Source organism: Bradyrhizobium sp. CCBAU 45384 (genome assembly GCF_028128665.1).
Classification (GTDB): Bacteria; Pseudomonadota; Alphaproteobacteria; order Rhizobiales; family Xanthobacteraceae; genus Bradyrhizobium; species Bradyrhizobium manausense.
This window is the reverse complement of the sequence record NZ_LBIZ01000118.1, coordinates 114924-227310: the sequence shown is the minus strand read 5'-3', so window position 1 is coordinate 227310 and position 112387 is coordinate 114924. Positions and strand designations below refer to the sequence as shown.

The following is a 112387-nucleotide window of genomic DNA, read 5'->3' as shown; positions in this document are numbered from 1 at the left end:
TCCCGCAAACGGGAGAGGGAGCGCAGCGGCATTCGATGCGGCGGCGCGGCTCATGTCACCAATCCTACTGCGGATGGATCATGGTGGGATCGTCGAGATCGATCTCGCTGTCGGCGTCGGCAGCGCCCGTGTTGGTGTCGACGGTGGCGTAGACCGACATGCCGGCGCGCAGCAGGTTCTGCTTGGCGACCGACTTCGGCACGCGGATGCGGACCGGGACGCGCTGCACGATCTTGGTGAAGTTGCCGGTGGCGTTGTCGGGCGGCAGCAGCGTGAACACCGAGCCGGCGCCCGCCGCAATGCTGTCGACGACGCCGGAGAACTTGCGCATGCCGTAGGCGTCGACCTTGATCGTCACCGGCTGGCCGGGACGAATCCGCTTGAGCTGCGTCTCCTTGAAATTGGCGTCGATATAGACCTCGTCGAGCGGCACGACATTGCCGAGACGCTGGCCGACGGCAACGAAATCGCCGGCGTTGACGAGCCGGTTGGAGAAGATGCCGTCGACCGGTGCGCGCACCGCCGCAAAGCCGAGATCGCGCTCGGCCTTGGCGAGCGTGGTCTTGAGCTCGGCGAGCTGGGCCTGGGCCTCGGCCTGCTGGGCCTTGGCGACATCGACATTGCTCACCGCAACATCGTAGGCGGCCTGCGCGGCCTTGACTGCCGCCGCGCCCTGGTCGCGGCCGGCTTCCGAACTCTCGAAGGTTGCGCGCGAGGCAAAGCCCTTGCTGCTCAGTGCCTGCTGGCGCTCATAATCGAGATCGGCGCGCTTGAGCCCGGCCTCCGCCGAGACGAGCTGCGCCTTGGCCTGCGCGACCTGGCTGTCGAGCGCCGCGACCTGGCGGCCGATGCGGTCGATGGTCGCCTGCTGGGTCGCGATCTTCGTCGCGGCGGCGTCGACAGCGATCTTGTAGTCGCCGTCGTCGATACGCATGATGATCTCGCCGGCATGCACCGGCGTGTTGTCTCTGGCCAGGATCGAGGAGATATGGCCGGCCACGCGCGCGCCCAGCATTGTATTATTGGCACGGACATAGGCGTCGTCGGTCGAGACATAGAAGCGGCCGACCAGCGTGTAGTAGCCGGCATAGCCGGCGGCTGCGAGCGCCAGCACCAGGCCGACGCCCATCATGACGAATTTGCGCTTGCCGGGCTTCGGCGCGGCGGGGGCGGTCGGAGCCGGCTGATTGGTCACAGGCTTCTCCGGCGCCTCACTGGTGCGGCGCTTGCTTTCTTCGACCACATGAGACCGCAACTGCTCGGCGAGGGCTGCGGACGTCCCGGTCGCAGCTTCGCCGTTCGCCGTCGTCGTCTCCACCGCTTCCTGGCGAAGGACGCGCGCAGCCTGATCTCTCGATGTGGCCATAAAGGCCTCCCCAATAAGAACGCGATCGGGGGCAGCCGTCGCACGGCCGCAATCCCGCTCACCCATCCCAAATACCATTGACCGAACCGTTCGGTCAATATACTAAATATTCCTGGCGGGACCCTACTGGCCCGAATCCTTTATTTGGGTTCAATCACCCCAAGACCGCGCCAAGACCGCGCCAAAACCTTTGGAGACCCTGAACCAATGGTTGCTGCAAACCGCGAACATCTGCACGTCCTCCCGGACGAGGACAGCTCCAAGCGCCGCCAGATCCTGGCCGGCGCCCGCAAGGTGTTCATGGATCTGGGTTTTGACGGCGCCAGCATGGGCGAGATCGCGCGCGCGGCCGGCGTCTCCAAGGGGACGCTCTACGTCTACTTCGCCGACAAGAGCGCGCTGTTCGAAGCCATCCTCGAGGAGGAAGCGCTGTTTCACGGCCAGGTCGTGTTCAATTTCGACCCTGCGCGCGATGCCGAGACCACGCTGAAGGATTTCGGCCAGGCCTATCTGCATCTGCTCTGCCGACCCGGCGGCGGATCGGCGATTCGCACCGTGATGGCGATTGCCGAGCGCATGCCCGACGTCGGTCGCCGCTATTATCTGCGCGTGCTGGACAAGACCATCAACCGGCTGTCCGAATATCTGAAGGCCCATGTCGCCTCCGGCGATCTCGCCATCGACGATTGCGACCTTGCGGCCTCGCAGTTCATGGAACTCAGCAAGGCCTCACTCTTCCTGCCGCTCATCTTCCAGGCCGCGCCGCCGCCGTCGGAGGAACGCATGACGGAGGTGATCGACAGCGCGACGCGGATGTTCCTGGCCGCGTACAAGGCGAAGTGAGCGGAAGCCGGCGACGCGTTGCGCCTGCGGTTCGTGCCGCTTTATATTGCGCACCATGTCCCGTGACCTTCGCCCGCCGGTCGATATCCTCCATTATGAGATCGTCCAGGAACAAGCCTCGGCGCTTGGACGGATGGGCCGCACACTCGAGCAGGCGCTGGCGCGCCTGCGCGAATTCGACGCCGCCCATGAAACCTCGGAGTCGTCCTCGGAGACGCCAGCCGCGATGCAGCCTGCCAGGCGCAAGCTGGTGATGGAGGCCGGTCAGGCGCTCTGGATGTTTGTGGTCCAGCGCGAGGCCACGGGCCTGCGCGACAGCCGCCATATCATGCGGACCTACGACGTCCCGGCCGAGGTGCAGCGCTGCATGGGGCTGGCCCCGCCAACGAACGCCGCAAAACTCAAATCATGATCACCCCTGGTCGCCATCGCGCGCTGGTGCAGGACGTCTGGAGCGAGCCAGCTGTCCGAACCGCGATTGCCGACATCGTTGCCGATGCCATCGCAGATTTCGATCCTGACGCGTTTTGGCCCGGTCATCCCGGCGACGATGGGGTGGGAGACGGCAACCCCAGCTTGTACTTCGGGGCGGCGGGCGTGATCTGGGCGCTCGACTATTTGCATCGGGTCGGCGTCAGCCCCGTCGCAACGGACTTTCGAGCAGTCCTGCCGAAACTCCTCGAACGGACCACCGCCAGATTCGAGAGCAATTCGCCGGCCGGCTATGCCAAACATGGCTCGCTGCTGTTTGGCGACATGGGTGCCGCACTTCTCGCCATGCGACTTGCTCCGACGCCGGCTTTGGCCGATCTCGTCCACGCGCGGGCCGAAGCGAATAGCGGACTTCCGATCCGTGAACTGATGTGGGGCATGCCCGGGTCCATGCTAGCTGCGGTTCACATGGCCGAGATGACAGGCGAGCCGCGATGGCGCGCCCTGTTCGAGGTGCAGGCAGCCCGGCTGCTGGATGATCTGGAGGACACGCCGCAAGGCCCGCTCTGGACCCAGGATCTTTACGGCGCCAAGGACCGCTGGCTTGGGCCTGTCCATGGCTTCGCCGGCAACATCATCCCCTTGTTGCGTGGATGGGAGTTGTTGACGCCGGCACAGCAGGCGAAGGTGGCCGAGGTCGTGCCGAAAACCTTGGCCGCGAATGCGTGGTCGTCCGAGCTTGGAACCACTTGGGGCGCGCGAAGCAAGCGCGAGACGCCGCCGACCTTGTGTCAGCACTGCCACGGCGCCCCCGGCATGGTGACGACATTTGCCGACGCGCCGTTCGCGCCGCCTGACTTTGACGAGCTCCTGCTCGATGCCGGTCGGTACACCTGGACGGCCGGACCGCTGACCAAGGGTTCGAACCTGTGCCACGGCACCGGCGGTAACGGCTACGCATTCCTCAAGCTCTCTCGCCGCACAAACGATCCGGTCTGGCTCGACCGGGCGCGCCAATTCGCGATGACCGCCATCGTTCAGTATCGCGGCTCCAAGACGGCCGTCGGCCGCGGCCGCTATTCGCTTTGGACCGGCGACGTCGGCCTCGCGATCTACCTCTGGGACTGCATCACCGGCGAGCCGCGCTTCCCGACGATCGACGTGTTCTGATACGAATGACGGTTAATCGTCCGAGAACTCGTCTTCCTCGTTGATCTTCTCGTGCCTGCCGCTCTTGCGCCCGCCAAGCGAGCCGGTCACGTAGGGATCGCGACTGCTCGCATAAGGATTGTGCTTGCCCGCTCGCGCGGCGACCTCTTCGCCGGAGACTGCGGCCGGCTGGCAGATCAGGCGACGGCTGGCGCGGCGCATCAGATCGACGTGGATGTGATCGTAATGATAGACGTTGGAGCCCGGTGCCAGCACCGTCGTGAAATGTGCGCACGCGCCCGACTGGACGTCGCGCAGGAACCCCTGCTCTTCCGGCATGCCGTGCCAGCCGTCCTTCACGGTGATGCGGCGGCCGTCGGCGAGCGTGAAGGCGGCGATATCGAGCGCGTTGCCGAAGGCGTGCTCGGAGATGTGGGCGTGCGGGTTGCCGTTCATGCCGCGGCAGGAATAGGCGGAGATCTGCTTGATCTCGACCACGCGGGCGCCGAACCAGCGCATCGCCGACGGCTGCACGCTGTCGGCAAACCAGCGGTCGAGCTCCGATACGATCGGACAGGCGAGCGTCGCCGTCGGCTTCACCGCGACGGGACCGACGGCAGTGACGGGATCGCCCTGCGCAGGGCCAAGACGCGGCAAAGGCTGTTGCGCCGGCGCCTGTGAATACGGCGCTGGAGCGGGCTGCCGCGCCGGATAGCTCGGCGCATTCATGTAGCGAGCGGCACCCGCGGCGTCGGTTCCCTCGGGCGGCAGGTCGATCTCGTCTTCCTGCGGTGCGACCCCGGGCGCGCTAAGCGACACCGGGCCAGAAGACGCGCCATAGCCGGCGGGCTGGCGCACCGCGCTTTCGGGATAGTTCGAGCGCTGCGGATAGCCGGAGGCTGGATAATTCTGTTGCGGCGGGCTCACCGGCCAACGCGGCTGATTGCCGATATTGCCGGGCGGCCGCAGTTCCTCGTCGGCGAAACCATAGCTGCCGGTGGGTTCACCGATGGCGGCGACCTTCAGCGGGAACTCGGCGCCGCACATGCCGGGGCCGGAGATCGGATCGATCCGGACGATGTCCGCGCTCTCTTTCACGGCGCCCGACTTCAGGCACGCCGCTTCGGCCTCGGCTCGCCACGGTTCGCGCTCGGCCTGGAAAAAGCCGCGTCCGCAACCCGCGAGCGAAACGAGGACGATGGAGCCGACGAGATACAAACGAACTCCGCGCGTCATGCGCGGCAGGTTCGGTGAATTTACTTAAAGACTCTTCAACGTGTCGATTTCAGCCTTCCTTAACCATGCCGGCCCCGCACGGCAGGCGCAGCCGGCAGCGAGGCGACGTTGGCTGGCCCCGGCAGCCGTTGTGAGGTCCGTCACAGAAGGCCGCAGCTGTCAGGCCTAGGGTCGAACCACATCGGGCCCAAAGGCGACTTCAATCCATCTCGGGACCCACACCATTTTCGGAGGTTGTCATGAACAAGCTCACCATCGCCGCCGCGGCGCTCTTCCTCGCCTCGACCGCCGTCGCGCATGCCGGCAGTTCGATCTCGTTCCAGATCGAAGGCCAGAACATCCGCATCGAGACGCCGCGCAATTGCGCCTCGCTCGATTGCGTCACCATCGTGGCGCCCGGCCTGTCGAACAAGCCGATCAGGCTCAACAACATCAACCTCAACGGCCTTGGCTCCTCCAAGGACGATGGCGACAGCACACCGCCCGCGACGACGGCGCAGCCCGCGCCGGCTCCGGTGCAGCAGCAGCCCGTGGCGCCAGCGCCGGTGCAGGCGACCGCGCCCGCTGCCGCGCCCGCCGCCGCTGCCCCGGCCGTTGCCGCCGCACCATCCGTCGACACGACCACGCAGCCTGCACCCGTTGCAGCTCCCGCGCCGGTCGCTGCGCCTGCGCCGGTTGCTGCTGCGCCCGCTTACACAGCACCGCCGGCGCCGGCTCCTGTTACGCCGGTGCAGGCCGCGAACACGCCGATCGGCGTGTGGGCGACCGAAGAGAACAAGGGCAATGTTCGCGTCGAACAGTGCGGCCCCAATCTCTGCGGCTATGCCGAGAAGACCAATGAGCGCATCCTGATCAACATGAAGTCCGACGGCGCCAAGTGGAGCGGCCGCATCCACGATCCCGACTCCGGCCGCAACTACGACTCGACGATCGCCATGAAGGGCCCGAACGCGCTGCGCGTGCAGGGCTGCGCTTTCGGCGGAATGTTCTGCGGCGGCCAGACCTGGAAGCGGGTGAGCTGACACCGAAGGTGTCATCCCTATTGCGCAATTGCGCAATGGGGGCGATGCAAAGCATCGAACCCGGGATCTCGTGCGGCAACCTCGCACCAAAACTTCGAGATTCCCCGATGCGCAATTGCGCATCTGAGGTTCGCGACTTCGTCGCGCCCCGGAATGACGAGCAAGAAGGCGGCGCCACGTCCCTGTTTCAGGGACGTGGCATTTGAACATTCGCCCGTTCCATGCAACAGATGTTCATCCGCCATTCAGCAATCTCCGGCTGATATCGGCCGATCTCGCCTCGCGTTCTCACCGGGACCTCATTCGTGGCTTTGATGGTGGCTTGGCGCCGCGTCATGTTTGCTTTGTCGCTGCTGGCGCTGCCATTGGCCGGCGCGGACAATGCGCGCGCCTCCGACACAATCGAGCTTGCGCAGGCCCAGCCACAAGCGCAGCCGACGCCCGCGCCCTCCCCCGCGCCATCAGCCTCGCCGGCGCCATCAGCGGACGCGCAACCGGCCGCTGTCGAGCCGATCGGCAACGTCGCCACCGTGACGGGAATTGCGACCGTGATCCGCGACAAGAACTCCTATCCGCTCAAGGTGCGCGACGACATCTATCTCAACGATGTCGTGCAGACGTCCTCGAACTCCTCGCTCGGCATCACCTTCAACGACGCCACCACGTTCAATCTCTCCGCCAGCGCCAAGATCACCATCGACAACTACGTCTATGAGGACGGCGGCAAGCAGAACTCGGCGATCTTCGACATCGGCAAGGGCACGGTCGCCTTCGTCGCGGCCGCCGTGGCAAAGACCGGCGACATGAAGATCGCAACGCCGACTGCAACGCTCGGCATCCGCGGCACCACCGGCGTCGTCGACGTGCCCGCGAACGCGGCGGCGAACAGCGCCAACAACGTCAACATCAAGCTCTATCCCGACGCCGATGGCGGCGTCGGCCATATCGACGTCCACGATCGTGCCAGCGGCACGCGGCTCGGCGCGCTGACGCAAGCCTCGAGCGGCTTTGCGATCCGGCCCGGTGCGGCCGGTCCCGGCGGCATGCGCTTCGCCGCAGTCCCGATCACGATTCCGGCCCAGCAGGTAGCGCGCGACCGCGGCATCGTCAGCCAGGTCCACGCAGCGCAAACCACGGGACGCCAGATCGTCACCGAGCAGCGCGATTTCCGCCGCGCCAACCCGACTGCGGTGAGCCGCATTCCGCGGCCGGCGCAGGTGCCGCAGCAACAGCAATTGCGTCCGAACCCGACGCCGACCCCGCAGCAGCCGAACGGCCAGCCCGGCCAGAACAACCGTCCGGGTCAGCAGCCGCAGCCGGGAGCACCGAACCGTCAGGGCACGCAGCAACCGCAGCGCCAAGGACAAGGTGGAGCGACGCAGCCGGGTACGCCGCGCGCGGGCCAGGGTCAGCAGCAACCGGGCCAGCAGGGCACGGGTCAGCCAGCCGGCCAGCCGCGCGCGGGACAAGGCGCGCAACCCGGGACCGCGACGCCGGCGCAGCCACAGCGCGGCGGACAACGTCCGCAGCGGCCGGGAGCGGTCACGCCCGCGCAGCCGAACGGCACCACACCGCAGGCGCCGCCGCACACCGGATTGCAGCCCGGTCAGCCCGGAGCACCACCGACCGTGCAGCCGCAACAAGGCGCCGCGCCACGCCAGCCCGGCTTCCAGCAGCGCCTGCCCGGCGCACAACGCCCCGCCGCGCCGCGCAAGCCGGCGCTGGCTCCGCCGCCGAAGGAAAAGAAGAAACGGTGATTGAGCTCAGCTCTTCGTCGCGCGCGAAGCTCTCGTAGGCAAAGCGAAGCGTGCCCACCCATCTTTCGCGACGGAGAGAGGTGGTGGGCACGGCGCAAGTGCGCCTTTGCCCACCCTACGATTCCGGACTCGCGGAGAGAGCTAGCTCACGCCTCGCCGCGCAGCCAGGCGCGCACCTTTTGCAACAGGCCGTACCGCAGCGCGTCGGCGGATGCAGCCTCGCCCGGTGTCAGCGTCTGCAACGTTGCGTCGGTCTCGTCGGCGGCCAGCGTCGGTACGGGCGCGGGTGACGGTGCAAGGCCGGCCGCGGCGATCGCGATCGGCCCGACCTGGGTGAGAAAGGCGCGCTCATATTCGCGTGAGAGGCGCGCGAGCGCGTCGTCCAGCGGCAACCAATCGACCGCCTTGATGTCGTTCATCAACTTCCGGACCTGGCCGCCCTCGGCCTCCATCCGCCAGAAATGCACCGCTTTCGAGCGCCCTCCCGACTGGTACACGAGCGTGCCCAGGAATTCGTGCATGACGACGTCGTGGCCGGTCTCCTCCATCACCTCGCGGTGCGCGGCCTGCTTCGGCGTTTCGCCGTCGTCGAGCTTGCCCTTGGGCAAGACCCATTCATTGCGCTTGCGTTGACGCACGATCGCGATCAGCGGCGCGTCGCCACGCCGCAACACAATACCACCCGCCGCCATCACCGGCGCCCGCGCCATCACCAATCCCGTTGGATCGTCTATTCGTCCCCCTGGACGATATAGACGCAGGACGCGGCGGAATGAAGACTAGTTCCGCCGCAGCAGCGCTTGACCTGCACGAATGCGCGTGCCCTCCGCAACTCCGTCGCAGAACGAAAAATCGCCCGGCGCGAGGATGATGATGGTCGAGCCGTGCTCGAACCAGCCAAGCTCCTCGCCCTTGGTGACGTTGACGTCGCAAGGAAAATTGACCGGTCCCCTGGTCTGCGCGTTCAGCACCATGTCGAGAAAGTGCAAGCGGATGCTGGCGACCAGGATCGCCGCCACCGGCACCAGCGTCACGGGCTCGCCGGTCGACAAATGCGTGCGGATCACCGCGCGCTCGTTCTTGCAGAACAGCCGCTCGACCCGCTTCAAGGCGATCGGGTTGACGTTCCAGACGTCACCATGGATCAGCGTGACGCGCTCGACATGCGCGTCATAGGGCGCATGAAAGCGGTGATACATGCTCGAGGTCAGCCGCAGCGTGACGAAGCTGCCGTTGCGGTGCTGCTCGACCATTGCGGGATCGCCGAGCAGGTCGAGCAGCGAATAGGGCGCGCCCTTGACCTGGAACAGTTCGGTATCGGCGATCTTGCCGTGGGCGCCCACGATGCCGTCGGAGGGGCTGGCCACGACCGAGGGATCCGGATCGAACGGACGCAGGCCCGGCTTCAGCTCGCGCGTAAAGCAGTCGTGCAGGCTGGTGAAATGGGTCTTGCGCGCTTCCGACAGATCGAGATCAGAGAACAGCTTCCACAGCGCGATGGAAAAATCCCGCACCAGCGGATTCCTGATCTTGGAGAACCAGCCCATGAAGCGGGTCAAGCCTGCGCGGGGGATGCGGTTGGTCAGCAGGAAGTTGAGGTCTTCCTGCTGGGTGAAAGAGGCGATGAGGGCTTTGACTGTCATGAATCTGTCAGCTCACAGTATTAGCGCTTGTTGTCATGGAAACGACACTCCCGATTCTCTCGATGTCCGTGGCCGCCGCAGCGTCTGCTGCCGCCGTCCTCCCGAAGATCAAAGCGCGGGTCGAGTTGTCCCGCGCCAAGCACCGCTCGCTCGCCGGACACTCCAAGATGTCGCGTCGGGTGGCCAAGCTGCTGCCGTTCTACGAGTTCGAGGGTGACAAATATTTCGGCTGCGACGGCGCGCCCGCCAATGTGGTGATGCAACGCAAGGACGCCTTCTTCCGTCTGGCGCGCATCTACGCCGATCGCTACCCCAGGGGTCGCGCCATGACGAAGGCGGCGGCCGAGACGATCTCCGACCTCGACTTCACCGAAAGCTACCGCGTGCCCTTCCAGTTCTCGCGCCTCGTCCGCGAGCACCTGGGCACCTCGGCGTTCATGGAGTCCTCGAGCGGCGTCACCGTCACCGATGTCGACGGTAACACCTTCTACGACCTCACCGGGTCCTACGGAGTCAACATCTTCGGCAATGACTTCTACAAGGAGTGCATCGAAGGTTCCGAGAAGCGCGCGCATGCGCTCGGTCCGGTGCTCGGTCCCTACCACCCCGTCATCCTCGACAACGTGCAGCGGCTCTGCCAGATCTCGGGCCTCGACGAGGTCTCGTTCCACATGTCCGGCACCGAAGCGGTGATGCAGGCGGTGCGCCTTGCGCGCTACCACACCAAGCGCACGCATCTGGTTCGTTTCGCCGGCGCCTATCACGGCTGGTGGGGCGACGTGCAGCCCGGCGTCGGCAATCCGCTTCCCACGCACGAAACCTACACCCTCGCCGACATGTCGGAGAAGACCCTGCACGTGCTGAGGACGCGCAAGGACATTGCCTGCGTGCTGGTCAATCCGCTGCAGGGCCTGCATCCGAACAGCAACGCGCCCGGCGATTCCTCGCTGGTCGATTCCTCGCGCGGCGGCAATTTCGACCGCGCGGCCTACACCGAATGGCTGAAGAAGCTGCGCGAGGTCTGCGACCAGCGCGGCATCGTGCTGATCTTCGACGAGGTCTTTGTCGGCTTCCGGCTCGCCGCCGGCGGCGCCCAGGAATATTTCGGCATCAAGGCCGACATGGTGACCTACGGCAAGAGCCTCGCCGGCGGCCTGCCGGTCGGCGTGGTCTGCGGCAAGAAGGACCTGATGCGCCGCTTCCGCGACGATCGTCCCGCCGACATCTGCTTCGCCCGCGGCACCTTCAACTCGCATCCCTACGTCATGACGGCGATGGACGAGTTCCTGAGCCGGCTCGCCAGCCCGAATTTTCGCGCGGTCTATGACGGGCTGGAGGAGACCTGGAACGGGCGCGTGAACAAGCTCAACCAGATGATGCAGGATGCCGACCTGCCGGTGCGCTTCGCCAACTTCTCCTCGATCTGGACAGTGAAATACACCACGCCGTCCCGCTACAATTGGATGCTGCAATATTACCTGCGCGCCGAAGGCCTGGCGTTGAGCTGGGTCGGCACCGGCCGTCTGATCTTCAGCCTCAACTACACCGACGCCGACTTCACTGAAGTCGCCGATCGCTTCGTCCGCGCCGCCGAGAAGATGAAGGCGGACGGCTTCTGGTGGCACGACGGCGCACTCACCAACAAGACCATCAAGCGGCAGATCTTGAAAGAGATGCTGGCCAAGCGTCTTGGGCGCTGAGGTCGGATTATCCATCCTCGTCATGGCCGGGCACAGCCGTCCGAAGGACGGCGTCGCTTCCGCTCGCCTATGCCCGGCCATCCACGTGTTTCCGCGCAACGGCTCCAAGACGTGGATGCCCGGGACAAGCCCGGGCATGACGTAACCATAGACATTCGTGTTCTGGGCGACGGCTGTATCAGGCGTGCTGCTCTTCGAGCACGGGCTCGTCGATGAAGCCCAGCGTGTGCTCGGGGTTGAGGTGCAGGCCGGGATCCATCAGCTCGCCGCGCATCAGGGCGAGCGGAGCTCTGCGATACAGCATCAGGTCATGGAACGGATCGGTCAGGATCTTGGTCATCCAGACGAGGCCAGTCTCGACATCGCGGATGAAGAACAGATGCACGGTGCGGAACAGAAGACCGCCGCCGCCGACTGCCAGCCAGATCTTGGCGACCTGGCGGACGAAGTCGCTCGCATTCGCCCACGGCGTGAACAGGCCGAACAGCGTGGGATCGACGACCAGCACCAACGGCGATGCCGCCCAGATCGCCATCAGCACCACCTTGCGCTGAAGGTTGTAGCCGACCTTGATCTCCTCCTTGTACTCGTGCGTCGCCTGGTTGATGTGGTCGTAGGTGTGCGGCTCGAAGAAGAAGTGGCCGGCCTGGCGCGAGGTCATCGAGACCAGCCAGCCGACCAGCGCCGAGATCATGGGATCGACGAACAGCCAGACGTAGGCAAAGAGGAAGCTCAGCGCGCTGACGAAGTGCAGGCTCTGATTGATGCGGCTGTGGTGATAGTAGCGATGGTCGTCCCAGCGCTGGATCCGCAGCTGCTCGAGATAGTTCTTGATCATGCTCTTCCCCAAAATGCTTTCGGGTTCAGGATTTACAGAGATTCGATGTACGGCGTGTGACATCATCGTTTTGTCATATGACGACGTGCAGCGACGCGATGACGCAAAGAACGCGCGAGCGGTGCTGCCTTGCTCAAGCTGCCTTGGCGATGTCGACCTTGCGGAAGCGCACCAACGAGAAATGGCCGAGCGGCGCAATCAGGCGGCGCTCGGCGAGCTCCATGCCCTTGGCGCCGGCAAGCCATTTGGCGTAGCGCGACCAGGCGAACTCGGCGGTGCGGAAGCCGAGCGGACGCACCACCGGCTGCAGCTTCTGCTCGATGAAACGGCGCATGCCGGTGTCGGCGCTGACACGGGTCAGGATGATCAGCTCGCCGCCCGGACGCAGCACGCGGGCGAATTCGTCGAGCGCCGTCTCCGGATTCGGCACCGCGGTGACGACATATTGCGCCATCACGACGTCGAAGGAATTGTCGGGGAATTCGAGCTTCTCGGCGTCCATCACCGCGAGGCCCTCGACGTTCTTGAGATTGCCTTCGCGAACGCGGCGGCGGGCCTTGTCGAGCATCGCGTCCGAAATGTCGGTGCCGAAGATGCGCAGATGCGGGGCATAGAGCGGCAGCGAGATGCCGGTGCCGACGCCGACCTCGAGCACGCGGCCGCCGATCTTGTTGGTGGCTGCGATCGCGGCCTGGCGGCCCTTGGCGAACACGCCGCCGAACACGAGATCGTAGACGGGCGCCCAGCGGTCATAGGCCTGCTCGACCGAGCCACGGGTGAGGTCGAGCTGCTGGGTGCCGTCAAGGTTCATGATCTTAGCCATCGATGAGGTTCTCGCTTTGGGTCAAAATATGGATCACCCGCGCACCGGCCGCTGCGCCATGCGAGGTGAAGCGCGCAAGGCGCGGCTGGGCTGAAGTGAGGTGAGATTGCCGACGAACTGGCGCGCGCTGTTTTCCCAGGAGCGCTCCAGCGCGAAGTCGCGGCAGGTCTCGCGCGACATGGTGAGCGCGCGCAGGCAGGCGGCGCGCAGGTCATGGTCGATCGCGCCGATCGGATGATCGGAGATGACGTCCTTCGGTCCCGTCACGGGGAATGCCGCAACCGGCGTGCCGCAGGCGAGCGCCTCGAGCTGCACCACGCCGAACGTATCGGTGAGGCTCGGGAACACGAACACGTCAGCGGCGGCGAGATGCGCGGTGAGATCGGCGCCCTTCTTCTCGCCGAGGAAGACCACATCAGGATATTTCTTCTCCAGCGCGGCCTTCTGCGGTCCGTCGCCGACGACCACCTTGGTGCCGGGCAGATCGAGCGAGAGGAAGGCTTCGAGATTCTTTTCGACCGCGACGCGCCCCATGGTCATGAAGATCGGGCGCGGCAGATCGAGCTCGGCCGGGGAATCAGGATGAAACAGCTCGGTGTCGACGCCGCGCCCCCAGTAGCCGAGGCGCTTGAAGCCGCGCGCCGAAAGCTCCTGCCGCAGCGACGGCGTCGCCACCATGGTCATTGCGGCGGCATCGTGGAAGTGGCGCAACACGGCGTAACCGACGGCATCGGGGATGCCGGTTCGCACCGAGACATATTCCGGAAAGCGCGTGGTGTAGGACGTCGTGAAAGCGAGGCGGTTGCGGCGGCAATAGGCCCGTGCGGCCCAGCCGATCGGGCCTTCGGTGGCGATGTGCAGCGCTTCAGGGGCGGCCTTCTCGATCCGGCGCGCGATCTCTTTCCCGCTCGGCAACGCAATGCGGATGCCCGGATAGGTCGGCAGCGGCCAGGACCTGAAGCCGTCAGGCGTCAGGAAGTCGATCTCGACATCGAGCGCCTTGGCGGCGGCAGCCAGCGAGGTCAATGTCCGGACCACACCGTTGACCTGCGGATGCCAGGCGTCGGTCGCGATTAATACCCGCATGGGGAAATCCCGAGAGTTTGATGATTCTCAGGCATCGACCATCAACCACGGATATTTCAGGCGTGTGACGTCACAGAAATGTCGGCCCAGTGTTTCGTTCGTTAACGAACCTTCGCGGCCACGAAACTGTCATGAAACAATCCTTGCCGCGATGAAACCGTTTTCGATTTTCCGCGCAAACGTCCCGAAACTTGTTTCCGTTAGGAACTTAAGCAACGGAGCACCGCAACGGTGCCGGGGTGACCAAGAAACACCACGCAAACAGGGGCGACCAATGTTCAATCTGGACACGTTCAGGACGTATTCGCGCGCCGTTGCCGTCAGTGCAGTGGCCGTTGCTGCAATCGCATGTGCCGGCCCGGCAAAAGCCGCGCCCGTGCAGCTCTTCCCGTTCTTCCAGCCGCTGCCGGTGATGACTGCGCCACAGCCGCTTCAGCCTTATCAGCCTTATTCTGCGCCGACCTACCAGGCCGCGCCATCAGAGAACCAGGATGCCGTCGAGACGCCGGCCCGCTTCCGCCGCCAGACCGTTTCATATGCGACGCGCGAAGCGCCAGGCACCATCATCATCGATACGCCCAACACCTATCTCTATTATGTGCTCGGTAACGGCCAGGCGATCCGCTACGGCATTGGCGTCGGCCGTGACGGCTTCACCTGGTCCGGCACGCAGTCGGTGACCAAGAAGGCGGAGTGGCCGGACTGGACCCCGCCGCCGGAAATGATCCAGCGCCAGCCTTATCTGCCGCGCCACATGGCCGGCGGCCCCGGCAACCCGTTAGGTGCCCGCGCCATGTATCTCGGCGGCACCGTCTACCGCATCCATGGCACCAACGCTCCCGACACGATCGGCAAGCACGTTTCCTCCGGCTGCATCCGCCTGACCAATGACGACGTCTCCGACCTCTACGCCCGCGTCAACGTCGGCACCAAGGTGATCGTGCTGCCGATGACCGAGCGGCGCGCGGAGCTGAGGTAACGCGAGGTCCTGGAAGAAAATAGAATGCAAGCGGCCCCGGCAAGACCGGGGCCGTTTTCGTTTGAGGCCACATGGTTCGTCGTGGGATATCATGACTCGCATGATCAGGCTGCTCACACCCGCTGATGCCGCTCTCTACCGTGCGATCAGGCTGGAAGCGCTGGAGGCGCATCCCGAGGCTTTCTCCAGCACCTTCGCGCGCGAGCAGGAAAAGCCGCTCGCCTGGTTCGAGGAACGTCTCACCAGTTCGGACGTGTTCGGCGCCTTCATCGACGGCGAGATCGTCGGCATAGCCGGCTTCCACCGGCAGGATGGTCCCCAGACCATGCACAAGGCCGATCTCTGGGGCATGTATGTGCGACACCAGGCGGGAAGAGCCGGCGTAGGCCGGTGTCTCGTCGATACGGTGATTGCCCATGCCGCCAAGCACGTTGAAAAGCTCCAGCTGACCGTTGCGAGCCAGAACGAACCGGCGTTACGCCTCTACAAGGCCGCCGGCTTCGTCGAATACGGCCGCGAGGTGAAGGCGTTGAAGCAGAACGGCCGATATTTCGATGAAGTCCTGATGGAATTATTCGTCGACGGAAGCGGCAAATAACAAAGACGGCCCAGGAGAGACCAGGGCCGTCTTCGATCCGCACCGATGATCTCTTATGCCAGCCGCCCCGAGAGCAACCGCAGCCACGCCGCCGAATGGAACGCGCTCATCAAGAGATACATCGGCGCCATCCCGCCCAGCGACAGCCCGTGCCCGGCGGAGCAGAGCATGTCCGCCGGGCCGCCACTGAAGGCGGCCGTCAGCACCGCCATGGCCGCGAAGGTCGGCGTGGCCGCAAGGCCCAGCCACCGAGCAAGATGGGATGGGGCAAGCTGGGATGCGGCCTCGCTGCCGTCACGCCTGGCGCTGCCGGGATGGACGTCGCTCATTGGGCACCCGGTGTGCGGAGCGCGATCTCGCCGGCGTCGGAGACCTCGACCCATTTCTTGTCGGGCTCCGCACCCGCCTCGTAGCTGTCGTGCCAGTTCCACCATTTGTAGGTCGGCGTCTGCGGATAGCCCGGAGGCGAATCCTCCCATACCTCCTGGCGGCCGAGCGGGGTGATGTCGAGATAGTTCCAGGTGCCGCCCATCTGCTCGTCGCCGCGACTCTTGATCAGATAGGTACGGAAGATTCGCTTCCCGTCGCGGTAGAACACGTTGGTGCCGTGCCACTCGCCGACGCCGAAATCGGCATCGAAACTGTCGGTGATGGTGACCCACGGAATGTTCCAGCCCATCCGCGCCTTCAGCCGCGCGATATCCGCCTGCGGAGCCCGCGAGGCGAACACCAGCGTGGTGTCGCGGGCGTTCAGGTGCGAGACATGGGCGACCTGGTCGGCCACCATGGAGCAGCCGCGGCAGGCATGGTCGGGCCAGCCGAACACATCAGGCTCGAAGAACGCCCGGTAGAGGATCAGCTGCTTCCGGCCCTGGAACAGATCGAGCAGACTGGCCTTGCCCGATGGCGTCTCGAATGCGTAGGTTTTGGTCACTTCCATCCACGGCATGCGCCGGCGTTCGGCGGCGAGTGCGTCGCGGGCGCGGGTATGTGCCTTCTCCTTCACCAGCAGCACCTGACGGGCTGCTTCCCACTCCTCCGGCGAGACCACTGGCGGTGTTAGCATGGCGGGCTGTCCGTTGGTCGCTGCTTTGTTGGCTGATGTCATCATGGCTCTCCAAATCTCTCGCTCGCCGCACATCGTCGGCCGTGCGGGAGTTGTCGCACCGCAAGTGCGCACGGTGGGAGTAACAAGTGTGGCGGGATTTTCATGGAGTCGCTGATCACGGCCGCCGCACGTGCGCTGGAGGCCGGCGATCCGCTCGGCGCGCTGAACCGCGTCGCATTGCGCAACGATGCGCCCTCGCTGGCGCTGCGCGGCATCGCGATGGCTCAGCTCGGCGATCTCGCCAAAGCCAAGGCGCTGCTGCGCAGCGCCGCCCGCGCCTTCGGGCCGCGAGAGGCGGTCGCGCGGGCCAGATGCGTGGTGGCGGAGGCCGAGATCGCGCTGGTCTCGCGCGACCTGAACTGGCCGGCGAAGGCGCTCACAGCGGCGCGGGCGACGCTGGCAAGCCACGGCGATCTCGCCAATGCTGCCCATGCCGGCCATATCGAGGCGCGCCGCCTGCTCCTGCTCGGGAGGATCGATGAGGCGGAGCGGACGCTGGCCGAGATCCGCGCCTGCCCGCTGCCGCCTGCGTCCCAGGTCGTGCGCGAGCTCGTGGTCGCCGGCATCGCCATCAGGCGGCTCAAATCGAACGAGGCGCGCGCGGCGCTTGACCTCGCGGCCCGCGCTGCGCGACGGGCCAACATCCCGGCGCTGGTGGCCGAGGTCGACGGCGCAAGCCTCATTCTGAAGACGCCGGCCGCGCGCCTGATCGCACGCGGCAGCGAGCACCCGCTGCTGCTCGGCGAGGTCGAGCGCCTGGCGACCTCGACCGCGCTCGTCGTCGACACCTTTCATCATGTCGTGCGCAGGCAGGGCATTGCCGTGCCGCTCGGAACGCGGCCCGTGCTGTTCGCGCTCGCCCGTCTGCTGGCGCAGGCATGGCCCGAAGATGTCTCGCGCGAGGCGCTGATCTCGGGCGCGTTCCAGGCGAGGCACGCCGACGAGTCGCACCGCGCGCGCTTGCGCGTCGAGATCGGACGGCTCCGCACCCAGCTCAAGCCGCTGGCCGAGATCAGCGCCACAAAACAGGGCTTCGAGCTGGCGCCGCGAAAGACCCGCGACGTCATCGTGCTGGCGCGCCCGGTCGAGGAGAAGCACGCCGCCGTCCTTGCCATTCTTGCCGATGGCGAGCCATGGTCGAGCTCGGCGCTCGCGCTCGCGCTTCGTATGAGCGCACGCACCGTGCAGCGGGCGCTCGAGGAGCTGGCGCGATCGAACAAGGTGCAGTCGTTCGGCCATGGCAGGGCACGGCGCTGGATGACCCCGCCGGTCCCGGGTTTCCCGACAGGCTTGTTACTCCCCTCGCCGCTCTTGAAAGCGTAGAATTCATTGATCGCCGCACAGGGACCACACCATGAAACGATCAGCCGCCGAGATCATCCGCGAGTACGGGCCTTTTTCGAACGTCAAGTCCGTGCACGGCGTCACCTATGACGGCAGCCAGGTCTGGTTCGCGTCCGGCGACAAGGTGAACGCCCTCGATCCCGCGAGCGGCGAGATCTCGCGCTCGATCGACGTCGCCGCACATGCGGGCACGGCGTTCGATGGCCGTCACCTGTTCCAGATCGCGGAGGATCGCATCCAGAAGATCGACGCGGCGAGCGGCGCGATCGTCAGCACGATTCCCGCACCGGGCGGTGGCGGCGATTCCGGGCTGGCCTGGGCTGAAGGCTCGCTCTGGGTCGGGCAATATCGCGAGCGCAAGATCCATCAGGTCGATCCTGAAACGGGAAAGATCCTCCGCACCATCGAGAGCAAGCGCTTCGTCACCGGCGTGACCTGGGTCGACGGCGAGCTCTGGCATGGCACCTGGGAAGGCGATGACAGCGACCTCAGGCGGATCGATCCTGATACGGGCAAGGTGCTCGAGCAGCTCGATATGCCCGAAGGGACGATGGTCTCGGGGCTGGAATCCGACGGCGGCGACCAGCTGTTCTGCGGCGGCGGCGACAGCGGCAAGGTGAGAGCGGTCCGCCGCCCCCGGCGCAGCTAACTCGCGATAGCCGGGTCCCGTGATCACGGTGTAAAGATATGGCACCGCCCTTCGGGAGAAACCAATGACCGCGCTGGCCACGCTGCTCGACGGCGGCAAATATTACGAAGCCCCGCGCTGGCATGATGGCCGCCTCTGGTTCGTCGACTGCCTGGCGCGGACGCTGCTGAGCATCGACACCGCAGGCCAATGCAGAACGCACGCAACGTTCGAGGACGACATGCCGTGCGGCACCGGCTTCCTGCCCGATGGCAGGCTGATCGTCCTGACCATGTTTCGCAAGCGCCTGTTCGTCTTCGCCGACGAGAAGCTGTCGCTTTATGCTGATCTGTCGCGCGTCGCGACCGGTGTCATCGACGACATGATCGTCGATGGGCTCGGGCGCGCCTATGTCGGTGATCTCGGCTTCAACTTCCCGCCTCCGCCGGATCGCGGCGCCGACGGGCGCATCATCCAGGTCGCACCGGACGGCGCGACGCGCGTCGTCGCTGAGGGACTGCGCTTTCCCAATGGCATCGCGATCTCGCCCGACCATCGCCGGCTCGTCGTCGCGGAGATGGATGGCGAATGCGTCGCCGATTACGAGATGGCGCCCGATGGCAGCCTCACCTTCCGCCGCAGGCTGCCCTGCGGCAAGGAGCCGGACGGCATCTGCCTCGACCAAGACGGCGCGGTCTGGGTTGCCGCCTATTCCGAGGATGCCTTCATCCGGATCGACGCCGGCGGGCAGGAACTGCGGCGCATCACTGTCCCCGGCCGCCGCGCCATTGCTTGCGCGCTCGGAGGCCCCGACCGGCGAACCTTGTTCTGCATCAGCGCCGCGACCTCGCATGAGGACCTGCGGCGCGGCAAGTCCTCCGCGCGGATCGACGCCGTCACGGTGGATGCGCCTGGCGCGGGCTACCCCTGAGACACAGCCGGCGCTTCCGTTAACCCCTTTTGCCGCAATTCCACCCCACCGGTGCGCTCTAGCGCCCTCCTCGCCCGCCCTGTAAAATCCCCGTTGGGCGGCCTGGGGGATCGATGCGTCTGACGTTGAATTTGAAGACCGTGCTGATCGCTGTTGCGGTGCTGGCGGCGTCGTTTTTCATCAGCCTGAAGGCGATGGACTGGCTTTCGCCGCGCGCGGTCAATTCGGCGCCGCCGATCGCACAATTGCCGCCGCTGCCGCCGGCCGCGAAGAGCTCGATCGTGGTGGCACCCGTCGCGATCGCGCTGTCGGCGATCCGCGACCAGGCCGAGAAGGCCTCGCCGCGCAATTTCGCCGGCAAGGCCGAGAACCCGATCTCGCAGATCCTGGAGAACGCCGATATCGGCTGGAGCGCCGCCCGCGGGCCAATGTCGGCGACCGGCGACAAGGATGTGCTGACGCTGTCGACACCGATCACCGGCAAGCTGAACGTAACAGGGTCGCTGTCGGCAAAGGCCACCGGCGCGCTCGGCGATGCCCTGGGCAGCGTGCTCGGCGGCGACGCGGCGAAACGGATCGGCGCCGTCAACATCAAGAATTTGAATGCCAGCGCCGAGATCAGGGGCAGCGTGGTCGTCACCTCGCGCCCCAAGCTCGCGGCCGCCTGGCACCTCGAGCCGAATTTGGGCGCGCAGGTCAATCTCGGCGACACCAACGTCAACGTCGCCGGCGCCAAGGTCAACGTGCCGGCGCAGGTCAAGCCGCTGATCGACAAGACCGTCGGCGAGCAGCTCAACGTCGTCGCCGAGCGCATCCGCAACGATCCTGCCCTGCGCGACAATGCCAGGGTGCAATGGGCCAAGGCCTGCCGCTCGATCCCGCTGCAGGGCACCGGCTCCTCGGCGGCACTGCCGCCGCTCTGGCTCGAGATGAAGCCGACCCGCGCCATTGCGGCGCAGCCGCGCGTCGACGCGCAGGCCGTGACCCTGCTGCTCGGCCTCGAGGCCGAGACGCGCGTGACCTCGGCGCAGACCAAGCCGGACTGCCCCTTCCCCGACAAGATCTCGATCGTGCCGCCGACCGGCACCGGCGTGAACATCGGCGTTCCCATCGACGTGCCCTTCACCGAGATCAACAAGCTGATCGCGGCGCAAATGGTCGGCCACACCTATCCCGAGGACGGCTCCGGTCCGGTCGACGTCACGGTGAAGAGCGTCAACGTGATCCCCTCAGGCGATCGCCTGCTGATCTCGCTGTTGGTGCGCGCCAAGGAGAAGAAGAGCTGGCTCGGCCTGGGTGCCGAGGCCACCGTGCACATCTGGGGCCGGCCGATGCTCGACCAGGCGCAGCAGACGCTGCGGCTTGCCGACATCCAGCTCGCGGTGGAATCCGAGGCGGCCTTCGGCCTGCTCGGCGCCGCGGCCCGCGCGGTGGTGCCGCAGATGCAGCAGGCGCTGGTGCAGAAAGCGACGCTCGACCTGAAGCCGATCGCCGCCAATGCGCGCGAGAAGATCGCAGCCGCCATCGCCGACTACCAGAAGAGCGAGGACGGCCTCAGGATCGACGCCAAAATCGACAGCCTCACGCTGACCGACATCGCCTTCGATTCCAGGACGCTGCGCGTGGTCGCGGAAGCCGGCGGGACGCTGAACGTCTATGTGACGAAGCTGTCAGGAATGTAGCGTGCCCCCGCTCACCGTCAGGGCTATCGCATTTGACTTGTTGCGCGGCCTGCGCGCCCCCCTGCACAAGCTCGCGCAGGGCCGTCACCGATTTGGGACGGCACGCTCAAGCAGGGCTTGATACGCGCGAGTTGTCATTGCGCGGGCACTAGGATCGTCCAACAGCCGGAAACTCTGGTTGAAACCGAACATGAAACCTCGGAACTCGAACGCGAATTGATGCACCATAGGATCTTGGGCTTTGCGTCGCGAGGCTGCAGCGAATTCACGGGCCAGGGTTTTATTCCAAACTCTCTGCTGCTTCTTCAAATAAGCCCTCACTGGACCTGGACAATCGTCAAACTCAATCTGCGCTTGCACGATGCCACACCCTCCGTCGCCGTCCGAGATCCATGCCAGCCAGTTGTCAAATATGCTGTCCAAACGTGGAACACCTGCTGGTAGCCGCCTGGCGGGGTGCCATACATGGTGAGTGAACCGCCGTGCGAGCTCCTCGATAACTGCGAGTTGCAGCGTCTCCTTTGCACCAAAGTGCTTGAAAACAGCGCTTTTCGATAGCTCAAGGGCCGCTGCAATGTCCGCCAAACTGACGACGGCATAGCCGCGCCGCGTTCCCTGCGAAAGCGCCTCGCCAACTATCCGATCGCGCGTTTGAACAGCTTTGGATGTCATCATCGTACTGGAGCTTTCACTGTCGGCATGAATCGGGAGTCAATCGTGCCAGATAACTCTACAACACGTGTTGCCAGGCCTAAGCGAACAAATGCAAAGGGCGCCCCGAAAATCACGACAAGGCCCACGCAGGTGTAACGCAAGTATTGCAGCGCATAGCCGGCAACGCTGTCCACTTAAGCAACAGTCGCACAAACCCGCCCAAGACCGGAAAGTACGCCCAGCGCAATTGCAATGGTCAAAACAAAACGAACGAGCTTTGATGCCCATGTTCCGCTTTGCGGATCGAAGCTCACAAGCCGTAGTTCGAGATGCCGACCAATCAGCACGCCCGTTGCAGCGCCCACATAACCAAGAAGCAATCGCGGCTGGAGATCGATTTGCCAGCGAACAATGGCGAACGCCAACACGACAAGTGGCCCCGCCGCAATAGCCGTCGCTGTCCGCCACTTGATCGAGATGACCCTCCACAATTCGGCAATGTTATTCTCCTGAGAAATTGCAATCAGGCCGCAGAGGATTCCGAGACTCCAGCCGATCAAAATATCTTCAATATAATGAACGCCAAGGTAGGGCCGGGCCATTCCGATACCCAGTATTGAGACTATCGCCGTCGCTCTGACCCATCCAACTCGAACGACCGCATAAAGGTACGTATAGAACGCGGCAGCTGTCATCGCATTTCCGGAGGGAGTTGAGAACTCTGCTGCGAGCGCATGGACCTGCTCAGGCGATACAGCCCAACGCCAAAGATGCGTTCCCTCGAGGATAAACGGCCTGGGATTTGCGATCACCAGCTTCAGGGCGTGATTCAGGCACATCGTCAACGACGCGATCAACGTCAAACGGACACCGAGAGTCTTGTCGTAAGCAACATAAATGAAGGTGCTCACGACGATATACCCTTCCACATCTCCCAGCCGAGCGACGACCGCCAGCAGAGAGGTCAACCATGACATGCGGTGGTCAGCCAGCCAGATCATGGCCGCCAGATCGAAATGAAGGTTCATGGACAACTCGCTTACAAATTCAACGTTTCAATGTGCATTGAAGAGCCGGGTGCACCGGGGTCGGTGCAAGCAGGCTTCTCTTGACAAAAGTGCACGATCGTGCACTTTTATAGAATATCAAGGCGGCTAGGTAAAGTGTCCGCTCGAGAGCTACAATTGCTCTGTAACAAATGACCAGGAATGATCATGGCGCGAGGGTTTTTATCGTTGGGCGCGACGGTGTTTTTGACGCTCGGCGTCTACCATTTATTTTTGATCCTACGGGATCAGTGGATTCCTCGCGCTTTAGTTCCGGTTGATAATGGCGTGCGTATTGCGATGGAAGGAGCTCGACTACGGCTTAGTCGAGATGTTTCGTCTGGGATGCGTGGGTCGGATTCAACATCAGTCATAGCGTCAGCTTGATGCTTTTCGGGGGCGCATTTCTAGCTATCGCCTGGAAATGCTTTCCAGGCTTCGCTTTGTCGCCATCGCTTCATTTTACCGCAATTGCGGTGGCAGGCCTTTATGTCGGACTATCGCTTCGATATTGGTTTTGGGGACCGGCAGTTGGCACAGGGTTCGGATTGGCTTGTTTCGTAGCTGCAGCAATTTGCTTTCATTTGACCTCGACCGCGACGTAACCCGCTTGAACGATCCCATGGAGTGCGCGCGCTTGCTAACCGCCCCCGTGCCGGGCGGGACGCTGAACGTCTCGCTGACGAAGCTGCCGTAGCGCGCCTTCTCGGCGGGTCCGCGCGCGTCCCGACGGCCGTCATCGGCCATGACGCAAGGCGGAGCCCTCCCCCCGAACTTCGCGGATTGCGAATGCAGATGTCAGCGCCGAACTGATCAGGAACGTGCGTGGTGCACCGACACATGCTTGAGATCTTGCCTGCTTTGCTCTTCCTTTCGCAGGCCGTCCTCGAGCCATAAACGAAACCCCTCTATAAGAGGGGCATGAGAGCGCTCCGGCCTAATGTGAAGATAATATCCATTGAGCTTAACGTTGGTGCCTAGAAGCTCGACGAGGTTTCCGCCATCGATCTCTCGAGCAACGGTAAGGCGGGAAGCCAAGACGATGCCTTGGCCCGCCAAGGCGGCGTCTATTGCCATGTTGGCGTCCCAGAGCAGGGGCCCTTTCAGTGCGGTTCTTAGCTTGTAGCCGGCGCCTTTGAACCAATTCGTCCACTGTTGGCGGCTCTCCTCGTGGATCAACGGGAGTCTCGAGAGCTCTGCCAAGTTCTCCGGCTGCCCGTTTTTCTCGATCCAGACCTTGCTCGCAACCGGGAACGCTCTCGGACTGATCAGCCACGTTGCGCCCGCGGGCAGGTCGGCTTTTGAACCGAAACCGATCATCACGTCTGCTTCCGACTTCGAGAAGTCCGGCAACCGATCGATCGCCCTGAGGACAATATCTGCACCAGCCAGCGTTCGTTCGATCTCAGACAAGCGTGGAGCGAGCCAGCGCGTTGCAAGGCCCGGCATTGCCCAGATGCGCAACATGCCCCTGCGCGTGCGGGGGCGCAACTCGACCGCCGCAGCGGCGATGATTTGAAATGCCTCGGATACGGCTCGGTAAAAAATCGCGCCTTCCTGTGTCAGCAGGGTACCCCGTGGCCCGGTATCGAGCAGCTTCCGACCAGACCAAACCTCTAGGTTTCGAACGTGACGACTGATGACGGTGTGGCTTACGCCAATATCGTCGGCAGCCTTCCGCATGCTTCCGGCTCTCGCCGCCGCCTCGAATGCCCGGACCATGATCAGTGGTGGCATTCTGGGCGATTCGAGGGGGACATCCTCTGCACCGTTGGCTTTCGGCATAGGCCTCGTAAGTGACTTCATCGTCTCGCCCTTGCTCTTCAGTGGAAACTGTAATGCACCACCGCCTCCGGAATCAATGGTGGTGCGTCTCGTGAACCACTGCGTCGCAATCAAAACGATACCGGCCATGCCGTGAAGGAAGGTAGCCTTTTCCGAATTCAGGAGGAAAGTAGCTCGTGTCCGATAACGCTCTGCTCCAGTCCCGTCGTGCCGCTGCAATTCCACGTGGGCTCGCTTCCGCGTTTCCCGTTTTTGCCACTCGCGCGGACAATTCCCAGCTATGGGACGCGGACGGCAATCGCTTTATCGATTTCGCCGGCGGCATAGCGGTCCTGAACACCGGGCACAGACATCCCGCGGTTCTGAAGGCGGTTCAGGCTCAATTGGCCGCCTACACTCATACCGCGTTCCAGGTCATCCCTTACGAGCCCTATGTGGCCCTGTGCGAACGACTCAGTAAACTTGCGCCCTTCAAGGGCGATGCCAAGAGCATCTTGTTCTCGACCGGCGCGGAGGCGGTCGAGAACGCCGTGAAGATCGCGCGCGCCCACACGCGCCGCACGGACGTGATCGCGTTTTCCGGCGGTTTTCATGGCCGTACTCTCATGACGAGTGCGCTGACGGGAAAGATTGCGCCCTACAAGAAAAAGTTCGGTCCGATGCCGGCCGGAGTCTGGCACGTCCCCTTCCCGGTGCCGCAGTATGGAACGTCGGTCGCCGACACTTTGAACGCGATCGACCATCTGTTTCGTGCGGACGTCGAACCGGCGAACGTTGCGGCGGTCATCATCGAGCCGGTTCAGGGCGAGGGTGGGTTTCACCCGGCTCCGGCCGAACTGCTTGCCGCGTTACGACGCATCTGCGACGCCGAAGGTATCGTCCTGATCGCCGATGAGGTGCAGACCGGATTCGGGCGCACCGGAAAGATGTTTGGCATCGAGCATTCCGGCATCGAACCCGATCTCGTCACGATTGCGAAATCCCTCGCCGGCGGATTTCCGCTTTCCGGCGTCATCGGGAGGTCGGCCATCATGGAGGCTCCAGAGCCCGGTGGTCTGGGCGGCACGTATGCCGGTAACCCGATAGCGTGCGCAGCAGCGCTTGCGGTTCTCGATGTCATTGTCGAGGAAAAACTGCTCGACCGAGCCAACAGGCTTGGCGCGCTGGTGCGGGACGAGCTTCAGCACATCGCGCGGCGCAACGATACGATTCCAATTGGGTTCGTTCGCGGCCCAGGAGCGATGGTCGCATTCGATGTATTGAAGTCGGGCGGGGCCGCGGAGCCCGATCCCGACGGGACAAAACGGGTGATTCAGGAGGCCTTGAAGCAGGGGCTGATTCTCCTGGCCTGTGGCGCACATGCCAATACCATCCGATTGCTGATGCCACTCACGATATCGGACACCCTCCTGATCGAGGGGCTTGCCAAGCTTCAAAACGCCCTCGCCAACGCGCGCTGAGTACAAGCCCATGCTGAAATCGATGCCGCTTGTCGAACGGCTTGCCGACCGTTCGCTTCTGAGGTTGCAGGCTTACATCAACGGTCAATTTGTCGGTGTCGCAAACACCACCGTCAAGAATCCTGCGAATGGACAAGTGATTGCAGCTGTGTCCGGTGTCGGCGCTCAGGAAACGACGAATGCAGTCGAGGCTGCTGCCGCTGCCTTTGGGCCCTGGGCGGCACGAACCTGCAAGGAGCGGAGCGCAATCCTTCGCCGCTGGTTCGATCTCGTAGTTGCCGCGCGCGAGGATCTCGCGATCATTCTCACCAGTGAGCAGGGGAAGCCACTCGCCGAGGCACGAGGAGAGATCGACTACGCGGCGGCCTACATCGAATTCTACGCAGAAGAAGCAAAGCGGGTTGCTGGGGAGCTCCTTTCCTCGCATCGTGCAGACGCGCGCATTTTAGTGCAGCGGCGTCCGATTGGAGTCGTGGCGGCCATCACGCCCTGGAATTTTCCAGCTGCCATGATCACTCGCAAGATCGCTCCGGCGCTCGCGGCTGGCTGTACCGCCGTGGTGAAGCCCGCGCCGGAAACGCCGCTCACGGCGCTCGCTCTCGCCGAGCTCGCCCATCGCGCCGGGTTTCCTGCCGGAACGCTGAATGTGATCACCGGAGATGCCAAGGAGATCGGCTCGGTTCTTACGACGCATCCGGCGGTGCGCCTCGTGGGTTTTACGGGCTCCACGGCTGTTGGGAAGGTGTTGATGGCTCAGGCGGCGGCGACCGTCAAAAGAGTTGCTCTTGAACTCGGTGGTAATGCGCCGTTCATTGTTTTCGACGACGCCGATCTTGATGGTGCCGTCGAAGGTACACTCGTTTCAAAATACAGAAACATGGGACAAACATGCGTCTGCACCAACCGGATCTACGTTCAGGATGGTGTTCACGACGCTTACGTGAAGAAACTGGCTGCCAAGGTCGCCACGCTGCGCGTGGGCGATGGACTCGATGACAATGTCGAGCAGGGGCCTCTCATCAACGAACGGGCATTGGCCAAGGTCGAGGCGCATCTTGACGATGCCGTGTCCAAGGGCGCCTCAATCGTCATTGGCGGTCAGCGCCACCCCCTTGGTGGCACTTTTTTTGAGCCGACCGTACTTCAAGGCGCGACCGACGAGATGCTTCTGAGCCAGGAAGAAACGTTCGGTCCGATTGCCCCCATCTTTCGCTTCAGGAGCGAGGACGAGGTCGTCGCGGCGGCAAACAGCACGACATCGGGGCTCGCCGCCTACCTCTACTCCCGCGACGTCAGCCGCATCTTTCGCGTCCTCGAGAGACTCGACTTCGGAATCGTCGGGATCAACACGGGCCTGATTTCAACCGAGCTCGCTCCCTTCGGCGGAGTGAAAGAGAGCGGCAACTCCCGCGAAGGATCGCACCATGGGATTCTCGAATTTACTGAACTGAAATACGCATGTCTTGCAGTTCGGGCTTGAAATCCGAGGCGGGCGATGGCTACGTTGCTCTTGGTCGAGGCGTTTGGCTCGTGCAATTCATGCCACATCCACCATCGCGTGACCATGAACGGAAACAAGGCAGTGGCATTCCCGGCCAGTCCAGGCTCCTTTGCCTCAGACAGAATTGGACGACGCTCCCGTCTCGACAACCCTATCCGGAGACATTGATAGTCATGACGAGCGGCCACGACTTTTCGATAACCAAGGCCGACACGCGCGCACCTTCCGGAAGTTCTGATCGATGATGGCGACCGCTCAGGATATGCCGGCAGCACGAGAGGACGCCATTCAAGGCAGCATGGCCATGCCCGCGCCCATCCTGGTGCGCTTTTCCGGCATTCAGAAGACCTATGATGGCGAGCACCTCGTGGTGAAGCACCTCGATCTCGACATCAAAAAGGGCGAGTTCATCACGCTGCTCGGCCCCTCGGGCTCGGGCAAGACCACCACGCTGATGATGCTGGCCGGCTTCGAGGTGCCGACCCAGGGCGAGATCTACCTCGCCGACCGCCCGATCAAGAACATGCCGCCGCACAAGCGCGACATCGGCATGGTGTTCCAGAACTATGCGCTGTTTCCGCACCTGACGATCGAGGAGAACGTCGCCTTCCCGCTCTCCGTGCGCAAGACGAGCAAGGCGGAAACGCAGGAGCGCGTCAAGGCGGCGCTGCGCATGATCAAGATGGAAACGCTGGCGCAGCGGCGGCCCGGGCAGCTTTCCGGCGGCCAGCAGCAGCGCGTGGCGCTGGCGCGCGCGCTGGTGTTCAACCCGCAGCTGGTGCTGATGGACGAGCCGCTCGGCGCGCTCGACAAGCGCCTGCGCGAGCAGATGCAGCTGGAGATCAAGCAGCTGCACGAGACCATGGGCATCACCGTCGTCTACGTCACCCACGACCAGAGCGAAGCGCTCACCATGTCGGACCGCATCGCCGTGTTCAACGACGGCATCGTGCAGCAGATCGACAGGCCCGATGCGCTGTACGAGCGTCCGGTGAACAGCTTCGTCGCCAATTTCGTCGGCGAGAACAACGTGCTGTCAGGCACGGTCGAGACAACAGACAAGGATTATTGCCGCGTCTTGCTGGCCGCCGGCGGCACCGTCATGGCCCGTGCGGTCAACGTCTCGGGCGCGGGAGCTGCGACCTCGCTGTCGGTGCGGCCGGAGCGGGTCGCGATTGTCCCCGACGGCGCCTCCAGCGACGGTGCGAACCGGCTGCCGGCCAAGGTGCAGAACACCATCTATCTCGGCGACCATGCGCTGGCCGTGCTCGATGTCGCCGGGAATACAGAGTTCATGGTCAAGCTGCAGCCAGGCGCGCATGACCGGCTGAGATCAGGTGAAAGCGTCTTCATCAGCTTCCGCCCCGAGGACTGCCTCGCGCTCGACCCCGTTTGATTGACCGATCAACCTCAACGCAACTCACCAGAAGAAGGACAACGACCATGCTGAAGCGCAAGACCAGCAAGATGACTGGCAAGATTGCTCTGGGTTTCGTCGCGGCGTTCACCGCCAGCGCGGCGCTGGCGACGGTTGCGCAGGCGCGTGACCTCACCGTCGTGTCGTGGGGCGGCGCCTATCAGGACGCGCAGAAGAAGGTCTATTTCGAGCCGTTCAAGAAGGCGTCAGGCATTGCCATGAACGACGAATCCTGGGACGGCGGCGTCGGCGTGTTGCGCGCCAAGGTGCAGGGTGGCGCCGCCACCTGGGACGTCGTGCAGGTCGAGAGCGACGAGCTCGCGGTCGGCTGCGAGGAAGGCCTCTACGAGAAGCTGGATTATTCCAAGATCGGCGGCGAGGCCGCCTATATCCAGCCGTCGGTCAATCCCTGCGGCGTCGGCGCCATCCTCTATGATTTCGTGCTCGGCTACGACAAGGACAAGCTGAAGGAAGCGCCCAATGGCTGGGCCGACTTCTTCGACACCAAGAAGATCCCCGGCAAGCGCGCCTTGCGCCAGGGCCCGAAGACCACACTCGAGATCGCCCTCATGGCCGACGGCGTCCCGCCGAAGGACGTCTACAAGGTGCTGGCGACCGACGAAGGCGTCGATCGCGCGTTCAAGAAGCTCGACACCATCAAGGGCGACCTCGTCTGGTGGAAGGCCGGCGCCCAGCCGCCGCAATTGCTCGCCTCCGGCGAGGTGGCCATGACCTCGGTCTACAACGGCCGGATCGACACTGCGAACAAGAACGAGAAGAAGAACTTTGGCATGGTGTGGGACGGCGCGCTGTTCACGCTCGACAGCTGGGTCATCCTGAAGGGCAGCCCGAACAAGGACGCGGCCTACAAATTCCTGGACTTCGTCGGCAAGGCGGAAAACCAGTCCAAGCTGTCGCAGAACATTGCCTACGGCACCTCGAACAAGGATGCCGCCGCCCTGATCCCGCCGGCCGTCCTGAAGGATCTGCCGACGGCGCCTGACAACATCAAGAACGCGGTCGAGATCAACGTCGCCTTCTGGCTCGAAAACATCGACAAGCTGACCGAGCGCTTCAACAAATGGGCCGCGAAATAGCGCGCGATCGAACCGGCGTGCGGCGCGGGCGGAGGGGCGAGACCCTTTCGCCGGCGCACCGCCCCTTGCCTGAAATGATCAACCCATGACAGCAGCCTCCCTCACCGGCGCCGATGTGAAGACCAACGTGTCGCTCAAGCGCCGCCTGAAGCGGGCGGAGCGCGCGCGCCAGATCAAGGCGCTGGCGCTGGTTCTACCGCTGCTGCTGTTTCTGCTGTTCACCTTCGCCGGGCCCATCGCCGGCATGCTGTGGCACGCGGTCGATGACCACGAGGTGCGCCAGGTTCTACCGCAGACGGTCGCGGCTCTCGCCAGTTGGGACGGCAAGGATGTGCCGGACGAAAAGGCCTATGCCGCCCTGGCAAGCGACATCGAGGCGGCGCGCACCGCCGGCACCATCGCCATCGCCGCCAAGCGGCTCAACTACGCCCAAAACGGTTTTCGCACGATCCTCACCAGCACCGCACGCAATCTGAAAGCGATGCCGGAGCCGGGCACGGCCAAGGAGACGCTGGGCAAGATCAACCCGGCCTGGCGCGACCGCGCCACCTGGACGACGATCAGGGGCGCCAGTGGTCCGGTCACCAGCTTCTACCTGCTGGGCGCGCTCGACCTTGTCAGGAACGCGGACGGCGCGATCGTCGCGGCTCCGCCGGATCAGGCCATCTACCGCGATGTCTTCGGCCGCACTTTCCTGATCAGCCTCGGTGTCACGGTGCTCTGCCTGGTCCTCGGCTTCCCGGTCGCCTATTTGCTGGCGACGCTGCCGCCGGGCCGGTCGAACCTGTTGATGATCTTCGTGCTGCTGCCGTTCTGGACCTCGCTTCTGGTTCGAACCTGCGCCTGGATCGTGCTGTTGCAAAGCAAGGGCGTCGTCAATGACAGCCTGCACTGGCTCGGCATCATCGACGAGCCGCTGCGCCTGATCTACAACCGCTTCGGCGTCTGCGTGGCCATGACCCACGTGCTGCTGCCGTTCATGATCCTGCCGCTGTACAGCAGCATGAAGGCGATCTCGCCGGCCTATATGCGTGCCGCCGCCTCGCTTGGTGCATCGCCCATCACCGCTTTCCTGCGGATCTATATGCCGCAAACCCTGCCCGGCATCGGCGCGGGCAGCCTGCTCGTCTTCATCCTGGCGCTCGGCTATTACATCACGCCGGCCCTCGTCGGCGGCGCCGCCGACCAGATGATCAGCTACTTCATCGCGCTCTACACCACCGAAACAGCTAATTGGGGCCTGGCTTCGGCGCTGGGCGCGGTGCTGCTGCTCGCGACCGTCCTGCTCGCGCTCGTCTATGGCAAGCTGGTGCAGGGCCAGCAGGTGACGGGAGGGATGAAGAATTGAGCGACGCTTCCTCCTTGCGCACACCCAGCCAGCGCATCGCCTGGACCGCAACCATCGTCATCTCGACGCTGGTCTTCATCTTCCTGATCGCGCCGATCCTGGCGATCATGCCGCTGTCCTTCAGCTCGGGTTCGTATCTCACTTATCCGCTGCCGGGTCTCTCCTTGCGTTGGTACGACGACTTCATCAGCTCACCGCGCTGGATGAACTCGCTGAAGAACAGCATGATCATCGGCGTGGCCTCGACGCTGTTGTCGATGGTTCTCGGCACGCTGGCAGCCCTTGGGCTGGCGCAGTGGAAGAGCCGGTTCAAGCCGCTGGTGCTGGCCTTCGTGCTGTCGCCGGTGGTCGTGCCCGGCGTCATCACCGCGGTCGGTCTCTATTTCTTCTTCGCGCCGATTGGCCTCACCGGCAGCTATCTCGGCCTGATCCTGGCTCACACCGCGCTGGCAACGCCGTTCGTGGTGATCACGGTCGGCGCGACGCTGCAAAGCTTCGACACCAACCTCGCCCGCGCCGCCGCCTCGCTCGGCGCCTCGCCGCTTCTGGCGTTCCGCCGGGTGATCCTGCCGCTGATCCTGCCGGGACTCGCATCGGGTGCACTGTTCGCCTTCGCGACCAGCTTTGACGAGGTGGTGATCGTGCTGTTCATGGCAGGGCCCGAGCAGCGCACTTTGCCGCGCGAAATGTTCAGCGGCATCCGCGAGAACATCAGCCCGACCATCACGGCAGCCGCGGTGATCCTGACGACGGTCTCGGTGATCCTGCTCGCGACGCTGGAGGGCCTGCGCCGGCGTAACGAGCGGCTCAAGGGCGGCGGCTGAGCCGCGGGGATCTTCTTCTTTCTCCCCTTGTGGGAGAAGGTGGCGTAGGCGACCTTCGGTCGCCGTTCCAAAGAGGATGCCGAAGCGAAGCTTCGAACGGCGCCGGATGAGGGGTATCTGTCCGCGCATTCAATTGAGAGTTGGACTCGCGGAGAGAACCCCTCACCCGTCTCGCCGCTATCGCGGCGAGCCACCCTCTCCCCAAGGGGAGAGGGTTAGGAACACCGCCCGCCCCTTCCGATTTTGCATTCTGCTATGGCGCGGAGCGCTTAGCTGCGATCGCCGATAGCCGCTAGAACAGTCCCCGCAACAACGCCCCAACGACAATACACAGGGAGAAACGATATGCATAAACTCATCGCCGCGGTCGCGGCCGGCCTCGCCGTCGCCGCCACACCGGGCGCGGCACAGGCGCAGATTTCCGACAACGTCGTCAAGCTCGGCGTGCTCACGGACATGTCGAGCCTCTACGCCGACGCGACCGGCAAGGGCTCGCTCGCCGCGGTCGAGATGGCCGTAGCCGACTACGGCGGCAAGGTCGCGGGCGTGCCGATCCAGGTCGTGTCCGCCGACCACCAGAACAAGCCCGACGTCGGCGTCAACATCGCCCGCAACTGGTACGACAACGAGAAGGTGGACGCCGTGATGGACGTGCCGACCTCCTCGGTCGCGCTGCCGATCTCGGCGCTGACGCGCGAGAAGAACAAGATCAACATCAATTCCGGCGGCGGCTCGTCCGACATCACCGGCACCGCCTGCTCGCCCAACACGGTGCACTGGACCTACGACACCTACGCGCTGTCGAATGTCGCCGGCAAGGCGATGGTGAAGCGCGGCGAGGACACCTGGTTCTTCGTCACCGCCGACTATGCCTTCGGCATGGCGCTCCAGCGTGACGCCGCGAATGTGGTCAAGGAGAGCGGCGGCAAGGTGCTCGGCGAAGTCCGCCATCCGCTCAACTCGTCGGACTTCTCGTCCTTCCTGCTCCAGGCCCAGGCCTCGAAGGCCAAGGTGGTCGCGCTGGCGAATGCCGGCGGCGACACCACCAATGCGCTGAAACAGGCCTCGGAGTTCGGCTTGACCCAAGGCGGCCAGAAGATGATCGCGCTGCTGCAGGAAATCACCGACACGCATTCACTCGGCATCAAGGCAACGCAAGGCCTGATCGTCACGGACGCGTTCTACTGGGACATGAACGACGAGACGCGAGCCTTCTCCAAGCGCTTCAACGAGAAGGTCGGGCACATGCCGACTATGATCCAGGCCGGCCTCTATTCCGCGACCATGCATTATCTGAAGGCGATCGAAGCCATCAAGAGCGACGAAGCGCCGAAGGTGATGGAGCAGATGCGCAAGACGCCGATCAACGACTTCTTCGCCAAGAATGGCAAGATCCGCATCGACGGCCGCATGGTCCACGACATGTATCTGTTCGAGGTGAAGAAGCCCGAGGAATCCAAAGGCGAGTGGGATCTCTACAAGCTGATCGCCACCGTGCCCGGCGACGAAGCCTTCCGTCCGCTCGACAAGGGCGGCTGCCCGCTGGTGAAGGGGAATTGAGGATCTTCTTCCCGTGAAAAAGACACGACAGCGCGCCCGGTGAAAGCCGGGCGCGCTGCGTTCAGGCGTTTAGAAGCCATTACTCCGAGTACTTGAACTCGGGCATGTTCTTCAGCTCGTCCTTGGTCGCATTGAACACGGCGTGGTCAGGATACCACTTCGAGCTCGACGACGCCGTCGTGGTGGTGGTCGCAGCAGGCCTGTCGGTGCCGGTCGCAGCACCCGTCGTCGTGGTCGCAGCGGGCTTGGCGCCCGGGTTCGTCCCGGCGCCGGTGTAGGCCACGGCCTCATTGACGAACTTCAACTTCTCATACGGCACGGCAACGAGATGCTCGCCCATGCCGAGGAAGCCGCCGACGCCAATCACAGCGATTTTCACGGCGCCGCTCTTGTCCATCAGCAGATCGTTGATCGAGCCGATGTTCTCGTTCGCCTCGTTATAAACCTTCACGCCTGCCATCTTCGAGGCGCGCCATTCGCCCGACGCGCTCGTGGTTGTCGTCGTCGCGGTCGAAGCGGTGGGCGATTTGTCGGCGGTGGTGGCGGCCGGGTTCTGCGCAAACGCAACGGTCGCAAGCAAGGCAGTGCCGGCCAGGCCGGCAGCGATCGATTTCATCAACATGGTTTGTCCTCTCCTTCAGCAGAAAACTCGTGCGGGGAAAACAGCGACGGTCACCAGCAGTTCCCAAGGTGCGGCAATTTCGTCGCGCCTTTGTGGCACTGCGGCGCGAGGAAAAGTTCCTGGAACGCGCGAGGCGCACAGTTCCTCGCCGACAATCATGCGCCCTGGGATGAAGCATGCTGGCGGCGCCGGCGTTGCGGGGCGTTGCCGACATGCGCTCGGAAATATACTGAAACAATAATCTTCGCCTTTTGGCCCGAATCTTGGACAAACAAGGCCCATGGCCATTCCTTCTCCCAACATCCTGGTCGTCGAGGACGATCGCGAAACCCGGACCTTGATTGCGAAATATCTGCGCAACAACGCCTGCAACGTCACCGCCGTGAGCGACGGCCGCGAGATGTCGCGAGCCATGGCCGACCACCGCGTTGATCTCATCATCCTCGACGTCATGCTGCCCGGCGAAGACGGCCTCAGCCTGTGCCGCAAGGTGCGCTCCGAGGCGCAGACGCCGATCATCATGCTGACCGCGCGCGGCGAGGACGTCGATCGCATCGTCGGCCTCGAAATGGGCGCGGACGATTATCTGCCGAAGCCGTTCAACCCGCGCGAGCTGCTCGCGCGGATCAATGCGGTGCTGCGGCGTCAGGCTTCCGCACAGGCCGCGAGCTCGATCGAGGGCGCCCCGACACTCGCCTTCGAAGGCTGGCGCATCGATTTGCGGCTGCGCGAGCTGCGCAATCCGGAAGGCGCCCGCGTCGCGGTGACCAGCGCCGAGTTCGACCTGCTCAGGACGTTCTGCGAGCGTCCCGGTCGCGTGCTGTCCCGCGACAGCCTGCTCGACCTGACGCAGGGCCGCAACACCGGCTCGTTCGAGCGCTCCATCGACGTGCTGGTCAGCCGCATCCGCCGCAAGATCGAGCCCAATCCGGCCGATCCCACCATCATCAAGACGGTGCGTTCCGGAGGCTACCTGTTTACGCCTCGAACGGAAGTGTGTGCCACGCCGGCGAGCTACTGACGGGCTCTGCGACGATGAAGCCGTTCGGGTTCTTTCACCTCAAGGGCATCGGCGGACAGATCGCCGCGCTGGTGCTGGCTTCGACCGTCGCGCTGCACCTCGTCGTCACCACCGCGTTCCTGCTCAGCCGCCCCGACCGCCCGGACACGTCGCCTGATGGCGCGCATCAGCTGACCGATGCGGCGCTGCTGCTCGGCTCGGCGAGGCCCGACGACCGGCCGCGCCTCGTCGCAGATCTCGCGCGCGCCTTCCCGAAGCTCAACCTCGAAACATTGGCGCCCGGCGCAGCGGCGATGGTCGACGACAGCGAAGCCCAGCACCTGCGTGGCATCCGCCGTCATCTCGGCCGCGGCTACAAGGTGGTGCAGCTCGCGCCGGAGGGCGATGCCCGTCGCGTCGGCGTGGAATTGCCCGACGGCACCGTGATTGCAGGCCATGTCGAAAGCGGCCCGCGTCCGTGGTTCTGGGGCGCACCGTGGCTCATCACGCTGATGACCGCCTTCATCTGCATCACCGTGCTCGGCCTGTGGGCCGCACGCGCGCTGGCGGCGCCGCTGTCGTCCTTTGCCAAGGCGGCCGAGAATTTCAGCCTGGACGGGACCGCCGATCCGCTGCCCGAGCGCGGTCCGGAGGAGATCCGCTCCGTGGCCCGCGCGCTCAACCGCATGCATGAGCGCATTGCGCGCCTGATGTCGGATCGCACCAGGATGCTGGCGGCAATCAGCCACGATCTGCGCACTCCGATCACGCGGCTGCGCCTGCGCGCCGAGTTCATCGCGGACGAAGGCAACCGCAAGCGCATGCTTGTTGACCTCGACCAGATGCGCTCGATGCTGGAGAGCGTGCTGTCGCTGCTGCGCAACGACCGCAAGATCGAGGCGGTGACGCTGGTCGATATCGCCTCTACGCTGCAGCTCATCGCCGACCAGTTCGGCGACACGGGCCATGTCGTGCATTACGAAGGCCCGCCATCCGCGACCGCCGCAGCGCGGCCCGACGATCTGCATCGCGGCGTCACCAACCTGGTCGAGAACGCGGTGCGCTTCGGCGCCGAGGTCACGATCCGCCTCGATGTATCCAGCACAAAACTCGTCATCGATGTCGAGGATGACGGCCCCGGCATTTCGGACGCGCGCAAGCAGGAGATGCTGGAGCCGTTCGTGCGCGGCGACGATGCGCGCACCATGGACGATGCGACCGGCTTCGGCCTTGGCCTGTCGATCGCGCGCGCAATCGCGCTCGCCCATGGCGGCGAGCTGTCGCTGCACGACCGCCAGCCGCACGGGCTGATCGTCCGAATGCAATTGCCGATATGGCAGCAGCCGCGGCTGGCCGCCTAAGGCCTTCGCCTCAGGCCGCGAGCGGGACGGTCACGGGCTCATCGAAGATCGCGATCGCCTCGAAGTGATAGCCACAAGCCTGGCATTTCCAGAGATAGGAAATGCGTCCCTCGCCCGGCTCGATCCAGTCCGGGAACGGGATCGGTGTCCCGCATTGTGCACACGGATTATGCGTGGGGATGTCGCCGATGTCTGCTGGGGTCACGGACGTCCTCCCGAATGCTGGTGGTGCGGTTTTTGGGCGGATGCACCAATGGACAGACCTGCTGTCGCGTAAGGCACTCCGCCGGCTCCGAACCTAACCCATGTTTGAGTCGTAAAAACGACGGCTCGGCGAAAATCGCCGGTGGCGGCGTTTCGCCACATCATCGCCGTGTTCGGCAGGCCTAACGCGCACGGTCCAGGTCAGTTCTGCCGGGGAACATTTCAATGAAAATTTTGCGCATCGCCGTTCTCGCGGCAGTCGGGCTGATATTGCCGCAGGCCGCAATCGCAGGCCAGGCCGACTATGCAGAGATGGTTGCGATGCATGCGCGCGCCAACGGCGTGCCGGAGGCGCTGGTGCATCGCGTCATCATGCGCGAGAGCCGCTATCAGCCGGGCCTGGTCGGCCATGGCGGCACCATCGGGCTGATGCAGATCAAGCTCGCGACCGCCCGCGGCCTCGGCTACACCGGCGATGCGAGCGGCCTGCGCGACCCCAACACCAATCTCACCTATGCCGTCAAATATCTCGCCGGTGCCTATCACGCCGCCAATGGCGATCACGACCGGGCCGTGCGTTATTTCGCGGGCGGCTATTACTATGCTGCAAAGCGGCAGCGCCAGGAGATGGTGCGAGAGGCAAGCTTCGAGCCTCAGCTGGAGCCGAACGGCAATCCTCAGCCGATGTTCGGCCCCGCGCCGCATCGCAAGCTGGCCCAGCAGGTCCGCAACGCGCGGGCGCAGGTTCCACACGATTGATCGTCATTCCGGGATGGTGCGAAGCACCAGACCCGGAATCTCGAGATTCCGGGTTCGATGCTTCGCATCGCCCCGGAATGACGGGGCTGCAACATGCGTTGACCACCCTGTCCTACTGGCCTACATTAGAGCCGTTCCGAGGGGTGCTCCGAGGAGGAGCTGAGATACCGCTAAATGGGCAAGCCTGCACTTCGGCAAGCACGCCCAGGACCGCGGTGACCCTTTGAACCTGATCCGGGTCATGCCGGCGAAGGGACAGGGATGTTGCAGACGACCAAGCGACCGGATTCCCCGGTATCCATCATCGGCGCAGGCATAGCCGGAGCCTGGCAGGCGCTGCTGTTCGCGCAAGCCGGCCACGCCGTGACCCTGCACGAGCGCGGTGACGCTGACATGACCGATGCCACCAGCCATTGGGCCGGCGGCATGCTTGCGCCCTATTGCGAGGCGGAGGTCGCCGAGCCCATCATCAGCCGCCTGGGGCTTCGCTCGCTCGATATCTGGCGCCGCGAGCTGCCCGACACCCCCTTCAACGGCTCGCTGGTCGTCGCCCATCCGCGCGAGCGCAACGATTTCGAGCGCTTTGCCCGGATGACCGAGGGCCATCGCCGGCTCGATGCCGGGGGCCTTGCCGAACTCGAACCGTCGCTGGAAGGCCGTTTTCGCGAGGCGCTGTTCTTCCCGACCGAGGGCCATGTCGAGCCACGCCGCGTGCTGCCGAAGCTGCACGAGCGCATCGTCGCCGCCGGCGGCACCATCAAGTTCGGCAGCGACGTCACGGCCGCCGAGCTCGCAAACCTTGATCCCAAAAGCCTCGTGATCGACTGCCGCGGCCTTGCCGCGCGCGAGGAGCAGCCTGGCTTGCGCGGCGTCAAGGGCGAGATGATCCTGATCGAGACCCGCGAGGTGCAGCTGTCGCGCCCCGTGCGGCTGATCCATCCGCGCTGGCCGCTCTACGTCATCCCGCGCGAGGCCAATCTGTTCATGCTGGGCGCGACCTCGATCGAGGCCGAAGACACCGGCGTCAGCGTCCGCTCGGCGCTGGAGCTCTTGGGCGCCGCCTATGCCGTACATCCGGCGTTCGGCGAGGCCCGCATCGTCGAATTCGGCTCCGGCCTTCGCCCCGCCTTTCCCGACAATTTACCGCGCATCGGCGTGCACGGCGGCACGATCAGCGTCAACGGGCTCTACCGCCACGGCTTCCTGATCGCCCCCGCCCTCGCCGAGCTGACGCTGGCTTTCGTCGAGCGCGGCCAGATCGACAATGAGGTGATGCAATGCGCGTGATCGTCCAATGCTTGTAATCGTCAATGGCGAGCAGCGCGAGATCAATTCAGCCAGCGTCGATGCGCTGCTGTCCGAGCTCGACTACGAGGGCACCCATTTCGCCATCGCGCTGAACTACGACGTGGTGCCGAAGAGCCGCTGGGCCGAGACGAGCTTGAAGCCCGGCGACGAGATCGAGATCATCACGCCGCGGCAGGGAGGGTGAGGGAATGAATGCCTCCACGAACTCAGCCGTCATCCCCGCGCGAGCGCATAGCGCTCGTCGCTGGAGGTGCGAGCCGTCTTCGGCTCGCCTCGAAGGATGGCCGCAAGCGGCGCTGTCATCCTTCGAGGCGCGCAAGTGCGCGCACCTCAGGATGACGGTCTGTGCAAGTTGCCTGCAAGGAAATTAGAGCCATGGTGACCTTCTACGGCAAGACCTTCGCCTCCCGCCTCCTCATCGGCAGCGCGCTCTATCCCTCGCCTTCCATCATGCAGGACGCCATCCGCGCCTCCGGCTCCAACATCGTCACGGTGTCGCTGCGCCGCGAATCCGCGGGCGGCAAGACCGGGGACGCGTTCTGGAAGCTGATCCGCGAGCTCGACGTCGCGGTGCTGCCGAACACCGCCGGCTGCCGCACCGTGCGCGAGGCCGTGACCACCGCAAAGCTCGCCCGCGAGTTGTTCGGCACCTCCTGGATCAAGCTGGAGGTCATCGCCGACAACGACACGCTGCAGCCCGACGTCGTCGGCCTCGTCGAGGCCGCCACCATCCTGATCAAGGACGGCTTTGAGGTGTTCCCCTATTGCACCGAGGATCTCTCGGTCGCCAATCGCCTGGTCGAAGCGGGGTGCAAGGTGGTGATGCCGTGGGCCGCGCCGATCGGCAGCGCCAAGGGCATCATCAACCGCGACGCGCTCAAGCTGCTGCGCGAGCGGCTGCCCGACATCACGCTGGTGGTCGACGCCGGCATCGGCGCGCCGAGCCATGCGGCCGAAGCGCTCGAGCTCGGCTATGACGCCGTGCTGCTCAACACCGCGATCGCCAAGGCCGCCGATCCCGTCGCGATGGCGGGCGCCTTCCGCCTCGGCGTCGAGGCCGGCCGCACCGCTTATGAGGCCGGGCTGATGAACGCCCGCGACTTCGCCTCTCCTTCCACCCCTGTCGTTGGGACCCCGTTCTGGCATGCCGTATCCTGATCGCGACGCGTATCCTGATCGCTTTTATCCTGTGGTCGACAGCCTGGCGTGGGTCGAACGCCTGACCAGGCTCGGCGTCGGCACCATTCAGCTGCGCGCGAAAAATCTCGACGACGCGCAGGCCTTGCAGATCGTCACCGACGCGCTCGCGATCACGAAAGGCACGCAAGCCAAGCTGGTCGTGAACGACTATTGGCGCGCGGCGATCGTCGCCGGCGCCAAATATCTGCATCTCGGCCAGGAGGATCTGGCGGAGGCCGACCTCAAGGCGATCCGCGAAGCGGGCCTTCTCCTCGGCATCTCCACCCATGACGACGATGAGCTCGCGACCGCGCTCGAGGCCAAGCCCGACTACGTCGCGCTCGGCCCGATCTTCTTCACCACGCTCAAATCGATGCGCTTCGAACCTCAGGGCATTCCCAAGATCACGGAGTGGAAGCAGCGTATCGGCACCATCCCGCTGGTCGCGATCGGCGGCATCAAGTTCGAGCACGCCGCGGAGATCTTTGCGGCGGGTGCGGATTCCATTGCCGTCGTCAGCGACGTCACCCAGAACGCCGACCCGGACGCGCGCGTGCGTCAATGGCTGGGCCAGAAGGAGGCGGCATGATGCATATCCTGCTCTCACCCCACACAACACTGTCATCGCCCGTCTTGACCGCCGCGGCTTCACGGCTCCAGCCGCACCGCCTCGGAATACTGGATCCCCGCCTTCGCGGGGATGACGGAGAGCCTTCCACCCGGCGTCATTCCGGGGCACGCGAAGCGTGAACCCGGAATCTCGCTCAACAACCTCGAGGTTCCGGATCGGACCGCTATGCGGTCCGTCCGGAACGACGCCCATTAACCGGAGAACCCCATGAACATTCGCTCCAACCCCGAAAAAACCGTCCCCGCCGTCACCACCGGCCCGCTGCCCTCCTCGCGAAAGATCTTCGCCTCGCCAGACGCCGCGCCCGATCTGCGCGTGCCCTTGCGCGAGATCATCCTGTCCGAAGGCGCCGGCGAGCCGAACCTGCCGGTGTACGACACCTCGGGCCCCTACACCGACCCGTCCGTGACCATCGACGTCAACGCCGGCCTTCCCCGCAACCGCAAGCAGTGGGTGCTGGAGCGCGGCGGCGTCGAGGAATATGAGGGCCGGCAGATCAAGCCCGAGGACAATGGCAGCGTCTCCACCGACAAGGCCGCGCGCGCCTTCTCGGCCTATCACAAGCCCTTGCGCGGCCTCGACGGCCACAAGATCACCCAGCTCGAATTCGCCCGCGCCGGCATCATCACCAAGGAGATGATCTACGTCGCCGCGCGCGAAAATCTCGGGCGCAAGCAGCAGCTCGAGCGCGCCGAAGCCGCCCTTGCCGACGGCGAAAGCTTTGGCGCTTCGGTCCCAGCCTTCATCACCCCGGAGTTCGTGCGCAGCGAAATCGCGCGCGGCCGCGCCATCATTCCCTCCAACATCAACCACAGTGAGCTCGAGCCGATGATCATCGGCCGCAACTTCCTCACCAAGATCAACGCCAATATCGGCAACTCGGCGGTGACCTCGTCGGTCGAGGAGGAGGTCGAGAAGATGGTGTGGGCGATCCGCTGGGGCGCCGACACCGTGATGGACCTCTCCACGGGGCGCAACATCCACACCACGCGCGAGTGGATCCTGCGCAACGCCCCGGTGCCGATCGGCACCGTTCCCATTTATCAGGCGCTGGAGAAGTGCAACGGCGATCCGGTGAAGCTGACCTGGGAGCTCTACAAGGACACGCTGATCGAGCAGTGCGAGCAGGGCGTCGACTATTTCACCATCCACGCCGGCGTGCGCCTTCAATACATCCACCTCACCGCGAACCGCGTCACCGGCATTGTCAGCCGCGGCGGCTCGATCATGGCGAAGTGGTGCCTGGCGCATCACAAGGAAAGCTTCCTCTACACCCATTTCGACGAGATCTGCGATCTCATGCGCAAATATGACGTCTCGTTCTCGCTCGGCGACGGCCTGCGCCCGGGCTCGATCGCGGACGCCAACGACCGCGCGCAATTCGCCGAGCTCGAAACGCTCGGCGAGCTGACCAAGATCGCGTGGGACAAGGGCTGCCAGGTCATGATCGAAGGCCCCGGCCATGTGCCGATGCACAAGATCAAGATCAACATGGACAAGCAGCTCAAGGAGTGCGGCGAGGCGCCGTTCTACACGCTTGGGCCGCTGACCACCGACATCGCGCCGGGCTATGACCACATCACGTCAGGGATTGGCGCCGCCATGATCGGCTGGTTCGGCTGCGCCATGCTCTGCTACGTCACGCCGAAGGAGCATCTCGGCCTGCCGGATCGTAACGACGTCAAGACCGGCGTCATCACCTACAAGATCGCAGCCCACGCCGCCGACCTCGCCAAGGGCCACCCCGCCGCGCAACTGCGCGACGACGCCCTCTCCCGCGCGCGGTTCGAATTCCGCTGGACCGACCAGTTCAACCTCGGCCTCGATCCGGACACGGCAAAGAGCTTCCACGACGAGACCCTGCCGAAGGAAGCCCACAAGGTCGCCCATTTCTGCTCGATGTGCGGCCCAAAATTCTGCTCGATGAAGATCACGCAGGACGTGCGGGACTATGCGGCGACGCTGAACGATCCGAACAGCGTGGGCATGTCGATGCAGGGCACCGCCGAAGACGGCATGGCCAGGATGAGCGCGAAGTTCAAGGAGATGGGGAGCAGCGTTTATCTGGATGCGGAGAAGGTGAAGGAGAGTAATCGGGTGTTGTGAGGGCCTCTCCGCTCCATCAAGCAGCATTCAGCTCGTAGGGTGGGTTAGCTTTGGTGTTTCAGGAGGTTGTCCATCTGGTCTGAACCGAGGAAGCTGAGGTTGCGAAGCTTCAACGTTCCAAGGAAAGACCAGATGAACGTCCACAAGAATGCGCCTTTGACGCCTAAAGGTCGAGAGGCGATGGTGCGAAGCGTGGTCGAGAGCGGGCTGAGCCAAGCCGCCGCGGCCGATCAGTTCAACACGACGCCGAAGACCGTTGCCAAATGGGTCAAGCGGTTCCGCGCAGAAGGTGTCGAGGGGTTGCGTGATCGCTCCTCAAGGCCCCTTTCATCGCCAAGCCAAACCCCGCCAGCCACGCGCGCCGCCGTCGAGGTGTTGCGCCGGCAGCGCCACACCGGCAAGCAGATCGCAGCCGAGGTCGGGGTGTCACGGGCAACTGTCAGCCGCGGCCTGCGGCGCGCAGGATCGGATGATCCGTAGCCCGGATGGAGCGAAGCGCAATCCGGGACCACCTTATCAGCGATCCAGCTCCCGCATTGCGCTTCGCTTCATGCGGGCTACGTCGCGACGGACAATTGACTTGATTGAAGCCCACCGCCTCCCCGACCAGCTCCGCGAAAACCTCCGCCTCGTCTTCGTCGGCACCGCCGCCTCGACGCGCTCGTCCGAGCTTGGGCATTACTACGCCCATCCCGGCAACCGGTTCTGGCGCGCGATCCATGAGGCCGGGATCACGCCACGGCGGTATCAGCCGGGCGAGTTCGCATCGCTGATCGAGCTCGGGATCGGCTTCACCGATCTCTCCAAGTCGGGCGCGGGGATGGATCACCAGATCGCGGCGGAGACGATCGATGTGCCGGGCTTCAGGGCGAAGATGGAAAAGTATCGGCCGCGGACGATTGCGTTCACGAGCAAGAAGGCGGCGAGCCTGTTTTACGGCAGGTCGTCAGCTGCGATTGCGCTGGGGCGGCAGGTGCGCGATGCGGACCTGCCGGAGATATTTGTGCTGCCGTCGCCGTCGGGCGCTGCCTCGGGGCATTGGACGATCGAGCCGTGGCGGGCACTGGCGGTGTGGATTGCGGCAGAGGGGGATGAACGATAGCGCTCCAAACTCAGCGGTCGTCCCGGCGAAGGCCGGGACCCATAACCACAGGCAGGAGTTTGGCGAAGACTCGTCGGTCGGTACGTCTACCGGCCGCACCCGTTAGATCACGCGGTATGGGTCCCGGCCTTCGCCGGGACGACACCGTTTGTTTGGTTACGCCGAACAACTCATCTCGCAGCTTCGTAGGGTGGGTTAGCTGTGCGGCTGCGCGAAGCGCGGGCCGCGCGGCGTAACCCACCGCTTCGGCCGCCGCGGAAGCGCAAGCGGTGGGTTACGCCTTGCGCAGTTCCGTGTTGATGGACCACGCTTGTGAGCGGCTAACCCACCCTACGCACTGCGTGGGTGGATGAACGATAGCACTCCACACACAGCGGTCGTCCCGGCGAAGGCCGGGACCCATAACCACAGGCAGGAGTTTGGCGAAGACTCGTCGTTCGGTACGCTTACCGGCCTCACCCGTTAGATCACGCGGTATGGGTCCCGGCCTTCGCCGGGACGACACCGTTTGTTTGGCTACGCCGAACAACTCATCTCGCTGCTTCGTAGGGTGGGTTAGCTGCGCGAAGCGCGGCCGCGCGGCGTAACCCACCGCTTCGGTCGCCGCGGAAGCGCAAGCGGTGGGTTACGCCTTGCGCAGTTCCGTGTTGATGGACCACGCTTGCGAGCGGCTAACCCACCCTACGCACCGCCACCGCCGCCCAACGCCGCCACTTCCCGCGCGAGATTGGCGCGGGCTTGCCGGTCATACGCCGCGGCGAAATCCGGATCGGGAAAGATCACCTCGCGGGCCGCGAAGCGGCGCAGCACCCGGGCGCGGCCGATGCGATAATCGTGCTCGCTGACATGGCCGAACTCGCGGCGGATCGCGGCGGCATACGCGTCGTAGCGCGCGGGATCAGCGCCGAGAATGCTGAGGTCGATCGAAATCAGGATCGCCCCCAAGCGATCGCCGGCATCCACATCGTGTGTCTTCGTCAGGCGGATCAGGCGGCCGACCACCTGACGAAGCTCGGCGCGAACGTGCTGCTCGGCGAGCTCCGCGCTGCGCTCCTCGTTGTCGGACCGGGTCGGATCGTAAACGACATCGTGCCACCAGATCGCCTCCGTCAGCGTCTCGCGCTCGGCTGCCGAAAGACCCTCGACCCGCGCGAGCGCGGCCAGGCAATCCTCGATATGCGCGAGATTATGATAGTGGCGGCCAGGCGCCGCATACGCGTCAGCCAGTTGGTCGCGCTTCATCAAGGCATCACTCCTCGAACGTCGCGTTGTCGATCTTGTCAGTATTGATGGCCATCGCGATCTCCCCCGAGCGATGTTTGGTCCATCCTACGGCACATGAGGCAATCCGCAACGCTCTCCAAGGACACAACTCTCGTAGGGTGGGCAAAGGCGCCCTTGCGCCGTGCCCACGACCTCTCCATGAGTTCGACAGAACGTGGGCACGTCGCGCCAAGACGCGCGCCTTTGCCCACCCTACGAGAGCGTGCCTAGAGATCGAAATTGGTCGGCATCATCACCACGTCGCGGATGGTCATGCCGCGCGGGCGGGTCAGCATGAACATCACGATTTCGGCGACTTCGCTGGCTTCCAGCAGGCTGCCGGAATCCCTGGCCTCCTGCAGCTTCTCAGGCGGCCAGTCCGCGAGCAGCGCGGTGACGACGGGGCCGGGCGAGATCGAGCCGACGCGGATGCCGTGCTTGAAGACCTGGCGCCGCACCGTCTGGACGAAGCAGTTGATCGCCCATTTCGACGAGGCATAGACCGGCTCCCATGGCGTCGGAAAATGCGCCGCCAGCGAGCTGGTGACGATGATGTCGCCGCTGCGGCGCGCGATCATGTGCGGCAGCACGTCGTGCACGTTCTTCATCACGACGTTGACGTTCAGGTTCAGCATCCGGTCGATCGCAATGGTGTCCGCATCGACCAGATCGCCGCCGACATAGCTGCCTGCGTTGGCGTGGAAGATGTCAAGCTGCCCTGCCTGCTCCAGCACGCGCGGCAGCAGCGCCGCGCAGTCTTTGGGGTCGAGCAGGTCCACGACCAGCGGGATCACGGCATCGCCGTGCTTGTTGCGAAGCGTGTTGAGCGCAGCCTCGTCACGATCGACCATCACCACGCGCGCGCCCGCGGCCAGCATCGCTTCCGAGCTCGCCAGCCCGATGCCCGACGCCGCGCCCGTCACCGCCGCAACCTTGCCTTCCAACGCTCTTGCCATGAGATCACCATTCTGCTGGGAGCGGCAGTATAGCGATGCGAGGCGCGCTCGCGAAGCAGATCGCCGGCCTCGTAGGGTGGGCAAAGGCGCAAAGCGCCGTGCCCACGGTCTCTCTCCGAATCCGGCAGAACGTGGGCACGGCGCGCGAAGAGCGCGCCTTTGCCCACCCTACATCCCATCATCCTCACCCCGCATACGCCTTGTCCAACTCCGCAATTACGAGCTTCCGCATCCCCATCATCGCCTGCATGACGCGGTTCGCCCTGGTGCGATCAGGATCGCTGAGATAGCGGCCGAGCGCGGACGGGATCACCTGCCAGGACAGGCCGAACCTGTCCTTGAGCCAGCCGCAGCGGGATTCCTCGCCGCCGTCGGCGGTGAGCGCTTGCCAAAAGTAATCCACCTCCTCCTGCGTCTCGACGCTGATGAAGAACGACACCGCCTCGTTGAAGCGGTATTGCGGCCCGCCATTGAGCGCGTGGAAGCGTTGCCCTTCGAGCTCGAACACCGCCATGAAGTCGCTGACGGTCTCGACCTCAGCGTTGGGGAATACGGATTTGTAGAAGGCGACGGCATCAGGAACATTGTTGTCGAACCAGAGAAACGGCGTGATGGAGGTCATGTCAGGATATCCTTTGCCTTGGACCAGGCGCGCCCACGCACGCCGTCGCACGAAGGACGAAGGCGGGGGCGATAATCCGACAGGCGGAATGGCATTTTTTGATCCGGAGAGCGGCCTCCGCCAAACGGATGATGCCGGGGTATCCTCCGATCGGCGTCGTGTGCGGACACTTGCCAGGGCGTGACAGCAGCGATACGACTTTGAGTGGAAAAATCGCGTTGGAACAGCCGGGCCTCAACCAGCGCACATGTCGAGGATGCCGCCGCATGAGCGACGATCTCTCCGGTGTCTGGGACGGCACTTACATCCAACCCGGCACGGGGATGGTCACGTTCACGGCGACGCTGGTCGAGGCCGGCGGCGCGCTCTCAGGCTGCGTCACCGAACCGTGCTCCAATCCGCGCTGCCCGGTGCGAACCCACAGCGCCTCGATCACGGGCCATCGCGCCGGCAGCGTGGTGTCCTTCGTCAAGCGCTACGAGCCGCCCGGCTATGGCTTCGACATCGTCCACTATGACGGCATCATGAACGGCGAGGCGACCGAGATCGACGGGCGCTGGCGGCTTCCGGGCACGTCAGGATCGTTCCTGATGATCCGCTCCGGCAAGCGCGCAGAGGCCGCCACCACCGACAAACGAGCCACGACGCCCGCCCGCGAGTAAAGGGAGCCATCATGCTGACGCTCTATTCCTATCCGGAGCTGTTCGGCGTCGCCGACAACAACGGCTATGGGCTCAAGGTCTACGCGTTCCTGAAGCTGTCAGGCGTTCCGTTCGTGCATGAGCATATCTTCGATGCCTCGGCCGCACCACGCGGGCAGCTGCCTTATATCGTCGACGACGGCGACACCATCGGCGACAGCGAGACCATCATCGCGCATGCGATCGCAAAATATCATCTGACCATCGATGCCGGACTGTCGCCGGCACAGCGCCGCACCCATCATTTCGTCACGCGCATGCTCGATGATCTCTACTGGGTGATGTCCTATTCGCGCTGGAAGGACGAGCGCTATTATCCCGCGTTTCGCGACGGCTTCATCGCGCAACATCAGCAGATCGATGCTGCCGGCTTCGAGAAGGCGAAAGCCTACAACGCGCAGCGCTACCACTACCAGGGCATCGGCCGCTACACGCCGGAGCAGGCCTACGCGCGGGGGCTGGCCGATTTGCAGGTGCTGGCCGAGATCGTGCCCGCAAATGGCTTCGTCGATGGCGAGCGCCCCACCAGCTGCGATGCCGGCATCTACGGCTTCATCGCGAATATCTATTACTTTCCGATCCCGACGCCGCTGAAGGCCTTCGTCGATGCGCATGGCAATCTCGTCGCGCATTGCGAGCGGGTGCATGCGATGGTGAGCGGGTAGCCACGTCCGGGATCTCGTAGGGTGGGTTAGTCCTGCGGATGCGCGAAGCGCAGGCCGCGGGGCGTAACCCACCATTTCTGTCACTGCGGAAACCAAAGAGGTGGGTTACGCATCGCGACCGCGCTTCGCGCCGTCGCGACGCCAACCCACCCTAGGGCACCGTGCCCTACTGCATCGTAATCGCAAGGCCGGATAGATCGGCATTCGCCATCAGGCCGGTCTGGGTGCCCGACAGCTCCAGCACCGCGCCCTTCTGGTTGGTGAGCACGATGGCGCGGGCGCCACGGCCGACGGCAAGGCCTGCCCCGGCAGCGCCGTAGACGCCGGCGACGTCGGACGGCCTGACGATGTTGGAGACGCGACCGCGCAGCACGGTCTTGGAGCCGCCGAAGACGAGGCCGTAATCGAGCCCGCCGGTCGAGAGTCCATAGGAGCGGCCGTGGAAGTTCAAAACGCCCGAACCGCCGGAGCCGCCGATGAACCAGCCCGCCTTGTAGATCGTCAGCACCACGGTGCCGCCGTCGGCCTGCGCCGCGGTCGAAAGGCCGGCAAAAGCGGCCATGGCGATGAGCGCGGCACGCAAGGTGGAAGCAATCTTCATGAGGCGTCTCCGGGGGCTATTTTTCTCGGGAGGAAAAGCGAATCAGACGCAGCAATCTATCCGATCGATCGCGGCGGCAACATGATGGGGTGTGGCCCATGAGGCGCGAGGTGGGTACCCACACACTCAACTGTCATCGCCCGGCTCGACCGGGCGAACCAGTATTCCAGAGGCCAGCGTTGAAAAGCTCGCTCTCACCACATCCGCCACGGCGTACTGGATGCCCCGGACGAGCCGGGGCATGACAGCCGAGTTCTTGGCGCTACAGGGCCCTCATGCCCGCATTCCCCCATCATGCCATTCTGCCACTGTTTTGCCCGACGGGTCAATGCGCATTTCTTCCTTCCCGAATTTGCGGTTTTGCCGATCATTTCTACTGTGCATGGGGTTGTTTTCGCGTTTTGTGTTGGAGCAGGCCGCGCATCCCGCTACGCTTCGCCCAACTTACCCGCACCCTCCGAGGCCCCCATGCCGATCCAGCATTTCGCGCCCCCGCCGCACGTCAAGGCGCCGCCGCTCTCTTTCGCGACCCGTGTCGGCGACCTCTTGTTCGTGTCAGGCATTCCCGGCTTCGATGCCCATGGCGCGCTGCCTGACGGCTTCGAGGCGCAGTTCGCCAACGTCGTCGTCAACATCAAGCGCGTGCTGGACGAGGCCGGTGCCACGACGCGCGACCTCGTCAAGGTCAATGTGCTCCTGACCCGCCCCACTGATGTTGCCGCGATGAATGCGCTCTATGCCGGCGCGTTCGGCCCGCCGCCATTCCCTGCACGCACCACCTGCGTGGTGCAGGCGCTGCCCGATCCCAAAATGCTGATCGAGATCGAGGCGGTGGCGTCGCTGGCGAAGTGAGCGTGTGTGTCCTGCAGGGCACGCAGCCAAACCAAGTGGTCGCGCCGGTCTGACATGTCCGTGAAAGCCGGCTCCCCGGCTTGCAAAGCAGCTGTTTTTACCGCACGAATTTTCGGTTCACCCGTCCAGACTGAGGAGATTTTCCATGCGTCGCGTTTTCGCCCTTTGTGCCGTTGCCGGCATCGCCAGCTCCGTCTTTGCCGCGCCCGCCTCCGCAAAGGTCGGCTATTACGTGATCCGCTGGGACAACACGGGCATCTGCCAGGTCTGGAACGAGGACCTGCACTACAAGCCGCTGCAGTGGGGCGTCTCGACCTACAAGGTCGTCAGCAAGCCGCTCCCGACCTTCGCCCAGGCTTCCGACCTCCAGATCAAGATGCGTGGCGAGCGCCGCTGTACGCTCTGAGCCATCAGGCGGGTCCTGATATCGAGGGCGGGTTGCGCATGCAGCCCGCCCTTTCCTTTTGGCGGCTTTGAACCTGATCAGCACACGGAACTACTCACCTCTTGTCCGGGGCGCAGGCTGAGGAAGCGCTCCGCACTCCTCCCCGTCATTGTCGGGAGGCGCATCACATCTTTCAATTGAGGAGCTGATCCATGCGTCGTCGTATTTCCATGCTCTGCGCTGCCGCCGGTCTTGCCGCAGCCGCTTTCGTCGCTGCGAGCCCCGCCGAAGCCGGCTATCATTTGATCCGCTGGCAGGACAGCGGCTTCTGCCAGATCTGGGACGAGAGCATTCCGACCACGCCGTGGCCCGCCGGCTATCATCGCGCCAGCACGACCGTTCCGACCTTCGTCGACGCACTGGCGATAAAGGACAGCGCGCTCAAGGCCGGTCACTGCCGCTGGTAAGTCTTCGATCGGCGGACGACAGGGCCGGGCAAGGATGCGACGCTAGCATCCTTGCCCGGTGGTTTTTTTGCCTCCCGAACAGGAGCAGCTCGATGCGCGCACCGACCACGACGCTGGCGGCCCTCGCCGCTTCGCTCCTGCTTGCCGCTGCAGTGCAGGCGCAAGCCCCGCAATCCTTCCGCGTCATCTCGCCGATCTTCGGCCAGCTCGTCGCCTTCGCGATGCCGTCGCATTTCGCTGCGGTGTTCGAGAACACCAGGGGCGGCCACTACATCCGCGAAGCCGTGCTGAAGGGCGAGACGCCCGAGCGCTGGACGCAGATGATCACGGTGACAGGCGAAAAGGGCATGACGCTGACGCCAGGGAGCTCGCCGGAGATGTTCGCGGGCACCATCGCCGGCGGCTTCAAATCGGCCTGCCCCGACAGCTTTGCGGCGCGGCCCCTGGGCGAGACCAGGTTCGGCCGCTTCGAGGGCTTTGTCGCGGTGATCGGCTGCGGCCGCATCGACAGCGGCCCGACGCGGCACAGCGAGACCACACTGCTGATCACGCTGAAGGGCACGAGCGACTATTACACAATCCAATGGGCCGAGCGCGGCCCGGAAAGCGACGAGCCGCCGGTCAACGACGTCAGCTGGCAAGCGCGCCTGCGCGACCTCAGTCCGATTGATCTCTGCCCGATCATGCCGGGCGAAGCCGCGCCCTATCCGAGCTGCGTCAACAAGAGCTGAGCGCTCTCAGGCGTCCTTGTGCGCGCCCGGATGAATCAAAACGTCGCGCGCGGCCGCGAGGTCGATGAAGGCCTGCGCGCTGCCGCCCTGGTCGGGATGCATGCCCTTGGCGGCGCGGCGATAGGCCTGGTTGATATCCTCGCAAGTGAGCTGCACCGCGAGTGGCAGGCCAAGCATCTTGCGGGCCCGATCCTCGCTGGACAGTTTCTTTGGCGCCGCGTTGCGACGGCCAAAGCGCGGCGCAGTCAGATCATGGACGACGTCGAGGATCACGCCGATGCGGCGGCGCGCGGCCAGCGTCACTCCGTGATCGTCATTGTCCGCGGCCTGGCGCAGCACGGGCAGCGCTTGCTCGGCCGCCTGGCGCAGCGTGGCGTCAGGGCTCATCCTGATGATCTCGGCCACCAGCCGGCCAGCCTCGGCCCAATCCGCCGTGTCCGACGCCCGCAGGCGCTCGAGCGCCAGTTTCCAGGATTCAAGTCGTTCCATCATGCGCGCAACGTTTAGCAACGCGGACGAGTATGCCTAGGCCGCCGTTTCCGCCGCCTTAATTTCGGGTTAGCCTTTCATGAAACTTAGAAACGAATCCGGGAGAAAATTGCCATGGCATTGCTCGCAAACCACATCGCTGTCGTCACGGGCGCCGGATCCGGCATCGGCCGGGCGATTGCCGCCGGCTATGCCCGCGAAGGCGCGCAAGTGGTGCTGCTCGACGTCAACGCCGCCACGGCCGCGGAGGCCGCCGAGGAGATCCGCAAGGCCGGCGGCAAGGCTACGAGCTTCGCGCTCGACGTGACCAGGCGTGACGACTGTTTCGCACTGGCCAAGCAGGTCGCCGATAAGGTCGGTCAGGTCTCGATCCTCGTCAACAATGCCGGCATCACCCGCCGCAATGCCTTTACCGCCGAGACCGAGGCGGTGGCAAAGGACTGGAACGACATCATCTCGCTCAACCTCAACGGCGTTTTCAACACGACGCAGGCGTTCCTCAGCGCCCTGCGCGCAACCAAGGGGCGTATCGTCAATATCGCCTCGATCCAGTCCTTCGTGCATCTGCGGACGCCGAGTTCGGCGGCCTACACCACTTCGAAGCATGGCGTGCTCGGCTTCACCAAGGCGCTCGCGGTCGAGCTCGGCAAGGAGGGCGTGCGCGTCAACGCGATCGGGCCGGGCTTCATCGAGACCAACCTCAACGCCCATGTGCGCGCCACCAATCCGGCATTGGTGCAGGCCTTCGTCGACCACACCCCGCTCGCGCGCACCGGCAAGCCCGAGGACATCGTCGGTCCCGCGATCTTCCTCGCGTCAGACCTGTCGTCCTTCGTCACAGGATCGATCGTGATGGTGGACGGCGGATATCGCACAGTGTGAGCCGCAAGAGATCGGTCCGCATCGCTATGCATCTCGTGCCAATCGCGGCAACGCTGCGGCATTCCCAAGGTCAATTCATAGCGATCGCCTGGAATTAACCTTTCATTAACCAAAGCCGCCCACCGTAGATCTACGGATTAGGAGTCGTTGTTCTCGATCCGCTTCCAACGATGGAAGCGGGCGTTGATCGGGGGAGTGTATTGATGACCACTGTTCATGTCGCGGCGCCCGAGCAGGGCACGCAATTGCTTGCACCCAATGAGATCGTCCCACTGTTGATCGGCGCGACCGTCGGCGAGGTCGAACGCGAGCTGGTACTGCAGACGCTCGCGCGCTGCGACGGCAACCGCACGCGTGCCTCGCGCGTGCTCGGCCTGTCGGTGCGCACGCTGCGCAACAAGATCAGGATCTATGCGGCCTCCGGCATCGAGGTGCCGGCCTATCACGACTAGCGCGTGACGGGGCCGAAGAGCGTCCGGTAACAGCTTCGTGCCGACAAGCAGTGACGTCGTGATGATCGCGACCCAGGTCGCGGTCGATGCGATTGCGCACAACGCGAAGGCCGTCAGTATCGCCCATGACGGCTGCGGCTCCTCGGCGTAGCCAACCGGGACGACGTCGGGGCACGATGCCGTCTTGCAGCGCCGATTGATGTTGATCAAGCCCGCCACGACGCGCGGGCGGAATTGCTGCTGCCGTCAAACGCCGCTAAGTAGCAAGCGTGCCAAGAGGGAGCAGCGGCGTGGCAGACGATCAGGGACGGCCGGGACCGCAGGGTCCGCGCGGACGGCAGGGCGAACCGGGACGGCCGGGGCCGCAGGGTCATCCGGGCAAGCGCGGCCCGGACGGCGCGCGCGGCAAGCCGGGACCACAAGGCAAGCCTGGACCGACCGGAAAGGCTGGACCTCAGGGCAAGCCTGGCTTGCCAGGCAAGCCAGGCGAGGTCGGTCCGCGGGGTGCCGCAGGACCCCAGGGCCCCGCAGGACCCCAGGGCCCCGCAGGATCTCAGGGCCCCGCAGGACTTCAGGGCCCAGTCGGTCCGCAGGGCCCGCGCGGCGAGCCGGGCCCGCCCGGCCAGTTGCCATCGATCGAGCAAGTGCTGCCGTGGCTCGATCAGCTGTTCGACGCCTGGGACGAGCGCCGCCGCCAGCGCGAGCAGGAAGCCGCCGAGCGCACCGCCCTCGAAGCTGCAGTGCACGAGGTTGAAGATGCGTCCTCGGATAACGATAGCGACGAGGACGAAGGCGACGAGCCCAAGAAAAAGAAGAAAAAGAAGAAGCACGGCCAGAAGGGCTAAAGCATGATCCGGAAAAATGCGAAGCGGTTTTCCGAAAGATCATGCTCAAACCACGAGCTGAAGCGCGATGATCATCGCGCTTTGCGCCGTTACTTCGCCTGGTTGTCACGTCGCGGCACCATGCCCATGCGCTCGAACTGCCAGCGCATGGCGCGGTACCAGAGATAGCCGACAGCCGCGCCGCAAACCGCCAGGATCACCACGTTCGCGCTCGAGAACGAGCCGCTCCACCACATCATCCACGCTGTCCACAACAGCGTGAATATGATGGCACCTGCTTTCAGCGGAAGAAGGGGACGGCTCATGGTTCCTGCTCCGGGTTGTCAGAACCCCGGCAGACATCATCGCGCGTCACGGCCAACGCCACCGTGAGGCAGGTCACGGTGGGACTTTGTGTAACGTCTAGCCGAAGCGCAGACGCGAACGCTCCTTCGCCTTCTCCGCCTCGACCTCTCGGTCGCGCGCCGGCGCGTGGGTATGCAGCGAGGTCAGTAGTTTTCGCGCAGCCTCTGAAACCTCCGCCACCGCCCGGTCGAAGGCCGCCTCATTGGCCTGTGAGGGCTTGTTGAAGCCGGAGAGCTTTCGCACAAACTGAAGCGCGCTGGCATGGATCTCCTCCTCCGTCGCCGGCGGCTCAAAATTGAACAGGGTCTTGATGTTGCGACACATGCAGTCTCTCCCGGTGATGTCCTCATAAGACGGTCGGCGAAGCCGAAATCCTACATCCGTCCGGACACTTCTGCTAAGGTCCACGCCAACGCGGCCGCCAGAGATGAGCCGCATGGGGAGAGAAACGTGAAAGCTTCTTGCGCAGCACTGTCGGCCGTCCTGCTGTCGATTTCGGCATCGGCATTCGCGGCAGACTACCCGGCACCGAAACAGGGCGACTGGATCGCCAGGGACTTCAAGTTCCATACCGGCGAGGTCATGCCGGAACTGAGGCTGCATTACGCCACGATCGGTGAACCGACCGGACAGCCGGTGCTGGTGCTGCACGGCACCGGGGGCTCTGGCGCGAGCATGCTGACGCCCGCCTTCGCCGGCGAATTGTTCGGAGCCGGCCAGCCGCTCGATGCGTCCAAATATTACATCATCCTTCCAGATGCGATCGGCCACGGCAAATCGTCGAAGCCCTCCGATGGCATGAAGACGAGCTTCCCGAAATACAATTACAACGACATGGTCGAGGCGCAGCATCGCCTCGTGACTGAAGGCCTTGGCGTCAAGCACCTGCGGCTCGTGATCGGCAATTCCATGGGCGGCATGCAGACATGGCTGTGGGGCGAGAAATATCCGAAGGACATGGACGCGCTGGTGCCGATGGCCTCACAGCCGACCGAGATGGCGTCACGCAACTGGATGCTGCGGCGGATCATGCTCGACACCATCAGGAGCGATCCCGACTACAACGGCGGCAACTATACCGGCCAGCCACGGATGATGAAGTATGCGATCACCGCCTATGGCATCGCCAGCATCGGTGGCACGCTCGCCTACCAGCAACAGGCGCCGACCGCGGCAAAGGCCGACGCGATCGTTGACGAGCGGCTGGCGACGCCGATTACCGCTGACGCGAACGATTACGTTTATCAATGGGAGTCCTCGCATGACTACAAAGCCGCCGAGAAGCTCGAGGCGATCGAGGCCTCGCTGCTGCTGATCAATTCCGCCGACGACGAGCGCAACCCGCCCGAGACCGGGATCACGGATGCCGCGATGAAGCGGGTCAAGAACGGCAAGCTGTACCTCATCCCCGCGAGCACCGAGACGCGTGGCCACGGCACCACCAGCAACGCAAAATTCTACAGCGAACAGGTCCGGCAACTGCTGCAAACCGCACCGCAGCGCACGATGTAGACATCTTCCAGCGACCTCAATATCGCAACGCATCATGTGCGGCGCCCCCGCGCCGCATATTATTTGAGCATGCAATGAGCGGACGGCTCGGGCTTAATCGCGTCAGCGATACGAATCGACAACGCGATGAGGAGGATTTGCATGCACAGGCTTGCGCTGTGCGTTTGGCTCGCCGCGATGACGGGCACCGCGCTCGCGTTCGACAATGGCCAGTACGATAGCGTTCCACCCGACATCCGTGCGTGGTTCAAGAGCGTAATCGCGCCGAACGGCGTACCCTGCTGCGACATCTCCGATGGCCACCGCACGGACTACGACGTGCGCAAAGGTGCGTACTGGGTGCCGATCGAGGGACAGTGGATGGAGGTGCCTGAGCGCGCCATCATCCGCGATCGCGGCAATCCGGTCGGTCAAGCCGTGGTGTGGTACGTCCACCACCGCGGCGCAATCATCATCAGCTGCTTCGTGCCTGCCGACGCCGTCTGACGTCTCAAGGGGAATTCATTGGCGGACGTAGCCCGATCGGGTAGTTTGACGCCGAGCTCATCCGGAGGCACGCCGTTGACTGACCTTTGCGCCGAAGACCTCGCCACCATCTATGCGAAGCCAACCCCGCGCGTGATCGCCAAGGCGCGTCCCGCGATCGATGCGCATGCGAGGAAGTTCATCGAGATGTCGCCGTTCTGCGTGCTCGCGACATCGGGCACCGATGGAAGCGTCGATGCCTCACCGCGCGGTGGCGGCGTCGGCTTTGTCCATGTCGCCGGCCCAAACCAGTTGCTGATGCCCGACCGCGCCGGCAATAACCGCATCGACAGTTTTCGCAATGTCGTCGAAGGCTCGGGGTTCGTGCATTTGCTGTTCTTCGTCCCTGGGATTGACGAAACGCTGCGCGTTGGCGGGCGCGGAACACTCTCGGCCGATCCGGATCTGCTCGCCGCGATGGTGGAGTTCGGCAAGCCGCCGCGCGCGGTGCTGAGCGTCGCCGTCAACGAAGTCTACTTCCACTGCGGCAAGGCTCTGATGCGCTCCAAGCTGTGGTCGACGGAGAAGGTGCCGCGCTCAGTGATGCCCAGCATCAGCCAGGTCATCCACGATCAGACCAGCCTCGGCGAGCCCGAAAGCCAGGAGATCGTGGAGGAGCGCTACAAGGCGCAGCTGTAACGGGATGTTCGCGGCTCAAACAGACCGTCATGCCCGGGCTCGTGCCGGGCATCCGCATTCTTCGTCCCGCGTCGCAAGACGTGGATGGCCGGGTCAAGCCCGGCCATGACGAAACGAGAGAGCGAGGCTCAGTGCCCCTCGCCCTCGAGCCCGCCGACGTGCTTCTGGGTGTAGAGCTCGAGGCCGATGCGGCCGATCAAGTCGAGCTGGGTTTCGAGGAAGTCGATGTGGTGCTCCTCGTCGCTCATCAGCTTCTCGAACAGGTCGCGCGTGACGTAGTCCTTGACGCCGTGGCAGTAAGTCGCCGCTTCCTGGTAGAGCGCACGCGCGCTCATCTCGGCGGCAAGATCGCACTCGATGATCTCCTTGACGTTCTGGCCGATGCGGAGCGGATCCAGCACCTGCATGTTCGGGAAGCCGTCGAAGAACAGGATGCGCGCAGTGAGCTTGTCAGCGTGCTCCATCTCCTCGATGGACTCCTTGCGCCAGACCTTGGCCATGTCGAGAAGGCCCCAATTGTCGAGGAAGCGGTAGTGCAGCCAGTACTGGTTGATCGCAGTCAGTTCGTGACGCAGCGCCTTGTTGAGATAGTCGATAACTTTTGCGTCGCCTTGCATGGTCCACTCCAGCTCCTGCAGTCCAAATCGGTTCCATCCGATTTAGAACGCTTCTAAATGAGTTTAAATACAAGGGCAACTGACTGCCGGGACGCAGCCGGGGAAAAGCTCAGCCGGCGTCGCGGAAATTTTCAGCAGGCCGCGAGGGCGAACTGGGCGGGTTCGGCGAACTCGTCGTTCGCAGCCACCGTGTGGCTGTGCGGGCAACCGGCGCAGCAGGACTGCGCACACGGGCCGAGCGCTTCGTCGATGATCGTCTTGATCGTTCGGGCGCAGCGACCGCATTCGGCGCTACAGCCGAGGCATCCATAGACCTGCTTGGCATGGCGCACAGCATCGTCGGACTCGGCGACGGCGGCGCGGATATCGTCATCGCTCAGCACGTTACAGGAACAAACGATCATGGAAGCGATAGGCCCCTTCGGTGATGCACCATCATCGATATTTAAGGGGCCGGCCGGACGCAAAAGGAAAAACCGGTATTTCAAGCTATTCCAAACTGGCCCGGATAAAGCCTAGAACGGCTCTAAATTAGCGAGTTGCGCTGGATCAAAAGGATGCCGGACCGGGCTTAATCGCTGCTCCCGCCGCCTCCACCATCACCACCGCCGCCACAATCTCCACCGCTGCCGCCACTATCACTGGCGGAGCAGCTGCCGCTGTCGGTCGAGCTTCCGGAACTGTCGCTGGGGAACCAGCTTCCTAACGAGAAGCCGTCATTCGTCGTATCCGAATAGCTGTCGGCGCCGCCATCGCCGCTTGCTCTGGTACGCGTCCGAGGGGCGCGGTTCTGCAGGTGGGTCATCAGGGCATAACCCACCACGCCAACGGCGCCGAAGGCGATCAGGGCATTGGTCAGGGCATTCATCGTCGTCTCCTGGAAGCCTCTGTCTCAACCATTGGTCGCACCCGCCCATTGCGCCGTTCATTGATCATTCAAGCGAAATATGGAACTTTGGCCGCAAGAGTTATGCGTTCCTGTGAAAGGTCGAGCCGATGAAGAAGACGCTATTGGCAATCGCTGCCGCCGCCACCCTGGTCCTGACCACGGGAGCGCCTGCCCACGCGCAGCGAGGTGTCGCAGCAGGCGTCGCCGCCGGCATCATCGGTGGTGCCATCGTCGGTGGCGCGCTGGCGTCTCCGTATTATTACGGACCCGGCCCCGGTTACGCCTATGGCCCAGGCTACGGCTACTATCCGCCCCGCTATTACGCGCCGGGTCCCGGCTACGTGGCCGACGACTATTACGGCGATGGTTGCGTCTGGCAGAAGCAGCGCTTCTGGGACGGCTACGCCTGGCGCGTTCGCCGCGTCCGAGTCTGTGGCTGAGGCGCGTTAGACCGGATCGCTGGAGCCGTTCTCGTTGGGCCGGTTCACTACGGATGCGCCGTTCATCTCAAAGCCTGAAAAAGACCGCTTTTTCTCGTCACAGCTCCGTGTGCGTTTACCGTGGATTGACCAATTGCGCGCTTTCTAGCTGCAAGGCCAATTCCATTAGAGTGTGCGTGAACCTTTGAACCCTGGACGCTCCTAACAAGGGACGTCCTTCTCCCAGGAGAGCCAAGAGCATGAAGAAGACTATTGTTGCCGCCCTCACGGTTGCGACGATCGCCGGTTCGCTGGTGACCGCCACTCCGTCCGCCAAAGCCGGTGACAACATCGGCGCCGGCATCGCGGCCGGCCTGATCGGCGGCGCCATTGTCGGCGGCGCGATCGCATCGAGCCGTCCGGCCTATGGTGGCCCGGTTTACGTCGCCGAGCCCGCTCCGCCCCCGCCGCCCTGCTACTGGCAGCGGCAGCGCTATTGGGACGGTTACGGCTGGGTCATTCGCCCGGTTCGCGTCTGCTACTGATCCGATCGCACGGCGCTGACCAGGCGCTGCGATCGAAGCCCGGCCGAGACCATCGGCCGGGCTTTTTCTTTGGGAAGGCCGCTAGCGCGCGGCCTGGATCGAGCGCAGCACCTCTTCGCTCGGCCAGCAATCAACCTTGAGCGCCGCCGATTTCTGATAAGCGCCGAGCGCGGCGCGCGTCTGCATGCCGGCCTTGCCGTCGATCTTGTCCTTGTACAATCCGATGCGGGTGAGCCCGCGCTGCATCGCCTCCACATCCTTCGTACGCAGCTGCTTCGATGCCGACCATGGCGTCGCAAACGGCAGCGGGCTGGTCATGCGGTCGCTGAGATGACCGACGAACAGCACGTAAAGGTCGGAAAAATTGTATTCCTTGATGACGTAGTAATTCTTCGTGGTCAGGAATGCCGGACCATAGATGCCCTCCGGCTGAAGCAGCGAGGCCGGCTGAGCCTGCTCTGCGGCACTCAGCTTCTGCCCGCGCACCGGCACGAAGCCTTCACGCAACCACTGACCGATCGGCTTGGTCACCTCAGGCACGCCAATGGTGCAGTCGACCTTGGCAGGTGCCTGCACTTCATAGGCCCAGCGCACGCCACTCTGCCATCCCTTGTTGACGAGCTGCTGCGCAGCCGAGGCGAGCGCATCCGGCACCGAGTGCCAAATGTCGATGCGACCATCGCCGTCGAAATCGACGCCATGCTTGTAATATTCGGACGGCAGGAATTGCGTGAGCCCTGTGGCACCCGCCCATGATGAGGTCATGTCCTTGCGCGTCACCACGCCCTCGCCGAGGATCTTCAGCGCGAGGATGAACTCGTTGCGATAGGTGTCCTTGCGCCGGCCGACATAGGCCTGCGTTGCCAGCACGCGGACGAGATCGTAGGGCAGTTTATAGCGACCATAGTCGGTTTCACGTCCCCAGATCGCGAGCATGACGGTCGCAGGGACGCCGGAGCTCTTCTCGATCTTCGTCAGCGCGACATTGTATTTTTGCAGCAGCCGCTGTCCCTCGCCCGCGAGATTCGCAATCGAGGCTTCCCGGACGTAATCGGCCGGCACCTGCACGAACTCGGCCTGCGACGGCGCACCGGTCGCGGGCCGCCCCGGCAGAATCAGATCGGGCAGCTTGTAGTCAGGCTCAAGCCCGCGCGTCTCTCGGTCGAACGTCGCGCGCGAGACGCCGGCCTCTTGCGCTTCCGGCCAGAGCGAGGCGATGAACTGCGTAAAGGCAGCATCGGCAGCATGGGCGGACGGCCATCCGCCGGCGATGATGATCGCCGCAGCGATGAGCGCCCGCCGCATCATCACACCATCACCGCGTCAGCTTCTTGTACTTCACGCGGTGCGGGATGATGCTGTCCTGGCCGAGGCGGCGCATCTTGTCCTTCTCGTAATCCTGGAAGTTGCCTTCGAACCATTCGACATGGCTGTCGCCTTCGAAGGCCAGGATGTGGGTCGCGATGCGGTCGAGGAACCAGCGATCGTGGCTGATGATGACGGCGCAGCCGGCGAAATCCTCCAGCGCCTCTTCGAGCGCGCGGAGCGTGTCGACGTCGAGGTCGTTGGTCGGTTCGTCGAGCAGCAGCACGTTGGCGCCGGACTTCAGCATCTTTGCCAGATGCACGCGGTTGCGTTCACCGCCGGAGAGTGCGCCGACCTTTTTCTGTTGGTCAGCGCCCTTGAAGTTGAACGACGAGCAATAGCCGCGCGAGTTCACTTCCTTCTTGCCGAGCAGGATCAGCTCGTTGCCGCCGGAGATTTCCTCCCACACGGTCTTCTTGCCGTCGAGCGCATCGCGTGACTGGTCGACATAGCCCAGATGCACGGTCTCGCCGATCGTGATCGTGCCCTTGTCGGGCTTGTCCTGCCCCGTGATCATCCTGAACAGCGTGGTCTTGCCGGCGCCGTTGGGACCGATGACACCGACGATGCCGCCGGGCGGCAACTTGAAGGTGAGATCGTCGATCAGGAGCCGATCGCCAAAGCCTTTGCTGAGGCCTTCGAAATCGACCACGTTGGCGCCGAGCCGCTCGGCCACGGGAATGATGATCTGCGCAGTCTGGGTCTGCTTCTCGCTCGCCTGCTTGAGCAGCTCCTCATAGCGCTGATAGCGCGCCTTCGACTTGGCCTGGCGCGCCTTGGGCGAGGACGCGACCCATTCCTGCTCGCGGGCGAGCGTCTTCTGGTGCGCGGCGTCCTCGCGGCCTTCCTGCTCGAGGCGCTTCTGCTTCTGCACCAGCCAGGACGAATAATTGCCCTCGTAGGGGATGCCGCGGCCGCGATCGAGCTCGAGGATCCACCCCGTGACGTTGTCGAGGAAGTAGCGGTCGTGGGTGACGATCAGGATGGCGCCGGGATAGTTGCGAAGATGACCTTCGAGCCACGACACGGATTCGGCGTCGAGATGGTTGGTCGGTTCGTCCAGCAGAAGGAGGTCGGGCTGGTCGAGCAGAAGACGGCACAGCGCGACACGGCGGCGCTCGCCGCCGGAGAGCTTCGTCACGTCGGCATCATCAGGCGGGCAGCGCAGCGCGTCCATGGCCTGGTCGACCTTGCTGTCGAGATCCCAGAGGCCCTGGGCCTCGATCTCGTCCTGCAGCTTGGTCATCTCGTCGGCGGTCTCGTCCGAATAATTGACGGCGAGCTCGTTGTAGCGGTCGAGGATCGCCTTCTGCTTGGCGACGCCCTGCATGACGTTCTCGCGGACGGAAAGCGCGGGATCCAGGTGCGGTTCCTGTTCGAGATAGCCGACGCGGGCGCCCTCGGCGACCCAGGCCTCGCCGGTATATTCCTTGTCGAGGCCCGCCATGATCTTGAGCAAGGTCGACTTACCAGAGCCGTTGACGCCGAGAACGCCGATCTTGGCGTCCGGGTAAAAGCTGAGATGGATGTTGTCGAGCACCTTCCGGGTCGGGTAGCTCTTGGTCAGGCCTTGCATGAAATAGATGAACTGGCGCGCCATCGGTCCCGTGAAACCTTCAATTTGAGGAGATTTGCTAGCCGCCGATGTAGCGATCCCGCCCCCAAAGGGCAATGTTTTCCCTCCGTTCACCACGGATGAATACTGGCCGGACACCATCCGGCCACCGATCCGGACAATTGAAACCATCTTTTAATCAATCAGGCCAAAGCTCGGTTTCGCGCGGCAACAGCGCCACCCGCTCAGAATGAACGGGAGCACAGCGAGGCCCCATCATGGCTCTGATTGAGACCCATTCCCTTCCCGTTCCGGCGGAAGCCGGTCGCGGCAACGCGCTCGTGTCCGAGATCAAGGGTTTCTGGAAGCGCTTCTTCGCCACCGCCTTCAATCCCTACCGGCCCGAACTGCACTATATGCGCGGCCCCGGCCCCGCCTGGCGCGCCAAGCACGGCATGGATGCACCGATCCGGTTGAAGCCGCGCTGAAGCGCCCCGTCCCTGTCGGATTTTTGAAGTCCCAGACTGCTTGCGCGCGGAGCTGAATGCGCGCAACCATGGCCCCGTTCCGACAATGGCGCCCCGCCCGGCGCTGTCACCTCTCGCCGTCAACTCTGGCCTTGGATCGACGCTGATGACGCGGCTGCGCTGTGCAATTCTCGACGACTATTTCAACCTCGCCCTCGAGGTCGCCGATTGGTCGAAACTGTCCGACCGGATCGACACCACCGTGTTCAGCCATCCCTTCACCTCGGAGCAGGCCGCGGCCAGCGCGCTCGCCGATTTCGAGATCATCTGCGCGATGCGCGAGCGGACAGCGTTCCCCAGGAGCCTGTTCGACAAGCTGCCCAAGCTGAAGCTGCTGCTCACGTCAGGCATGCGCAACGCGGCGATCGACATGGAGGCCGCGAAGGCCAGGGGCGTCGTGATCGCCGGCACGCAATATTCGCGCGATCCGACCGCGCCGCTTGCCATGGGCCTGATCCTGGAGCTGACCCGCGGCATCGGCCGCGAGAATGCGCGCATGCATGCCGGCGAGCCCTGGCAGACCTTTGCCGGCGTCGAGATCGAGGGCCTTACGCTCGGCATCGTCGGCCTCGGCAAGCTCGGTAGCAAGATGGCCGGCATCGCCAAGGCGTTCGGCATGAAGGTGATTGCCTGGAGCCCGAACCTCACGCCGGAGAAGTGCGCCGCCGCCGGCGTCGGCTACGCCACCAAGGAGGAGCTGTTCGCCAAGGCCGACATCGTCACCATCCATGTGGTGCTGAGCGAGCGCTCGCGCGGCCTCGTCAGCCGCGAGGATCTTGCGCGAATGAAGCCGACCGCGTTCCTCGTCAACACAGCGCGCGGGCCCATTGTCGATGAGGCCGCGCTGCTGGAGGCCTTGCAGCAGCGCAGGATCGCGGGCGCTGGCCTCGACGTATTCTCGATCGAGCCGCTGCCGGTCGACCATCCCTTCCGCAAGCTCGACAATGTCGTGCTGACGCCGCATCTCGGCTACGCCACCAAGGACGGCTTGCGCATCCATTACGGCCAGATGGTCGAGGCGATCGACGCCTGGACCAAGGGCGGTGAGCTGCCTCGCAAGCTCGCCTGAAATGACGAAGGGCGTGCCGATGGCACGCCCTTTTGCAATCTGAATTCGTGAAGCGCTTTAGCGCACGGTGACCGGGGCGGGCAGCGGCGGCACGACGGTCGGCTGCGTGCCCGGCACGGGGCCTGCCTGGGCGGCCATTGGAGCCGGACCGGGTGCAGGCGCGGCCGATGCGGTCGTCGTACCAGCCGGCGGATTGCCAGGCATCACCACGACGCGGGTGCCGACCTTGGCACGGTCAAACAGGTCCGAGACGTCTTCGTTCAGCATGCCGATACAGCCTGACGAGACGAACTTGCCGATCGTCGAGGGCTGGTTGGTGCCGTGGATGCGGTACACGGTCGAACCGAGATACATCGCGCGGGCGCCCAGCGGATTGCCTTCGCCACCGGCCATGAAGCGCGGCAGATAGGGCTGGCGCTCGATCATTTCCGCCGGCGGATGCCAATCCGGCCACTCGGCCTTGCGGGTGATCTTCTGCACGCCGGTCCAGGTGAAGCCGTCGCGGCCGACGCGGACGCCGTAGCGAATCGCACGGCCATTGCCGAGGACGTAATAGAGGTAGGTGTTCGGGGTATCGACCACGATGGTGCCGGCCGGCTCCTTGGTCTGGAACGCGACCTCCTGGCGGCGCAGGTTCGGCGGCAGTTGCACGGGGGCAGCGTCGGGCTGCTCTTCGGGCGGCAGCGCGGCGACCGACGTCGGCCGGCCATCGGCGCCCTGCTGTGGGACCGCGCCGGTCGCGGCGGGGCCACCGATAGCTTCGGGCGGACGCATGCCATCGCTGGTTGGCGCCTGCCCCGGACGGTCGGCATAGATCACCGCGGGCGGAGCGGCAGGGCGGCCATAACGGGGATCGTCGGGCGACATGACCGGCCCCTGCGGCGGTGCGGCGGAATAGACCGGCGGAGCGCCAGCCGGGCGGCCATAACGCGGGTCATCCGGCGACATCACCGGGCCCTGCGGCGGAGCCGCGGAATAGACCGGCGGGCCGGCGGGACGAGCGTAGCGCGGATCCTCAGCCGGCCCGGGCGGCGGCAGCGAGGCCTGCGGCATTGCGTCGTCGTCGTCCAGCGCGTCGAAATTCGGGGTGCGGTCGCCGGGCCGATACTCGGCCGGAGCGCCATAGCTCGGCGCCTGCTGAACCGGATAGCTCTGGGCCTGTGCAAGCGAAGTTCCCGCCGCAGCGACTGTTGCGGCAGCGCATATCGTCAGAAAATGTTTGATCATCATCGCTCTTGTAAGTCCCCGGGCCCCGTCCGAGCCGATGACGGCCAGATGACCGAAGATAGCGGCACATTCAAGACATAACAGGCTGATTTGTGCCCGATTTAGCGATTTGTGATGCAATCGCACACAGTTGCCCCGTTGCATCACGGGGTGAAAATCGCACCCCGCCGTAGATTGCCGGAGTCATCAGCCCCGATTTTTACGGAACGGGGCGAAGGCGTTGCGATATGGTCGAATCAGCCTGATTCGCCACCGATTTGAGCTCGAATCCCCGCGTGGCGAAGGCGGCAACCAGTACCGTCACCGCGTTCAGATGGCTCATGGGCCCTGGCCACACGCCGCCGGGGCGGAAATTCGCAACCCGTCGATGCTTCCCGGCTTTCGCTTCCTGCTTGCCGCGATCCTGCTGTCTACCTCCATCCTGGTGTTCGGCCTGGGCGCCGCCGCGCTCGTGCGGGCGAGCCACGAGCAGTATGTCAGCAACCCCTCCTGGCGGAACGGCCCGCAGGAGCAGATGTTCGCGCAAGCCTCCGAGCCTGCCCAGCCGGTGCTTGCGGCCCTGCACATCGAGCCCGCCGCGCCGGTCGCCAACGATGCGGCGCCTGCGATGCCCGCGCAGGTCTCGAGCAGCCAGGTCTCGAGCAACCAGGTCTCGAGCAACCAGGTCCCGAGCATCGGACTGCCCGCGGTCGAAACGGGACCCGAGCAGATGGCTGCGGTGACGCTCGACGCCAAGGTCCAGCCTGAGCCCCAGCCTGAGCCTCAGGTCGTCGCCGTTGCGGCGGTGGCAGAGCCGGCTGCGTCCGCCACCGAAGCGCAGGCTCCTGAGCCGGCCAGGAGTGAGGCGGCAGCTTCCGCGCCCACCGACACGCTCACCCCGGCCGACACCACGGCTTCCATCGCCATGACGATTCCGGCCCCGGCCACGAGCGCCACCGACGTGCCGCGCACCGCAACGCCGGCGCTGGCCTCGCGCGTGAGCGACATCGCAGCGGCCAGAGTGGCGGCACTGAACGACCTCGCGCCGCCGGCAGTGCCCAAGGCCAACAGCGCAAAGCAAGACAGCAAGCCGCGTGCATACAAGCCGAAGAAGCGTCACCGCATCGTACGGCGCGCGCCGCCTCAGCAGGTCAACCAGGCGCTCGATCCGTTCGGCCAGCAACGGCAGCTGCAGCAGCTACAACAACAGCAGCAGCTGCAGCAGCTACAACAGCAGCAGCTGCAGCAGCTACAACAGCAGCAGCTACAGCAGCGGCAGCAGCAGATGCTCGCCACGGCGTCCACGCGCCCGCGCCAATAAGGCTTACGCCGGTCCGGTCGCGATGGCCGGGCCGCCCTCCTGGCCCCATTCCGACCACGAGCCGTCATAGAGAGCGGTGTCGGTAATCCCAAGGCGATAGAGCGCGAGCGTCAGCACGCCGGCAGAGACACCGGAGCCGCAGCTCGTGACGATCGGCGCATCGAGCTTGACGCCGGCACCGGTGAAGGCGGCGCGCAAATCCTCGAGTGGCTTCATCACCCCGGTCGCGGCATCGAACAGCTGGCTATAAGGCACATTGCGCGCGCCGGGGATGTGGCCGGAGCGGATGCCCGCGCGCGGCTCGGGAGCGCGGCCCTCGAAACGATCGGCGGCGCGGGCGTCGATCACCTGCTCGGCGCGGCTTTCGAGGTTGGCGATCAGCTGCTGCATGCTGCGCACGCGCTTCGGATCGTAACTGGCCCTGAAGCTTGCAGGCTTCGGCTTGACCTCGCCGCCCTCGACCGCACGTCCCTCGGCGCGCCACTTCTTCAGCCCGCCATTGAGGATGCGGACATTGCTGTGGCCGAAGGCCAGGAACATCCACCACGCGCGGGGCGCGGCGACCCAGCCGCCGGCATCGTAGATCACCACTGTATCGGCGTTGGAAATGCCGAGATTGCCGACGTCGCGGCCGAACTGCTCGGCGCTCGGATACATGTGGGGCAGCGGATTGGAATGATCGGACACCGCGTCGACGTCGAAGAACACAGCACCCGGCAGATGCGCGGCGAGATAATCATCCTTCGGCAGCGGCAGCACGCCCGGCAGCTTGAAGCTGGCGTCGAGCACTTTGACGTTGGAATCATTGATATGGGCGGCGAGCCATTCGGTGGAGACGAGGGGATCGGTCGGCATTGGTGTTTCCTTTGTCATTCCGGGGCGCGCGAAGCGCGAACCCGGAATCCATCGGGCCGCGGAGTTGGTGGATGAATGGATCCCGGGCTCGTGCTGCGCACGCCCCGGAATGACGAGAGCAATTACTTCTTCTTCGGCTCCCAGGCTTCCGTCGGTCCGCCGGCATCGCGCCAGGCGGCAAAGCCGCCGGCGATGTGGGCGACAGGCTTGAGACCCATGTCTTGCGCGGTCTTGGCGGCGAGCGCGGAGCGCAGGCCGCCGGCGCAGTGAAACACGAACTTCTTGTCCTCCTGGAAGATCGGCTTGGCGTAGGGGCTCTGCGGATCGATCCAGAATTCGAGCATGCCGCGGGTGCAGGAGAATGCACCGGGAATGCGGCCCTCGCGCTCGATCTCGCGGGGATCTCTGATATCGACGATGACCACGTCGCCATTCTTGGAGATCTCGATGGCGTCCTTGGCCGAGAGCGTCTCGATCTCGGCATTGGCCTCGTCGCAAAGCTGCTTGATGCCGCGGGTGATGTTTTGGGGCATGTGGTTCTCCCTTCTTCTCTTCCGGGGCGCGCGCAGCGCGAACCCGGAATCCATTTCTCGACTAACTCTGCCGCCCGATGGATTCCGGGTGCGCCCTTCGGGCGCCCCGGAATGACGCGAGGCTAGTGCGTCAATTCCTTCATCGCATTCTCCAGACCTTCGATCGTGATCGGGTACATGCGATTGGCAAAAATGCGTTTGATGATGGTGGTGGATTCCGAATAGTCCCAGTGCTTCTGCGCGACCGGGTTGAGCCACACCGTGTGCGGATAGGTGCGGATGATGCGGTCGAGCCAGACCGAGCCGGGCTCCTCGTTGACATGCTCGACCGAGCCGCCGGGCACCATGATCTCGTAAGGGCTCATCGAGGCGTCGCCGACGAACACGACCTTGTAGTCGTGCGGATATTTGTGCAGCACGTCCCAGGTCGGGGTGCGATCGGTGAAGCGGCGCTTGTTCTGCTTCCACACGCCTTCATAGAGGCAGTTGTGCAAGTAGAAATACTCCATGTGCTTGAACTCGCTCTTCGCCGCCGAGAACAGCTCCTCGACCTGCTCGATATGCGAATCCATGGAGCCGCCGATGTCGAAGAACACCAGCAGCTTCACCGCATTGCGCCGCTCGGGGCGCATGTGAACGTCGAGATAGCCGTGATTGGCGGTCTCGCGAATGGTGGTGTCGAGATCGAGCTCGTCGGGCGCGCCGGTGCGCGCGAATTTGCGCAGGCGGCGCAGCGCCACCTTGATGTTGCGGATACCGAGCTCGACATTGCCGTCGAGATCCTTGAACTCGCGCTTGTCCCACACCTTCACGGCGCGGTTGTTGCGGTTCTTCTCCTGGCCGATGCGGACGCCTTCGGGATTGTAGCCATGCGCGCCGAACGGCGAGGTGCCGGCCGTGCCGATCCATTTCGAGCCGCCTTGATGGCGGCCCTTCTGCTCCTCGAGGCGCTTCTTCAAGGTCTCCATGAGCTTGTCCCAGCCCATGGCTTCGATCTGCTTCTTCTCTTCCTCGGAAAGGTATTTTTCGGCGAGCTTCTTCAGCCATTCCTCGGGAATCTCCGCCTTCTCCATGGCGTCGAGCAGGCTTTCCAGCCCCTTGAACACCGTGCCGAAGACACGGTCGAACTTGTCGAGATTGCGCTCGTCCTTCACCAGCGAGGCGCGCGAGAGGTAGTAGAAATTCTCGACCGAATAGTCCGACAGGTCAGCGTCGAGCGCCTCCATCAGCGTGAGGTATTCGCGCAGCGTGACGGGGACCTGCGCATCGCGCAGAGACGTGAAGAATTGCAGGAACATGGGTGACAGATTGCCCGTCGCTTGGCGAACGTCAAGGGGCGCGCCTTCATCTCTCCCACAGGGAGAGGTCGGCACGCAGTGCCGGGTGAGGGGTTCTGCTTCCTCGAGGGACCTGCGCCCCCTCACCCGGATCGCAAGCGCGATCCGACCTTTCCCCGTCGGGGAGAGGTGAAGGACAATCGCGAGCCTGCGATTCAACATGGACCGGGAGGCTATTTGCTCTAGAATTGACCACCTCAACGGGTCGTTTTGGGGAATGATGCAATGGGTATTCTCGCAGCGCTCATCATTGGCGCGATCGCCGGCTGGCTGGCCGGCAAGATTGTCCACGGGGCGGGATTTGGGCTGATCGGCAACATCGTCGTCGGTATCATCGGCGCACTGGTGGCCAGCTGGGTGCTGCCGCAGCTGCACATCGAGCTCGCGACCGGCACGCTCGGCTCCATCGTCGATGCCACGATCGGCGCGGTGATTGTGCTGGTGATCCTTTCGCTGATAAGACGGGTCTGAAAGCCTGACCGAACCAGGAACGGCCGCCACGTGCGGCCGTTCCCATGTCGCGACCGGGGCACTCTTCCCGCCGACGACCAACAAGGACGCGCGATGAAATTTACCGGCACCAAGGACTATGTTGCGACCGACGATCTCAAGGTCGCCGTCAATGCCTCGATCGTGCTGGAGCGGCCGCTCCTGGTGAAGGGCGAGCCCGGCACCGGCAAGACGGTGCTGGCGGAGGAAGTGGCGAAGGCGTTGAACGCGCCGCTTTTGACCTGGCACATCAAGTCCACCACCAAGGCCCAGCAGGGCCTCTACGAATACGATGCAGTGTCGCGCCTGCGCGACAGCCAGCTCGGCGATGCCCGCGTGTCCGACATCAAGAACTACATCAAGCGCGGCAAGCTGTGGGAAGCCTTCACGGCCGAGCAGCGCCCGGTGCTCCTGATCGACGAGATCGACAAGGCCGACATCGAATTCCCCAACGATTTGCTGCTCGAGCTCGACCGCATGGAATTCCATGTCTACGAGACCGGCGAGACCATCAAGGCCAAGCAGCGCCCGATCATGATGATCACCTCCAACAACGAGAAGGAGCTGCCGGACGCTTTTCTCCGCCGCTGCTTCTTCCATTACATCAAGTTCCCCGATGCCGACACGATGGGCCGCATCGTCGACGTCCACTTCCCCGGCATCAAGAAGCGCCTGGTCGAGGAAGCCTTGCGCATCTTCTTCGAGGTGCGCGAGGTGCCCGGCCTGAAGAAGAAGCCGTCGACCTCCGAGCTTTTGGACTGGCTCAAGCTTCTGCTCAACGAGGACATGAGCGTCGAGCAGCTTAGGGAACGCGACCCGCGCAAACTGATCCCGCCGCTGCACGGCGCGCTGCTGAAGAACGAGCAGGACGTGCACCTGTTCGAGCGACTGGCGTTCTTGAGCAGAAGGGAAGTGTGAGGCGAGCTGCGGCGAATCTCACGGTGCCGTAGGGTGAGCAAACGCGCGACGGGCCGTGCCCACCAATCGGTAACGACACGTGGGCACGCTTCGCTTTGCCCACCCTACGATATCCGCGTCCGGGGCACGGGAGTGCAGTGTGACGCACCATCACCTCCACATCGTCATTGCGAGCGCAGCGAAGCAATCCAGAATCCTTCCGCGGAAAGACTCTGGATTGCTTCGCTGCGCTCGCAATGACGGAGTATGAGGCAGCATCGCCGCTCGTTCAGCTCGCACTTTGACTCGCAGACATACCTTCGCATCCTCGCGGCTGATCCCGCCCGAGCTTTGCTTCGTTCCGTCACCCCCAAGAACAGAGGGTGCAGGGAAGGCCGGGTGCCGACTGAGCACCCACGGTCCGCTGTGCGCGTGTAGCGCAATGAGAAATGCACAGCGGCATACAGGTGAAGCCGAACACACGGCCTTCCCTGCGCGATGGTCGGACGGCTTATGCCGCGCTCTCCCGGGAGCCGAATTCCTTCTGGCCTCCCTCGCCTTGCGGAAGTCACCGGCACCGCGCCGGTTGACGCTGATGCCGCATCCGCAAGACTTGACCGTAGCGACGACGGTCGGGACCACACGGTTTTGCCGTACGCGAGCGAGGCGCCGTTCGTACTACGCGGCTTGCAAGTCGCTCACGGGGTTCGGCTCAATCCATCGCCCCGCCCTGCCACCCGCATCCGCGACGACGCTGCCCACGTCCACCGCAGCCCGATCCGCGGCTCGTGACGACGTACGACCGCCCCTCTTCGCCGGATCAGGATGGGCGAAACATACGACAAATCCGAATTTCGGCAAAGCGGAATATTTTTGTACGGAGGGGTTGACGGGGTGGCGGGTGTTTTGCCCGACGGGTCGTCTCGTAGGGTGGGTTACGCCAGCGGATTGCGCTTCGCGCAACCCGCTAGCTAACCGACCCTACGCTGCTGTTCCCACCGCCGTCTCCGGAATCCGCGCGGCTTCCATCGGGGCCTTGCCGCGGATCAAATCGGAGGCGCGGTCGGCGATCATCATCGTCGATGCGTTGAGGTTCGCCGAGATCATGCGAGGCATCACCGAGGCGTCGATGACGCGGAGGCCTTCGAGGCCGTGGACGCGGAGCTGGTCGTCGACGACGGCCCAGGTCGAGTCCGCCGGGCCCATGCGGCAGGTGCAGCCGGGGTGGAAAGTCGTGGTGCCCCGCTCTGTTGCCGCGTGCAAAAACTCGTCGTCGGTGACGACGTTGGGGCCGGGGAAATCCTCATAGGCGTAATAGGGCGACAGCGGCGCGCTCTTCAAGAGCCGCCGCGCCAGCTTCATGCCGCCGACGATGACGCGGCGGTCGAGCTCGGCATCGAGATAATTGGTCTGGATGATCGGCGGCGCGAACGGATCATTGGAGCGGATGCGGACATAGCCGCGGCTCTCCGGGCGCTGCTGCCAGGACGCCACCGTCATGCCGGGCTCGTCCTCGAGCTGGCCCTGCACCCCTTCCTTGTAGCTTGCCGGCGTGAAGGTGAGCTGGAGGTCGGACGACTCCGCGCTCTCCCCGGAGTGCCAGAAGCAATAGACCATGGTCGGGGACAGCGAGAGCAGGCCGCGGCGTGCGGTGGCCCATTTCATCGCCTCGACCCAGAGCCGCCAGCCGCGGCGAAGCTCGTTGATGGTCTTGATGTCCTTGACCCGCGCCACCGTGCGCGGGGCGTAATGGTCCTGCAGCCCCTCGCCGACCGGCAGCGCGTGACGCACCTTGATGCCATGGGCGTTCAGCAGGTCGGGCGAGCCGATGCCGGAGAGCTGCAACAGCTGCGGCGAATTATAGGTGCCGCCGGCGAGGATCACCTCCTTGTTGGCGCGCACCTCCACCGGCGTGCCGCCGCGACCGCCCTTGCTGTAGCGTACGCCGACGGCGCGCTTGCCCTCAAAGATGATCTCGGTCGCATGCGCATGGGTGTGCACATGCACGTTCGGCCGCTTCATCGCCGGCTTGAGGAAAGCGGTCGCACCCGAGACGCGCAGGCCGTTGTTGATGGTGCGCTGGCAATAGGAGACGCCTTCCTGGGTCCTGCCGTTGTAGTCAGGGTTGCGCGGAATGCCGAGCGAGACCGCGCCTTCCATGAAGGCCTCGCAGAGCGGATCGCGCCAGTCCATCGTGGTGACGATGAGGTTGCCGTCGCGGCCGCGATAGATGTCCTCGCCTTCGCCGATCCGCTTCTCCAGCCGGCGGAAGTAGGGCAGCACGTCGGCATAGCCCCAGCCGCGATTGCCCATCTGCGCCCAGGTGTCGAAATCCATGCGCTGGCCGCGGTTGTAGATGTGGCCGTTGATCGAGGACGAGCCGCCGAGCGTCTTGCCGCGCGGCGCGTAGATGCTGCGCCCATTGGTGTAGGGCCCGGGCTCCTGCTGATAGGCCCAGTTGATGCTCTTCATGTGGAAGGTCTTGATGAAACCCGCCGGCAGATGGATGTAGGGGTGCCAGTCGTTCGGCCCCGCTTCGAGCACGCAGACGCTGGTGTTGGGATCTTCGCTGAGCCTGGAGGTGAGGACGCAACCGGCCGAACCAGCGCCGATGATCACATAGTCAAATCTATCCATGGTGCCTGCGCCTTTAAAGCGAAATGAGTCTTGATTGAATCGGTGCCTGAAGCTGGCGCCCTTCACCTCTCCCGGAGGGAGAGGTCGATTTGCGCAGCAAATCGGGTGAGGGCTTCAGGTCCCACGAGAGACCGGTCCCCTCACCCGCGCCTTCGGCGCGACCTCTCCCTATGGGAGAGGTGATCGAGCCCGCGGCGGCATTGGTGCGAAAAGCATGCATGAAAGCTAGCGCGGCTTGTCGTTGAGTTGATATTCCAGATGCGCCTTCACCGTCGGCCATTCGGCGGCGGTGATGCTGTACACGACGGTGTCGCGCAGCGTGCCGTTGGGCGCGACCTGGTGGCTGCGCAAAATGCCGTCCTGCCTGGCGCCGAGACGCTCGATGGCGCGGCGGCTCTGGTGGTTGAAGAAATGGGTGCGGAATTCCACCGCGATGCAGTTCAGCGCCTCGAAGGCGTGGGTGAGCAGCAGCAGCTTGCACTGCGTGTTGAGCGGGCCGCGCTGCACGCTCTTGCCATACCAGGTCGAGCCGATCTCGACGCGGCGGTTGTTGGCATCGATGTTCATGTAGGTGGTCATGCCGACGATGTTGCCGCCGGCGTCGAACACCGTGAATGGCAGCATCGAGCCAGCGGCCTGAAGGCCGAGGCGGCGGTCGATCTCCTTGCCCATGTTCTCGGGCAGCGGGATCGCGGTGTACCAGAGCTTTGACAGCTCGCCGTCCTTCACGGCCTCGGTCAGCCCCGCAAGGTGCTGTTTCGACAGCGGCTCGAGACGGGCGTGCTGTCCACGCAGGGTGATGGGATCAGGCCAGGGCATTCGATCGTCCTCATGGTTGTCATTCCGGGATGGTCCGCAGGACCAGACCCGGAATCTCGAGATCCCGGGTTCGGCTCTTCGAGCCGCCCCGGGATGACGATGGCGTACTACGCCATCGTCACTTATTCAGAAAATTCAACGGCAAACCGCTGCGCGGCCAGTCCATGGCGATCAGCTCGCCCTTGCCTGACAGCGTGATATAGGCGGTCTTCAGCTCGGGGCCGCCGAAGGCGATGTTGGTGGTGACGCGGTCGCCGGTCGGGACCTGCTCGACCAGGGCGCCGTCGGGCGCGACCACCGAGATGCAGCCGGAGACGAGCGTGGCGACGCAGACATTGCCGTTGGCCTCGACCGCGAGCGAGTCGAACATCTGGTAGCCGCCAAGGCCGCAGATCGGCTTGCCCCGCTCGCCGCGATAGATCGCCTCGCGCGGCTTGAGCACGCCGGGCGCGGAGAGCTCATAGGCCCAGAGCCGGGCCGTCGGCGTCTCCGCGATGTAGACGGTGTTCTCGTCCGGCGACAGGCCAATGCCGTTGGCCGGCAGCACGCCGTGCACGATTTCGACGATCTCGGTCATGCCGGGCTTGAGATAGTACATGCCGCCGACATCCATCTCGCGGGGACGGCGCTTGCCGAGATCGGAGAACCAGAGGCCGCCATGCTTGTCGAAGACGAGATCGTTCGGCCCGCGCAGATCGTGCGCGCCGCATTTGGTCACGACGGTCTCGACCTTGCCCGTTTGCAGATCGACGCGCTGGATCGACCCGCCGAGATAATCCTCCGGCTGCGGGCCCGGCATGATCATCTTGCCGGTCGGAATCCAGGAGAAGCCGCCATTGTTGCAGATGTAGATTTTTCCGTCCGGGCCAAGTGCGGCGCCGTTCGGCCCGCCCGGCACCTTAGCGACGACCTCCTTGCGGCCATCAGGATAGACCCGGGTCAGGCGCTGGCCACGGATTTCCACCAGCACGACCGAACCGTCAGGCATCACGACGGGGCCTTCCGGGAATTCGAGGTCGGTGGCGAGAACGCGGATGTCAGACATGGCAGTGGACATTGGCGGGACCCTCCGGGCTGCTTGTTATGGCTTGCTCGGGATGTCCGGCACGGGCCCCGCTGGCAAGTTTTGCCAGCGGTTATGACAAAACAGGTCTCCCTTGCCAAGCAAGCGGGCGCAATGCTGCGTTGCAGCCTTATCCTTTGATGGGCACCCAGATCTCGAAGCCGCCATTGCCGCTGACCGGATCGAACTTCTCGTCGTAGCGCTCGAAATTGGGGGCGTCGGCGGCCTTGTAGCTGGAAGCCGGCAGCCATTGATTCCAGATCGCGTTGACGGTGCGGCGGATCGAGGCGACGTGGTCGCTGTGGGTGAACACCGCGTAGCGCTGCTCGGGGATACGGATGCGACTGAGCCCGCGAGGCAGATCGGAGAAGTCGGCAACCTCGACACCGGCGATGTAGTCGAAATTGCCGGAATCATCGCCGTTGCAGCAGACGCCGTAAGCCACGTTGCCGATGCGCCCGGGAATGTCGGCGACCTGCTGGTGGAAGCGGGCCCACATCCCGGGGATGATGGCGCCATTGTCGCAGGTGATGCGCTCGGCGAGGCCGGCGACGAGGAAGGCCTTTGCGGTTTCGAAACGCGGGGCTTTGAGAGTGTCCGAGATCGTGGAGTCCATGAGGATCGGCTCCTGAAGCTTGAGCTGGCTTGTGCACGTCGCCGCTCTTACCGCTTCGGGCGTGGTGCCGAACTGGTCGCGGAACGCGCGGGTGAACGCTTCGTGCGAGCCGTAATCCGCCTCCAGGGCGACGCTGAGAATGTCCGGCGCGCCGTTGGCGAGACGACGCGCCGCCTCGCTCAGCCGCCGCGCCCGCACGTAGCGCATCACCGGGAAGCCGGTGGCTGCGGCAAACGCACGCACCATGTGGAACCGCGACACGCCTCCGATCGCAGCGATCTCATCGAGCGTCATCGGCTCGGCCAGATGGCTTTCGATGTACCAGAGCGCGCGCTGGGCTGGGTTCATGGCTCAAGGCTCTCGTTCGAAGCGGGGTGATGATGCGCCCTCACCGCGCGCCTCGCTTGATCGGGATTGCTGTCGTGCCGCTAGCGCGGAACTCGTAGGGTGGATTAGCCGAAGGCGTAATCCACCAACTTCGTTCTGCATTTGCGGAAACATGGTGGGTTACGCCCTGCATATGCACTTCGTGCATCTGCAGGGCTAACCCACCCTACGGCACCTACTTCGCATCCTTCGGCGGCGGCGCATCCTGTTTCTTCTTCATATCCTCCGCCTGCTTCGCCTGCGCGGCCTGGAGATCGCCGATGGTTTTCTGCAAACCGGCCAGCGTCACCTTCAGCGTATCGATCTGCCTCATGGCGGCATCCAGTTTCTGCTGGTGATCGAGATTGAGCTTGGTGATGGTCTTCTGGAGGAAATCGACATTGCTCTGCAGGCAGCTGGTACGCCGCTCCATGGTCTTCTCGACCGTGCAGATCTCGATGCCGGGAACGTCCTGCGCCGCGACCCGCGTAGGCGCGACGAGCGGTAACATGGCGAAACAAACAGCGGCGATCCGGCGCGGCATCCAGGTTCCTCATCATCGATCACGGCAATGTGCGCCGATTGCGCAGAGCCGCGTGAGGCTACCACACTGGCACCGCATTCTCGCGTTGAGCTTGGCACGTTCCCTCGGATGATCCTTTGGATGGGGAGCAGGAAACCGCGCGCGGAAGAGGTGGGCGCTCTTTCCGCGGCTTTGATTAGGGGAGATTTTTGGAATGGCAACGCGTGATAGACGTCTGGCTGAATTCGATGGCGCCGGAGAACCGCCACCTGGTCTGCCGGTCGAAGTGCTGTGTGAGGACCACAGTGGAACGTATCAACTGCCGTTCGCCTGCCGCTATGTCGAGGGCCGCTGGCAGAACCACGTGGCCGGCGTCCCGGTGGAAGCCACCGTCATCGGCTGGCGCGTGCCGCGCGTGAAACATTCCGGCGCGGCTTGACGGGCGCCTCTGTCTCAAAATGCAACGGCGCCGCGCTCCACCTTAACGAACGGAACGCGGCCCGAACGAATCACGTCCGAATCAGCCTGGTGGCTCCGTACGCGGCTGTTCACGGCTAGATGTCGACAAAGTACTGATGGCACGCACAATATCTGCCCAGCGCGCGAGCTGGCCGCCGCCGCAGACCGTCCGCAAAAGTTAATCATCGCAAGGACATAGAGGCAGGCGGGGACGCTGGCCGCATCCGCTCCGGAAACAGGCAAGGCGCTGCGCGGCCTGCCTAATATTCGACCTCGAGCTCCTCGATCTCGGCCGGCTCGTCCTTGGCCGCCGCGATCCACTCCCTCATCTCGGGCATGCCCATGATGGTGTCGGCATAGGTCTTCAGAAGCGGCTCGAGCTTGACGTCATAGGTGACGAAGCGCGTCACCACGGGCGCGTACATCGCATCCGCCATGGTGCGTTTCTCGCCGAACAGGAACGGGCCGCCTGATTTCGCCAGGCAGTCGCGCCAGATGGACCAGACGCGGTCGATGTCGGCCTGCGCGCGCGACCAGATCTTGAAGCCGGGGAAGTGCCCCTTCAGGTTCACCGGCAGCGAGGCGCGCAGCGTGGTGAAACCGGAATGGATTTCGCCGCAGATGGAGCGGCAATGCGCACGCTGAACGCGATCATCAGGCAACAGCCCGGCTGACGGCATCACCTCGTTGAGATATTCGGCGATCGCGAGCGTATCCCAGACCGTCGCGCCCTCGTGCCGCAGGCAGGGCACCAGGATCGAGGACGACAGCAACAGGATTTCAGCACGCGCCGATGCGTCATCAGGCGCGGTGATGATCTCCTCGAAATCGAGCCCGGAAAATTTCGTCAGCAGCCAGCCACGCAGCGACCAGGATGAATAGTTCTTGCTGCTGATGGTCAGTGTCGCCTTCACCATAGGGCCTTCCCTCACGTTTCCGACCCAACGCGCAGCAAGCGACGTGCCAATTCCAGGAGGGCGGCGACGTCTCGTCTGGCTTCGATATTGCATGGAAGCAGCGGATAAGTGGGCGCTTCAGTATGATGTCGATGTATTATCAGGCTTTTCAGAACCAGATGGATTTGACGGCGCCGTTGCGGGCGGGAGCCTCCTCGGCGCTGAAATTCCTCAATCTGGTACCGCAGGGGATGTCGGACCAGGCCGTCGGCCGGCTCTCGGCGGCGCTGGAGCTGATCTCGCGCTCCACCCTCACCTATGACCGCCCGGCCTACGGCATCGACAGCGTGACGGTCGGCAATCGCGAGGTCGGCGTGACCGAGGAGATCGCTTACGCCACGCCATTCGGCTCGCTGCTGCATTTCAAGAAAGACGGCGCGAGCGAGCAGCCGCGTATGCTGCTGGTGGCGCCGATGTCCGGCCATTTCGCCACGCTGTTGCGCGGCACCGTGAAGACGCTGCTGCAGGACCACGATGTCTACATCACCGACTGGCACAATCCGCGCGACATTCCGCGCAGCGAGGGCCGCTTCGGGCTCGACGATTACACCGAGCATCTGATCGACTTCCTGGGACAGCTCGGCCCGCGCCCACATATGGTGGCGATCTGCCAGCCGTCAGTCTCGGCGCTCGCGGCCGCCGCCATCATGTGCGAGGGCAACCATCCCTCGCGCCCCGCAACGCTGACGCTGATGGCGGGCCCGATCGACACGCGGATCCAGCCGACCAAGGTCAACGAGTTCGCCAAGAGCAAGCCGATCGAATGGTTCGAGCGCAACCTGATCAACTTCGTGCCGGTGCAATGCCGCGGCGCATTCCGGAAAGTCTATCCCGGCTTCGTGCAGCTCACCGCCTTCGTGTCGATGAATCTCGAGCGGCACATCAAGCAGCACATGGATCTCGCCAACCACATCGCCAAGGGCGAGAAGGAGAAGGCGGCGACCATCAAGACCTTCTACGACGAATATTTCGCGGTGATGGATCTGCCGGCCGAGTTCTACATCGAGACCGTGCGCGACGTGTTTCAGGAGCATCTGTTGCCGCTGGGCAAGCTGATGCATCGTGGCCGCCCCGTCGACACCAGGGCCGTCAGCCGCATGGGGCTGATGACGGTGGAAGGCGAGAAGGACGACATCTGCTCGATCGGCCAGACGCTCGCCGCCCAGGACCTCTGCACCGGCGTGCGCGCCTATCGCCGCGTCCACCACATGCAGGCCGGCGTCGGCCATTACGGCGTGTTCTCCGGCAAGCGCTGGAACAACGAGATCTATCCGCTGCTGCGGGATTTCGTACACGTGAATTCGTGAGGCGCGCGGCGGCGCACTACAGCTGCTCTTCAAGCCCGTATCGAGCCGGGCCAGGCGATGACTTGTCCTGACATCACAAGGCGGTTGCGTCCGCTCTCTTTGGCGGCGTAGAGCGCCTTATCCGCAGCCGCTATCAACGACGTGCAATTCGCCTTGTCGTCGAACGACATATGTGTGGCGCCACCAATACTGAGGGTGACCTGCTTGGATGGCGCGTTGAACGCGTGCAGGATGCCGAGGTCCTGAATCGCCTGCCGGATTCGCTCGCCGACCTGCTCGCATCCTCCCATGTCGGTATTTGGTAGCAGCAAGGCGAATTCCTCACCACCATACCGAGCGGCTAAGTCTGCCGGCCGCCTGGCCTGCTCCGCCAGGACCCCGGCGATCGAGCGAAGACATGCATCGCCCGCCTGATGCCCATACTGATCATTGAAACTCTTGAAATGATCGGCGTCCATCAGCAACAGTGACAGAGGCCTTCCTTCGCGCCTGGCCCGGTCCCATTCCGCCTCCAGCCGCTCGTCGAAGTGTCTGCGGTTTGCCAAGGCCGTCAGGCCATCCGAGCTGGCGAGAGCCGCCAGCCTATCTTCCAGGTCTTTACGTTCGGTCATGTCGCGCGAGATCGCCACCACGCCGTTAATGTCCCCACTCTGCGCATCCCTGGCGATGCGCAGCGCGGTTTCGATCCAGACCTCGCCTTTCTCGCGATGCCGAGTGCGATAAGTGATTCTAGCCTCCTCCGCTTCGCCGTTCATCAACGCGGAGATCGTCTCCCCAACCCGCGTCAGATCCGCCGGATTTATGCCGGCGAGGGCCGACGTATCCACCAATTCGTTCGGAGCCCAGCCGAGAACTCGCGCGCTGGACGGCGATGCGTAGAGGATCCGTCCATCAACCGCTATGCGCATGACCATGTCTCCCGACTGCTCCGCGAGCAGACGAAAATCCGCCTCCTTGGCGATCAGAGCAGCGGCCATCTTCTGCCGCAGGTGCAACTGGCGCACCAGCAAAAGCCCTGCAACAGCGAGCCCTCCTATCAGTCCCAGCACCGCAGCCATGCGCGTCAGCGCCGCTCTGCGCCAGGGGGCCAAGACGTCGTCTTCCGATTCCGTCGCAACCACGAGAACAGGGTAGCGACTGCTGAGTTGATAAAAGCTTAGACGCCGAACGCCGTCGAGAGGCGATGTGAAGTAGTAGACGTCCGCAGCCGGCCGCTCATGGATAATCTTGAGGAGCGGAGCACTCGACAGATCGCGGCCCGTATATCCGTTGTCCGGGCTACGCGCGAGGATAATGCCGTTTGCCGTCGCCAGTGCAATTGAACCGTTCTGGCCAACGTCGAATCCGCGATAGAATTGTAAGAAATAGTCGACATCGATCGTGGTAAGAGACACTCCGGCAAAACTGCCGTCAGGATGATTGAAGCGCCTTGACGCTGTGATGATCCATTGCCCGCCCGACCTGCTCCTCACCGGAGGCCCAATGAAAGTTCCACGCTCAGCCACGGCGCGATGATGCTGGAAATACTCGCGGTCGCTGTCGTTGAGGCCGGCAAAATCCACGGGCTCGCTGGTTGCGAGCCTGCGCCCGGCCTCGTCATAGATGAACACAGCGCGGATCCGGTTCGCGGCTTTGCGCCGGGAAAGAAAAGTCTGAATCTTGGCGATCGCCGCCGGGCTGGTTCCCTCGAGTTCGAGTTGGCCGACCAACACATTGAGAACGGTGTCCGCAAGTTCGAACGTATCGTCCGCGTGTTGCGTCACCGACCGGGCAAGATTGGCCATGTCTGTTTCGGAGGCCTTCAGCAGCGTCTGTCGCGAGGACCACTCGCGCCAGCCGCTGAGCGCGACAATCGCCAGGCAAGCGGCCGCCACGAATGCGGAGGCCCAGAGCGTCGGACGCCCTTTGCGAAGGTCGCTGCGGTGATCGATCAAGAGAGGCTCCCTGCACCCTCAAGCCCGTAAACGCCTTGGGCTAAGGGATGGTTGCTCGTTCCGGTTGAGATTTTTGGCAGAGCACCGGAAGGAGACTGACGCCATCGACGAGCGGCTTGACCGTCGATCGATGGCCCGTGGACTGGTCCGACGAGAAGGACAACACGGCAATCAGCTCGGCGCGACGGCCTCGATCACTGTGCCGGCCACTCGGCCAAAGCCAGGTTCCGTGAAACTCGTCGGATGCAGGCTTCGTACTCCGGCAAGATGTGCAAAATCGTCTGTCCGCGGTTGAGGCCGAATGACCATGCTCTCTGCCGGCAGACGCTCGGTCGGCGGGAGCGGCGCGGGCTTCGCGCCGCCTGCAACAATATGGGGCAACGGCGCGGCCATTGACCAGATGTTCTTGAGCATCGCCCTGTTCACCGAGCACGCGACGACATCGTTTCGCTTCAGACGGGCGACGGTAAAGAGCTTGCGGATCAGCAGGTCTCGTTCAAGCGACTGCGGCAATTTGAACCGCACCCCGATGAGCCGGCTTCTTTGTTGCGCAATCACCGCATCGACCCAACCCACTTGCATGATGTGCACGCGCAGCGGTTCTCCGGCGCGAGGACAGTCAATGCCGGAGCCGAGCGTAACGCCGGCGCCGGAGAGGGAGATGTTGCTCACGCGCCCGGAGAGCTGCTCGCCGGTCCCGGTCTGGATCAAGACCGTTTCGTCGACGTCGAAACGCTCCTCGGTACGTCCCATCCGCGCCTGCAGCGAGGTCATGCAGACGAAGAAAAGCACGATGATGTTCACGACCGACCAGAAGGCGACCATCGGTAGAGCCGCCGGATGATCGATCACCCGCCATTCCGGGATCGTGTTCAGAACCACACCGACAACCGTCAACGCCATCAGGATCGCCGACGGCCAGAATATCTCCGCAGCGTAACTTGCACGCCGCGCCGCAGCGCCCTTGGGCGTCACCCTGAACGCATGTCCCGTCGGCTTGACGAGAGTCCCCAGCACCGTTGGCAGGAGCTTGAAGCTCTGGATCGTCGCCGACACCTGAGCGGCGAGCGGAAAATGCACGTGCGGCGCAAACCAGGAGATGCCGCCGTTGAGCGCCAGGATCGCGGGAAACAAGTAAAAGAACACCGATTCGGGGGTGACGTCGACGACAGGCGCCAGGCCGGTCCACATGAACACGATCGGAACCACCACAACCATGAGCGCCCGCAAGCCCAATGAGAGCCAATGCGTCGGAAAGAAGAGAAGCCGATGCATCAAGCCCAGTCCGGGGCCGAGCGGGCCGGCGGCGAGGTACAGCGTCTGGATCGCGCCACGCGCCCAGCGTTGCCGCTGCACGAAAAAGGCATCAAGGCTTTCCGGCGCCAGTCCAATCGCCAGCGGTTCGCAGAGATAGCGGGTGACGTATCCCTTGCGCAGCAGGACGAGCGTCAACAGGATGTCTTCCGTAATGGACTGGGTCGGCAAGGCATCGCCCACCGCGCGGAGTGCTGCGCGACGCGTGACGGAGTTGGAACCACAACAGAAGGCACCATCCCAGCCGTCGCGCGCGGGCATGATGGAATCGAAGAAGAACCGTTGTTCGTCCGGCAGTCCCCTGTGCAGGCCGAGATTCGCCTGCATCGGGTCCTCATTGTAGAAGGCGTGCGGGATCTGAACGATTCCGACCTTTGAATCAGCGAAGAAGCCCATCGTGCGCATCAGGAAATTGCGCTGCGGCACGAAGTCCGCATCAAAGATCGCGAAGAACTCGCCGCTCGTCTTGGTCAGCGCATGATTGATATTGCCGGCCTTGGCATTCAAGTTGTCGGCGCGCGTGAGATAGCCGGCGCCCTTTTGCGTGCAGAGTGCCCTGAGCCAAGGCCTGCGACCATCATCCAAGACCCAGACCTGGATGTTTGGATAGTCCAGACAAAGCGCGCCCGTGATCGTCTTTTCCAGCACCTCGAATGGCTCGTCATAGGTCGGAATAAAGACGTCCACCGAGGGCAGCTCGTCGTCCGGCAGGCTGCGCAGCCGACGCTCGTGCTGATCTGCTTCGCTTCGACGATCGGTCCTGCGAAGGAACGTCAGATAGAGAATGAACTGATCTGTGAAGGTCAGAAGCTCGACGAACAGGCAGAACCAGATCCAGCCGACCTGATACCAGGTCCCGCCTGCCGGCAGCACGGTGGTGAAAATACGCCACTCGAGATAGCGGGCGACCACAAGCCAAACCACGACGAAGACCGCGACACGCGCCCAAGGGCGCGCGACCGGGAAGGTCGGCGCCAACAGGTACATTACGGCAAAGATGGCCAGCATCGGCGCGAACAGCTGAGAGAAAGGCAGAGTCATGGCCTGCATGGAACAGCTCGCTCACAGGGACGATTGGTCGAGTTCCAGGCGAGCGGTCAGCCATTTCAACTTCGAGCTGACCAATCGTAGCAGGCCGTCGGCTCTGCGCTCGAAGCGCACCTCAGCCAGCCGTCCGATATCGCAGGAGCCGTTGCGGTCGGCCGACGTCTCATTGGGCGGAAGCGATATCTCAATGGTAATGTTGCCGGGATCAGGCCGCGGCACCCGAGCCGCAAGCAGCCGATCATCGCCGTACGCCGCCGATCCGCGGACCTGCCGGATCTGGCCGGTCTTCCATTCGCGGCTCCCAATCAGGCGGACGGTAGCCGCATCTCCGGCCTTGATCTTCTCGAAATCGCGCTCGGGTAGTTCAACAACGATAAACCGCCGTTCGCAATCTGCGAAGTCGAAGACCGACTGTCCTTCCGTGACCATCGAGCCCGGGCTGGCCGCGACCGACCAGACCACATGGGCCGCGGGCAAGGACAGATCGTAGTGATCGAGACGATCAAGTCGAGCGCGTTCCTCTGCGATTTCCGCGGCCAGCTGCGCGGCACGTGAGCTGTTCTGCAACAGGTCCGTCTCGAGCTCCTGTCGGCGGAGGACAAGCCGCTCGCGCTGCTGCTGAGAATAGGGCACGTCATTGGCATCGCCACGAAGATAAATGCCCTTCTCGGCCGCCCCCAGTTCCGTCCTGAGGCGCTGCAGGCGTTGATCGGCCATCTGGCACCGCGTTGCAGTTGCCTCCTGCGAGGCCTGGGCCTCACCGGAGCGGATCTGCGAACTGATGCCGAGCTTCACGAGCCTCTCCATCCGGCCCGCGACATCGTTCCGCTGTCGCGCCTCAGCGAGACAGCCGCCTTTCTCAACTTCGGTTTCACCGATCTCGTGGCTCAGGCGCGTCACCATCCCCGAACGATAGTCGTCGCTGCGCTCGCGGAGCTTGCGATCGAGCTCGGCGATTTCCTCGAGTTGCCGACGTGCGAGCTCGGCGCGTTTGGTGGACACGGCAAGCTGCTGGTCAAGGTCCATGAAGTGCCTGCGATCCGGCGAACGCGCCTCGACCAGCGGCACCATCCGGGTGTGCTCGAAATATTCACCCTTGCGTGGAAGATCTGACGAAAGCTGACCCGCCATCGGCGCAGTCACCCGCATAAGCTCGGCATTGACATAGGCGGAGGGAGCGATTCGGTAGGTCACATACGGCAACAGGGCCCATCCGCTGAGAGCGATAATCCCAAGCGCCAGGGATCGGCGAACGATCCGGCTGCGAATGAAACGTTCGACATGCAAGCGAACCACGACTGGATCTCCAATGAGCTTTGGTCGCTTCGACTGCCGCTGCGAAGGCGACAATCGCCGCATGGCCTGGGCGTTGGCATGAAGTCGGCGCCTTGAGGCAAGGAGCAATCCGACAACATTGCCGCTGGCCGAAATCAGAATTCGCCGCCGAAGCAGACTCGCCCTCGCAACCACGAGAAGCATATCTAGGTTTCACCACAATAGGTTAATACGTGTCAAAACCGGAGAACTACGGCACCCGAAGCGAAGAACAAGATGCCGACCTATTCCGGCTTGAAGTCGGCGCGGCGCTTGTACCGACCGAATGGCGGCGGTGCGAGGGCGATCGTCCCTCGCGCCGGCGACGCACGACCAAGGTCAACGACTTCGCCAAGAGCAAGCCGATCGAATGGTTCGAGCGTGCTGCTTGATATGGCACCCGAGATTCATCGAGATCCGCGCCGATGTCCCCATCACCACCGCAGCCTCAGTAACCGCGACGACGATCGACCAAGCCCGGCAGGGCTTCGCCGCGACGGTGACGGGCGATGGTGTCGAGCACGTAGTCGACGGCCGTTTCCGGCTTCGTCGTGCTGGCGATGTGCGGCGTCAGCAGAATGCGCGGATGGCTCCAGAATGGATGGCCCGCAGGCAGCGGCTCCGGCTCGGCGACATCGAGCACGGCGGCCGACAACGCCCCGCTGTCGAGCGCCGCGATGAGATCGGCCTCGACCAGATGGCCGCCCCGGCCGACATTGAGCAGGCGCGCACCACGCGGCAGACGCGCGAACAGATTTGCATCGAGGATGCCGCGCGTCTCCGATGTCAGCGGCAGCAGGCAGACCAGAATGTCGGTCTGCCCGAGGAAATCCGCCAAGGCGTCCGCGCCCGCATAACAGGTGACGCCGTCGATGCTGCGCGGTGAACGGTTCCAGCCGAGCAGTGAGAAGCCGAACGATTTGAGCCGGTCAAGCACGGCCAGACCGAGCAGACCGAGCCCCATCACACCGACACGCCGCTCGCTCGCGTAGATCGCGGGGAGCTCGCGCCAGACCTGCTCGCGCTGCTGGCCGATAAACTGCACGAGGTCCCGGTGCAATGCGAGCACCGACATGCAGGCATATTCGACCATGCGATCGGTGATGCCCGGCTCCATCATGCGAACCAGCGGCACATGCGGCGGCAATTTCGTGAAGTCGAACTGGTCGACGCCGGCGCCAACCGAGAACACCAGCTCGAGATTCGGAAAGCTCCGTGCGATATCGTCCGGCGGCACCCATGCCACGAGATAGCGCACATCGGCCGGATCGCCGATGTCGGGCCAGAGCCGGAACGGCACGTCGGGCGCGCGCTGCGCGAACAAGCGCGCCCACTCCGCGCCGCGCACCAGATTGGCCTTGTAGAGAACCGTCATGCCGCGCCTTTAGAACGGGCTGACCGGCGCGAGCCGCCGGCCGTCGATCATGCGCTTGTGGCTATAGGCGGCGGGATCGACCAGCGGCGTCGCACCCGTGACGAGGTCGGCGGCGAGCTTGCCGGCGGCGGGGCCGATGCCGAAGCCGTGGCCGGAGAAGCCGGTGGCGAGGAAGAAGCCCGGCAGCGCATCAACCGGCGAGATCACCGGGATCGTATCCGGCGTGCAGTCGATGGTGCCACCCCAGGCCTCCGCGATCTCGATGTCTTTCAGCTCGGGGTTCGCCTTGATCAGCGAGGCCAATGCCGCGCTAACCAGCGACATGTCAGGCGCGGGATCGCGCACGCGCTCGGTCTCGAACGGCGACGGCTTGTCAAAGCTCCAGCTGGTGCCGCGCATGATCTGGTCGAAGAACGACTTGCCGAATGACAGCTTCAGTCCGCCCTTGCGATGCTGATAGGTCGGCCAGAAAGTGCGCGCGTAGCGGAATAAATCGGGCGACAGCTCGACCGTGCCGCGGTTGCGCAGCGCCAGCGTGAAGCCGCCGTCGAGGCGGCGGCGGATGCAGTAGAGATCGGTGCCGAGCGCGCCCGAGGTGATCTCCGGCGCCGGCGTGGTCCGGCACGCCGTGGCATTGACGAGACCGATCGGAAGCTCGATGCCATGGCGGCGGCAGAACAGCGACGACCATGCGCCGCCCGACAGCAGCGCGGCTTGGGTGCGAATGGTGCCCTTCTCGGTGACGACGGCGCTGACGCGCCCGCCTGTCGTCTCCAGCCCGCGCGCGGCGCAGCCTTGATGGATGGTGACGCCGTGCTTGCGCGCAGCCGTCGCAAGCGCCGGCACCGCCATCGACGGCTCGGCGCGTCCGTCGCTCGGCGTGTGCAGGCCGCCGACCCATGTGTCGGTATTTCCCGGCATGCGCTCGGCAACCTCGGCCGGCGTCAGCACGGTCGAGTGCACCTGCATCTCGCGCGCGACGGCGGCCCAGCGCTCCCAGCCGGCGAGCTCGTCCTTGTTCTTGGTCAGGAACAGCACGCCGGTGCGGCGGAAGCCGGCATCGACGCCGGCATCGTTCTGCATGTCTTCCCACAGCCGCAAAGCTTCGCGCGCGAGCGGAATCTCCTCGCGCGCACGGCCCTGCTGACGGCACCAGCCCCAATTGCGGCTCGATTGCTCGCCGCCGACATGGCCCTTCTCGACGAGGGCAACGGAGAGCCCCTTCTTCGCCAGATGATAGGCCGCAGAGACGCCGATGACGCCGCCGCCGATGACGACGACGTCAGCCTGCGCCGGCAGACGCTCGTCGCTGCTTATTCGGTTGAGCGGCGGGGACATGATGCACTCCTGGAAGGTCAGTTCGAACGATCACACCTCAATACAGCTGTCAATCGCATTGCTTGTATGCACGCCCTTCGCGCCAGACCGGTTCGCCCCGGGGGTGAACCCAAAGGAAAGGCAGGAGGACGACACTACCTCAAATTGCCCCTCGACGCCGCCGCGCGGAGTCTGTAGCTCACATCAAGCGGCAGCCGGGACCGGGTGGCCGGTGCGGTTGTCGTCTTTGGTGTGGGAGCATGAAACTCAGGGGGCTTCTGACATTTGCGATGGCCGCGCAGTCCGTCGTGACCGCCGCGGCTCTCTTTGTCTCCTATGCCGTGGCCGGCAGCGGTTTCGGCGCTGCCCAGATCGTTGCCCTGCTCGCAAGCGGCGCAGTTGCGGTGCTGCTCGCCCGCATTTGCGCACGCAGCATCGCGACGTCACAGCGCCAACGCCACACCGCCGAACTGGCGGAGCAGGCGCAGGCGCGCACGGGCAGCGCGCAGATGACGCAAGCCATCATCAGGACCGCGCTCGACGCCTTCATTCAGACCGACGACACCGGCATTGTCCTGGAGTGGAGCCTGCAGGCCGAGGCCCTGACCGGCTGGTCGCGGCTGGAAGCTCTGGGTGCCGACGTGGTCGAGTTGCTCGTCGCCGAGCCGCTGCGCCCAGGTTTCAGGCAGCGCATGATGCGCATCCTGCCGGAACTCCGCGATACGCCGATCGGCATCCGCTTCGAGGCAAACATCCTGCACCGAACCGGCGACGACATCCTGATCGAGGCGTCGAGCACCGCGCTCCGCATCGGTGACCGCTCCGTCATCAACGTCTTCGTCAAGGACGTGACGCAAAAGCGCGCGGCGGAGGAGCAGCTGATCCAGTCCCAGAAGATGGAGGCGGTCGGCCAGCTCACCGGCGGCATCGCGCACGAGTTCAACAACATGCTCACGGTCATCACGGGCACGATCGAGATCCTGGCCGAGGCCGTGAAGGACAATCCGCCGCTCGTCTCCATCACCAAGCTGATCAGCGAGGCTGCCGACCGCGGCGCCGCGCTGACCTCCAGCCTGCTGTCGTTTGCGCGCAAGCAGGCGCTGCAGCCGGCCGAGATCGACGTCAACGATTTGCTCGAGGAGCTTTCAAAGCTGCTGCTGGCGACGTTCGACAAGAAGATCGAGATCGTGCGCAAGCTCGACGGCAATGTCTGGCTCGCCTACGCCGACCGCGGGCAGCTCAGCGCGGCGCTGCTCAATCTCGCCATCAACGCCCGGGACGCGATGCCGGAGGGCGGCCGCCTGACGCTGACGACGCGCAATGTGGTGTTCGGCGTGCGCGAGGCCGTTGCGGTCGGCGCCGGCTACGCCGGCGACTATGTCGAGATCGAGATCATCGATACCGGCACGGGCATCCCGCAAGCGCACGTCGAACGGATCTTCGATCCGTTCTTCTCGACCAAGGAGGTCGGCAAAGGCACCGGCCTCGGGCTCAGCATGGTGTTCGGCTTCGTCAAGCAGTCCGGCGGCGGCATCAAGGTCAAATCCGAGGAAGGCCGCGGCACGACCTTCACGATCTATCTGCCGAAGGCCGAGACCAGCGCGTTGCGTCCCGCAAGCTATGATGCGCGCAAGATCGTGGGCGGCACCGAGACCATTCTCTGCGTCGAGGACGACCGCGACGTCCGCCGATACGTCACGGTCCAGCTCGAGAGCCTCGGCTACAAGGTCGTCCCCGCCGCCAACGCGACCGAAGCGCTTGCGATTGCGGCGAGCGGCACGCCGTTCGACCTGCTGTTCACCGACATCGTGATGGCCGGCGGCATCAACGGCCGCGAGCTTGCGGACCGGATGGTGGCCGCGCGTCCGTCGCTGCGGGTGCTGTTCACCTCGGGCTACGCTCACGATTCCCAGCACGCGCCGGGAAGTGCGACCACGGGCGCGCCCCTGCTGGCAAAACCCTACCGCAAGGCCGAACTCGCACGCATGCTGCGCCGCTCGCTCGACACCGCCGTCGATGCCGCGGGGGATGCGATCCCGACGCCTTATTCGGTGCAGGCCGATCTCGAGGGCTTCCTGCGCAGGCAGGCGGCCGAGGACAGCGCCACGCGATCCCGAAAATAGATCTGCCCTCTCGCTAAAAGCGCGATGAGATCGGTTTGAATCGTCATCACGCTTTAGCTCTTTGTTTGAGCATGATCTCCGCGCAAACGCGTTCCGCTGATGTCACCAGGGAAAACCGCTTCACACTTTTCCGGATCATGCTTTAACTCAGCCGCCGTCGCAGCGTTGCCGACGGTGTCTCGCCGAATTTTTCGCGATACGCTCCGGCCATGCGGCCGAGATGCGTGAAGCCGAGATCGAATGCGATGTCGGTGATCGAGACGTCGAATGACGCCCGCGCGAGCCGGGCGTAGAGACTGGCAAGCCTGATATCGAGCAGCATCTCCGAGATCGACATCCCGAAGTGACGGCGGAAGCCGAGCTGAAGCGCACGGATGCCGATGCCGGACGCGCAGGCGAGCTGCGCGAGATCGAGCGGCTCATCGGCATTATCAGCAAGATAGTCCCGCGCAGCGCGGAGCGCGCGCGGCAGGCGCTCGGCTTGACCCGAGAACGTCGTGATCGCATCCGACAGGCCGTGCCGCTGGCCATTGAGCAGACGATCGAGCAGCACCTCGCGCCATCCGGCCATCGCCGTCGGTGAAAGCCTGCCGGACGGTCCCAGCCGTTCGGCAAGCGTCATCAGCTCGGCAAGACTGGCCTGCAGATGCCGGCCCGACGGCGCGCTCAGGTCGATCACGGGATCGAATTCGACCGCGGCCGCCGCCCTGCCCGACAGCGCCGCGGCACGCTGCTCCACCATGCGGCGATCGAGCAGCAAGATCGCTTGCGCACAGTCACGCCACGTCATCTGCGTTGCGATCGTCGGCGACAACAGCGAAGCAATTTTGCCGGGCGCGACGTCGAATCCGCTGGCACCTGCGTGAATATGGGCACTGCCTGTGAGCGGGACCTGGACCAGAAAGAAGCGTTCGAGGCAGCCCGGATCGATGCTGACGGTCCCGCCATAGCCGACATAGTTGATGGAAAAGCCGTCGAAGGCTGCGCAATTGTGCCGGGCCGAAAATCCGGACGCACGGGCCTGCGCCGGCCTGAGATCGTGCGGACAGAAAATACGACCGATCTGTTCGGCCGCTTCGTCGACATCATCGGTGGTGACGCGAGCGAACTCCGCAAGCCGTTCGGCTGCGGGCGCCCTTGCGCTGATTTCCAGCACGGCTGCGGACATGATCGACCACGCTTCGCGTCGCGGAATTGCTTTAAGCCTATAATAGTTCCGGGGATGCGAAAAGGGCCGTGTCGCAAATTCGTCGTGCTGCAGGGCAATAGCCACGGCCGGATTCGTTTAGCGGATAGACAGCCGCTCGCGTCTGGCTGAAGCTCCATTCTCGCCGGTATCCAACAGGAGGCGAGCATGACTGCACTCGAAAAGGGCATTACCGCAAACGGCACGGGCTACGGCGGCAAGAGCTGGAACATCCTTGGCCAGGTCTACTTCCCCAAGGCCGTCACCGACTCCACCTTCGCGTTCGAGACCAACAGCGATCCCGGCCAGTTCGTGCCGGTGCATATCCATCCGACCCAGGACGAATTCATCCTGGTGCAGGAAGGCACGCTCGACCTCAAGCTCGACGGCGTCTGGGTCAAGGCCCATGCCGGCGACCTCGTGCGCATGCCCCGGGGCATTCCGCACGGCTATTTCAACAAGTCAGACAAACCGTGCCGCGCGCTGTTCTGGGTCTCGCCGATGCAGAAGCTGGAAGCGCTGTTCAACCAGCTGCACAATCTGACCGACCCGGCCGAGGTCGTGCGCATCTCGGCGCTGCACGAGGTCGACTTCCTGCCGCCCGAGGCCAACGACTAGGCGCCCGCCTCCTCGTTCACATTCACCTGCCTGCAGCCCCGCCGGCCGCACCTTGCGGCCGAACGTGGCCGCTCGCGCGCAAAACACAACGATTGCGAGCCATCCCATGGTCAGCCCCAAGCATGTCTGCGTGATCGGCGCCGGCGTCTCCGGCCTCGCCACAGCGAAAGCCTTCTCCGCCCGCGGCCACCACGTCACCATCGTCGAACGCAGCGCCGATCTCGGCGGCGTCTGGGAGCCGGCGCGCTCCTACCCGGAGGTGCAGACCCAAAGCCCCAAGGATCTCTACCGCTACACCGATCGCGCCATGCCCGAGACCTATCCGGAATGGCCGACCGGGCCGCAGGTCCATGCTTATCTTGCCGACTACGCGAAAAGCTTCGGTCTCGACCGCATGCTGCGCCTCAATACGACGGTTTCGGGCATGGCGCGGCGCACCGACGACAGACCGGGCTGGACGCTCGCCCTGTCGGGCAAGGATGGCGCGACCAGCAACGAGGATTTCGATTTCGTCGCTGTTTGCACCGGGCAGTTCAACGAGCCGCGGGAGCTGCATTGCCCGGGCGAGGACGGCTTTCTGGCAGAGGGCGGCCAGATCCTGCATTCGTCGAAATACGGCGATGCCACGCTTGCGAAAGGCCGCCGCGTCGTCGTGCTCGGCGGATCGAAATCGGCGACCGACATTGCCGTCAACGCGGTGAAATCGGGAGCGCGCGAAGTCACCATCGTGATGCGCGAGCCGGTCTGGCGCATCCCCTATTTCATCGGCGGGCTCGTGAACTTCAAGCGCATCCTCTATATCCGCGCGCAGGAGGAGATGTTTCCGGGCTGGGGCCTCGGTGCGATGTCACGGCTCGCGTACCGTCTCGCTGCGCCCGTGATCTGGGCGAACTGGCGCGGCCTCGAGAGCCTGTTGAAAGCGCAGCTCAAGCTTGGCAAGTGCAAGATGGTGCCGAAAGAGCGGATCGAGGATGGCGTCAACTGCTCGGTGCCGATCGCGACGCCCGGCTTCTACCCGATGGTCGCCGACGGCCGCATCAAGGCGGTGTTCGGCACGTTCGATCATTATGAAGGCGACAGCATCGTGATGAGCGGCGGCGAGCGCATCGGTGCCGACGTCGCAGTTCTCGCGATCGGTTACAAGCTCGGCGTGCCCTTCCTTCCCGAGGCCTATCAGCAAAAGCTGGTCGATGCGGACGGGCAGTACCGGCTCTACCGCCTGATCGCCAACCCCGACCTGCCCGACCTCGGCTTCGTCGGCTTCAACTCGTCATTCTGCACCGTGCTCTGCGCCGATCTCGCCGCCAACTGGCTGGTGCGCTATGCCGATGGACGGCTCGCGAAGCAGCCGACGGAGCGAGAGATGCGCGACAACATCGAGATGATGCTGCACTTCAAGCGCGTGGAGCGACCGGCCGCCGGCGTCTATGGCGGCCTGTGTGTCGCACCTTATCACTACCGGCATTTCGACGAGCTGATGGCCGACATCGGCGCAAAGACCCGGATGCGCGGCGGGCTCAAAGGACATTTCCTGCCGCCCGATGCCGATGCCTATGCAAAATTCCTGACGACGGCACCAGCGTATCAGGCAGCGGATTAGTTGGTGATGTGGGCCTCCTGGACCGCATGATTGAACATCGCGTTCAGCGCCGCCGTGATGTCGGCAGGTGTGTTCGCGGTGTAGAAGAAGCCCGGAGAGGCACAGTTCTGCAGGCTGGCCGGAATATTCGGGATGTTCCAGTTGGCGTAATCGTCCTCGTCGCCGGCGAAGGACGTGTTGACCGGATTGATCTTCTGATAGGGGATGTACAGCACGGAGATGATGATGCCGCGGTTCTTCAGCGGCGTGCACGACGTGGCCGGGTTTATCGTGGTGGCATGGTTGCTGCCCGACCAGGACCCGTTGGGAACGCCCTTGACCTGCGGATCCTGCGCGCCATCGGTGACGAGGAAGACATAGGGCAGCGTGTTGTTCCACGCGCTGCCGTCGCCCACACTCGTGATCAGCGTGTTCACGCTCGACAATGCCGTGTCGATATGCGTGCCGCCCGAGCCGAGGCTCGCATTCATGTTGGTATCGAGCAGCGTCGCCAGATTGGCCGCCGCATAGTTGATCGTCGACGGATTGGTCGTCGAACCGTTGATGCTGCTGGTCAACGGGAAATACGAGTACAGATAGCGGATGAAAGGATAGAGGCCGATGCGGAACTGGTTCGTCACCCTCGCCGTATTGTTCGCCGTGACGAACAGCTGGTTCACCGCATAGCCGACGGCGTCAAGCCGCAGCTGGATGCAGGAATCGGTCCCGTCGGTCGGGCAGTTCGCCACCGTCGCGAGATTTGAGTAGAGCGAATTCGGCAGTCCGGAGACGATCGAGGACGGCAGCTGAACGCCCATGGGATTGGTGGCCTTGGGGCTGAGCAGGCCCCTGTACCCGCTCTGACTGACGCGCGAGATCGCGTAGCCAAGGCAATAATTGTTGGTGGGATAGCCTTGCGTGCCGGAATCCGTGCAGGCACTGTTCTGCGGCGAGAAATGGCAGGCCAACGTGCAGCCCGTCGGATATTGCCGGTAGTTGTCGGGATTGATCGACTGCATGCGCTGGGCTTCCGCGGTGGTCGAGGGAAGGCCCATCGAGCCCGAGACGTCCAGCGTCAGATAGAAATCGAGATACAGCGGCAGCGTCGTGGACGAGGACGAACTGCCGGTTACGGTCAGCTTGTGGTAGCCGAGAAGCTGCATGAAGGTGACGGGGACGTCCGCGCTGAATTGCACGGACGCCGACAATCTCGATCCCGATTTGGTGACGGTGCTCGTCAGACCCAGATTGGTGTAGCTGTTGGCGAACCCGGTGACGTTTCCGTTGAAGATGTTGTTCGCTTCCGTAACGCCGGCGGCAACCGATCCGTTCGACGTCATCGCCATCGCGGCGTTGTACCCGGCCGAGTTGACCGAGATCGAGGCCACGCTCGCCGCATCCGCGGAACTTTGCAGCTTCGCCTTGATGCGCGTCGCCATGCTGTAGTCGATGGCACATCCGATCGACGCAATGAGCGGCACGAGCGCGATTGCAAAGATGGCGGCGACGTTCGCACGGGAGTCGCGCTGCCATCGCGACAGGAGCCGGCCAAGGCGCTGTACCATTCCAAAATCCGGCATTGCCAAGCCTTCTCGACGGTTCGCGGAAAAATGATTGACAGGAGTCAAAAGGGTCACGAGACGAAACAGTCGCCGGGACCAGCGCTTGGTTAGCGAAGATGATAAACTTCGCGTAAAAGGCCTCGCGTAGCCCCCGGGACATGACGGTACATTGTGCAGGTCGGGCGCTACCGAATCGTAAAGTTGTGCGGTGAAAAGTGGGCCCATTCCTCCTCCCGGCCACCCCTCGCCAACCCGCATCTTTGGGGCTTACGATCTCCACGGAAGCCGAATCGGCAGGCCCGGGAACCTCGCGATGCGAACACGATGTTATGCCGCCGCTGCGGCGCTGGCCCTGTTCCTCATAACGCCCGCTTCGGGACAGGGCGCACCGACGCCGGCGCAGTCGGAGGCATCAGCCGCTTACGAGCACGCGCTCGGTGAGTTCAAGTCGATCCTTGCCGAGCGGCGCCGCCAGATCGAGACCAAGCAGCCGCTGCCGAACCTGCCGGGCCAGGCGCTCTATCTCGCCCGCGTCGCTGTGATCAGCACCTACAAGGATCTGACCGATGCCATGCCGTCGCGGATCGGCCAGCCGAACAAGTTCGGGATCCCTCCGGCCTATTTCGACGCCGCGATCGAGCCGCTGGTCGACGAATATGCTGATATCTTCGAGATCATGGAGGCGCCGCCCGCGAGCGCTCAGAATTCGCCGACACCGTTCAAGGACGTCGTCGATCTTGGCACCGCGATCGCGCGCGCCAAAGGGCTTGCGCCTGCTGACGCCGAGGCCGCGGGCCGCATCAGCCTCGGACTCTTCTATGCCGAGACGAACGGCAAGCAGAACGTCCGCAACGCACGCTCGAATACCTATATGGGCAGCCTGCAGACCGGCCCCTCCGAGGACCGCAACGGCCAGCGCAAATGGGAGGCGATCAAGGGCACGATCGCGGCCATCGATCCGGCTTTGAACGCGCGCGACGACAAGGAAGAGGCGCGGTCCCGCGGCACCGACCGCCGTTTCAATCACTGGACCAACGTCCGCGACGGCCTCATGAACGCGCATGCGGAGCTGTTTGCCGAAATCCCCGCGATCGTGAAGACGCTGCCCGATCCGATCGAGCAGATGAAGCTGTTCGAGCTGATCCAGATCATCCCGACGCCGACGCGAGCCGCGCTGAGGTCCGGCGATCTGCTGAACTACAGGGTGTCCAATCCCACCATCATGAAGCACTTGCGCAACAACAGCATCTTCGCCTTCGGCAAGGTCGACCGGGCGCGAAGCTCGGCGAGCTTCCGCGAGATTTTGGGCGCGATGTGGCTGTTCAAGCGGAAGTTCGACAAGGCGATGGTGAAATATGCGGAGATCAGACCGCGCTAGATCGTCTGCGAGTCAGTTTATCCAGTCCAATCCAGGAATGTTCAACTATGCTCACCGTCTATGGCGAAGGCCGCGGCTTCCGTGTTGTTTGGCTGCTTGAGGAACTCGGATTGGCTTATCGGCTGCGCCCGGTCGATCTGCTCGCAGCCGAGGATGACCGCGATTTCCTTGCGGTCAACCCCGCCGGCTTCATTCCGGTGCTGCAGGACGGCGACACGATCATGGTCGAGTCGATCGCGATTCTTGAGTATCTGCTCGCCCGCCACGGCCCGAATTCGCTTGCCGTCACCCCCGATGATCCTGCCTTCGCTCCCTATCTGCAATTTCTCCACTTGGGCGAGGCCGGGCTCGCCGGGCCGATGAATACAGTCCTTGTCGGTCGCCAGCTGGCGCCGGAAGCCGAGCGAGGCGCCCGGGTGACCCGCTGGGCAGCCGAGACCTTCGAGAGCCGGCTTGGGTTGGTCATCCGTCGCCTCGCGGATTGCCCCTATCTCGTCGGCGACCGATTCACTGCCGCCGATATCTCGGTGAGCTACGCCCTCCTGCTCGGTCTGCGAACGGGCAACTACGTCCCCGGTCCGACCGAGCGGGACTATCTCTTGCGCACGACGGCACGTCCCGCCTACGCCCGAGCGATGGAAAGCTGCCAGGCCACCAAGGCTTGGGCGGCGAGATCACCGGGATTGTAGTGCTCGCTTCATCGGAGAGAGCGTTCGTTCTCCACCTTGTAGCCGTCGGTCAGCGTTTTCAGGAACGCGATGATGGCGGCTCCGTCCTGTTCCGTCATCGCCGCCTTGTCGAAATAGTCCGGATCGCTTGCCAGCGAGCGCGGCGTTGCGCGGCGCGCCGAGCGCCTCCTATTGGTGGTCGGTGAAGAGCGGCGGCAGGCCATCGCGCGACGGCCGAGGCGTGACAACCGGCGGCGGGATGCGCGCGCAGCACCATGTCGACCGTTGTGGGTGCCGCCACAGCGGACTACACCATGGCTATGGTGTTCCACGAACGGAGATTTGTTGCTAGCCTGCCGCACCGACAGACGATCATCAGGGGCCACCGAATGACTTGCGCGAATCCCGCTCGACTCACCGGACCGTGGAGACGTCTCTGTCTGACGCTGACCGCGACAATGGCCGTGGTTGCGCTCGCCGGCTGCGAGGACAAGAACGCCTACGTGGCGCCGCCGCCCCCGAAGGTCGATATCGCCACACCCATACAGCGCCCGGTCACGCGCTATGTCGAGGCTACCGGCAACACCGCGCCGATCAAGAGCGTCGATCTCGTCGCGCGCGTGCAGGGTTTTCTGCAAACGATCGACTACACCGACGGCACCTTCGTCAAGCAGGGCACCCAGCTGTTCACGATCGAGCCCGAGACCTACAAGCTGAAGCTCGAGCAGGCGCAGGCCGCCGAGGCCGGCGCGCAGGCCTCGCTCAGGCAGGCGGAAGCTGATTTCAAACGACAGGCGGATCTCGTGCAGCGGCAGGCGGTCTCGCAGGCGACGCTGGAGACGTCGACATCGACCCGCGACAACGCCCAGGCCAATCTCCAGCAGGCCCAGGCCAACACCAGGATCGCGGAGCTCAACTACAGCTACACCAAGGTGAGCGCGCCGTTCGACGGCATCGTCAGCGCGCATTTGGTCTCGGTCGGCGAGCTGGTCGGCGCCTCCTCCCCGACGCAGCTTGCGACCATTGTTGCCATGGACCCGATCTGGGTCAACTTCACCGTCAACGAGCAGGACGTGCTGCGCATCCGGGCCGAGGCGCAACGCCGCGGACTGACGGTGGCCGAGCTCAGACAGTTGCCGGTCCAGGTGGGCCTCCAAACCGAGACCGGCTATCCGCATGAAGGCCACCTCGACTACGTCTCGCCGACCCTCAATACATCAACCGGCACGCTCGCCGTGCGCGGCGTCATCCCCAACGACAAGCGGGTGCTGCTCCCGGGCTATTTCGTCCGGGTCCGCGTGCCCTTCGACCAGGACAAGGACGCCCTGCTCGTTCCTGATACGGCGCTCGGCAGCGACCAGGGCGGCCGCTATCTGCTGGTGGCCAACAAGGACAACGTCGTCGAACAGCGCAAGGTGCAGATCGGCCCAACCGACAATGGCCTGCGCGTGATCGAGAGCGGCCTGCAGCCTGACGACCGCGTGGTCATTTCGGGGCTGCTGCGCGTGATCCCGGGCCAGAAGATCGATCCGCAACAGACCAAGATCGAGCAGCCGCAGGCGTCTGCCAAGTGAGGGGCCGCCAGCCATGATCTCAAAGTTCTTCATCGAGCGGCCGGTCCTCTCGAACGTCATTGCGCTGCTGATGATCCTGATCGGTGGCGTGGCGCTGTTCAACCTCGCGATCGCGCAATATCCCGACGTGGTGCCGCCGACGGTGCAGGTGACGACGCGCTATCCCGGCGCCAGCGCCAAGACCGTGATCGACACCGTCGCGCTGCCGATCGAGCAGCAGGTCAACGGCGTCGAGGACATGCTCTACATGCAGTCCTACAGCGGCTCCGACGGCACCTACACCCTGACGGTGACCTTCAAGATCGGAACGGATCTGAATTTCGCGCAGGTGCTGGTGCAGAACCGCGTTTCCAGCGCGCTATCGCAGCTGCCGCAATCGGTGCAGAACCAGGGCGTTACCGTTCAGAAGAAATCGACCTCGATCCTCTTGTTCGTGACGCTGACCTCGCCGGACTCCCGGTTCGACAGTCTTTTCCTGAGCAACTACGCCACCATCAATATCCGCGACGAGCTGTCCCGCCTGCCCGGCGTCGGCAACGTCACGGTGTTCGGCGCCGGCCAGTATTCGATGCGCATCTGGCTCGATCCGAACAAGCTGCAGGCGCGTGGACTCGTGCCGCAGGACGTCATCCAGGCGATCCAGCAGCAGAGCCAGCAGGTCTCGGCCGGACAGGTCGGCGCGCCGCCGACACCGCCGGGACAGGCGTTCCAGTACACGCTCAACGTCAACGGCCGGCTCGAAGACACCAGCCAGTTCGAGAACATCATCGTCAAGACCGGGACCAGCGGCGACGTCACGCGCGTGCGCGACGTCGGCTGGGTCGAGCTCGGCGCGCAGACCTACAGCCAGATCTTCTCCCTCAACAAGCAGCCCGCGACCGGCATCGGCGTGTTCCAGTCGCCCGGCGCCAACGCGCTTCAGGTCGAGCAGGCCGTCGAGAAGAAGATGGTCGAGCTCGCCAAGCGCTTTCCGGAAGGCATCAAGTACGACACGCCGTTCGACACCACGAAATTCGTCAACGCCTCGGTGCACGAGGTCTACATGACCCTGATCGAGGCCGGCCTGCTCGTGCTGGTCGTGATCCTGGTGTTCCTGCAGGACTGGCGCGCGATGCTGGTGCCGGCGACCACGGTGCCTGTCACCATCATCGGCGCCTTCGCCGCGATGGCGGCGCTCGGCTTCACCATCAACATGTCGACGCTGTTTGCGATCGTGCTCGCGATCGGCATCGTCGTCGACGACGCCATCGTCGTGGTGGAAGGCGCTGCGCATAATATCGAGCAGGGCATGAACGGGCACGACGCCGCGATCAGGGCGATGGACCAGCTGTTCGCGCCGATCGTCGGCATCACCCTGGTGCTGATCTCGGTGTTCCTGCCCGCCTCGTTCCTCGCCGGCCTCACCGGCCGCATCTATTCGCAATTCGCGCTGGTGATCGCGGCGACCGCGCTTTTGTCCGCCATCAACGCCGCAACCCTGAAGCCGACGCAATGCGCGCTATGGCTGCGGCCGGCGGTGCCGCCGGAGCAGCGCAATTTCTTCTACCGCGGCTTCAACGCCGTCTATGACAGGGTCGAGCGGGGCTACACGCGGCTGATCACGTTTCTGGTGAAGCACGCGAGCGCCTCGGTCGCATGCGCGCTTCTCGTGATCGGGCTCAGCGGCTACGGCCTGTCACGGGTGCCGACCGGCTTTCTGCCGATCGAGGACCAGGGCTATTTGATCGCGGCCGTGCAGCTGCCCGACGGCGCCTCGCTGGAACGAACCCAGAAGGTGCTCGACCGCGCCGCCGACATCATCAAGGACACGCCCGGCGTCCAGCAGGTCATCACCATCGCCGGCATCTCCGCGCTCGACAACAGCGCGAGCCTTGCCAATGCCGGCGTTGCCTACATCATCCTGAAGGACTGGTCCGCGCGCGGCAAAGGCGAGGATCTGCGCTCGCTGGTCTACGGCCTCAACGACCGGGTATCGACCATCATGGAGGCGCGCACGCTGGTGCTGCCGCCGCCGCCGATCCAGGGCATCGGCAATGCCGCCGGCTTCTCGATGCAGGTCGAGCTGCGCGACGGCAACAGCGATTTCGCCAAGCTGCAGGCCATCACCGGCGCCATGGTCTCCAACGCCCAGAGCCAGAGCGCGCTGCAGCGGGTCTCGTCCTCGTTCCGCTCGGCGGTGCCGCAATTCAATGTCGAGATCGACCGCGTCAAGACCCAGACGCTGCATGTGACGACGGACGCGGTGTTCTCGGCGCTGTCGACCTATCTCGGTTCGTCCTATGTCAACCAGTTCAACAAGTTCGGCCGCGTGTTCCAGGTCTACACGCAGGCCGATCCCGCATTCCGCGTCACCGAGCGCGACATCGCCAACATGCAGGTGCGCAACCAGAACGGCGACATGATCCCGATCGGCACGATCGCCACCATCACGCCGGTGACCGGCCCGTCGCTGATCAGCCTCTACAATCTCTACCCGTCCTCCACCATCGTCGGCCTGCCGGCGCAGGGCTATTCATCCGGCCAGGCGCTGCAGCTGATGGAGGAGATCGCCGACAAGACGCTGCCGCCGGGTACCGGTTTCGAATGGACCGCGATGTCCTACCAGGAGAAGGCGGTCTCCAACCAGATCTACTGGGTGTTCGGCCTCGCCATGCTGCTGGTCTATCTCGTGCTCGCCGGCCAGTATGAGAGCTGGTACGCGCCGATCTCGGTGATCCTCGCGGTGCCGCTGTCGCTGCTCGGGCCGATGCTGGTGCTGAGGGGGGTCGGCATCGACAACAACCTCTATTGCCAGATCGGCCTGATCCTCCTGATCGCGCTGTCGGCCAAGAACGCGATCCTGATCGTCGAGGTCGGGCTCGAGCTGCACGGGCGCGACGGCAAGCCGATCATCGAATCCGCGATCGAGGCGGCGCGCGCCCGCTTCCGCCCGATCCTGATGACCTCGTTCGCCTTCATCCTCGGCGTGGTGCCGCTGGTGCTCGCGACCGGCGCCGGCGCCAGCGCGCGCAAGTCGATCGGCATAACCGTGTTCTCGGGCATGCTGGCCTCGACCTGCCTCGCGGTGCTGTTCGTGCCGGCCTTCTTCGTGGTGGTGCAACGGTTCGAGAACTGGCTGGAGCAGCGCAAGGCGCCGAAGGCAAAGCCGGTCGCGGAGGCGAAGTCTTAAAACAACCCCATGCACAGTAGGGATGGGGCTGAAAAGGCTCGAGGGTTTTCGTTTATACCGAAAATCACTTGCGCCGTCGGGCAAAACACCGGCATAATGGCATCATCGGGATGTGCGCGAGGTGGCGCGTCGCCTCTCCCGCCATTGCGAGCGTAGCGCAATCCAGAGTTTCGCTGCGGAGACAGTCTGGATTGCTTCGTCGCAAGGGCTCCTCGCAATGACGGGGAGGGAGTTACGCAGGGGCCGCACAGGCTCCGTCGCCGCCGCATCCTGCATCATTGCCGCATCCTCCGTCATTGCGAGCGGAGCGAAGCAATCCAGAATCCCCCACCGGAACGATTCTGGATTCCCGACATTGGCGCGCCGCGAAGCCAGGCGCCATGAACGGCCAACCGGTGCACCCCTCGATCGTTGGCTCTGGCATCCCTTCTCGGTCACTTCCAATGCCGACCGGCTAACGAAGCCATAGAGCCAAGGCATTGGATCGGTCACCCCGTACCGATTATGCAGCCCTCACGCACGGCATTCGTTGTGTGAGGTTTGCACATGGAGGCATCGCATTTTCGATGTTCTTGTTCCGGAGCGGAGGTTAAACTCCTGGGAACAGAGAGGGGGACCAATGGGGCGTTCGCCGATTCTTGGTATCCATGGCGCGCGGGCCGGGAGTGGGGTGACTGGTCGCCCTCAGCACCGCCGATTGATCTGGCTCGCCGCCTGGTTCGCCAGAAGTTACCCCAAATCAAAACGGCATGGTGTCGTGCCGGCGTCGTCGCCGCCCCTCGCCACACCTGGCTTTGCCCTCGCCAAAGGCGAGCGAGAACTGCGACTCGACTTCTTCCGCGGCCTGGCCCTCTGGCTCATTTATATCGATCACGTTTCACCCGACGTCCTGACCTGGGTCACGATACGCAACTACGGGTTCAGCGACGCAGCCGAAGTGTTCATCTTCATCTCCGGCTTCACCGCAGCTCTGGTCTACGGTCGCGCAACCTTCGAGGCTGGCTTCGTGATCGGGACAGCGCGCGTGCTGCGGCGGGTCTGGCAGATCTATACCGCGCATCTTCTGCTCTTCCTGGTCCTGATGGCCGAAATCGCTCTCGTCACCACGGTTTCCGAGAAGCCGGCGTTCTACATCCAGGAGATGGAGGTCGGAGACTTCTTCAAGCAACCCGGTTCCGAAATGATCCAGGCGCTGCTGTTGCGATTCCGTCCCCTGAACATGGATGTCCTGCCGCTCTATGTCGTTCTGATGGCTTTTCTGCCGTTGGTGCTGCTGCTCGCCAGATTGCACAGGGATCTGCCGCTCGTCCTGTCGGCCGGACTCTATGTGCTCATGCTTCGATACGACCTGCATCTGTCGACCTATCCGGACGGCTTCTGGTCGTTCAATCCTTATGCATGGCAGCTGCTGTTCGTGTTTGGCGCCTGGTGCGCGCTTGGAGGAGGCAAGCGACTGTCGCCGATCCTCAATTCCCGATCGGTGTTGTGGCTGGCCGTTGCCTATCTCTGCGCGGCCTTCTTTGTGACCATGACGTGGTATTTTCCGTCACTGGAGCGGGCGATCCCCGGCTGGGTGGCGCGGCTGATCTATCCGATCAACAAGACCGATTTCGACATCCTGAGGTTTGCGCATTTCCTGGCATTGGCCGTCGTCGCGCTGCGCTTCGTGCCGGGCGACTGGGCGGGGTTACGATCGGCCTGGGCGCGCCCACTCATTCTTTGCGGACAATATTCTCTTCAGATTTTTGCGCTCGGCGTCGCCCTGTCATTCGCAGGCTACGCGCTGCTCACCGAGCTTAACGCTGATATCGTGCTGCACGTGATGGTTGGCGCCGGCGGCATCTTGATCCTGTACGGCATAGCAAGGGTATTCACCTGGTACAAATGGGCGATGTCCGGGCGCGAGCGCGCCAAGACGGATACTTCCAAGCTGATTACGCAAGATGCTTGAAAACAATTCACTCTTATTAATGGGACTGACGGACATGGGAACAGAGAGCAAGGATCGGTTTGTCGTAGAGCGAGATTTGAGGCTCGACCTTTTGCGCGGCCTCGGCCTCTGGATGATCTTTCTCGACCACATTCCGGATGACGTCGTGGCCTGGCTCACGCTGCGCAATTACGGCTTCAGCGACGCAGCCGAGTTCTTCGTTTTCATCTCCGGTTATCTCCTCGGATTCATCTACGTGCCCATCGTGGCTGCGGGCCAGTTTCTTCCGGCGTTGAAGCGATTGTGGCTGCGCGCCTGGCAGATGTACGTTGCCCACCTCCTGCTGTTCCTTGCCTTCACGGCACAGATCGCCCGCGCAGCGAGGAAGTGGGACAACCCCATGTACAAGGACGAGTTCAACGTCGCCAACTTCCTGGCGCATCCCGACGAGTTGATCGGCAAGGCGCTCACGCTGCAATACAAACCCGTCGATCTGGACGTCCTGCCGCTTTACATCTCCCTGGTGCTGGTTTCGCCGTTCGTGGTGTGGTGCCTGGTGCGGCGCCCGAATCTGACCTTGGCAGGTTCGATCGTGCTGTACCTGCTCGCCCGCTATTTCGACTGGAACCTGCCGTCCTATCCGAAAGGAGCGACCTGGTACTTCAATCCGTTCGCCTGGCAATTGATGTTCTTTTTTGGTGCCTGGTGCGGATGCGGCGCGGTCGCTCAAATCAGCAAAATCCTTCAGTCGCGCATCGTCTTCGCGGTCGCGATCGGCTGGATCGCCTTTGCGCTGGTGATCGTGATGAGCTGGCACAGCGCTTTTCTGGAGTCGTTGATCCCGAAATGGATGATCAAGCTGATCTATCCGATCGACAAGACCGACCTCGACATGCTCCGGTTCACGCACTTTCTCGCGCTGGCTGTCATCGTCTCGCGTTATCTCAACAAGGATTGGGAAGGACTGAAGTCGAAATGGCTGCGACCGCTGGTGTTGTGCGGCCGGCATTCGCTGCCGCTGTTCTGCCTCGGCGTCTTCCTGTCGTTCGGAGTGCATTGGATGCTGGTTCAGTGGAAGCACCAGGTGATCGAGCAAATTCTGCTCAGCATCGGTGGAATGGTCATCATGACCGCTGTCGCCTGGCTTCTGGATCGCGCACAGCGGGTGCCCAATCTCTTCGTGGACGCCGGCGGCGACGAGCGCCTGGACACGACGCTCCAAGCGGAGGCCACGCCCGCGGCTCGCACTCAGCCGAGCGCCGCGTGACCTGATTCGGGGATGAGACAGGCATGCATGAGGACCATAAGCTCTAGGACCACCGGTCATGAGGGACGAAGCGGGAGACAGCGCACCAGTTGCCGGCTCCGAGAAGCGGCCTCGGCTCGCTTTGCAAGCGAGCGGGCCGAACGTGAGATCCGACAATGCACTTTGGAGAGTTGAAGAAAGGGCGGCGAACCGGGTTTCCGTTCATCACGCAGCAAAGCATGATGTCGAGGGCACTCCGCGCAGCATCATCCCTTCGCAGGCTTTCGATTTCCTGGCCTTGGCCTTTCTTGCAGTCCTGGCATTCCTCGTGTTCTCCACAGCGAAGGATTACGCGATCTCAAATGACGAGGGCGTCCAGCATCGCTACGGCGAATTGATCATTGCTTATTATCAGAGCGGACTGCGGGTCCGCGATCTCTTCACCTTCGATAATTTGTATCTCTACGGAGGTCTGTTCGACGTCATAGCAATCGCGCTCGGCCGGGTTATCCCCATCGACATTTACGAATTGCGGCACATCCTCTGTGCCGTTACGGGCCTTGCCGGCATCGCCGCCAGTGGCGCCGCCGCGCGACTGATCGCCGGACCGCGCGCCGGCCTGATTGCGATGGTCGCGCTTGCACTCTGCGGCGCCTGGTACGGCGCCATGTTCAACCATACCAAGGACATTCCATTTGCGGCGGCCATGGCCGGAGCGACGCTGTTCCTTCTCCGCCTGGCGCGCCAACTTCCCGCGCCCCGCGCCCTCGATGTCGTGGTCTTCGGCTGTCTTGCCGGGGCAGCGCTCGGGCAGCGCAGCTATGGTTTGCTGCTCTTCGTCTATCTCGGCGTTGCAATCCTGATCTATCTGCCCTGGCCGGAAAGCCGCGGCGCGCGCCTGGCCTTTGCGGCCAACTCCCTGATAGCGACATGTCCCGCGGTCGCAGTCGCCTATCTGCTGATGATCCTGGCCTGGCCGTGGGCTGCCCTGTCGCCCCTCAATCCCATCCGTGGCCTGTTTGCCTTCTCGGAATTTCAGTATGCAATCCGCACCCTTTTTGACGGGCGCGTGTACGAGATGGCCAACGTACCGCGCGCCTATGTTCCCTTCTACCTCTTGATCCGATTGCCGCTGATGACACAGGCGGGCGCCGCGCTGGCGATGGTTTCGCTTCTTTGGCGCCCCCTCAGGCGAGGCTCGGTCCGGTGCCGCGAACTCGCATTGCTCTCGACCATGGTTCTGCTTCCCCTGGCAAGCCAAGCCCTCATTCATGGCCCTGCGTTCAGCGGCATGCGCCATTTTCTCTTTGTGCTTCCTCCGCTGGCCATGCTGGCCGGCGTGGGGTTGAACGACGTTCTCAATACGATGGCCGTGCGTAGCCGCCGACTGGCCTCGGCGGCACTTGCGACGATGTGCGCGGCTTTCCTGTCCGAAGGGATCACGCTGGCAAGGCTTCATCCTTACGAGAATCTATCCTACAACGCCGTGGTCGGAGGTCTTCCGGGAGCCTTCCGCCGCTATGACCTGGACTACTGGTTCAACAGCATGCCGGAGGCGATCCGCATCCTCGAGGCATTCGTCCGCGAAACGACACCGCTCGACAATATCAAATCGCCGGCGGTCTATTCGGTCGCGGTATGTGGGGAACGTCCGGCGTTCGATCACACCGTCACGCTTCCGCAATTGCGTTGGGACTTCCGGTCCGAATGGGACGAATCGGAGTTCTTCATCGCTCCGACGCACATGAACTGCGATCGCGACCTTGATGGCGCCATCATCGGCCGCGTGGAAAGGTTGGGTGTTCCCATTGCCTATGTGAAAGACAGGCGGGCCATTGTGAAGCAACCGGCGACAAACGTCTCAATTGCCGCTCGCCCGTCAGATTCCCGCTGAGAACGAGATCGCGCCGGGATTTCGAAAGCCGTCGTCTTCTGATCAGGCGCTCCGACCCGCCAAGGGCGGATGCTTCGCGCTGGATTGGATAGGTCGAAGCGGCCGGGACGAGCGGGAGCACATCGCAGGGATGGCGCTCCTGCTCGTCAAGCGCTGAACGTGTCATAGGCCGCGCCAAGCCTCGCCAGAACACTCGGATCGGACGGAGGCCATACGGGGGATTCGGTTGCCAGCGTGAGAAGATTCTGGAAATAGCCTTCCATGCCGGCACGATCGAAGCCGAATAGAAATGCGAGCGCCCGATCCGGATCGGCGTTGCGCCATTTGTGCACGCGCCGCGGCGCGACCTCGACAAAATCACCTGCGCCGGCGAGACGGACTCCGTCCGGAAATTCGAATGCCATTCGCCCGTCGAGGACGCGGAACCACTCGGTCGACACGGCATGGTAGTGCGGCCGCACGCCATCGAATCCCGGCGGCGCCACGTAGTCGAGCACGGTGTGCGCGCCGCATGAGGAGAGCACACGGATCCGCACGCCGAGAGCCGTCATCTCGCGCGCATTGCTGAAGTCGGTCATGCGCGGCCCCCGAGAGCTTGCGGCGCGAAGGGATGGCCGGCAATCGCCGCGCTTTCCAGCGTGTTCTGGAAGAACAGGATCTGCCAGGCACCGCCGCGGCGCTGGGCAACCAGGCTCGGGCGCCCGGTCAAGCGCGTTGGACCATCCGGCGCCCGATAGTCGAGCGTTTGGTAAAGACGAACAATTGCAAGATCCGCCTCGAGATGGCGGATACCCTCCACGCCGAGGCTGAGCCGGCTGCCGCGGTAGATCGTGTCAAACAGCCGACGGTGCGCCGCCCCGATTCCGGTCCGACCTGCGCCATGACCGCCAAGCACGTGGATAAAGTCCGCATCATCGGCAAAATGCGCCGCCCAGGCGGCGGCATCTGCCGCATTCCAGGCAGCGACAAGACTGTCGGCAAGCCGCTCCGCGGCTGCCGAGAGATCCGGCACGACGGTCTCATCGGACTTGGGAATGGTCATTGCGGGGCCTCCGGTTCAATCCGTCGGGGGTATAGTCCGGCGCTCCTCCCGTGATAAGAAGCCATCGGCGGAATATCTGTTCGACATAGGACGACAATCAGGGCCGGGACGCCGTCAGGTCCCGTGCGAGGGGTGGTCACATGGGTCGTCACGGCGATCTCACTGGCATGGAGGAGTTTGCCACGGTTGCGCAGGCCGGCTCCTTCACCGCTGCGGCGGCCCGGCTGAAGCTGACGAAGTCCGTGGTTTCCGAACGCGTCCGGGCGCTGGAGACGCGCCTTGGCTGCCGGTTGTTCGACCGCAGCACGCGACGCGTGCGGCTCACCGAGGCCGGCGCCGTCTACCTCGAGCACGTCGACCGCATTCGCGACGAAATCCGCAGCGCCGAAGGCGCGCTCCAGGATCTGCGTCAGGAACCGCGCGGCCGCCTGACCGTGGCGACCACGATCAACGGGGCCACCCTGTTCGTGGTCCCCGCGCTCGCCGACTTTCGTGCACGCTATCGCCACATCGACCTTCACATCATCGCCGACGATGCCGTCGTCCATCCCGCCCATGTTGGCGCCGACGTCGCGATCCGGTTCGGCACGGTCGACCGTCCGGACTGGGTCGCCCGCCGGATCGGCGGGATCGACTACATTCTCGCGGCGTCAGCCTCCTATGTCGCGACACACGGTGCGCCGCGCAGTCCCGGTGATCTTGCCGGGCACGTCTGCCTGCCCTTCCGCAACCAGGTGCCATGGGTGTTCCGGCAGGGTGAGCGGGTCGTCCACGAGCCACGCGCCTTTGTCAGCACAGACAACGGTCCGGTGTACCGCGCACTTGTCCTGGGCGGCTACGGCATCGGGATGCTCAACCGCCTGGCCGTCGGTCCCGAACTCGCATCCGGGGCGGTGGTGCAGATATTGCCGGACTGGAAGATTGAAGGCCGAGATGAAATGGCCACATGGGTCGTGCTGCCGGACAACCGCGCAATTCCGCCCAAGGTCAGGGTGTTCGTGGACTATATGGCTGAACGAATGGCGGCAGTCAGCGCATAGCTGCGGCCTGTGCCCCGGTGATGATCAAAGGGGCGCAGGCGCAGCTGGCGAGAGTCCTACGCCGCCGACTGGAGCGCCTGGAGCTTGCGGACAAAGCCCAGCGCCGCTTCGTTCAAATCGCCAAATCTGCTTCGCAACGCCTCTGCGCGCGAGCCCGCGCCTTGCGCAATCGACTGGCCCATGACGGCCTTCGAACACACATCCTCGACCGATTTCTGCAGATGCTCGGCACCTTGCGCGGCGCACCTCGCCGCGCGGTTGATGTCGCTGGTGGCGCCGCTCTGCTCCTGAACCTCTCGGGCAATCCTCGCGCTCTGCTCCCTGATATCGCCGATGACTGCGACGATCGCAGCGATTTCACTTGCCGCTGCCTGTGTCGCCGACTGGATGCCGAGCACCTGGGACGAGATGTCCTCCGTCGCGCGCGCCGTTTGCGTCGCCAGCGTCTTGACCTCTGCCGCAACCACCGCAAAGCCGCGGCCCGCTTCGCCCGCCCGCGCCGCCTCGATGGTCGCGTTGAGCGCCAGCAGATTGGTCTGGCCGGCGATATCGCTGATCAATTCCACGACGCTGCCAATCTTTGTCGCGGCTTGCACCATGCTTTCCACCATCAGTCCGGCCTGGGTTGCGCGACCGCTGGCGACATCCGCCACCTGGCTCGCTTCCTGGGCGCGGCCATTGATGTTCCGGGTGGAGGCATCGAGCTGCTCGACCCCGGCGGCCATGGTCTGCACGCTGCCGGCGATCTCTCCTGCGGACGCCGATGCCGTGCGGCTGCGCAGCATGTTGTCGGCGTTGAACCGCTCCAATTCCTGGATCGCATCGGCGATGTGTCCGGCCGCCTCCACGACCTCATCCACCGAACCGACGACCGATTCCTCGAAGGACGAAGTCGCACGCGCCAGCACGTCTTTCAGCTCGCTCTCCGCCTGCAGCTTGAGCTTTGCCTGCGAGGCCTGGAGCGCCAATCGATCGGCGGAATGGTCACGCAAGACGGCGACGGCTGCGGCCATGGCGCCAATCTCGTCGCGCCGGTCCAGCCCCGGAATGTGTCCTTCGATCTCGCCCGACACGATCTTGCGCAGCCGCTCCTCGAGGCGCCGCAGCGGCCGGGAGATCGTTGCTGCGATCACCACCGCAAACGCCACGCTCATGAGCACCACCAGCAAGGCAAGACCGCCGAGCCGCAGCGCCGCAGCATTGAACGATGCGTCGAGATCGTCGACATACATGCCGCTGATGACCATCAGCTTCAGGTCCGGAATCGCCCTGACGAAGGCTTGCTTGCGCAGCGGCTGCGGCTGGCCGTTGCGGGGGAAATAATAGGTGACGGTCCCGCTGCCTGCGCTATGGGCGAGATCGACGATCTCGCGCCGGAACAGGCGTCCATTGACATCGCCCTTGTCGATCAAGTTCTTCCCGACGTTCTCGGGCGTGCCGCCATCGGCGAGATTGAGCCCGTCCCAATCATAGACGAAGAAGTAGTTGTTGCCGTCATATCGCGATTTCGCGACGATCTCCCTGACCCTCGCAATCAATTCGTCGCGGCTCAAGCGACTTGAAAGCACATCCTGCTGATAGGCCGCGATCTGCGATGCGACCACGTCCACGGCACCGCGCAGCGCCCGCGTCCTCTCGGCCTCCATCTGATCGCGCAGCTGGACCAGGGACACGCCAACGAGCACCATCATCGCGAGCACGCTGCCGAGCGTGAGCATGCCCAATCGCCACGCGATCTTGATCTTCTTCATGCGAAATCCCTTGTCGTTGCAATCATGGCCGAACCTTGCGATCGAAAACTTGACGAGGACTTTCACTAACGGCGCCGAACGCGGCGCCTTGCACAAAAATCTTATGCGAAATTTGCATCGGCTAGTCGTGTCTTGCATCGAAGCGCGGCAAACGTGTCCGGCAAAGACAAAAGCCCCGGCTACCGCCGGGGCCTTTGAATCAAGCGCAGCATGTTTTCGAATGGGCCGGACCAGCCTTCTATCCGCCCGCCGCACCAGCTACGGCAACGGCCGGCGTTGCGGTCTCGACGGATGGCTCTTCGATCAGACCACGCTCGTCTTCCCACTTCGCCACGGCCGCCGTCGCAATGCCGTTGCCGATGACATTGGTCATGGTCCGGCCCATGTCCAGGAACTGGTCGATGCCCATGACGAGAAGCATGCCGCCCACCGGCAGGTTGAACATCGGCAGCGTCGCGGCGACGACCACGAGCCCCGCGCGCGGCACGCCGGCGATGCCCTTGCTGGTGACCATCATCACCAAGAGCATGACGAGCTGTTGCGTGAAGCTGAGCTCGATGCCGTAGGCCTGGGCGATGAACAGGGCCGCAAAGGCCTGGTACATCATCGAGCCGTCGAGGTTGAACGAATAGCCCAGCGGCAGCACGAAGCCCGAGATGCGCTCGCTGACGCCGAACTTGGTCAATTGCTCGATCATCTTGGGGTACGCGGCCTCGCTGCTCGCGGTCGAGAAGGCCAGCAGCATCGGCTGACGCAAGAGGCCGATGAGATGAAGCACCGGCCGGCCGAGGGCCAGGAGGCCCACGAGAACGAGGACGCTCCAGAGCACGGCGAGGCTGAAATAGAAGGTCGCGATGAACTTGCCGTAGGTCACGAGCACGCCAAGGCCCTGCGTGGTGATGACGGCCGCAATGGCCGCGAACACGCCGAGCGGGGCGAACTTCATCACGAAGTTGGTGATCTGCAGCATGATGTGGACCAGCTCGTCGATCGACGCCGCAATGGTCTTGGCGTGGCTCGTCTTCAACCTGCTGAGGGCGAGACCGAAGAACACGGCGAAGACCAGGATCTGCAAGATCTCGTTTGTCGACATCGCCTGGGCGATGCTGGTCGGAAAGACGTGGGTGATGAAGTCCTTCAGATTGAATCCGGCGGTCTGCAAGGTGTTGGCGGCATCGGCGTTGGGAAGCGGCAGCTGCAAGCCCCGCCCCGGCGCGAACAGGTTCGCGAAGATCATGCCGAGGCCGAGGGAGACGAGCGAGGCCGAGACGAACCAGCCCATGGACCTGGCGGCAATGCGGCCGACCGCCCCGCCTTCGGAGCCGAGGCTGGTAATCCCTGACACGATGGTGGCGAAGACGAGCGGCGCGATGATCATCTTGATCATGCGCAGGAACACGTCAGTCGCGATCGAGAAATAGCCGGCGATGGTCTTCGCCGTCTCCGGCGTCGGCGCCAGCTCATGACAGGCATAGCCCGCCAGGATGCCGAGCAGCAGGCTGACCACGAGAGCATTGGTCAGGCGGTTGGATCGCGCGGGTGAATTGTCGGCACTTATCGTCATTGTCTATGACCTCCCTAGGGTACGCCTGATCACGACGGTTCGGAGACGACCCGCGGCCCACAGGCGCGTCGACGCAGTTGTGCTGATCGTTTCAGCAAATCGGCTGTGGCTGGCGGCCGTCCTGGTCCGCAGCGGCAAGACTTTGCGGCCGCGTCAGCATTTCCGGCTTCAGGATCGCCGCCAGCGTGGCCTCGGTGAGCAGGCCGCGCTCGCGCACGAGCTCGGCAACGCCGCGGCCGGAGGCATGTGCCTCCACGGCGACGGCCGTCGCGGCCGCGTAACCGATATAGGGGTTGAGTGCGGTGACGAGGCCGATCGAGTTTTCGACATC

General features: G+C 64.0%; 111 protein-coding genes, 1 pseudogene and 1 riboswitch (1 of these 113 running past the window's edge). Of the genes and pseudogenes, 63 read left to right on the top strand and 49 right to left on the bottom strand.

Annotation, left to right across the window (positions count from 1 at the left end; genetic code table 11):
- Window positions 1-64: 64 nt before the first annotated feature.
- Entirely contained in the window at window positions 65-1366 is a 1302-nt protein-coding gene (locus XH80_RS34880; RefSeq protein WP_271602524.1) for an HlyD family secretion protein, read from the bottom strand.
- Between the two features lie 207 nt (window positions 1367-1573).
- On the opposite strand from XH80_RS34880, the gene XH80_RS34875 reads away from it, so the two are divergent.
- The 3 genes from XH80_RS34875 to XH80_RS34865 are packed head-to-tail and all read left to right on the top strand — an operon-like array spanning window position 1574 to window position 3811.
- On the top strand, window positions 1574-2209 hold the full coding sequence (locus tag XH80_RS34875; protein WP_271602523.1) for a TetR/AcrR family transcriptional regulator: 636 nt from the start codon (window positions 1574-1576) through the stop codon (window positions 2207-2209).
- 55 nt (window positions 2210-2264) lie between these two features.
- Window positions 2265-2621 carry a DUF6665 family protein gene (locus tag XH80_RS34870; protein WP_271602787.1) on the top strand — a complete coding sequence of 119 codons (357 nt, stop codon included), beginning with the start codon at window positions 2265-2267 and terminating at the stop codon, window positions 2619-2621.
- Window positions 2618-3811: a lanthionine synthetase C family protein gene (locus tag XH80_RS34865; RefSeq protein WP_271602522.1), complete on the top strand. Its 1194-nt coding sequence runs from the start codon at window positions 2618-2620 to the stop codon at window positions 3809-3811. Before XH80_RS34870 ends, XH80_RS34865 begins: the two co-directional genes overlap by 4 nt.
- A 12-nt stretch (window positions 3812-3823) precedes the next feature.
- Here XH80_RS34865 and XH80_RS34860 read toward each other — a convergent pair whose 3' ends face one another.
- Window positions 3824-5026 carry an extensin-like domain-containing protein gene (locus tag XH80_RS34860; RefSeq protein WP_271602521.1) on the bottom strand — a complete coding sequence of 401 codons (1203 nt, stop codon included), beginning with the start codon at window positions 5024-5026 and terminating at the stop codon, window positions 3824-3826.
- A gap of 239 nt (window positions 5027-5265) precedes the next feature.
- Here XH80_RS34860 and XH80_RS34855 point away from each other — a divergent pair, with 239 nt between their 5' ends.
- Both XH80_RS34855 and XH80_RS34850 read left to right on the top strand, forming a co-directional pair.
- Window positions 5266-6048: a DUF2147 domain-containing protein gene (locus tag XH80_RS34855; RefSeq protein WP_271602520.1), complete on the top strand. Its 783-nt coding sequence runs from the start codon at window positions 5266-5268 to the stop codon at window positions 6046-6048.
- A 314-nt stretch (window positions 6049-6362) separates the two neighbouring features.
- Window positions 6363-7805: a FecR domain-containing protein gene (locus XH80_RS34850; protein WP_271602786.1), complete on the top strand. Its 1443-nt coding sequence runs from the start codon at window positions 6363-6365 to the stop codon at window positions 7803-7805.
- Window positions 7806-7951: 146 nt separating this feature from the next.
- Here XH80_RS34850 and XH80_RS34845 read toward each other — a convergent pair whose 3' ends face one another.
- Together XH80_RS34845 and asd are read right to left on the bottom strand one after the other, a co-directional pair.
- Entirely contained in the window at window positions 7952-8515 is a 564-nt protein-coding gene (locus tag XH80_RS34845; protein WP_271602519.1) for an NUDIX hydrolase, read from the bottom strand.
- A 69-nt stretch (window positions 8516-8584) separates the two neighbouring features.
- On the bottom strand, window positions 8585-9448 hold the full coding sequence (asd, locus tag XH80_RS34840) for an archaetidylserine decarboxylase (RefSeq protein ID WP_271602518.1): 864 nt from the start codon (window positions 9446-9448) through the stop codon (window positions 8585-8587).
- A gap of 35 nt (window positions 9449-9483) precedes the next feature.
- On the opposite strand from asd, the gene XH80_RS34835 reads away from it, so the two are divergent.
- Window positions 9484-11148, top strand: coding sequence for an aminotransferase class III-fold pyridoxal phosphate-dependent enzyme (locus tag XH80_RS34835; protein ID WP_271602517.1), 1665 nt, complete (start codon window positions 9484-9486; stop codon window positions 11146-11148).
- 178 nt (window positions 11149-11326) lie between these two features.
- Here XH80_RS34835 and XH80_RS34830 read toward each other — a convergent pair whose 3' ends face one another.
- From XH80_RS34830 to XH80_RS34820, 3 genes are all read right to left on the bottom strand, one after another.
- Window positions 11327-11986, bottom strand: a complete 660-nt coding sequence (locus XH80_RS34830; RefSeq protein WP_271602516.1) for a hypothetical protein — start codon at window positions 11984-11986, stop codon at window positions 11327-11329.
- Window positions 11987-12119: 133 nt separating this feature from the next.
- Complete coding sequence (locus tag XH80_RS34825) at window positions 12120-12809, bottom strand: class I SAM-dependent methyltransferase (RefSeq protein ID WP_271602515.1); 690 nt, start codon at window positions 12807-12809, stop codon at window positions 12120-12122.
- A 33-nt stretch (window positions 12810-12842) separates the two neighbouring features.
- Window positions 12843-13895 (bottom strand): glycosyltransferase family 4 protein, encoded by a 1053-nt coding sequence (locus tag XH80_RS34820; protein WP_271602514.1) that lies wholly within the window; start codon window positions 13893-13895, stop codon window positions 12843-12845.
- Window positions 13896-14169: 274 nt separating this feature from the next.
- On the opposite strand from XH80_RS34820, the gene XH80_RS34815 reads away from it, so the two are divergent.
- Both XH80_RS34815 and XH80_RS34810 read left to right on the top strand, forming a co-directional pair.
- Complete coding sequence (locus XH80_RS34815; RefSeq protein ID WP_271602513.1) at window positions 14170-14874, top strand: L,D-transpeptidase; 705 nt, start codon at window positions 14170-14172, stop codon at window positions 14872-14874.
- Window positions 14875-14965: 91 nt separating this feature from the next.
- Entirely contained in the window at window positions 14966-15472 is a 507-nt protein-coding gene (locus XH80_RS34810) for a GNAT family N-acetyltransferase (RefSeq protein ID WP_271602512.1), read from the top strand.
- A gap of 53 nt (window positions 15473-15525) precedes the next feature.
- On the opposite strand, the gene XH80_RS34805 is transcribed toward XH80_RS34810, so the two are convergent.
- Both XH80_RS34805 and XH80_RS34800 read right to left on the bottom strand, forming a co-directional pair.
- Complete coding sequence (locus XH80_RS34805; RefSeq protein WP_271602511.1) at window positions 15526-15801, bottom strand: hypothetical protein; 276 nt, start codon at window positions 15799-15801, stop codon at window positions 15526-15528.
- Window positions 15798-16583 (bottom strand): DUF899 domain-containing protein, encoded by a 786-nt coding sequence (locus XH80_RS34800; RefSeq protein WP_271602510.1) that lies wholly within the window; start codon window positions 16581-16583, stop codon window positions 15798-15800. The genes XH80_RS34805 and XH80_RS34800 overlap by 4 nt, the downstream gene beginning before the upstream one ends.
- A gap of 99 nt (window positions 16584-16682) precedes the next feature.
- Between XH80_RS34800 and XH80_RS34795 the strand changes: the two genes are divergently transcribed.
- The 4 genes from XH80_RS34795 (at window position 16683) to XH80_RS34780 (ending at window position 21165) form a co-directional block, all read left to right on the top strand.
- A complete protein-coding gene (locus XH80_RS34795) occupies window positions 16683-17903 on the top strand; it encodes a helix-turn-helix domain-containing protein (RefSeq protein ID WP_271602509.1) in 1221 nt (406 codons plus the stop codon).
- A 31-nt stretch (window positions 17904-17934) separates the two neighbouring features.
- On the top strand, window positions 17935-18573 hold the full coding sequence (locus tag XH80_RS34790; protein ID WP_271602508.1) for a Vgb family protein: 639 nt from the start codon (window positions 17935-17937) through the stop codon (window positions 18571-18573).
- Window positions 18574-18637: 64 nt separating this feature from the next.
- Window positions 18638-19483, top strand: coding sequence for an SMP-30/gluconolactonase/LRE family protein (locus tag XH80_RS34785; protein ID WP_271602507.1), 846 nt, complete (start codon window positions 18638-18640; stop codon window positions 19481-19483).
- A gap of 113 nt (window positions 19484-19596) precedes the next feature.
- Entirely contained in the window at window positions 19597-21165 is a 1569-nt protein-coding gene (locus XH80_RS34780) for a DUF4403 family protein (protein ID WP_271602506.1), read from the top strand.
- Window positions 21166-21249: 84 nt separating this feature from the next.
- Here the strand turns inward: XH80_RS34780 and XH80_RS34775 are convergent, their stop codons facing one another.
- Together XH80_RS34775 and XH80_RS34770 are read right to left on the bottom strand one after the other, a co-directional pair.
- Window positions 21250-21840 (bottom strand): TetR/AcrR family transcriptional regulator, encoded by a 591-nt coding sequence (locus XH80_RS34775; RefSeq protein ID WP_271602505.1) that lies wholly within the window; start codon window positions 21838-21840, stop codon window positions 21250-21252.
- A 173-nt stretch (window positions 21841-22013) separates the two neighbouring features.
- Window positions 22014-22847: a phosphatase PAP2 family protein gene (locus XH80_RS34770; protein ID WP_271602504.1), complete on the bottom strand. Its 834-nt coding sequence runs from the start codon at window positions 22845-22847 to the stop codon at window positions 22014-22016.
- Between the two features lie 368 nt (window positions 22848-23215).
- Here XH80_RS34770 and XH80_RS44150 point away from each other — a divergent pair.
- Window positions 23216-23470 (top strand): annotated as a pseudogene (locus tag XH80_RS44150) (LIC_13387 family protein); the annotation flags it as partial.
- A gap of 208 nt (window positions 23471-23678) precedes the next feature.
- Here the strand turns inward: XH80_RS44150 and XH80_RS34765 are convergent.
- Window positions 23679-24779, bottom strand: a complete 1101-nt coding sequence (locus XH80_RS34765; protein WP_271602503.1) for a LysR substrate-binding domain-containing protein — start codon at window positions 24777-24779, stop codon at window positions 23679-23681.
- Window positions 24780-24826: 47 nt separating this feature from the next.
- Between XH80_RS34765 and gabT the strand changes: the two genes are divergently transcribed.
- The 7 genes from gabT (at window position 24827) to XH80_RS34730 (ending at window position 33857) form a co-directional block, all read left to right on the top strand.
- Window positions 24827-26110 carry a 4-aminobutyrate--2-oxoglutarate transaminase gene (gene gabT, locus XH80_RS34760; RefSeq protein ID WP_271602502.1) on the top strand — a complete coding sequence of 428 codons (1284 nt, stop codon included), beginning with the start codon at window positions 24827-24829 and terminating at the stop codon, window positions 26108-26110.
- Window positions 26111-26120: 10 nt separating this feature from the next.
- Window positions 26121-27590: an NAD-dependent succinate-semialdehyde dehydrogenase gene (locus XH80_RS34755; RefSeq protein ID WP_271602501.1), complete on the top strand. Its 1470-nt coding sequence runs from the start codon at window positions 26121-26123 to the stop codon at window positions 27588-27590.
- Window positions 27591-27909: 319 nt separating this feature from the next.
- Window positions 27910-29007, top strand: coding sequence for an ABC transporter ATP-binding protein (locus XH80_RS34750; protein WP_442868672.1), 1098 nt, complete (start codon window positions 27910-27912; stop codon window positions 29005-29007).
- A 47-nt stretch (window positions 29008-29054) separates the two neighbouring features.
- Window positions 29055-30125 carry an ABC transporter substrate-binding protein gene (locus XH80_RS34745; protein WP_057754284.1) on the top strand — a complete coding sequence of 357 codons (1071 nt, stop codon included), beginning with the start codon at window positions 29055-29057 and terminating at the stop codon, window positions 30123-30125.
- A gap of 85 nt (window positions 30126-30210) precedes the next feature.
- Window positions 30211-31473: an ABC transporter permease gene (locus XH80_RS34740; protein ID WP_271602499.1), complete on the top strand. Its 1263-nt coding sequence runs from the start codon at window positions 30211-30213 to the stop codon at window positions 31471-31473.
- The gene (locus XH80_RS34735; protein WP_057754278.1) at window positions 31470-32297 is read left to right on the top strand and encodes an ABC transporter permease; all 828 of its coding nucleotides are present in this window, start codon (window positions 31470-31472) and stop codon (window positions 32295-32297) included. Before XH80_RS34740 ends, XH80_RS34735 begins: the two co-directional genes overlap by 4 nt.
- A 345-nt stretch (window positions 32298-32642) precedes the next feature.
- Entirely contained in the window at window positions 32643-33857 is a 1215-nt protein-coding gene (locus XH80_RS34730; protein ID WP_271602498.1) for an ABC transporter substrate-binding protein, read from the top strand.
- A gap of 79 nt (window positions 33858-33936) precedes the next feature.
- Here the strand turns inward: XH80_RS34730 and XH80_RS34725 are convergent, their stop codons facing one another.
- Window positions 33937-34479, bottom strand: coding sequence for a PRC-barrel domain-containing protein (locus tag XH80_RS34725; RefSeq protein ID WP_271602497.1), 543 nt, complete (start codon window positions 34477-34479; stop codon window positions 33937-33939).
- Between the two features lie 280 nt (window positions 34480-34759).
- On the opposite strand from XH80_RS34725, the gene XH80_RS34720 reads away from it, so the two are divergent.
- Window positions 34760-35500, top strand: a complete 741-nt coding sequence (locus XH80_RS34720) for a response regulator (protein ID WP_271602496.1) — start codon at window positions 34760-34762, stop codon at window positions 35498-35500.
- A 14-nt stretch (window positions 35501-35514) separates the two neighbouring features.
- A complete protein-coding gene (locus tag XH80_RS34715; RefSeq protein ID WP_271602495.1) occupies window positions 35515-36840 on the top strand; it encodes an ATP-binding protein in 1326 nt (441 codons plus the stop codon).
- Window positions 36841-36850: 10 nt separating this feature from the next.
- On the opposite strand, the gene XH80_RS34710 is transcribed toward XH80_RS34715, so the two are convergent.
- Window positions 36851-37045: a hypothetical protein gene (locus XH80_RS34710; protein ID WP_271602494.1), complete on the bottom strand. Its 195-nt coding sequence runs from the start codon at window positions 37043-37045 to the stop codon at window positions 36851-36853.
- 224 nt (window positions 37046-37269) lie between these two features.
- On the opposite strand from XH80_RS34710, the gene XH80_RS34705 reads away from it, so the two are divergent.
- The 8 genes from XH80_RS34705 (at window position 37270) to XH80_RS34670 (ending at window position 44129) form a co-directional block, all read left to right on the top strand.
- Entirely contained in the window at window positions 37270-37803 is a 534-nt protein-coding gene (locus tag XH80_RS34705; protein WP_271602493.1) for a lytic transglycosylase domain-containing protein, read from the top strand.
- A gap of 129 nt (window positions 37804-37932) precedes the next feature.
- Window positions 37933-38077, top strand: a riboswitch (TPP riboswitch).
- Window positions 38065-39090 (top strand): FAD-dependent oxidoreductase, encoded by a 1026-nt coding sequence (locus XH80_RS34700; protein ID WP_271602492.1) that lies wholly within the window; start codon window positions 38065-38067, stop codon window positions 39088-39090. (Overlaps the previous riboswitch by 13 nt.)
- Before the next feature lie 7 nt (window positions 39091-39097).
- Entirely contained in the window at window positions 39098-39295 is a 198-nt protein-coding gene (gene thiS, locus XH80_RS34695) for a sulfur carrier protein ThiS (RefSeq protein ID WP_271602491.1), read from the top strand.
- A 191-nt stretch (window positions 39296-39486) separates the two neighbouring features.
- A complete protein-coding gene (locus XH80_RS34690; protein ID WP_271602490.1) occupies window positions 39487-40269 on the top strand; it encodes a thiazole synthase in 783 nt (260 codons plus the stop codon).
- Window positions 40256-40879: a thiamine phosphate synthase gene (locus tag XH80_RS34685; RefSeq protein WP_271602489.1), complete on the top strand. Its 624-nt coding sequence runs from the start codon at window positions 40256-40258 to the stop codon at window positions 40877-40879. The genes XH80_RS34690 and XH80_RS34685 overlap by 14 nt, the downstream gene beginning before the upstream one ends.
- A 249-nt stretch (window positions 40880-41128) precedes the next feature.
- Entirely contained in the window at window positions 41129-43027 is a 1899-nt protein-coding gene (thiC, locus tag XH80_RS34680) for a phosphomethylpyrimidine synthase ThiC (RefSeq protein ID WP_271602488.1), read from the top strand.
- A gap of 132 nt (window positions 43028-43159) precedes the next feature.
- Window positions 43160-43507, top strand: a complete 348-nt coding sequence (locus tag XH80_RS34675; RefSeq protein ID WP_271602487.1) for a helix-turn-helix domain-containing protein — start codon at window positions 43160-43162, stop codon at window positions 43505-43507.
- Window positions 43508-43577: 70 nt separating this feature from the next.
- Complete coding sequence (locus XH80_RS34670; protein ID WP_271602486.1) at window positions 43578-44129, top strand: mismatch-specific DNA-glycosylase; 552 nt, start codon at window positions 43578-43580, stop codon at window positions 44127-44129.
- A gap of 681 nt (window positions 44130-44810) precedes the next feature.
- On the opposite strand, the gene XH80_RS34665 is transcribed toward XH80_RS34670, so the two are convergent.
- The 3 genes from XH80_RS34665 to XH80_RS34655 all read right to left on the bottom strand — a co-directional run bounded on the left by XH80_RS34665 (window position 44811) and on the right by XH80_RS34655 (window position 46970).
- On the bottom strand, window positions 44811-45371 hold the full coding sequence (locus XH80_RS34665; protein ID WP_271602485.1) for an HD domain-containing protein: 561 nt from the start codon (window positions 45369-45371) through the stop codon (window positions 44811-44813).
- 248 nt (window positions 45372-45619) lie between these two features.
- Window positions 45620-46348, bottom strand: a complete 729-nt coding sequence (locus tag XH80_RS34660) for an SDR family oxidoreductase (protein ID WP_271602484.1) — start codon at window positions 46346-46348, stop codon at window positions 45620-45622.
- 184 nt (window positions 46349-46532) lie between these two features.
- A complete protein-coding gene (locus tag XH80_RS34655) occupies window positions 46533-46970 on the bottom strand; it encodes a VOC family protein (protein WP_271602483.1) in 438 nt (145 codons plus the stop codon).
- A 266-nt stretch (window positions 46971-47236) separates the two neighbouring features.
- Between XH80_RS34655 and XH80_RS34650 the strand changes: the two genes are divergently transcribed.
- Both XH80_RS34650 and XH80_RS34645 read left to right on the top strand, forming a co-directional pair.
- Window positions 47237-47632 carry a hypothetical protein gene (locus XH80_RS34650; RefSeq protein WP_271602482.1) on the top strand — a complete coding sequence of 132 codons (396 nt, stop codon included), beginning with the start codon at window positions 47237-47239 and terminating at the stop codon, window positions 47630-47632.
- A gap of 11 nt (window positions 47633-47643) precedes the next feature.
- The gene (locus tag XH80_RS34645) at window positions 47644-48336 is read left to right on the top strand and encodes a glutathione S-transferase family protein (RefSeq protein ID WP_271602481.1); all 693 of its coding nucleotides are present in this window, start codon (window positions 47644-47646) and stop codon (window positions 48334-48336) included.
- Between the two features lie 166 nt (window positions 48337-48502).
- Here the strand turns inward: XH80_RS34645 and XH80_RS34640 are convergent, their stop codons facing one another.
- Window positions 48503-48937 (bottom strand): hypothetical protein, encoded by a 435-nt coding sequence (locus XH80_RS34640; protein ID WP_220006806.1) that lies wholly within the window; start codon window positions 48935-48937, stop codon window positions 48503-48505.
- Window positions 48938-49405: 468 nt separating this feature from the next.
- Here XH80_RS34640 and XH80_RS34635 point away from each other — a divergent pair, with 468 nt between their 5' ends.
- The 4 genes from XH80_RS34635 to XH80_RS34620 all read left to right on the top strand — a co-directional run bounded on the left by XH80_RS34635 (window position 49406) and on the right by XH80_RS34620 (window position 51372).
- Entirely contained in the window at window positions 49406-49789 is a 384-nt protein-coding gene (locus XH80_RS34635; protein ID WP_220006805.1) for a RidA family protein, read from the top strand.
- Window positions 49790-49934: 145 nt separating this feature from the next.
- Window positions 49935-50195 carry a hypothetical protein gene (locus XH80_RS34630; RefSeq protein ID WP_057754219.1) on the top strand — a complete coding sequence of 87 codons (261 nt, stop codon included), beginning with the start codon at window positions 49935-49937 and terminating at the stop codon, window positions 50193-50195.
- A 191-nt stretch (window positions 50196-50386) separates the two neighbouring features.
- Window positions 50387-50641, top strand: coding sequence for a hypothetical protein (locus XH80_RS34625; protein ID WP_271602480.1), 255 nt, complete (start codon window positions 50387-50389; stop codon window positions 50639-50641).
- Window positions 50642-50733: 92 nt separating this feature from the next.
- Entirely contained in the window at window positions 50734-51372 is a 639-nt protein-coding gene (locus XH80_RS34620) for a hypothetical protein (protein ID WP_271602479.1), read from the top strand.
- Window positions 51373-51378: 6 nt separating this feature from the next.
- Here the strand turns inward: XH80_RS34620 and XH80_RS34615 are convergent, their stop codons facing one another.
- Window positions 51379-51864 (bottom strand): J domain-containing protein, encoded by a 486-nt coding sequence (locus XH80_RS34615; RefSeq protein WP_271602478.1) that lies wholly within the window; start codon window positions 51862-51864, stop codon window positions 51379-51381.
- Window positions 51865-51975: 111 nt separating this feature from the next.
- Between XH80_RS34615 and XH80_RS34610 the strand changes: the two genes are divergently transcribed.
- The 3 genes from XH80_RS34610 to XH80_RS34600 all read left to right on the top strand — a co-directional run bounded on the left by XH80_RS34610 (window position 51976) and on the right by XH80_RS34600 (window position 54040).
- Window positions 51976-52743, top strand: a complete 768-nt coding sequence (locus XH80_RS34610) for an SDR family NAD(P)-dependent oxidoreductase (protein ID WP_271602477.1) — start codon at window positions 51976-51978, stop codon at window positions 52741-52743.
- Window positions 52744-52946: 203 nt separating this feature from the next.
- Window positions 52947-53195, top strand: coding sequence for a helix-turn-helix domain-containing protein (locus XH80_RS34605; RefSeq protein WP_057754205.1), 249 nt, complete (start codon window positions 52947-52949; stop codon window positions 53193-53195).
- 290 nt (window positions 53196-53485) lie between these two features.
- A complete protein-coding gene (locus XH80_RS34600; RefSeq protein ID WP_271602476.1) occupies window positions 53486-54040 on the top strand; it encodes a collagen-like protein in 555 nt (184 codons plus the stop codon).
- A gap of 89 nt (window positions 54041-54129) precedes the next feature.
- Here XH80_RS34600 and XH80_RS34595 read toward each other — a convergent pair whose 3' ends face one another.
- Together XH80_RS34595 and XH80_RS34590 are read right to left on the bottom strand one after the other, a co-directional pair.
- Entirely contained in the window at window positions 54130-54345 is a 216-nt protein-coding gene (locus XH80_RS34595) for a hypothetical protein (RefSeq protein WP_057754199.1), read from the bottom strand.
- Window positions 54346-54442: 97 nt separating this feature from the next.
- Window positions 54443-54709 carry a DUF2277 domain-containing protein gene (locus tag XH80_RS34590; protein WP_057754196.1) on the bottom strand — a complete coding sequence of 89 codons (267 nt, stop codon included), beginning with the start codon at window positions 54707-54709 and terminating at the stop codon, window positions 54443-54445.
- 126 nt (window positions 54710-54835) lie between these two features.
- On the opposite strand from XH80_RS34590, the gene XH80_RS34585 reads away from it, so the two are divergent.
- The 3 genes from XH80_RS34585 (at window position 54836) to XH80_RS34575 (ending at window position 57061) form a co-directional block, all read left to right on the top strand.
- Complete coding sequence (locus XH80_RS34585; RefSeq protein WP_271602475.1) at window positions 54836-55897, top strand: alpha/beta fold hydrolase; 1062 nt, start codon at window positions 54836-54838, stop codon at window positions 55895-55897.
- 141 nt (window positions 55898-56038) lie between these two features.
- Window positions 56039-56383 carry a hypothetical protein gene (locus XH80_RS34580; protein ID WP_128950206.1) on the top strand — a complete coding sequence of 115 codons (345 nt, stop codon included), beginning with the start codon at window positions 56039-56041 and terminating at the stop codon, window positions 56381-56383.
- A 75-nt stretch (window positions 56384-56458) separates the two neighbouring features.
- Window positions 56459-57061 (top strand): MSMEG_1061 family FMN-dependent PPOX-type flavoprotein, encoded by a 603-nt coding sequence (locus XH80_RS34575; protein ID WP_271602474.1) that lies wholly within the window; start codon window positions 56459-56461, stop codon window positions 57059-57061.
- A 128-nt stretch (window positions 57062-57189) separates the two neighbouring features.
- Here the strand turns inward: XH80_RS34575 and bfr are convergent, their stop codons facing one another.
- From bfr to XH80_RS34560, 3 genes are all read right to left on the bottom strand, one after another.
- Window positions 57190-57678 (bottom strand): bacterioferritin, encoded by a 489-nt coding sequence (bfr, locus tag XH80_RS34570; protein WP_011089420.1) that lies wholly within the window; start codon window positions 57676-57678, stop codon window positions 57190-57192.
- Window positions 57679-57809: 131 nt separating this feature from the next.
- Window positions 57810-58082, bottom strand: coding sequence for a (2Fe-2S)-binding protein (locus XH80_RS34565; RefSeq protein ID WP_057754191.1), 273 nt, complete (start codon window positions 58080-58082; stop codon window positions 57810-57812).
- Window positions 58083-58249: 167 nt separating this feature from the next.
- A complete protein-coding gene (locus XH80_RS34560; RefSeq protein WP_271602473.1) occupies window positions 58250-58546 on the bottom strand; it encodes a hypothetical protein in 297 nt (98 codons plus the stop codon).
- A gap of 128 nt (window positions 58547-58674) precedes the next feature.
- Between XH80_RS34560 and XH80_RS34555 the strand changes: the two genes are divergently transcribed.
- A complete protein-coding gene (locus XH80_RS34555; protein ID WP_057754185.1) occupies window positions 58675-59007 on the top strand; it encodes a hypothetical protein in 333 nt (110 codons plus the stop codon).
- A 239-nt stretch (window positions 59008-59246) separates the two neighbouring features.
- A complete protein-coding gene (locus XH80_RS34550; protein WP_057754182.1) occupies window positions 59247-59531 on the top strand; it encodes a hypothetical protein in 285 nt (94 codons plus the stop codon).
- 81 nt (window positions 59532-59612) lie between these two features.
- Here the strand turns inward: XH80_RS34550 and XH80_RS34545 are convergent, their stop codons facing one another.
- Window positions 59613-60839, bottom strand: coding sequence for a lytic murein transglycosylase (locus XH80_RS34545; RefSeq protein WP_271602472.1), 1227 nt, complete (start codon window positions 60837-60839; stop codon window positions 59613-59615).
- A 7-nt stretch (window positions 60840-60846) separates the two neighbouring features.
- Complete coding sequence (gene ettA / locus XH80_RS34540; protein WP_057754174.1) at window positions 60847-62496, bottom strand: energy-dependent translational throttle protein EttA; 1650 nt, start codon at window positions 62494-62496, stop codon at window positions 60847-60849.
- Between the two features lie 233 nt (window positions 62497-62729).
- Between ettA and XH80_RS34535 the strand changes: the two genes are divergently transcribed.
- On the top strand, window positions 62730-62939 hold the full coding sequence (locus XH80_RS34535; RefSeq protein ID WP_057754170.1) for a hypothetical protein: 210 nt from the start codon (window positions 62730-62732) through the stop codon (window positions 62937-62939).
- 145 nt (window positions 62940-63084) lie between these two features.
- On the top strand, window positions 63085-64047 hold the full coding sequence (locus tag XH80_RS34530; RefSeq protein ID WP_271602471.1) for a D-2-hydroxyacid dehydrogenase family protein: 963 nt from the start codon (window positions 63085-63087) through the stop codon (window positions 64045-64047).
- A 57-nt stretch (window positions 64048-64104) separates the two neighbouring features.
- Here XH80_RS34530 and XH80_RS34525 read toward each other — a convergent pair whose 3' ends face one another.
- Complete coding sequence (locus XH80_RS34525; protein ID WP_271602470.1) at window positions 64105-65274, bottom strand: L,D-transpeptidase; 1170 nt, start codon at window positions 65272-65274, stop codon at window positions 64105-64107.
- 220 nt (window positions 65275-65494) lie between these two features.
- Here XH80_RS34525 and XH80_RS34520 point away from each other — a divergent pair, with 220 nt between their 5' ends.
- Complete coding sequence (locus XH80_RS34520; protein WP_271602469.1) at window positions 65495-66574, top strand: hypothetical protein; 1080 nt, start codon at window positions 65495-65497, stop codon at window positions 66572-66574.
- Window positions 66575-66577: 3 nt separating this feature from the next.
- On the opposite strand, the gene sseA is transcribed toward XH80_RS34520, so the two are convergent.
- The 3 genes from sseA to XH80_RS34505 all read right to left on the bottom strand — a co-directional run bounded on the left by sseA (window position 66578) and on the right by XH80_RS34505 (window position 69260).
- Complete coding sequence (gene sseA / locus XH80_RS34515) at window positions 66578-67429, bottom strand: 3-mercaptopyruvate sulfurtransferase (protein WP_271602468.1); 852 nt, start codon at window positions 67427-67429, stop codon at window positions 66578-66580.
- A gap of 122 nt (window positions 67430-67551) precedes the next feature.
- Window positions 67552-67962, bottom strand: a complete 411-nt coding sequence (locus tag XH80_RS34510) for a rhodanese-like domain-containing protein (protein ID WP_057754161.1) — start codon at window positions 67960-67962, stop codon at window positions 67552-67554.
- A 122-nt stretch (window positions 67963-68084) separates the two neighbouring features.
- Window positions 68085-69260 (bottom strand): vWA domain-containing protein, encoded by a 1176-nt coding sequence (locus XH80_RS34505; RefSeq protein WP_271602467.1) that lies wholly within the window; start codon window positions 69258-69260, stop codon window positions 68085-68087.
- 264 nt (window positions 69261-69524) lie between these two features.
- Between XH80_RS34505 and XH80_RS34500 the strand changes: the two genes are divergently transcribed.
- Together XH80_RS34500 and XH80_RS34495 are read left to right on the top strand one after the other, a co-directional pair.
- Window positions 69525-69770, top strand: coding sequence for a GlsB/YeaQ/YmgE family stress response membrane protein (locus tag XH80_RS34500; RefSeq protein WP_271602466.1), 246 nt, complete (start codon window positions 69525-69527; stop codon window positions 69768-69770).
- A gap of 93 nt (window positions 69771-69863) precedes the next feature.
- Window positions 69864-70706: an AAA family ATPase gene (locus XH80_RS34495; RefSeq protein WP_018641030.1), complete on the top strand. Its 843-nt coding sequence runs from the start codon at window positions 69864-69866 to the stop codon at window positions 70704-70706.
- A gap of 960 nt (window positions 70707-71666) precedes the next feature.
- Here XH80_RS34495 and XH80_RS34490 read toward each other — a convergent pair.
- The 5 genes from XH80_RS34490 to XH80_RS34470 form a co-directional block, all read right to left on the bottom strand.
- Window positions 71667-73322, bottom strand: coding sequence for a GMC family oxidoreductase (locus XH80_RS34490; protein ID WP_271602465.1), 1656 nt, complete (start codon window positions 73320-73322; stop codon window positions 71667-71669).
- Between the two features lie 225 nt (window positions 73323-73547).
- Window positions 73548-74141 carry a GNAT family N-acetyltransferase gene (locus XH80_RS34485; protein ID WP_271602464.1) on the bottom strand — a complete coding sequence of 198 codons (594 nt, stop codon included), beginning with the start codon at window positions 74139-74141 and terminating at the stop codon, window positions 73548-73550.
- A gap of 118 nt (window positions 74142-74259) precedes the next feature.
- A complete protein-coding gene (locus XH80_RS34480; RefSeq protein ID WP_271602785.1) occupies window positions 74260-75186 on the bottom strand; it encodes an SMP-30/gluconolactonase/LRE family protein in 927 nt (308 codons plus the stop codon).
- Window positions 75187-75334: 148 nt separating this feature from the next.
- Window positions 75335-76168, bottom strand: coding sequence for an AraC family transcriptional regulator (locus XH80_RS34475; protein WP_271602463.1), 834 nt, complete (start codon window positions 76166-76168; stop codon window positions 75335-75337).
- A 214-nt stretch (window positions 76169-76382) separates the two neighbouring features.
- Window positions 76383-76730 carry a hypothetical protein gene (locus tag XH80_RS34470; protein WP_271602462.1) on the bottom strand — a complete coding sequence of 116 codons (348 nt, stop codon included), beginning with the start codon at window positions 76728-76730 and terminating at the stop codon, window positions 76383-76385.
- Between the two features lie 193 nt (window positions 76731-76923).
- Between XH80_RS34470 and XH80_RS34465 the strand changes: the two genes are divergently transcribed.
- Window positions 76924-77148 carry a hypothetical protein gene (locus tag XH80_RS34465; RefSeq protein ID WP_220005815.1) on the top strand — a complete coding sequence of 75 codons (225 nt, stop codon included), beginning with the start codon at window positions 76924-76926 and terminating at the stop codon, window positions 77146-77148.
- Between the two features lie 280 nt (window positions 77149-77428).
- Here XH80_RS34465 and XH80_RS34460 read toward each other — a convergent pair whose 3' ends face one another.
- Window positions 77429-78085 (bottom strand): glutathione S-transferase family protein, encoded by a 657-nt coding sequence (locus tag XH80_RS34460; protein WP_271602461.1) that lies wholly within the window; start codon window positions 78083-78085, stop codon window positions 77429-77431.
- Between the two features lie 122 nt (window positions 78086-78207).
- On the opposite strand from XH80_RS34460, the gene XH80_RS34455 reads away from it, so the two are divergent.
- Window positions 78208-79431 carry a polyhydroxyalkanoate depolymerase gene (locus XH80_RS34455; protein WP_083513980.1) on the top strand — a complete coding sequence of 408 codons (1224 nt, stop codon included), beginning with the start codon at window positions 78208-78210 and terminating at the stop codon, window positions 79429-79431.
- Window positions 79432-79460: 29 nt separating this feature from the next.
- On the opposite strand, the gene XH80_RS34450 is transcribed toward XH80_RS34455, so the two are convergent.
- The 3 genes from XH80_RS34450 to XH80_RS34440 form a co-directional block, all read right to left on the bottom strand.
- Window positions 79461-81365 (bottom strand): diguanylate cyclase domain-containing protein, encoded by a 1905-nt coding sequence (locus tag XH80_RS34450; RefSeq protein WP_271602460.1) that lies wholly within the window; start codon window positions 81363-81365, stop codon window positions 79461-79463.
- Between the two features lie 171 nt (window positions 81366-81536).
- On the bottom strand, window positions 81537-83729 hold the full coding sequence (locus XH80_RS34445) for a glycosyltransferase (RefSeq protein ID WP_271602459.1): 2193 nt from the start codon (window positions 83727-83729) through the stop codon (window positions 81537-81539).
- A gap of 12 nt (window positions 83730-83741) precedes the next feature.
- Window positions 83742-84797, bottom strand: coding sequence for an HlyD family efflux transporter periplasmic adaptor subunit (locus XH80_RS34440; RefSeq protein WP_271602458.1), 1056 nt, complete (start codon window positions 84795-84797; stop codon window positions 83742-83744).
- 437 nt (window positions 84798-85234) lie between these two features.
- On the opposite strand from XH80_RS34440, the gene XH80_RS34435 reads away from it, so the two are divergent.
- Window positions 85235-85432 carry a hypothetical protein gene (locus tag XH80_RS34435; protein WP_271602457.1) on the top strand — a complete coding sequence of 66 codons (198 nt, stop codon included), beginning with the start codon at window positions 85235-85237 and terminating at the stop codon, window positions 85430-85432.
- 56 nt (window positions 85433-85488) lie between these two features.
- Here the strand turns inward: XH80_RS34435 and XH80_RS34430 are convergent, their stop codons facing one another.
- Together XH80_RS34430 and XH80_RS34425 are read right to left on the bottom strand one after the other, a co-directional pair.
- The gene (locus XH80_RS34430) at window positions 85489-86415 is read right to left on the bottom strand and encodes a 2-hydroxyacid dehydrogenase (RefSeq protein ID WP_271602456.1); all 927 of its coding nucleotides are present in this window, start codon (window positions 86413-86415) and stop codon (window positions 85489-85491) included.
- Window positions 86416-86424: 9 nt separating this feature from the next.
- Complete coding sequence (locus XH80_RS34425) at window positions 86425-87753, bottom strand: NAD(P)/FAD-dependent oxidoreductase (RefSeq protein ID WP_271602455.1); 1329 nt, start codon at window positions 87751-87753, stop codon at window positions 86425-86427.
- 239 nt (window positions 87754-87992) lie between these two features.
- On the opposite strand from XH80_RS34425, the gene XH80_RS34420 reads away from it, so the two are divergent.
- Window positions 87993-89855 carry an ATP-binding protein gene (locus XH80_RS34420; protein ID WP_271602454.1) on the top strand — a complete coding sequence of 621 codons (1863 nt, stop codon included), beginning with the start codon at window positions 87993-87995 and terminating at the stop codon, window positions 89853-89855.
- A gap of 142 nt (window positions 89856-89997) precedes the next feature.
- Here XH80_RS34420 and XH80_RS34415 read toward each other — a convergent pair whose 3' ends face one another.
- Window positions 89998-91023 carry an AraC family transcriptional regulator gene (locus XH80_RS34415; RefSeq protein ID WP_271602453.1) on the bottom strand — a complete coding sequence of 342 codons (1026 nt, stop codon included), beginning with the start codon at window positions 91021-91023 and terminating at the stop codon, window positions 89998-90000.
- A 186-nt stretch (window positions 91024-91209) separates the two neighbouring features.
- Here XH80_RS34415 and XH80_RS34410 point away from each other — a divergent pair, with 186 nt between their 5' ends.
- Window positions 91210-91659 (top strand): cupin domain-containing protein, encoded by a 450-nt coding sequence (locus XH80_RS34410; protein ID WP_057743125.1) that lies wholly within the window; start codon window positions 91210-91212, stop codon window positions 91657-91659.
- A 106-nt stretch (window positions 91660-91765) separates the two neighbouring features.
- Complete coding sequence (locus tag XH80_RS34405) at window positions 91766-93259, top strand: flavin-containing monooxygenase (RefSeq protein WP_271602452.1); 1494 nt, start codon at window positions 91766-91768, stop codon at window positions 93257-93259.
- Here the strand turns inward: XH80_RS34405 and XH80_RS34400 are convergent.
- Window positions 93256-94803 (bottom strand): TadE/TadG family type IV pilus assembly protein, encoded by a 1548-nt coding sequence (locus tag XH80_RS34400; RefSeq protein ID WP_271602451.1) that lies wholly within the window; start codon window positions 94801-94803, stop codon window positions 93256-93258. The genes XH80_RS34405 and XH80_RS34400 overlap by 4 nt on opposite strands.
- A 310-nt stretch (window positions 94804-95113) precedes the next feature.
- Here XH80_RS34400 and XH80_RS34395 point away from each other — a divergent pair, with 310 nt between their 5' ends.
- Entirely contained in the window at window positions 95114-96178 is a 1065-nt protein-coding gene (locus XH80_RS34395; protein WP_271602450.1) for a hypothetical protein, read from the top strand.
- A 47-nt stretch (window positions 96179-96225) separates the two neighbouring features.
- A complete protein-coding gene (locus tag XH80_RS34390) occupies window positions 96226-96867 on the top strand; it encodes a glutathione S-transferase family protein (protein WP_271602449.1) in 642 nt (213 codons plus the stop codon).
- Between the two features lie 8 nt (window positions 96868-96875).
- On the opposite strand, the gene XH80_RS34385 is transcribed toward XH80_RS34390, so the two are convergent.
- Window positions 96876-97070 (bottom strand): hypothetical protein, encoded by a 195-nt coding sequence (locus XH80_RS34385; RefSeq protein ID WP_271602448.1) that lies wholly within the window; start codon window positions 97068-97070, stop codon window positions 96876-96878.
- A 165-nt stretch (window positions 97071-97235) separates the two neighbouring features.
- Between XH80_RS34385 and XH80_RS34380 the strand changes: the two genes are divergently transcribed.
- From XH80_RS34380 to XH80_RS34360, 5 genes are all read left to right on the top strand, one after another.
- A complete protein-coding gene (locus tag XH80_RS34380; RefSeq protein WP_271602447.1) occupies window positions 97236-98420 on the top strand; it encodes an efflux RND transporter periplasmic adaptor subunit in 1185 nt (394 codons plus the stop codon).
- Window positions 98421-98433: 13 nt separating this feature from the next.
- Window positions 98434-101589: an efflux RND transporter permease subunit gene (locus XH80_RS34375; protein WP_057743115.1), complete on the top strand. Its 3156-nt coding sequence runs from the start codon at window positions 98434-98436 to the stop codon at window positions 101587-101589.
- A 670-nt stretch (window positions 101590-102259) separates the two neighbouring features.
- On the top strand, window positions 102260-103540 hold the full coding sequence (locus tag XH80_RS34370; RefSeq protein ID WP_442869195.1) for an OpgC domain-containing protein: 1281 nt from the start codon (window positions 102260-102262) through the stop codon (window positions 103538-103540).
- A 34-nt stretch (window positions 103541-103574) separates the two neighbouring features.
- Window positions 103575-104786, top strand: coding sequence for an OpgC domain-containing protein (locus XH80_RS34365; RefSeq protein WP_271602446.1), 1212 nt, complete (start codon window positions 103575-103577; stop codon window positions 104784-104786).
- 58 nt (window positions 104787-104844) lie between these two features.
- Entirely contained in the window at window positions 104845-106659 is a 1815-nt protein-coding gene (locus XH80_RS34360; RefSeq protein WP_271602445.1) for a hypothetical protein, read from the top strand.
- Between the two features lie 146 nt (window positions 106660-106805).
- On the opposite strand, the gene XH80_RS34355 is transcribed toward XH80_RS34360, so the two are convergent.
- Window positions 106806-107237: a cupin domain-containing protein gene (locus XH80_RS34355; RefSeq protein ID WP_271602444.1), complete on the bottom strand. Its 432-nt coding sequence runs from the start codon at window positions 107235-107237 to the stop codon at window positions 106806-106808.
- Complete coding sequence (locus XH80_RS34350) at window positions 107234-107701, bottom strand: SgcJ/EcaC family oxidoreductase (RefSeq protein WP_271602443.1); 468 nt, start codon at window positions 107699-107701, stop codon at window positions 107234-107236. The genes XH80_RS34355 and XH80_RS34350 overlap by 4 nt, the downstream gene beginning before the upstream one ends.
- Window positions 107702-107841: 140 nt before the next feature.
- Here XH80_RS34350 and XH80_RS34345 point away from each other — a divergent pair, with 140 nt between their 5' ends.
- Window positions 107842-108741 carry a LysR family transcriptional regulator gene (locus XH80_RS34345; RefSeq protein ID WP_271602442.1) on the top strand — a complete coding sequence of 300 codons (900 nt, stop codon included), beginning with the start codon at window positions 107842-107844 and terminating at the stop codon, window positions 108739-108741.
- 56 nt (window positions 108742-108797) lie between these two features.
- Here XH80_RS34345 and XH80_RS34340 read toward each other — a convergent pair whose 3' ends face one another.
- The 3 genes from XH80_RS34340 to aspA form a co-directional block, all read right to left on the bottom strand.
- A complete protein-coding gene (locus tag XH80_RS34340; RefSeq protein ID WP_271602441.1) occupies window positions 108798-110558 on the bottom strand; it encodes a methyl-accepting chemotaxis protein in 1761 nt (586 codons plus the stop codon).
- A 172-nt stretch (window positions 110559-110730) separates the two neighbouring features.
- Complete coding sequence (locus XH80_RS34335; RefSeq protein ID WP_271602440.1) at window positions 110731-112056, bottom strand: dicarboxylate/amino acid:cation symporter; 1326 nt, start codon at window positions 112054-112056, stop codon at window positions 110731-110733.
- Between the two features lie 91 nt (window positions 112057-112147).
- Window positions 112148-112387, bottom strand: partial view of an aspartate ammonia-lyase gene (aspA, locus tag XH80_RS34330; protein WP_271602439.1) — the 3' end only. Its footprint extends 1194 nt past the window's final position; the window shows 240 of its 1434 coding nt (coding positions 1195-1434); its start codon lies beyond the right edge, outside the window — the gene reads right to left on this strand; the stop codon is at window positions 112148-112150.

Bases quoted from the DNA above. Each gene is read 5' to 3' on its own strand.
- XH80_RS34645 (WP_271602481.1), top strand. From the start codon at position 47,644: ATGCTGACGCTCTATTCCTATCCGGAGCTGTTCGGCGTCGCCGACAAC.
- XH80_RS34530 (WP_271602471.1), top strand. From the start codon at position 63,085: ATGACGCGGCTGCGCTGTGCAATTCTCGACGACTATTTCAACCTCGCC.
- XH80_RS34770 (WP_271602504.1), bottom strand. From the start codon at position 22,847: ATGAACCTTCATTTCGATCTGGCGGCCATGATCTGGCTGGCTGACCAC.
- XH80_RS34810 (WP_271602512.1), top strand. From the start codon at position 14,966: ATGACTCGCATGATCAGGCTGCTCACACCCGCTGATGCCGCTCTCTAC.
- XH80_RS34720 (WP_271602496.1), top strand. From the start codon at position 34,760: ATGGCCATTCCTTCTCCCAACATCCTGGTCGTCGAGGACGATCGCGAA.
- XH80_RS34430 (WP_271602456.1), bottom strand. From the start codon at position 86,415: ATGACGGTTCTCTACAAGGCCAATCTGGTGCGCGGCGCGGAGTGGGCG.
- XH80_RS34635 (WP_220006805.1), top strand. From the start codon at position 49,406: ATGCCGATCCAGCATTTCGCGCCCCCGCCGCACGTCAAGGCGCCGCCG.
- thiS (WP_271602491.1), top strand. From the start codon at position 39,098: ATGCTTGTAATCGTCAATGGCGAGCAGCGCGAGATCAATTCAGCCAGC.
- XH80_RS34590 (WP_057754196.1), bottom strand. From the start codon at position 54,709: ATGTGTCGCAACATCAAGACCCTGTTCAATTTTGAGCCGCCGGCGACG.
- thiC (WP_271602488.1), top strand. From the start codon at position 41,129: ATGAACATTCGCTCCAACCCCGAAAAAACCGTCCCCGCCGTCACCACC.
- XH80_RS34650 (WP_271602482.1), top strand. From the start codon at position 47,237: ATGAGCGACGATCTCTCCGGTGTCTGGGACGGCACTTACATCCAACCC.
- XH80_RS34375 (WP_057743115.1), top strand. From the start codon at position 98,434: ATGATCTCAAAGTTCTTCATCGAGCGGCCGGTCCTCTCGAACGTCATT.
- XH80_RS34730 (WP_271602498.1), top strand. From the start codon at position 32,643: ATGCATAAACTCATCGCCGCGGTCGCGGCCGGCCTCGCCGTCGCCGCC.
- XH80_RS34505 (WP_271602467.1), bottom strand. From the start codon at position 69,260: ATGTTCCTGCAATTCTTCACGTCTCTGCGCGATGCGCAGGTCCCCGTC.
- XH80_RS34465 (WP_220005815.1), top strand. From the start codon at position 76,924: ATGGCAACGCGTGATAGACGTCTGGCTGAATTCGATGGCGCCGGAGAA.
- XH80_RS34380 (WP_271602447.1), top strand. From the start codon at position 97,236: ATGACTTGCGCGAATCCCGCTCGACTCACCGGACCGTGGAGACGTCTC.
- XH80_RS34685 (WP_271602489.1), top strand. From the start codon at position 40,256: ATGCCGTATCCTGATCGCGACGCGTATCCTGATCGCTTTTATCCTGTG.
- XH80_RS34855 (WP_271602520.1), top strand. From the start codon at position 5,266: ATGAACAAGCTCACCATCGCCGCCGCGGCGCTCTTCCTCGCCTCGACC.
- XH80_RS34755 (WP_271602501.1), top strand. From the start codon at position 26,121: ATGCTGAAATCGATGCCGCTTGTCGAACGGCTTGCCGACCGTTCGCTT.
- XH80_RS34880 (WP_271602524.1), bottom strand. From the start codon at position 1,366: ATGGCCACATCGAGAGATCAGGCTGCGCGCGTCCTTCGCCAGGAAGCG.
- XH80_RS34595 (WP_057754199.1), bottom strand. From the start codon at position 54,345: ATGAGCCGTCCCCTTCTTCCGCTGAAAGCAGGTGCCATCATATTCACG.
- XH80_RS34785 (WP_271602507.1), top strand. From the start codon at position 18,638: ATGACCGCGCTGGCCACGCTGCTCGACGGCGGCAAATATTACGAAGCC.
- XH80_RS34615 (WP_271602478.1), bottom strand. From the start codon at position 51,864: ATGATGGAACGACTTGAATCCTGGAAACTGGCGCTCGAGCGCCTGCGG.
- XH80_RS34850 (WP_271602786.1), top strand. From the start codon at position 6,363: ATGGTGGCTTGGCGCCGCGTCATGTTTGCTTTGTCGCTGCTGGCGCTG.
- XH80_RS34705 (WP_271602493.1), top strand. From the start codon at position 37,270: ATGAAAATTTTGCGCATCGCCGTTCTCGCGGCAGTCGGGCTGATATTG.
- XH80_RS34355 (WP_271602444.1), bottom strand. From the start codon at position 107,237: ATGACCGACTTCAGCAATGCGCGCGAGATGACGGCTCTCGGCGTGCGG.
- XH80_RS34775 (WP_271602505.1), bottom strand. From the start codon at position 21,840: ATGATGACATCCAAAGCTGTTCAAACGCGCGATCGGATAGTTGGCGAG.
- XH80_RS34675 (WP_271602487.1), top strand. From the start codon at position 43,160: ATGAACGTCCACAAGAATGCGCCTTTGACGCCTAAAGGTCGAGAGGCG.
- XH80_RS34455 (WP_083513980.1), top strand. From the start codon at position 78,208: ATGATGTCGATGTATTATCAGGCTTTTCAGAACCAGATGGATTTGACG.
- XH80_RS34790 (WP_271602508.1), top strand. From the start codon at position 17,935: ATGAAACGATCAGCCGCCGAGATCATCCGCGAGTACGGGCCTTTTTCG.
- XH80_RS34525 (WP_271602470.1), bottom strand. From the start codon at position 65,274: ATGATCAAACATTTTCTGACGATATGCGCTGCCGCAACAGTCGCTGCG.
- XH80_RS34405 (WP_271602452.1), top strand. From the start codon at position 91,766: ATGGTCAGCCCCAAGCATGTCTGCGTGATCGGCGCCGGCGTCTCCGGC.
- XH80_RS34425 (WP_271602455.1), bottom strand. From the start codon at position 87,753: ATGTCCCCGCCGCTCAACCGAATAAGCAGCGACGAGCGTCTGCCGGCG.
- XH80_RS34545 (WP_271602472.1), bottom strand. From the start codon at position 60,839: ATGATGCGGCGGGCGCTCATCGCTGCGGCGATCATCATCGCCGGCGGA.
- XH80_RS34390 (WP_271602449.1), top strand. From the start codon at position 96,226: ATGCTCACCGTCTATGGCGAAGGCCGCGGCTTCCGTGTTGTTTGGCTG.
- XH80_RS34420 (WP_271602454.1), top strand. From the start codon at position 87,993: ATGAAACTCAGGGGGCTTCTGACATTTGCGATGGCCGCGCAGTCCGTC.
- XH80_RS34795 (WP_271602509.1), top strand. From the start codon at position 16,683: ATGGAGTCGCTGATCACGGCCGCCGCACGTGCGCTGGAGGCCGGCGAT.
- XH80_RS34445 (WP_271602459.1), bottom strand. From the start codon at position 83,729: ATGCAGGCCATGACTCTGCCTTTCTCTCAGCTGTTCGCGCCGATGCTG.
- XH80_RS34500 (WP_271602466.1), top strand. From the start codon at position 69,525: ATGGGTATTCTCGCAGCGCTCATCATTGGCGCGATCGCCGGCTGGCTG.
- XH80_RS34660 (WP_271602484.1), bottom strand. From the start codon at position 46,348: ATGGCAAGAGCGTTGGAAGGCAAGGTTGCGGCGGTGACGGGCGCGGCG.
- XH80_RS34655 (WP_271602483.1), bottom strand. From the start codon at position 46,970: ATGACCTCCATCACGCCGTTTCTCTGGTTCGACAACAATGTTCCTGAT.
- XH80_RS34800 (WP_271602510.1), bottom strand. From the start codon at position 16,583: ATGATGACATCAGCCAACAAAGCAGCGACCAACGGACAGCCCGCCATG.
- XH80_RS34805 (WP_271602511.1), bottom strand. From the start codon at position 15,801: ATGAGCGACGTCCATCCCGGCAGCGCCAGGCGTGACGGCAGCGAGGCC.
- XH80_RS34360 (WP_271602445.1), top strand. From the start codon at position 104,845: ATGAGGGACGAAGCGGGAGACAGCGCACCAGTTGCCGGCTCCGAGAAG.
- XH80_RS34725 (WP_271602497.1), bottom strand. From the start codon at position 34,479: ATGTTGATGAAATCGATCGCTGCCGGCCTGGCCGGCACTGCCTTGCTT.
- ettA (WP_057754174.1), bottom strand. From the start codon at position 62,496: ATGGCGCGCCAGTTCATCTATTTCATGCAAGGCCTGACCAAGAGCTAC.
- XH80_RS34460 (WP_271602461.1), bottom strand. From the start codon at position 78,085: ATGGTGAAGGCGACACTGACCATCAGCAGCAAGAACTATTCATCCTGG.
- XH80_RS34395 (WP_271602450.1), top strand. From the start codon at position 95,114: ATGCGAACACGATGTTATGCCGCCGCTGCGGCGCTGGCCCTGTTCCTC.
- XH80_RS34820 (WP_271602514.1), bottom strand. From the start codon at position 13,895: ATGCGGGTATTAATCGCGACCGACGCCTGGCATCCGCAGGTCAACGGT.
- XH80_RS34565 (WP_057754191.1), bottom strand. From the start codon at position 58,082: ATGATCGTTTGTTCCTGTAACGTGCTGAGCGATGACGATATCCGCGCC.
- XH80_RS34580 (WP_128950206.1), top strand. From the start codon at position 56,039: ATGCACAGGCTTGCGCTGTGCGTTTGGCTCGCCGCGATGACGGGCACC.
- XH80_RS34490 (WP_271602465.1), bottom strand. From the start codon at position 73,322: ATGGATAGATTTGACTATGTGATCATCGGCGCTGGTTCGGCCGGTTGC.
- XH80_RS34555 (WP_057754185.1), top strand. From the start codon at position 58,675: ATGAAGAAGACGCTATTGGCAATCGCTGCCGCCGCCACCCTGGTCCTG.
- XH80_RS34690 (WP_271602490.1), top strand. From the start codon at position 39,487: ATGGTGACCTTCTACGGCAAGACCTTCGCCTCCCGCCTCCTCATCGGC.
- XH80_RS34335 (WP_271602440.1), bottom strand. From the start codon at position 112,056: ATGACGATAAGTGCCGACAATTCACCCGCGCGATCCAACCGCCTGACC.
- XH80_RS34835 (WP_271602517.1), top strand. From the start codon at position 9,484: ATGGAAACGACACTCCCGATTCTCTCGATGTCCGTGGCCGCCGCAGCG.
- XH80_RS34610 (WP_271602477.1), top strand. From the start codon at position 51,976: ATGGCATTGCTCGCAAACCACATCGCTGTCGTCACGGGCGCCGGATCC.
- XH80_RS34745 (WP_057754284.1), top strand. From the start codon at position 29,055: ATGCTGAAGCGCAAGACCAGCAAGATGACTGGCAAGATTGCTCTGGGT.
- XH80_RS34495 (WP_018641030.1), top strand. From the start codon at position 69,864: ATGAAATTTACCGGCACCAAGGACTATGTTGCGACCGACGATCTCAAG.
- XH80_RS34845 (WP_271602519.1), bottom strand. From the start codon at position 8,515: ATGGCGCGGGCGCCGGTGATGGCGGCGGGTGGTATTGTGTTGCGGCGT.
- XH80_RS34825 (WP_271602515.1), bottom strand. From the start codon at position 12,809: ATGGCTAAGATCATGAACCTTGACGGCACCCAGCAGCTCGACCTCACC.
- sseA (WP_271602468.1), bottom strand. From the start codon at position 67,429: ATGCCGACCGATCCCCTCGTCTCCACCGAATGGCTCGCCGCCCATATC.
- XH80_RS34630 (WP_057754219.1), top strand. From the start codon at position 49,935: ATGCGTCGCGTTTTCGCCCTTTGTGCCGTTGCCGGCATCGCCAGCTCC.
- XH80_RS34470 (WP_271602462.1), bottom strand. From the start codon at position 76,730: ATGCCGCGCCGGATCGCCGCTGTTTGTTTCGCCATGTTACCGCTCGTC.
- XH80_RS34510 (WP_057754161.1), bottom strand. From the start codon at position 67,962: ATGCCCCAAAACATCACCCGCGGCATCAAGCAGCTTTGCGACGAGGCC.
- XH80_RS34625 (WP_271602480.1), top strand. From the start codon at position 50,387: ATGCGTCGTCGTATTTCCATGCTCTGCGCTGCCGCCGGTCTTGCCGCA.
- XH80_RS34345 (WP_271602442.1), top strand. From the start codon at position 107,842: ATGGGTCGTCACGGCGATCTCACTGGCATGGAGGAGTTTGCCACGGTT.
- XH80_RS34415 (WP_271602453.1), bottom strand. From the start codon at position 91,023: ATGTCCGCAGCCGTGCTGGAAATCAGCGCAAGGGCGCCCGCAGCCGAA.
- XH80_RS34560 (WP_271602473.1), bottom strand. From the start codon at position 58,546: ATGAATGCCCTGACCAATGCCCTGATCGCCTTCGGCGCCGTTGGCGTG.
- XH80_RS34780 (WP_271602506.1), top strand. From the start codon at position 19,597: ATGCGTCTGACGTTGAATTTGAAGACCGTGCTGATCGCTGTTGCGGTG.
- XH80_RS34640 (WP_220006806.1), bottom strand. From the start codon at position 48,937: ATGAAGATTGCTTCCACCTTGCGTGCCGCGCTCATCGCCATGGCCGCT.
- XH80_RS34870 (WP_271602787.1), top strand. From the start codon at position 2,265: ATGTCCCGTGACCTTCGCCCGCCGGTCGATATCCTCCATTATGAGATC.
- XH80_RS34815 (WP_271602513.1), top strand. From the start codon at position 14,170: ATGTTCAATCTGGACACGTTCAGGACGTATTCGCGCGCCGTTGCCGTC.
- XH80_RS34765 (WP_271602503.1), bottom strand. From the start codon at position 24,779: ATGGCCGGTATCGTTTTGATTGCGACGCAGTGGTTCACGAGACGCACC.
- bfr (WP_011089420.1), bottom strand. From the start codon at position 57,678: ATGCAAGGCGACGCAAAAGTTATCGACTATCTCAACAAGGCGCTGCGT.
- XH80_RS34665 (WP_271602485.1), bottom strand. From the start codon at position 45,371: ATGAAGCGCGACCAACTGGCTGACGCGTATGCGGCGCCTGGCCGCCAC.
- XH80_RS34740 (WP_271602499.1), top strand. From the start codon at position 30,211: ATGACAGCAGCCTCCCTCACCGGCGCCGATGTGAAGACCAACGTGTCG.
- XH80_RS34605 (WP_057754205.1), top strand. From the start codon at position 52,947: ATGACCACTGTTCATGTCGCGGCGCCCGAGCAGGGCACGCAATTGCTT.
- XH80_RS34535 (WP_057754170.1), top strand. From the start codon at position 62,730: ATGGCTCTGATTGAGACCCATTCCCTTCCCGTTCCGGCGGAAGCCGGT.
- XH80_RS34440 (WP_271602458.1), bottom strand. From the start codon at position 84,797: ATGGTGCCGCTGGTCGAGGCGCGTTCGCCGGATCGCAGGCACTTCATG.
- XH80_RS34830 (WP_271602516.1), bottom strand. From the start codon at position 11,986: ATGATCAAGAACTATCTCGAGCAGCTGCGGATCCAGCGCTGGGACGAC.
- XH80_RS34385 (WP_271602448.1), bottom strand. From the start codon at position 97,070: ATGGCCTGCCGCCGCTCTTCACCGACCACCAATAGGAGGCGCTCGGCG.
- XH80_RS34750 (WP_442868672.1), top strand. From the start codon at position 27,910: ATGGCCATGCCCGCGCCCATCCTGGTGCGCTTTTCCGGCATTCAGAAG.
- XH80_RS34475 (WP_271602463.1), bottom strand. From the start codon at position 76,168: ATGAACCCAGCCCAGCGCGCGCTCTGGTACATCGAAAGCCATCTGGCC.
- XH80_RS34865 (WP_271602522.1), top strand. From the start codon at position 2,618: ATGATCACCCCTGGTCGCCATCGCGCGCTGGTGCAGGACGTCTGGAGC.
- XH80_RS34700 (WP_271602492.1), top strand. From the start codon at position 38,065: ATGTTGCAGACGACCAAGCGACCGGATTCCCCGGTATCCATCATCGGC.
- XH80_RS34550 (WP_057754182.1), top strand. From the start codon at position 59,247: ATGAAGAAGACTATTGTTGCCGCCCTCACGGTTGCGACGATCGCCGGT.
- XH80_RS34620 (WP_271602479.1), top strand. From the start codon at position 50,734: ATGCGCGCACCGACCACGACGCTGGCGGCCCTCGCCGCTTCGCTCCTG.
- XH80_RS34485 (WP_271602464.1), bottom strand. From the start codon at position 74,141: ATGCCCTGGCCTGATCCCATCACCCTGCGTGGACAGCACGCCCGTCTC.
- XH80_RS34670 (WP_271602486.1), top strand. From the start codon at position 43,578: ATGCGGGCTACGTCGCGACGGACAATTGACTTGATTGAAGCCCACCGC.
- XH80_RS34860 (WP_271602521.1), bottom strand. From the start codon at position 5,026: ATGACGCGCGGAGTTCGTTTGTATCTCGTCGGCTCCATCGTCCTCGTT.
- XH80_RS34350 (WP_271602443.1), bottom strand. From the start codon at position 107,701: ATGACCATTCCCAAGTCCGATGAGACCGTCGTGCCGGATCTCTCGGCA.
- XH80_RS34400 (WP_271602451.1), bottom strand. From the start codon at position 94,803: ATGGTACAGCGCCTTGGCCGGCTCCTGTCGCGATGGCAGCGCGACTCC.
- XH80_RS34875 (WP_271602523.1), top strand. From the start codon at position 1,574: ATGGTTGCTGCAAACCGCGAACATCTGCACGTCCTCCCGGACGAGGAC.
- XH80_RS34410 (WP_057743125.1), top strand. From the start codon at position 91,210: ATGACTGCACTCGAAAAGGGCATTACCGCAAACGGCACGGGCTACGGC.
- XH80_RS34365 (WP_271602446.1), top strand. From the start codon at position 103,575: ATGGGAACAGAGAGCAAGGATCGGTTTGTCGTAGAGCGAGATTTGAGG.
- asd (WP_271602518.1), bottom strand. From the start codon at position 9,448: ATGACAGTCAAAGCCCTCATCGCCTCTTTCACCCAGCAGGAAGACCTC.
- XH80_RS34480 (WP_271602785.1), bottom strand. From the start codon at position 75,186: ATGTCTGACATCCGCGTTCTCGCCACCGACCTCGAATTCCCGGAAGGC.
- XH80_RS34715 (WP_271602495.1), top strand. From the start codon at position 35,515: ATGAAGCCGTTCGGGTTCTTTCACCTCAAGGGCATCGGCGGACAGATC.